The 112,664-nt window shown below is 70.2% G+C and carries 103 protein-coding genes, 1 tRNA gene and 1 pseudogene (2 of these 105 only partly in view); 70 read left to right on the top strand and 35 right to left on the bottom strand.

Going from position 1 to position 112,664, the window contains the following annotated elements:
* A protein-coding gene (locus JIN95_RS01025; RefSeq protein WP_200530272.1) for a hypothetical protein crosses the window boundary here: on the top strand, window positions 1-171 show its 3' portion. The gene continues 285 nt to the left of window position 1, outside the view; only the last 171 of its 456 coding nucleotides appear in the window; its start codon lies off the left edge, out of view; it ends in the stop codon at window positions 169-171.
* On the top strand, window positions 168-1,169 hold the full coding sequence (locus tag JIN95_RS01020) for a cytochrome b/b6 domain-containing protein (RefSeq protein ID WP_095635376.1): 1,002 nt from the start codon (window positions 168-170) through the stop codon (window positions 1,167-1,169). The genes JIN95_RS01025 and JIN95_RS01020 overlap by 4 nt, the downstream gene beginning before the upstream one ends.
* 80 nt (window positions 1,170-1,249) lie before the next feature.
* On the opposite strand, the gene JIN95_RS01015 is transcribed toward JIN95_RS01020, so the two are convergent.
* On the bottom strand, window positions 1,250-1,645 hold the full coding sequence (locus tag JIN95_RS01015) for a hypothetical protein (protein ID WP_200530271.1): 396 nt from the start codon (window positions 1,643-1,645) through the stop codon (window positions 1,250-1,252).
* A gap of 170 nt (window positions 1,646-1,815) precedes the next feature.
* On the opposite strand from JIN95_RS01015, the gene JIN95_RS01010 reads away from it, so the two are divergent.
* Window positions 1,816-1,989, top strand: coding sequence for a hypothetical protein (locus tag JIN95_RS01010; RefSeq protein ID WP_158224014.1), 174 nt, complete (start codon window positions 1,816-1,818; stop codon window positions 1,987-1,989).
* A 50-nt stretch (window positions 1,990-2,039) separates the two neighbouring features.
* Here the strand turns inward: JIN95_RS01010 and nreA are convergent, their stop codons facing one another.
* The gene (gene nreA, locus JIN95_RS01005) at window positions 2,040-3,368 is read right to left on the bottom strand and encodes a DNA repair protein NreA (protein WP_200530270.1); all 1,329 of its coding nucleotides are present in this window, start codon (window positions 3,366-3,368) and stop codon (window positions 2,040-2,042) included.
* Window positions 3,369-3,450: 82 nt separating this feature from the next.
* Entirely contained in the window at window positions 3,451-4,452 is a 1,002-nt protein-coding gene (locus tag JIN95_RS01000) for a transcription initiation factor IIB (protein ID WP_095635379.1), read from the bottom strand.
* Window positions 4,453-4,670: 218 nt separating this feature from the next.
* On the opposite strand from JIN95_RS01000, the gene rnhA reads away from it, so the two are divergent.
* Both rnhA and JIN95_RS00990 read left to right on the top strand, forming a co-directional pair.
* Window positions 4,671-5,267 (top strand): ribonuclease HI, encoded by a 597-nt coding sequence (gene rnhA, locus JIN95_RS00995; RefSeq protein WP_095635380.1) that lies wholly within the window; start codon window positions 4,671-4,673, stop codon window positions 5,265-5,267.
* Complete coding sequence (locus JIN95_RS00990; RefSeq protein ID WP_095635381.1) at window positions 5,254-5,943, top strand: hypothetical protein; 690 nt, start codon at window positions 5,254-5,256, stop codon at window positions 5,941-5,943. Before rnhA ends, JIN95_RS00990 begins: the two co-directional genes overlap by 14 nt.
* A 104-nt stretch (window positions 5,944-6,047) precedes the next feature.
* Here JIN95_RS00990 and JIN95_RS00985 read toward each other — a convergent pair whose 3' ends face one another.
* A complete protein-coding gene (locus JIN95_RS00985) occupies window positions 6,048-6,407 on the bottom strand; it encodes a PadR family transcriptional regulator (protein WP_095635382.1) in 360 nt (119 codons plus the stop codon).
* 434 nt (window positions 6,408-6,841) lie between these two features.
* On the opposite strand from JIN95_RS00985, the gene JIN95_RS00980 reads away from it, so the two are divergent.
* The gene (locus JIN95_RS00980; protein ID WP_200530269.1) at window positions 6,842-7,375 is read left to right on the top strand and encodes an inorganic diphosphatase; all 534 of its coding nucleotides are present in this window, start codon (window positions 6,842-6,844) and stop codon (window positions 7,373-7,375) included.
* Between the two features lie 303 nt (window positions 7,376-7,678).
* Here JIN95_RS00980 and JIN95_RS00975 read toward each other — a convergent pair whose 3' ends face one another.
* Both JIN95_RS00975 and JIN95_RS00970 read right to left on the bottom strand, forming a co-directional pair.
* Window positions 7,679-8,476 (bottom strand): transcriptional regulator, encoded by a 798-nt coding sequence (locus JIN95_RS00975; protein WP_200530268.1) that lies wholly within the window; start codon window positions 8,474-8,476, stop codon window positions 7,679-7,681.
* A 94-nt stretch (window positions 8,477-8,570) separates the two neighbouring features.
* Window positions 8,571-8,819: a hypothetical protein gene (locus JIN95_RS00970; protein ID WP_095635385.1), complete on the bottom strand. Its 249-nt coding sequence runs from the start codon at window positions 8,817-8,819 to the stop codon at window positions 8,571-8,573.
* Between the two features lie 208 nt (window positions 8,820-9,027).
* Here JIN95_RS00970 and JIN95_RS16380 point away from each other — a divergent pair, with 208 nt between their 5' ends.
* Window positions 9,028-9,159: a hypothetical protein gene (locus tag JIN95_RS16380; RefSeq protein WP_255521203.1), complete on the top strand. Its 132-nt coding sequence runs from the start codon at window positions 9,028-9,030 to the stop codon at window positions 9,157-9,159.
* Here JIN95_RS16380 and JIN95_RS00965 read toward each other — a convergent pair.
* On the bottom strand, window positions 9,156-11,318 hold the full coding sequence (locus tag JIN95_RS00965; protein ID WP_200530267.1) for a caspase family protein: 2,163 nt from the start codon (window positions 11,316-11,318) through the stop codon (window positions 9,156-9,158). The genes JIN95_RS16380 and JIN95_RS00965 overlap by 4 nt on opposite strands.
* Before the next feature lie 154 nt (window positions 11,319-11,472).
* Between JIN95_RS00965 and JIN95_RS00960 the strand changes: the two genes are divergently transcribed.
* Genes JIN95_RS00960 through JIN95_RS00950 form a run of 3 tightly spaced genes read left to right on the top strand, consistent with a single transcriptional unit; the run spans window position 11,473 to window position 14,598 of the window.
* Entirely contained in the window at window positions 11,473-12,429 is a 957-nt protein-coding gene (locus tag JIN95_RS00960) for a succinylglutamate desuccinylase/aspartoacylase family protein (RefSeq protein ID WP_095635387.1), read from the top strand.
* Window positions 12,429-13,634 (top strand): pyridoxal-phosphate dependent enzyme, encoded by a 1,206-nt coding sequence (locus JIN95_RS00955; RefSeq protein WP_200530266.1) that lies wholly within the window; start codon window positions 12,429-12,431, stop codon window positions 13,632-13,634. Before JIN95_RS00960 ends, JIN95_RS00955 begins: the two co-directional genes overlap by 1 nt.
* Window positions 13,635-13,692: 58 nt before the next feature.
* Entirely contained in the window at window positions 13,693-14,598 is a 906-nt protein-coding gene (locus tag JIN95_RS00950; RefSeq protein ID WP_200530265.1) for a ketopantoate reductase family protein, read from the top strand.
* Between the two features lie 84 nt (window positions 14,599-14,682).
* Here the strand turns inward: JIN95_RS00950 and JIN95_RS00945 are convergent, their stop codons facing one another.
* Window positions 14,683-14,904, bottom strand: a complete 222-nt coding sequence (locus tag JIN95_RS00945; protein ID WP_095635390.1) for a hypothetical protein — start codon at window positions 14,902-14,904, stop codon at window positions 14,683-14,685.
* Between the two features lie 311 nt (window positions 14,905-15,215).
* On the opposite strand from JIN95_RS00945, the gene JIN95_RS00940 reads away from it, so the two are divergent.
* From JIN95_RS00940 to JIN95_RS00930, 3 genes are read left to right on the top strand one after another with little or no spacing between them, the layout of a single operon-like run.
* Window positions 15,216-16,064 (top strand): CBS domain-containing protein, encoded by an 849-nt coding sequence (locus JIN95_RS00940; RefSeq protein WP_200530264.1) that lies wholly within the window; start codon window positions 15,216-15,218, stop codon window positions 16,062-16,064.
* Complete coding sequence (gene glyS, locus JIN95_RS00935; protein ID WP_095635392.1) at window positions 16,065-17,861, top strand: glycine--tRNA ligase; 1,797 nt, start codon at window positions 16,065-16,067, stop codon at window positions 17,859-17,861.
* 4 nt (window positions 17,862-17,865) lie between these two features.
* Window positions 17,866-18,510, top strand: coding sequence for a dolichol kinase (locus JIN95_RS00930; protein WP_095635393.1), 645 nt, complete (start codon window positions 17,866-17,868; stop codon window positions 18,508-18,510).
* Window positions 18,511-18,606: 96 nt separating this feature from the next.
* Here the strand turns inward: JIN95_RS00930 and JIN95_RS00925 are convergent, their stop codons facing one another.
* Window positions 18,607-18,756: a 50S ribosomal protein L40e gene (locus JIN95_RS00925; RefSeq protein ID WP_095635394.1), complete on the bottom strand. Its 150-nt coding sequence runs from the start codon at window positions 18,754-18,756 to the stop codon at window positions 18,607-18,609.
* Window positions 18,757-18,870: 114 nt separating this feature from the next.
* Complete coding sequence (locus JIN95_RS00920; protein ID WP_004049143.1) at window positions 18,871-19,140, bottom strand: thioredoxin domain-containing protein; 270 nt, start codon at window positions 19,138-19,140, stop codon at window positions 18,871-18,873.
* Between the two features lie 183 nt (window positions 19,141-19,323).
* Here JIN95_RS00920 and JIN95_RS00915 point away from each other — a divergent pair, with 183 nt between their 5' ends.
* The 3 genes from JIN95_RS00915 (at window position 19,324) to hisE (ending at window position 20,532) form a co-directional block, all read left to right on the top strand.
* Window positions 19,324-19,488: a preprotein translocase subunit Sec61beta gene (locus JIN95_RS00915; RefSeq protein ID WP_095635395.1), complete on the top strand. Its 165-nt coding sequence runs from the start codon at window positions 19,324-19,326 to the stop codon at window positions 19,486-19,488.
* A 109-nt stretch (window positions 19,489-19,597) separates the two neighbouring features.
* Window positions 19,598-20,191, top strand: a complete 594-nt coding sequence (gene pdxT / locus JIN95_RS00910) for a pyridoxal 5'-phosphate synthase glutaminase subunit PdxT (RefSeq protein WP_200530263.1) — start codon at window positions 19,598-19,600, stop codon at window positions 20,189-20,191.
* 77 nt (window positions 20,192-20,268) lie between these two features.
* Window positions 20,269-20,532 carry a phosphoribosyl-ATP diphosphatase gene (gene hisE / locus JIN95_RS00905; RefSeq protein WP_198951487.1) on the top strand — a complete coding sequence of 88 codons (264 nt, stop codon included), beginning with the start codon at window positions 20,269-20,271 and terminating at the stop codon, window positions 20,530-20,532.
* A gap of 14 nt (window positions 20,533-20,546) precedes the next feature.
* On the opposite strand, the gene JIN95_RS00900 is transcribed toward hisE, so the two are convergent.
* A complete protein-coding gene (locus JIN95_RS00900; RefSeq protein ID WP_095635398.1) occupies window positions 20,547-20,972 on the bottom strand; it encodes a hypothetical protein in 426 nt (141 codons plus the stop codon).
* A gap of 174 nt (window positions 20,973-21,146) precedes the next feature.
* Here JIN95_RS00900 and JIN95_RS00895 point away from each other — a divergent pair, with 174 nt between their 5' ends.
* From JIN95_RS00895 to JIN95_RS00875, 5 genes are all read left to right on the top strand, one after another.
* Entirely contained in the window at window positions 21,147-23,387 is a 2,241-nt protein-coding gene (locus JIN95_RS00895; RefSeq protein ID WP_200530262.1) for a hypothetical protein, read from the top strand.
* A gap of 251 nt (window positions 23,388-23,638) precedes the next feature.
* Window positions 23,639-26,323, top strand: a complete 2,685-nt coding sequence (gene leuS, locus JIN95_RS00890) for a leucine--tRNA ligase (protein WP_200530261.1) — start codon at window positions 23,639-23,641, stop codon at window positions 26,321-26,323.
* Window positions 26,324-26,392: 69 nt separating this feature from the next.
* Window positions 26,393-27,844 carry a kynureninase gene (gene kynU / locus JIN95_RS00885; RefSeq protein WP_200530260.1) on the top strand — a complete coding sequence of 484 codons (1,452 nt, stop codon included), beginning with the start codon at window positions 26,393-26,395 and terminating at the stop codon, window positions 27,842-27,844.
* A 106-nt stretch (window positions 27,845-27,950) separates the two neighbouring features.
* A complete protein-coding gene (locus JIN95_RS00880; protein ID WP_200530259.1) occupies window positions 27,951-30,590 on the top strand; it encodes a PAS domain-containing protein in 2,640 nt (879 codons plus the stop codon).
* A gap of 135 nt (window positions 30,591-30,725) precedes the next feature.
* The gene (locus JIN95_RS00875) at window positions 30,726-33,641 is read left to right on the top strand and encodes a DEAD/DEAH box helicase (protein ID WP_200530258.1); all 2,916 of its coding nucleotides are present in this window, start codon (window positions 30,726-30,728) and stop codon (window positions 33,639-33,641) included.
* Window positions 33,642-34,106: 465 nt separating this feature from the next.
* Here JIN95_RS00875 and JIN95_RS00870 read toward each other — a convergent pair whose 3' ends face one another.
* Window positions 34,107-34,748: an MBL fold metallo-hydrolase gene (locus tag JIN95_RS00870; protein ID WP_200530257.1), complete on the bottom strand. Its 642-nt coding sequence runs from the start codon at window positions 34,746-34,748 to the stop codon at window positions 34,107-34,109.
* 115 nt (window positions 34,749-34,863) lie between these two features.
* Between JIN95_RS00870 and JIN95_RS00865 the strand changes: the two genes are divergently transcribed.
* From JIN95_RS00865 to JIN95_RS00820, 10 genes are all read left to right on the top strand, one after another.
* The gene (locus tag JIN95_RS00865) at window positions 34,864-35,046 is read left to right on the top strand and encodes a DUF5786 family protein (protein ID WP_004049114.1); all 183 of its coding nucleotides are present in this window, start codon (window positions 34,864-34,866) and stop codon (window positions 35,044-35,046) included.
* Between the two features lie 4 nt (window positions 35,047-35,050).
* A complete protein-coding gene (locus JIN95_RS00860) occupies window positions 35,051-35,644 on the top strand; it encodes a DUF99 family protein (RefSeq protein WP_095635404.1) in 594 nt (197 codons plus the stop codon).
* An 88-nt stretch (window positions 35,645-35,732) separates the two neighbouring features.
* On the top strand, window positions 35,733-37,166 hold the full coding sequence (locus JIN95_RS00855) for a DUF4147 domain-containing protein (RefSeq protein ID WP_200530256.1): 1,434 nt from the start codon (window positions 35,733-35,735) through the stop codon (window positions 37,164-37,166).
* 407 nt (window positions 37,167-37,573) lie between these two features.
* Complete coding sequence (locus JIN95_RS00850; RefSeq protein ID WP_200530255.1) at window positions 37,574-38,227, top strand: uracil-DNA glycosylase; 654 nt, start codon at window positions 37,574-37,576, stop codon at window positions 38,225-38,227.
* 102 nt (window positions 38,228-38,329) lie between these two features.
* Window positions 38,330-39,415, top strand: a complete 1,086-nt coding sequence (locus JIN95_RS00845; RefSeq protein ID WP_095635407.1) for a PhnD/SsuA/transferrin family substrate-binding protein — start codon at window positions 38,330-38,332, stop codon at window positions 39,413-39,415.
* A gap of 28 nt (window positions 39,416-39,443) precedes the next feature.
* Window positions 39,444-40,229 carry a phosphonate ABC transporter ATP-binding protein gene (locus JIN95_RS00840; protein WP_095635408.1) on the top strand — a complete coding sequence of 262 codons (786 nt, stop codon included), beginning with the start codon at window positions 39,444-39,446 and terminating at the stop codon, window positions 40,227-40,229.
* Window positions 40,230-40,251: 22 nt separating this feature from the next.
* The gene (phnE, locus tag JIN95_RS00835) at window positions 40,252-41,340 is read left to right on the top strand and encodes a phosphonate ABC transporter, permease protein PhnE (protein ID WP_095635409.1); all 1,089 of its coding nucleotides are present in this window, start codon (window positions 40,252-40,254) and stop codon (window positions 41,338-41,340) included.
* Window positions 41,341-41,427: 87 nt separating this feature from the next.
* Window positions 41,428-42,087, top strand: coding sequence for an imidazole glycerol phosphate synthase subunit HisH (gene hisH / locus JIN95_RS00830; protein ID WP_200530254.1), 660 nt, complete (start codon window positions 41,428-41,430; stop codon window positions 42,085-42,087).
* 9 nt (window positions 42,088-42,096) lie between these two features.
* Complete coding sequence (locus JIN95_RS00825; protein WP_200530253.1) at window positions 42,097-44,259, top strand: hydantoinase/oxoprolinase family protein; 2,163 nt, start codon at window positions 42,097-42,099, stop codon at window positions 44,257-44,259.
* Window positions 44,256-45,956, top strand: coding sequence for a hydantoinase B/oxoprolinase family protein (locus JIN95_RS00820; RefSeq protein ID WP_200530252.1), 1,701 nt, complete (start codon window positions 44,256-44,258; stop codon window positions 45,954-45,956). The genes JIN95_RS00825 and JIN95_RS00820 overlap by 4 nt, the downstream gene beginning before the upstream one ends.
* 12 nt (window positions 45,957-45,968) lie before the next feature.
* Here JIN95_RS00820 and JIN95_RS00815 read toward each other — a convergent pair whose 3' ends face one another.
* Window positions 45,969-46,982, bottom strand: a complete 1,014-nt coding sequence (locus JIN95_RS00815; protein WP_200530251.1) for an aldo/keto reductase — start codon at window positions 46,980-46,982, stop codon at window positions 45,969-45,971.
* A gap of 144 nt (window positions 46,983-47,126) precedes the next feature.
* Window positions 47,127-47,669 (bottom strand): CDP-2,3-bis-(O-geranylgeranyl)-sn-glycerol synthase, encoded by a 543-nt coding sequence (locus tag JIN95_RS00810; protein ID WP_200530250.1) that lies wholly within the window; start codon window positions 47,667-47,669, stop codon window positions 47,127-47,129.
* Window positions 47,670-47,773: 104 nt separating this feature from the next.
* Between JIN95_RS00810 and JIN95_RS00805 the strand changes: the two genes are divergently transcribed.
* Window positions 47,774-48,613: a proline dehydrogenase family protein gene (locus JIN95_RS00805; RefSeq protein ID WP_095635415.1), complete on the top strand. Its 840-nt coding sequence runs from the start codon at window positions 47,774-47,776 to the stop codon at window positions 48,611-48,613.
* Window positions 48,614-48,702: 89 nt separating this feature from the next.
* Window positions 48,703-49,413 (top strand): DUF502 domain-containing protein, encoded by a 711-nt coding sequence (locus tag JIN95_RS00800; protein WP_200530249.1) that lies wholly within the window; start codon window positions 48,703-48,705, stop codon window positions 49,411-49,413.
* 91 nt (window positions 49,414-49,504) lie between these two features.
* Here JIN95_RS00800 and JIN95_RS00795 read toward each other — a convergent pair whose 3' ends face one another.
* The 3 genes from JIN95_RS00795 to JIN95_RS00785 all read right to left on the bottom strand — a co-directional run bounded on the left by JIN95_RS00795 (window position 49,505) and on the right by JIN95_RS00785 (window position 52,555).
* Entirely contained in the window at window positions 49,505-50,434 is a 930-nt protein-coding gene (locus JIN95_RS00795; RefSeq protein WP_095635417.1) for a branched-chain amino acid transaminase, read from the bottom strand.
* 547 nt (window positions 50,435-50,981) lie between these two features.
* Complete coding sequence (gene ribB, locus JIN95_RS00790) at window positions 50,982-51,755, bottom strand: 3,4-dihydroxy-2-butanone-4-phosphate synthase (protein ID WP_200530248.1); 774 nt, start codon at window positions 51,753-51,755, stop codon at window positions 50,982-50,984.
* Window positions 51,755-52,555 carry a DUF120 domain-containing protein gene (locus tag JIN95_RS00785; protein WP_095635419.1) on the bottom strand — a complete coding sequence of 267 codons (801 nt, stop codon included), beginning with the start codon at window positions 52,553-52,555 and terminating at the stop codon, window positions 51,755-51,757. Before JIN95_RS00785 ends, ribB begins: the two co-directional genes overlap by 1 nt.
* A 320-nt stretch (window positions 52,556-52,875) precedes the next feature.
* On the opposite strand from JIN95_RS00785, the gene JIN95_RS00780 reads away from it, so the two are divergent.
* The 6 genes from JIN95_RS00780 (at window position 52,876) to JIN95_RS00760 (ending at window position 59,069) form a co-directional block, all read left to right on the top strand.
* Window positions 52,876-52,947: transfer RNA gene (locus JIN95_RS00780), tRNA-Ala, on the top strand.
* Window positions 52,948-53,173: 226 nt separating this feature from the next.
* The gene (locus JIN95_RS16375) at window positions 53,174-53,302 is read left to right on the top strand and encodes a hypothetical protein (protein ID WP_255521202.1); all 129 of its coding nucleotides are present in this window, start codon (window positions 53,174-53,176) and stop codon (window positions 53,300-53,302) included.
* Between the two features lie 62 nt (window positions 53,303-53,364).
* Window positions 53,365-53,943: a MaoC family dehydratase gene (locus JIN95_RS00775; protein ID WP_200530247.1), complete on the top strand. Its 579-nt coding sequence runs from the start codon at window positions 53,365-53,367 to the stop codon at window positions 53,941-53,943.
* Window positions 53,940-55,454, top strand: a complete 1,515-nt coding sequence (locus JIN95_RS00770) for an acetyl-CoA hydrolase/transferase C-terminal domain-containing protein (protein WP_200530246.1) — start codon at window positions 53,940-53,942, stop codon at window positions 55,452-55,454. Before JIN95_RS00775 ends, JIN95_RS00770 begins: the two co-directional genes overlap by 4 nt.
* Before the next feature lie 154 nt (window positions 55,455-55,608).
* Complete coding sequence (locus JIN95_RS00765) at window positions 55,609-56,706, top strand: TAXI family TRAP transporter solute-binding subunit (RefSeq protein ID WP_200530245.1); 1,098 nt, start codon at window positions 55,609-55,611, stop codon at window positions 56,704-56,706.
* 44 nt (window positions 56,707-56,750) lie between these two features.
* Window positions 56,751-59,069: a TRAP transporter fused permease subunit gene (locus tag JIN95_RS00760; protein WP_200530244.1), complete on the top strand. Its 2,319-nt coding sequence runs from the start codon at window positions 56,751-56,753 to the stop codon at window positions 59,067-59,069.
* 138 nt (window positions 59,070-59,207) lie between these two features.
* Here JIN95_RS00760 and JIN95_RS00755 read toward each other — a convergent pair whose 3' ends face one another.
* The gene (locus JIN95_RS00755; protein ID WP_095635435.1) at window positions 59,208-60,410 is read right to left on the bottom strand and encodes an acyl-CoA dehydrogenase family protein; all 1,203 of its coding nucleotides are present in this window, start codon (window positions 60,408-60,410) and stop codon (window positions 59,208-59,210) included.
* 159 nt (window positions 60,411-60,569) lie between these two features.
* Between JIN95_RS00755 and JIN95_RS00750 the strand changes: the two genes are divergently transcribed.
* The 3 genes from JIN95_RS00750 (at window position 60,570) to JIN95_RS00740 (ending at window position 63,658) form a co-directional block, all read left to right on the top strand.
* Window positions 60,570-61,763, top strand: a complete 1,194-nt coding sequence (locus tag JIN95_RS00750; protein WP_095635436.1) for an MFS transporter — start codon at window positions 60,570-60,572, stop codon at window positions 61,761-61,763.
* 121 nt (window positions 61,764-61,884) lie between these two features.
* Window positions 61,885-63,159, top strand: coding sequence for an MFS transporter (locus tag JIN95_RS00745; RefSeq protein ID WP_200530243.1), 1,275 nt, complete (start codon window positions 61,885-61,887; stop codon window positions 63,157-63,159).
* A 46-nt stretch (window positions 63,160-63,205) separates the two neighbouring features.
* The gene (locus tag JIN95_RS00740) at window positions 63,206-63,658 is read left to right on the top strand and encodes a universal stress protein (protein ID WP_200530242.1); all 453 of its coding nucleotides are present in this window, start codon (window positions 63,206-63,208) and stop codon (window positions 63,656-63,658) included.
* 37 nt (window positions 63,659-63,695) lie between these two features.
* On the opposite strand, the gene JIN95_RS00735 is transcribed toward JIN95_RS00740, so the two are convergent.
* The 3 genes from JIN95_RS00735 to JIN95_RS00725 form a co-directional block, all read right to left on the bottom strand.
* The gene (locus JIN95_RS00735; RefSeq protein ID WP_200530241.1) at window positions 63,696-65,075 is read right to left on the bottom strand and encodes an MmgE/PrpD family protein; all 1,380 of its coding nucleotides are present in this window, start codon (window positions 65,073-65,075) and stop codon (window positions 63,696-63,698) included.
* Window positions 65,076-65,166: 91 nt separating this feature from the next.
* Window positions 65,167-66,468, bottom strand: coding sequence for a ribonuclease R family protein (locus tag JIN95_RS00730; protein WP_200530240.1), 1,302 nt, complete (start codon window positions 66,466-66,468; stop codon window positions 65,167-65,169).
* A gap of 124 nt (window positions 66,469-66,592) precedes the next feature.
* Complete coding sequence (locus JIN95_RS00725; RefSeq protein WP_095635442.1) at window positions 66,593-66,901, bottom strand: hypothetical protein; 309 nt, start codon at window positions 66,899-66,901, stop codon at window positions 66,593-66,595.
* A 131-nt stretch (window positions 66,902-67,032) separates the two neighbouring features.
* Between JIN95_RS00725 and JIN95_RS00720 the strand changes: the two genes are divergently transcribed.
* Entirely contained in the window at window positions 67,033-67,512 is a 480-nt protein-coding gene (locus tag JIN95_RS00720; protein WP_095635443.1) for a TrkA C-terminal domain-containing protein, read from the top strand.
* A 61-nt stretch (window positions 67,513-67,573) separates the two neighbouring features.
* Window positions 67,574-68,809, top strand: coding sequence for a cation:proton antiporter (locus tag JIN95_RS00715; RefSeq protein WP_095635444.1), 1,236 nt, complete (start codon window positions 67,574-67,576; stop codon window positions 68,807-68,809).
* 460 nt (window positions 68,810-69,269) lie between these two features.
* On the opposite strand, the gene JIN95_RS00710 is transcribed toward JIN95_RS00715, so the two are convergent.
* The 3 genes from JIN95_RS00710 to JIN95_RS00700 all read right to left on the bottom strand — a co-directional run bounded on the left by JIN95_RS00710 (window position 69,270) and on the right by JIN95_RS00700 (window position 71,536).
* Window positions 69,270-69,716 carry a DUF302 domain-containing protein gene (locus JIN95_RS00710; protein WP_200530239.1) on the bottom strand — a complete coding sequence of 149 codons (447 nt, stop codon included), beginning with the start codon at window positions 69,714-69,716 and terminating at the stop codon, window positions 69,270-69,272.
* Between the two features lie 90 nt (window positions 69,717-69,806).
* Complete coding sequence (locus JIN95_RS00705; RefSeq protein WP_095635446.1) at window positions 69,807-70,094, bottom strand: DUF5789 family protein; 288 nt, start codon at window positions 70,092-70,094, stop codon at window positions 69,807-69,809.
* A 293-nt stretch (window positions 70,095-70,387) separates the two neighbouring features.
* Entirely contained in the window at window positions 70,388-71,536 is a 1,149-nt protein-coding gene (locus JIN95_RS00700) for a Xaa-Pro peptidase family protein (protein ID WP_200530238.1), read from the bottom strand.
* A 95-nt stretch (window positions 71,537-71,631) separates the two neighbouring features.
* Here JIN95_RS00700 and JIN95_RS00695 point away from each other — a divergent pair, with 95 nt between their 5' ends.
* Window positions 71,632-71,775 (top strand): hypothetical protein, encoded by a 144-nt coding sequence (locus JIN95_RS00695; protein WP_198951477.1) that lies wholly within the window; start codon window positions 71,632-71,634, stop codon window positions 71,773-71,775.
* A 63-nt stretch (window positions 71,776-71,838) separates the two neighbouring features.
* Window positions 71,839-72,069, top strand: coding sequence for a hypothetical protein (locus JIN95_RS00690; protein ID WP_095635448.1), 231 nt, complete (start codon window positions 71,839-71,841; stop codon window positions 72,067-72,069).
* A 41-nt stretch (window positions 72,070-72,110) separates the two neighbouring features.
* On the opposite strand, the gene JIN95_RS00685 is transcribed toward JIN95_RS00690, so the two are convergent.
* Window positions 72,111-72,476, bottom strand: coding sequence for a VOC family protein (locus tag JIN95_RS00685; RefSeq protein ID WP_095635449.1), 366 nt, complete (start codon window positions 72,474-72,476; stop codon window positions 72,111-72,113).
* A 165-nt stretch (window positions 72,477-72,641) separates the two neighbouring features.
* Here JIN95_RS00685 and JIN95_RS00680 point away from each other — a divergent pair, with 165 nt between their 5' ends.
* Window positions 72,642-73,979: a PQQ-binding-like beta-propeller repeat protein gene (locus tag JIN95_RS00680; RefSeq protein ID WP_095635450.1), complete on the top strand. Its 1,338-nt coding sequence runs from the start codon at window positions 72,642-72,644 to the stop codon at window positions 73,977-73,979.
* A gap of 63 nt (window positions 73,980-74,042) precedes the next feature.
* Here JIN95_RS00680 and JIN95_RS00675 read toward each other — a convergent pair whose 3' ends face one another.
* Window positions 74,043-75,449: a tRNA(Ile)(2)-agmatinylcytidine synthase gene (locus tag JIN95_RS00675; protein WP_200530237.1), complete on the bottom strand. Its 1,407-nt coding sequence runs from the start codon at window positions 75,447-75,449 to the stop codon at window positions 74,043-74,045.
* Window positions 75,450-75,634: 185 nt separating this feature from the next.
* Here JIN95_RS00675 and JIN95_RS00670 point away from each other — a divergent pair, with 185 nt between their 5' ends.
* On the top strand, window positions 75,635-76,606 hold the full coding sequence (locus JIN95_RS00670) for a transcriptional regulator (protein ID WP_200530236.1): 972 nt from the start codon (window positions 75,635-75,637) through the stop codon (window positions 76,604-76,606).
* A gap of 64 nt (window positions 76,607-76,670) precedes the next feature.
* Here the strand turns inward: JIN95_RS00670 and JIN95_RS00665 are convergent, their stop codons facing one another.
* Window positions 76,671-78,410 (bottom strand): P-loop NTPase, encoded by a 1,740-nt coding sequence (locus JIN95_RS00665; protein WP_200530235.1) that lies wholly within the window; start codon window positions 78,408-78,410, stop codon window positions 76,671-76,673.
* Between the two features lie 156 nt (window positions 78,411-78,566).
* On the opposite strand from JIN95_RS00665, the gene ahaH reads away from it, so the two are divergent.
* The 8 genes from ahaH to JIN95_RS00625 all read left to right on the top strand — a co-directional run bounded on the left by ahaH (window position 78,567) and on the right by JIN95_RS00625 (window position 86,707).
* On the top strand, window positions 78,567-78,923 hold the full coding sequence (gene ahaH / locus JIN95_RS00660; RefSeq protein ID WP_095635454.1) for an ATP synthase archaeal subunit H: 357 nt from the start codon (window positions 78,567-78,569) through the stop codon (window positions 78,921-78,923).
* Window positions 78,924-78,927: 4 nt separating this feature from the next.
* Window positions 78,928-81,102: a V-type ATP synthase subunit I gene (locus JIN95_RS00655; protein WP_200532090.1), complete on the top strand. Its 2,175-nt coding sequence runs from the start codon at window positions 78,928-78,930 to the stop codon at window positions 81,100-81,102.
* A gap of 180 nt (window positions 81,103-81,282) precedes the next feature.
* Window positions 81,283-81,534 carry a hypothetical protein gene (locus tag JIN95_RS00650; RefSeq protein ID WP_004049078.1) on the top strand — a complete coding sequence of 84 codons (252 nt, stop codon included), beginning with the start codon at window positions 81,283-81,285 and terminating at the stop codon, window positions 81,532-81,534.
* Window positions 81,535-81,556: 22 nt separating this feature from the next.
* Window positions 81,557-82,135: a V-type ATP synthase subunit E gene (locus tag JIN95_RS00645; RefSeq protein WP_095635456.1), complete on the top strand. Its 579-nt coding sequence runs from the start codon at window positions 81,557-81,559 to the stop codon at window positions 82,133-82,135.
* The gene (locus tag JIN95_RS00640) at window positions 82,132-83,178 is read left to right on the top strand and encodes a V-type ATP synthase subunit C (protein ID WP_095635457.1); all 1,047 of its coding nucleotides are present in this window, start codon (window positions 82,132-82,134) and stop codon (window positions 83,176-83,178) included. The genes JIN95_RS00645 and JIN95_RS00640 overlap by 4 nt, the downstream gene beginning before the upstream one ends.
* Window positions 83,175-83,504, top strand: coding sequence for a V-type ATP synthase subunit F (locus JIN95_RS00635; RefSeq protein ID WP_004049075.1), 330 nt, complete (start codon window positions 83,175-83,177; stop codon window positions 83,502-83,504). Before JIN95_RS00640 ends, JIN95_RS00635 begins: the two co-directional genes overlap by 4 nt.
* Before the next feature lies 1 nt (window position 83,505).
* Complete coding sequence (locus JIN95_RS00630) at window positions 83,506-85,284, top strand: ATP synthase subunit A (RefSeq protein ID WP_095635458.1); 1,779 nt, start codon at window positions 83,506-83,508, stop codon at window positions 85,282-85,284.
* A gap of 1 nt (window position 85,285) precedes the next feature.
* On the top strand, window positions 85,286-86,707 hold the full coding sequence (locus tag JIN95_RS00625; protein WP_200530234.1) for a V-type ATP synthase subunit B: 1,422 nt from the start codon (window positions 85,286-85,288) through the stop codon (window positions 86,705-86,707).
* A 55-nt stretch (window positions 86,708-86,762) separates the two neighbouring features.
* Here the strand turns inward: JIN95_RS00625 and JIN95_RS00620 are convergent, their stop codons facing one another.
* Window positions 86,763-88,049 (bottom strand): hypothetical protein, encoded by a 1,287-nt coding sequence (locus JIN95_RS00620; protein ID WP_200530233.1) that lies wholly within the window; start codon window positions 88,047-88,049, stop codon window positions 86,763-86,765.
* Between the two features lie 179 nt (window positions 88,050-88,228).
* Between JIN95_RS00620 and JIN95_RS00615 the strand changes: the two genes are divergently transcribed.
* The 5 genes from JIN95_RS00615 to JIN95_RS00595 all read left to right on the top strand — a co-directional run bounded on the left by JIN95_RS00615 (window position 88,229) and on the right by JIN95_RS00595 (window position 94,217).
* Window positions 88,229-90,145: a hypothetical protein gene (locus JIN95_RS00615; RefSeq protein WP_200530232.1), complete on the top strand. Its 1,917-nt coding sequence runs from the start codon at window positions 88,229-88,231 to the stop codon at window positions 90,143-90,145.
* Between the two features lie 178 nt (window positions 90,146-90,323).
* Window positions 90,324-91,991, top strand: a complete 1,668-nt coding sequence (locus tag JIN95_RS00610; protein WP_200530231.1) for a helix-turn-helix domain-containing protein — start codon at window positions 90,324-90,326, stop codon at window positions 91,989-91,991.
* A gap of 129 nt (window positions 91,992-92,120) precedes the next feature.
* Window positions 92,121-92,867 carry a bacteriorhodopsin gene (locus tag JIN95_RS00605; RefSeq protein ID WP_095635717.1) on the top strand — a complete coding sequence of 249 codons (747 nt, stop codon included), beginning with the start codon at window positions 92,121-92,123 and terminating at the stop codon, window positions 92,865-92,867.
* A gap of 173 nt (window positions 92,868-93,040) precedes the next feature.
* The gene (locus JIN95_RS00600; RefSeq protein ID WP_095635463.1) at window positions 93,041-93,736 is read left to right on the top strand and encodes a V-type ATP synthase subunit D; all 696 of its coding nucleotides are present in this window, start codon (window positions 93,041-93,043) and stop codon (window positions 93,734-93,736) included.
* A gap of 88 nt (window positions 93,737-93,824) precedes the next feature.
* Window positions 93,825-94,217: a DUF6276 family protein gene (locus JIN95_RS00595; protein WP_200530230.1), complete on the top strand. Its 393-nt coding sequence runs from the start codon at window positions 93,825-93,827 to the stop codon at window positions 94,215-94,217.
* Between the two features lie 612 nt (window positions 94,218-94,829).
* Here JIN95_RS00595 and JIN95_RS00590 read toward each other — a convergent pair.
* Complete coding sequence (locus JIN95_RS00590; RefSeq protein ID WP_200530229.1) at window positions 94,830-95,213, bottom strand: hypothetical protein; 384 nt, start codon at window positions 95,211-95,213, stop codon at window positions 94,830-94,832.
* A gap of 104 nt (window positions 95,214-95,317) precedes the next feature.
* Between JIN95_RS00590 and JIN95_RS00585 the strand changes: the two genes are divergently transcribed.
* The 4 genes from JIN95_RS00585 (at window position 95,318) to cysS (ending at window position 100,547) form a co-directional block, all read left to right on the top strand.
* Entirely contained in the window at window positions 95,318-96,778 is a 1,461-nt protein-coding gene (locus JIN95_RS00585; RefSeq protein ID WP_200530228.1) for a deoxyribodipyrimidine photo-lyase, read from the top strand.
* Between the two features lie 52 nt (window positions 96,779-96,830).
* A complete protein-coding gene (ilvA, locus tag JIN95_RS00580) occupies window positions 96,831-98,093 on the top strand; it encodes a threonine ammonia-lyase (RefSeq protein ID WP_200530227.1) in 1,263 nt (420 codons plus the stop codon).
* Window positions 98,094-98,572: 479 nt separating this feature from the next.
* Entirely contained in the window at window positions 98,573-98,953 is a 381-nt protein-coding gene (locus tag JIN95_RS00575; protein WP_200530226.1) for a MarR family transcriptional regulator, read from the top strand.
* An 88-nt stretch (window positions 98,954-99,041) separates the two neighbouring features.
* Window positions 99,042-100,547 carry a cysteine--tRNA ligase gene (gene cysS, locus JIN95_RS00570; protein WP_200530225.1) on the top strand — a complete coding sequence of 502 codons (1,506 nt, stop codon included), beginning with the start codon at window positions 99,042-99,044 and terminating at the stop codon, window positions 100,545-100,547.
* Window positions 100,548-100,965: 418 nt separating this feature from the next.
* Here cysS and pheA read toward each other — a convergent pair whose 3' ends face one another.
* Together pheA and JIN95_RS00560 are read right to left on the bottom strand one after the other, a co-directional pair.
* A complete protein-coding gene (pheA, locus tag JIN95_RS00565) occupies window positions 100,966-101,772 on the bottom strand; it encodes a prephenate dehydratase (protein WP_095635468.1) in 807 nt (268 codons plus the stop codon).
* Between the two features lie 80 nt (window positions 101,773-101,852).
* Window positions 101,853-102,391: pseudogene (locus tag JIN95_RS00560) on the bottom strand (hypothetical protein).
* A 140-nt stretch (window positions 102,392-102,531) separates the two neighbouring features.
* Here JIN95_RS00560 and JIN95_RS00555 point away from each other — a divergent pair.
* Window positions 102,532-103,401: a CbiX/SirB N-terminal domain-containing protein gene (locus JIN95_RS00555; protein ID WP_200530224.1), complete on the top strand. Its 870-nt coding sequence runs from the start codon at window positions 102,532-102,534 to the stop codon at window positions 103,399-103,401.
* A 2-nt stretch (window positions 103,402-103,403) separates the two neighbouring features.
* Window positions 103,404-104,621, top strand: coding sequence for a DR2241 family protein (locus JIN95_RS00550; RefSeq protein WP_200530223.1), 1,218 nt, complete (start codon window positions 103,404-103,406; stop codon window positions 104,619-104,621).
* A 77-nt stretch (window positions 104,622-104,698) separates the two neighbouring features.
* On the opposite strand, the gene JIN95_RS00545 is transcribed toward JIN95_RS00550, so the two are convergent.
* Window positions 104,699-106,189, bottom strand: a complete 1,491-nt coding sequence (locus tag JIN95_RS00545; protein ID WP_200530222.1) for an aldehyde dehydrogenase family protein — start codon at window positions 106,187-106,189, stop codon at window positions 104,699-104,701.
* Window positions 106,190-106,411: 222 nt separating this feature from the next.
* Between JIN95_RS00545 and JIN95_RS00540 the strand changes: the two genes are divergently transcribed.
* On the top strand, window positions 106,412-109,006 hold the full coding sequence (locus tag JIN95_RS00540) for a DNA topoisomerase (protein ID WP_200530221.1): 2,595 nt from the start codon (window positions 106,412-106,414) through the stop codon (window positions 109,004-109,006).
* 101 nt (window positions 109,007-109,107) lie between these two features.
* Window positions 109,108-110,526: an ATP-binding protein gene (locus JIN95_RS00535; RefSeq protein ID WP_200530220.1), complete on the top strand. Its 1,419-nt coding sequence runs from the start codon at window positions 109,108-109,110 to the stop codon at window positions 110,524-110,526.
* A gap of 30 nt (window positions 110,527-110,556) precedes the next feature.
* On the opposite strand, the gene JIN95_RS00530 is transcribed toward JIN95_RS00535, so the two are convergent.
* The gene (locus JIN95_RS00530; protein WP_200530219.1) at window positions 110,557-110,925 is read right to left on the bottom strand and encodes a DUF192 domain-containing protein; all 369 of its coding nucleotides are present in this window, start codon (window positions 110,923-110,925) and stop codon (window positions 110,557-110,559) included.
* Between the two features lie 61 nt (window positions 110,926-110,986).
* On the bottom strand, window positions 110,987-111,241 hold the full coding sequence (locus JIN95_RS00525) for a glutathione S-transferase N-terminal domain-containing protein (RefSeq protein WP_095635476.1): 255 nt from the start codon (window positions 111,239-111,241) through the stop codon (window positions 110,987-110,989).
* A gap of 150 nt (window positions 111,242-111,391) precedes the next feature.
* Between JIN95_RS00525 and JIN95_RS16285 the strand changes: the two genes are divergently transcribed.
* Window positions 111,392-111,877, top strand: coding sequence for a hypothetical protein (locus tag JIN95_RS16285; protein WP_234699143.1), 486 nt, complete (start codon window positions 111,392-111,394; stop codon window positions 111,875-111,877).
* A 49-nt stretch (window positions 111,878-111,926) separates the two neighbouring features.
* Here JIN95_RS16285 and JIN95_RS00515 read toward each other — a convergent pair whose 3' ends face one another.
* Window positions 111,927-112,664 carry the 3' portion of an NCS2 family permease gene (locus JIN95_RS00515; RefSeq protein WP_095635478.1) on the bottom strand. 642 nt of this gene lie beyond the right edge of the window, so the window shows 738 of its 1,380 coding nt (coding positions 643-1,380); its start codon lies off the right edge, out of view; the stop codon is at window positions 111,927-111,929.

The following is a 112,664-nucleotide window of genomic DNA, read 5'->3' as shown; positions in this document are numbered from 1 at the left end:
ATCCACGTCGCGGACGTCGTCATGGGGATCTTCATCCTCCTGTTGATGCTGATCCACTGGACGGCGTTCCACCGGCTCGCGAGCCGGATGCGACCGCCGGCCGGGACCGGAATGGAGACGGAGGCGCCCGTCGCCGACGGCGGCGAACCGAAGGGAGGTGACCGCGAATGACGAACCTCGACCACGGTAAGTTCTCGCGGGTGACGACCCTATTCCACTCGATGCTGGCGCTGACGGTGTTCCTGCTCTTCTTCACGGGCTACGCCGTCGCCTTTAACACCGAGCTGTGGTGGCTCGTGGAGCTGATGGGCGGAAACGCCGGGGTGTTGGTGGTCCACCGCGCGGCCGCCTTCGCGCTCATCGCGCTGACCGGCTTCTGGGTGCCGTACATGCTGTTGAGCCGGACGAACGGCGGCGGGATCCGGTCGCTGTTACCGAGTAAGGGCGACGTCGACGCGTTCGTCCAAGACGTCCAGTTCGCCCTCGGTCGGGCGGACGAACGCCACCCGAACGCCCGCCAGTTCGCCGGCTACAAGGCCGACGAGGTGCCCCTGCTCTCGTACATCGGCAAGGGCGTCGTCGCCATCTTCACCGTCGAGCTCCTGTTGCTGATGGTCACCGGGCTGCTCATCTGGCAGAAGTCGTGGCTCATCGGGATCTACAACACCCAGTCGGCGGCGATGGCGTTCGTCGCCTTCCACGGGCTGCTCGGCGTCATCATGCTGATGGGGGTCATGTTCCACACCTTCGAGCACGGCTTCCATCCCGCCTTCTTCCCGGTCGAGATGAAGGCGTTCCTGCCGAAAGACGACACGCCGAACTTCCACGGCGACCCGGACGACCACGAGACGACCGGCATCGAGCGGCTCCGCCGGAAGAAGTCGTGGCGGTGGGCGACCAACGTCGTCGGCGCCCTCACCGTGCTCGGCATCGTCAGCGTGATGCTCTCGTCGGTCTCGTACGGCGGCTACCCGGTCCCGAGCGAGCTCGCGTTCAACGAGGGGAGCCTCCTGCGGACGATCGGCATCAACGCCGGGTTCCTCGTGCTGTTCATCGGACTGACGCTGTCGATGTACGGCAACGTCCTCCGAGCGCGGTACAAGAAGGAGCGGCAGACCGAAGAAGTCCCGGCGGCCGCCGCCGACGGCGGCGAACCGCGCGAGGACTGACGCCGGCCGCCCGCTCCGCCCGACGCTCTCTTGTTCTCGCTTCTCGTCGAGTCCGTTTCGAGAAGCGCCTTCCCTCGTCGTTACAGCAGCTCCGCCGCCTCGGGAGAGAGGTCGACGGTCACGTCCTGTCGGGTCTGTTCGGCCATCTGGTCGATGTTGCGGGTCAACACCTTGAGGATGTCCTCCGGTTCGGGGTAGACTAACATGTTGCCGTCGGCGTCCTCCATCACCAGCTGCGTGTCGGAGAGCTGGATCTGGTTGTCGCCGATCGAGGCGACGATCGCCGGCAGGGCCTCGGCGCCCCCGGTGTCGCCCTCCTCGACGTAGGTGATGTACAGCGAGTCGATGCCGATCAGGTCCTTGTACTCGCGGATGCGCTCGGCGCATTTGACCATGTCCCGCGTGATGGCGGTCTTGTGATCGTTTCCGTGCTCGCCGTTGTGACAGTGTTTGCACACCCGCAGTTCCATCCGCATACACGCCGCAAGGGCGAGGACGGAAATATACCTTGGCACGCCGGTTCCGTCGGCCGGAACCGCGGCGTCGGGAGCCGGGGACGGAACGAGTCGTCGCCGACCGGGGCCGAACGAGGGCCCCGCCGAGACCGCGGACGAACTTTCAAGAGGCGGGCCGCCCATGCGGTGATATGGCATTACTCACGGACGCGCTGGCCGTCCTGATGGTGGCAGTGGGCGTCGTCGGCATGCTCGCGGTCGCGTTTCGCGCCCGCGAGTACGACATGATCGGGAGGGCAGACGGCGCCGTCGTCGCCCTCGGCGCCGCGATGTCCGTCGCCATGACGGCGACGGCCTTCCTCTAGCGGCGACCGGCCCCACCACGACCGGTCTCCGGCCGCGACCGCCGGACGGATCACCCCGCGTCGACGAAGTCCCCGAGGTTCGCCTGCAGGCCGGCCGCCATCGTCGACTTCCGCCGGAGGCGACCCAGCGAGACCGGGAGGTGCTCGGCGACGCCGCGGACCGCCTCCCCGAACGTCTCGGCGGTCCCGCGCTCGCCCTCGAACGCGTTCCGGACCGCCTCGCGCACCTGCCAGACGCCGACCGGCCCCCAGTAGTCGTCGGAGACGTGACGGAGCACCAGCGCCTTCGCCTGTCGCCCGCGGTCGTCGAGGTGCTCTAAGACGCCGAGCCGAGCCGCGTAGTAGGCGCCCGCGGTCTCCTCGACGTAGCCGGTCCGCCCCTCGCGGCCCTCGCTGGCGGCCGCGAGGTAGACGCCCGCCTCGGGGTCGGGGTTCCAGATCGAGCCGGGCGACTTCATCTCGACGAGCTCGTACTCCCAGCGTCCCGGGACCAAGATCACCCAGAAGGCGTTGCCGAGGTACTCGTTGCGGTGGACTTCGATCCGGTCGACCGTCGGGTTGTCGCGGATCGAGCCGCGGAGGAACTGCCCGACCGTGTCGTCGACCGCCGTGATCGACCAGCGCGTCGGGACGAGCCGCCGGTTCTCGCCCCGCCCGAGCGCGCCCGCGGAGAGGATCGTGTTGATCTCGTACACGTCGAACCCGCGCCGGTAGAGGTACGTCATCGCGCCCTCGGCGCGCCAGTCGTCGTCTTCGAGGGTCTTTTTCACCGGTCGCGGGACGTGCGGGTTCTCCCCCAGGTCGGCGGTCCGGGCCGCGGCGCGGGGGCCGGTCGGCGTCTTGATGTCTTCCGTGCCGACCTCGAAGTCGAGGTCGGGGGTGCCGTCGAGCCCGATCTCCACGTCGACCGGCCGGTCCGCGATCGCGACCTCGCGTTGCACGCCGAGCCAGCCGTCCCACGCGTCGTGGACGCTCTCGGCCGGACCACCGCCGGCGCTGACCGACTTCACGCCGCCCGTCGCGCCGGCGTCCGCCACGTCGACCCCCCGCGTCGAGTTGAGCAGGCTCGTGCGCCGGTCGAACACGTCGGCGATGGAGACGCCCTCGTCGTACCACGCCGCGGAGGTCTCGAACGCCGCCGCGCGATCCTCGCGGCCGACCGGCGAGAGCAGCCCGGTCGAGACGTTCGGGTAGTTCGAGCGCCCGACGAAGATGGAGGGCGAGACGCTGCCGACCACGGCGTCGTCGGAGACGTGCTCCTCGAAGCGCCGCTCGAAGGAGTCGAGGTGGTCGAGAATCCCGTAGTCCTTCTCGGCGGCGAGGCGCCGCCGCTCGGCGCGCTCGTTCGCCTCGAACTCGATGAACTCGTCGAGCCGCATTCGTCGGCCGTTGGCGGCGCGGCGGCTTGAACGTTTCCGGCGCGGGCGACGAAACGCGCGACCGACGGCCCTCCCGCGAGGCCTAGCTGTGGATCCCCATCGCTTCGATCTGCTCTTGGTACCGGTTGCGGATGGTGACCTCGGTGACCTGCGCGACGTCGGCGACCTCGCGCTGGGTCTTCTTCTCGTTACAGAGCAGGGAGGCGGCGTAGATCGCGGCGGCCGCGTATCCGGTCGGAGACTTCCCGGAGAGCAACCCCTGATCGGCCGTGGTCTCGATGATCTCGTTGGCCTTCGACTGGACCTCCTCGGAGAGCTCCAGCTCCGAGGAGAAGCGGGGGACGTACTTCTTCGGGTCGACGGGGCGCATCTCTAAGCCGAGCTCCTGAGAGATGTAGCGGTAGGTGCGCCCGATCTCCTTGCGGTCGACCCGCGACACGTCGGAGATCTCCTCCAGCGAGCGAGGGATCCCCTCCTTGCGACAGGCGGCGTAGAGGGCGGCGGTGGAGACGCCCTCGATCGAGCGCCCGCGGATGAGGTCCTCGTTGAGCGCGCGTCGGTAGATGACGGAAGCGACCTCGCGGACCGATCGGGGTACCCCGAGCGCGCTGGCCATCCGGTCGATCTCGGAGAGCGCGAACTGAAGGTTGCGCTCGCCCGCGTCCTTCGTCCGAATCCGCTCCTGCCACTTGCGCAGCCGGTGCATCTGCGACCGCTTCTTCGAGGAGATGGAGCGCCCGTAGGCGTCCTTGTCCTTCCAGTCGATCGTCGTCGTCAGCCCCTTGTCGTGCATCGTCTTCGTCGTCGGGGCGCCGACGCGCGACTTCGACTGGCGCTCCGAGTGGTTGAACGCGCGCCACTCCGGGCCGGGATCGATCTGCTCCTCCTCGACGATGAGTCCCGTCTCCTCGTGTATCAGCTCCCCGTCGGCCGTCCGGGTGAGCTCCTCCGGGTCGAAGTTCTCGGGGTCCAACTCGTCGGCGTCGACCCCCTCGACCCCCTCGGCGTCGGTTTCGGTCTCGTCGGCGTCCTCGTCCCGCACACGCTGCCGGTCGTGATCCCGTTGCCGGGTTGGCCGTGTCATCGCATTTATATACTATCCAAACGGATTGACTTAAAAGTTCGTGAGAGTGTGAACTCGCCGCACGGGATCGAACGGACGAACGTGTTCGGTCCCCAGGCGCGCTCTCGGCCGGAATCTCACCACGTACCTCGCTCCTCGTATTCTCACACACGGTCGGCGTTTCGACTGCCGTCCTCGGACGGACAGCCATTAGTCCGGCGGGCGCGGAGACCGGACGAATGCCGACGATCGACTGCGATCCGGCGACCGCGCGGACCCGCTTGGAGGACGCCGGCGTCCGGATCGACGGGGGGAACACCCCTCACGAGCGGTGGCGCGCCGAGCGCGACGGAGCGGTCGCCGTCGCCTACGACGACAAGGTCGTCGTGCAGGGGAGCGATCCGACCCGCCTGACGGCCCTCCTGCGCGAGGGCGGCGGACGCGCGCACGTCTACTTCGACGGCGCCTCGCGCGGGAACCCCGGCCCGGCCGCGGTCGGCTGGTGTCTGGTCACCGCGGACGGGATCGTCGCCGAGGGCGGCGAGCGGATCGGCCGCGCCACCAACAACCAGGCCGAGTACGCCGCGCTGATCCGGGCGCTCGAGGCCGCCGACGAACACGGCTTCGACGAGATCGACGTGCGCGGCGACTCCCAACTGATCGTCAAGCAGGTGCGCGGCGAGTGGAACGCCAACGACCCGGAGCTTCGGGAGAAGCGGGTCCGGGTCCGGGAGCTGTTAACGCGGTTCGACCGGTGGTCGATCGGCCACGTTCCGCGGGAGATAAACGAGCGCGCCGACGATCTGGCGAACGAGGCACTCGATGACCCGAACTAACGACGAGCCCCCGGAGTGGGCGAAAGAGCGGGCCCGCGAAGTGATGGCGGCGGAGACCGGCGACGGGGAGCCGGAGGGAGTCGACGGCGAAGGGGCGGCGGACGCCGCCGACGGCGACGACCGCGTTCCCGACGTGCCGGCCGCGGTCGTCGACGAGGCGGAGCGGCTCACCCGACTCGCCCGGCAGACGGAGGACGAGGCGGCGGCCGCGTTCTACCGCGACCGCCGCGACGAGCTGGTCGAGAGCCACGACTACGTCCCGCGGCTGCGCGACGAGGACGACACGCTCGTGTTGTACCCCGGGGAGTGGATGGACGACGGGACGGTTCAGCTCGACCGGATCGAGACCACCGACCGGGCCGTCGAGGTGTCGCTGTCGGGGCCGGGCGACGCCGACCGCTACCGCGAGGTCGCCGCGTACAACGACGCGGTCGCCGACGCGGTCGCCGAGGCGCACGGCGAGCCGCACGCCGACACCGCCCGGAGCTTCGCGGCGTTCATGAGCAATCACTACGTGCGCGCGGTCGACGACGCGACCCCGGACATGCGCGCGGAGTTCCGGGAGGAGTACTTCCCGCGGAACGGCTGGCCGAGCGACGAGCAGCTGGCGGCGCTCGACGAGTCGCTGGCCGTGATCGAGTCGGTCGCGGCAGACGTGGACGGTCCCGAGGAGTAACGGGCGACGAGGCCGCCGCTAGCCGTGCGAGCGTGCGCGGCTTTCGCCGCGCGCGTGTGCCAAAAGTGTGGTCGCCGCCCGGGACGCCCGTGACGCGGTCGTCGTTACTCGCCGAGCAGGGCGCGGACCTCGTCCGCGCGCTCCTCGTCGGTGACGAACCGGTCGAGGACCCACTCCAGCTGGCCGAGAACGGCGTCGTGGCCCGCCTCGGTGAGCTCGTACTGGTTGGTTCGCTTGTCGAGCTCGCTCTTCTCGACGAGCCCGTCCTCGACGAGGTCGTCGAGGTTCGGGTAGAGCCGCCCGTGGTTCACCTCGGAGCCGTAGTACGACTCGAGCTCCCGCTTGATCGCGAGCCCGTACATCGGCTCCTCCGCGAGGATCGCGAGGATGTTCTGTTGAAACGCCGTCAGGTCCGCCGCCGTCCGTGTCGTCGGGTCATCAGTGACTGATTGTGCCTCTGACATAGTTAGGTGGAAGGTGCCCGAACTTATAACCTTTCTCAAGGTTCACGAACGTTTTAATACTTCATCACGAGTAAATCCGGAAAATCGAGCCGTTACCGGTGAGAGCGGTGGCAAACACACCGATCCGGCGGAACGTCGTTCCCGAGCGATCTCCGGCTTCAGCCGGGGATACACGACAGATCGTCGACGGAATCGGGATCTTCGGGCCGAATGTGTCACCCGATATATCGGAGGATCTCGCCGGAAGACGCGCCTCGCCGAAAAGCGAAGACGACCGAACGATCAGGAGTGACGGGGAGAAACCGGTCGTCGAGGCGGACGACAGATCGAGGCGGGCAACGGAGGGAGGCGGGCAACGGAGAGAGGCGGTGGCGTCGGTCGCCGCGGCGGGAACCCGAAAGGACTTTGCGACCGATGGACGGAGTACCCCGTACATGGCCAACCTCTGGGAAGATCTCGAGACGGGACCGAACGCGCCGGACGAGATCTACGCCGTCGTGGAGTGTCTCAAAGGCGAGCGGAACAAGTACGAGTACGACAAGGACATCCCCGGCGTCGTCCTCGACCGCGTACTCCACTCGAACGTCCACTACCCGTACGACTACGGCTTCATCCCGCAGTCGTACTACGACGACGAGGACCCCTTCGACGTGATGGTGCTCGTCGAGGACCAGACGTTCCCCGGCTGCGTGATCGAGGCCCGCCCCGTCGCGCTGATGAAGATGGACGACGACGGCGAGCAGGACGACAAGGTGATCGCGGTGCCCACGGAGGACCCGCGGTTCGACCACATCGACGACCTCGAGGACATCCCCCAGCAGATCCGCGACGAGATTGACGAGTTCTTCTCGACGTACAAGAACCTCGAAGCGGGCAAGGAAGTCGAGACCCTCGGCTGGGAGGACAAAGCGGCCGCAAAGGACGCGATCGAACACGCGCAGGACCTGTACGACGAGAATTTCCGGTAGACGGAGGGCGGGTCGGACGGCTCCGACTCCCCGCGACCCATAACCGTTGGGCATACCCACCCGCACCGGGGATGCGTTATGCCCATGGGTAATTTTTAGAGAGTGGGTCGCCTACGTACGGATAGAGCCATGAGCGCACACAGCCAGCCGTCCGTCGGCATCGATCACCCGACGGTCGTCCCCGCCAACTTCGATCCCGACGACGAGTCCGACGACGCTTCCGAGGACGGAGCGGATACGTAGCGACGACGACACGCATCCGACGTCGGCGCGTAGCCGACATCCGCACGTAGCGACGCTGAATCAGGCGTTCTCGACGACCGCGGAGAGGCATTGCGCTTCGGCGACGAACGACTCGAACCGCTCGTCGACCCACTCGACCACGGCCTGATCGGTCGATTCGAGCACGCAGCGGGGGTTGTTTCTGCGGTCGTAGGCGGTCACGCACGCGAGGTCGTCGTACCGGAAGATCCCGTACTCGAGCGACTCCGGGGAGACGTACACCGTCGCGCCGTCGTCGTGGAGCGCCCGGTCGGTCGCGGGGCCGAACTCCGCGATCGACTCCTCGACCACGTCGCGGTCGATGATGAGCTCGATCTCGGCGCCGCCGTCGAGCGCCTCCGCGGCCGCGTCGTTGAACTGCTGGATGACGACGGGCGAGACCGCGCGGATCTCCGAGCCGCGCCCCTCGCGCAGCAGTTCGGTGAGTCGGTCGACCGCGGCGAGGGGGTTCCGGTCGGCCGCGACGGTCAGCTCCCCGGCGTCGATCGCCGCGGGCGGGAAGTCGGCGCCGACGCGCTCGAGGTCGGCGGCGAACCGCCCGTACCGGTCCGCGACCTCGACCTCGTCGAGCAGCGCCTCGTACGCGTCGTGGACCCGTTTCCCGGTCGGCGTCACGTGGTAGGCCGCGCCGCGCTTGACGACCCAGTCACGCTCGCGGAACCCGGAGAGGATCCGCTGGACCGTCGTCCGCGTCGCGTCGACCGCATCCGTGAGGCCGGCCGGGCGGCGCGGTTCCTCTCGGATCGCCCGGAGCATCGCGACCCGGACGGGCGACCCGGCGAGGTACTGTGCGCCGTCGTGTCCGTCGTCGACCGTCATCGTCTGAGACGCGTGTACGAACACCGTACGGTTAATCGTACCGCGTCACACGCCTGCAAGGCGGCGTGCGGCGTCGTTCGGGCTCGCGACCACCTCACGGCCGGTACCGGAACGAGACGACGGTCCCGATGGTGTCCTCGCCGTCGATGGCCTCGGTGGTGACCGTCGCGGCGACGACCGCGTCCGCGCCGAGCGCCTCCTCGATCACCGCGGTGAGCGCGTCGGGGTCGGCACCCTCCTGGAGCACCGGTACCCGAACCTGTCGCCGGTTGACGGCGACGTCGCCGAGGTCGTAGTCGGTGTGCTCGAACGCGTCGCGGATCGCGGCGTGAACGTTGGTCATACGTCCACCTCCGCCGGGGAGGCTGAAAAAACGGTGGGGCGACCCCCGAAACTGGCATCAGGGCGGCGGTTGTCGATGGTGACGGAGTGGCTGAGGTGCGAACGTTGTGCGCTGAGATATTAATTTATTATTTATGAGTATTTAAATATGTGAAAATAGTTGCCGCAAAACGGTATTGATGTTAATATCACGCGATATTTTGTGCAATATGCACGAAAGTGTTGCAGACTACGTGGCAGAGCACCCGAAGATGGCCGGCGTCCTGTTCACCGCGCTGTTGCTGATGACGCAGGCGGCGCCCGCGGCGGCGAACGTTGGCGGTGCAAACCCAGGCCCCTAATCTAAAGACAAATTGTCACTCCAGACTAATTCACCATCATAGAAAACTGGAACTAATTCAAGGTCAAGTAAGCTGGATAGACTAGTACTACTAACATCTTCAAAGGAAACATCTGAGGGAACGTAATAGTTAGAATCCGCTATATCGATATTAAGCCACGAAAGTGAGCCAATTCCGTGGTTCCCGTTTGGATAGAGTTCGCTCGATAAGTACCACACGTCTTTTGAGTCTTTATATAAATTGAAAATAACAGCCATGCCACTTCGGCATTGACAAATGGTTGCCCCTCCGTCGCCGACGACGATGTACTGGTGGCCGGTGATGAGTTCCCGCTTGGCGACGTGGAGCGCGGTGCGGAGGTTGAACCCGCTGTTCATCAGGCGGGCGATGATCCGGCCGAGCTGGGTCGCGGGCGAGTTCGCCACGTCGGAGAGGGTGACGATGCCGCCGCGGGATCCGCGGTGAACGAGGGCCTCGCCCTGCTGGTAGGACTGGCAGGCGTTGAGCAGGAAGGCGCTGACGCCGACGTCGAGGTCCTCGGCGGTGAGGTCGAGGTACTCGTCGGTGCACTGCATCCCGCGGTCGTCGACGTGGCCGATGTAGTGGAGGAAGTCCACGTCGGACCGCAGGGCCTCGCGCATCTCCTCGCGGGTGAGGTCGTGGCGCACCTCGATGTCGAACTGGACCATGTCGCGGAGGCCGTAGAGGTCGGCGACCTCCCCCTCCTCGCGCATCTGCTCGTCGTTACAGACCACGAGCACGGAGATCCGCGACTGCTCGACCGCGCCGGCCTCCAGCCGCCGGTGGTACGCGTCGAGGGTGGCCTTGTTGGCGTCGAGCGGGACGCCGGCGCCGACCCACGCGTGCTCGACCGTGTCGACCGGCTCGGGCCGCACGAAGTCGGCGTCGGTCGGCACCGCGCCGCGCTCAGACGAGGCGTCGGCGCCGCGGGTGGAGTCGAGTGACTCGGCGGGAGCGGCGGGCTCGCTCTCGGCGGCGCCCCGGACGAACTCGTCCGGACCGAGGGGCGCCGCCTCGGTCGGAGGGTCGCCGGCGCCGGTCCGCGGACCGCGGAAGAACCCAAGCCCGTCGCCCTCGCCGGCGGCCGCGGGGGTCACCGTCTCCGGAGACCGGACGATCGACAGCTCGCCGGCCACGAACGGGAGCAGCTCCACGTTCTCGGGGTCGGGGCGCACGTCGGTCGTCAGCGTCCACTGCGGGAGCTCCGGCTCGACGCGCTCGAAGGGGACCGCCAGATACTCGCCGAGCCGCTCCGCAAGCGGGAGGTCGTACAGCCGACCCCAGTCGAGGTCGAGGTCGGTGGTCTCGCGCTCGTGGAGGTCGACCGGGTATAACCCCTCCGTGCGCGCGAGACAGTCGAAGTGGAACGCCTGCCGGAGCACCTCAGCGGTCCGGCGCTCGAAGTCGGGCTCGAGCGAGTGGGTCCAGCCGTCGCCCTCGATCCGCGGTACGTCGCCGGGGACCACGTCGGCGGCGAAGTAGTACGCCAGCGAGACCACCGGGTAGAGGTATCTGTACTCCGGCGGGACGACGATCCGAACGCCGGAGTCGAGCGGCTCGACCCGGTCGGGGACGCGGAGCTCCTCGCTCGGCTCGATCAGCGGCGGATGTCCCCTGAGGGTGGGGAACGACCGCTCCGGGCTCGTGGTCTGGAGCGCGGAGCCGAGCAGGGAGACGGCGTCCATCAGCGACTCGGGGTCGGTCGGCGTCTCGATCGTCCCCGCGGGCACCTGGTGGAGCGACCGGAACCCGAGCGTGACCTCGGCGGGGGTGTCCAGATCGATCCGGGTCGTCCGCTCCGTCGTCGACACGGAGAACGGCGCCGAAAACGAGAGGTACAGCTTCGTCGGCGCGGGGTCGATCCCCACGTGGTACGTCCCCGCGGGCATCGCGTAGGAGTCGCCGCGGGTGAGCAGGCTCCCGTCGCCGGAGCGGGTTTCCACGACCGCGACGCGGGGGATCTCGATGACACCGGTCTCGACGGTCACGCTCGCGTCGACCGGGAAGTAGTGGGCGTCCTCGGGGCTCGCGGTCGGCTCGACCGACCGGTCCGTGTACACCTCGAACTGCGTGTTCTCGATGTGGTCCGTAACGGTGAGCCCGGCCGCGTCGGACAGCGGGTCGATGTCGATGCTCATGAGGGTGGACCGCGCGCGATCGGCGCTCGGGGCGCCTCGCGGGGAGCGACGCGGTCGTCGTTACCGACTTCTCGGGCGAGACGGCGATAAAGGTTGTGTCGGGGGATCGCCGCGGACCGAACGGATAAAGGGGCGGCCGGCCCACGTTGGCGTAATGATCACGCTTGGAACGGCTCGCGCCTCCCCTGGAGAGGCGGACACGGGCCGTCTCGAGGTCGGCGAGACGCGGGACGGGAGTCCCGTCCGGCTGCCGGTGGCCGTCGTCAACGGCGCCGAGGACGGCGAGACGCTGTACATGCAGGCGGTCAGCGACGGCGACGAGCTCAACGGGCTCGGCGTCGTCAACCGCGTCGTTCCCCGGCTCGATCCGGCGGAGCTGTCCGGGACGGTCCTCGTCGTCGGCGTCGTCAACTACTTCGCGTTCCAGGTCGCCGAACACCGGAACCCGATCGACGACCGGAAGATGAACCGCGGCTACCCCGGCGACGAGGACGGAACGACGAGCGAGCGCATCGCCCACGCGACGTTCCAGGCCGCAAAGCGGGCGGACCTCATCTTGGACCTCCACCAGGGGTCGACCAGCCGGATGATAAACGAGACGCGGGTCCGCTGCGGGATCCGCCACCGCCTCCACGGCGAGTGCCTAGAGCTGGCGAAGGCCTTCGGCTGCGGCCACGTCCTCGACATCAAGGGGCCCGACGGACAGCTCGCGCGCGTCGGCCCGGAACACGGCATCCCGACCGTCGACCCCGAGCTCGGCGGCTGCGTCGGCTGGGACGAGGAGTCGATCCGGTACGGCGTCGAGGGCGTGTTCAACGTGCTCCGCCACTACGGCTTCCTCGAGGGCGACGTCAGTCTGGAACGCCAGACGAGGGCGCGCGGCTTCGACCAGTACGGGTCGCCGGCCGGCGGGCTGATCCGGTTCGAACGCGAGCTCGGCGAGCGCGTCTCCGCCGGGGACGTCCTCTTCGAGGTCACCGACGTGTTCGGCGAACTGAAGGACCGCGTCACCGCCGACGACGACGGCGTCTTCTGGCGCACGCGGCGGCTCCCGCAGGTGGCCGCCGGCGAGTACGTCTGTTCGGTCGGGACCAGCGTCGACAGCTACTGATGTCCGCCGGCCGCGACCCGGAGGACGGCGGCGCTCCCCCGAGGCAGCTCGCCTGTCCCGAGTGCGGCGCGACCGTGCGGGACCGGTGGCGCTGCGAGTGCGGCGCGCCGCTGGAATTCGCCGACCCGCCGGTTCCGGAGGAGGCCGGACCGGAGTCGGTCGACCTCCGCGGCGGGCTCTGGGCGTTCGACTCGCTCATCGCCGTCGGCGACGACCCCGCCGACCGGGTGACGCTCGGCGAGGGGATGACGCCGCTTGTCGACGCGGACGGGAGGGCCGCGGGCGGCGAGGCGGAGGCCGACGAGTGGAACGCCGCGTTCAAGCTGGAGTACGTCTTTCCCACCGGCTCGTTCAAGGACCGCGGCGCGACGACGACGCTCACCCGGGCGCGCGAACTGGGCGTCGAGCGCGTCGTCGAGGACTCCTCGGGCAACGCCGGGGCCGCGATCGCGACCTACGCGGCGCGCGCCGGGATCGACGCCGCGGTGTACGTCCCGGCCGACGTCAAGGAGTCGAAGCTCCGCGCGATCCGCCGGGCCGGCGCCGAGCCGGTCCGGATCGAGGGCTCCCGCGCGGACGTGACCGAGGCGTGCGTGGCCGCGGTAATCGGAGACGGAAGGAGCGGGGGCGAAACCGGAGGCGGCACTCGGGAATCCGCGTGGTACGCCAGCCACGCGTGGAACCCGGCCTTCTTCGAGGGGACCGCGACCGTCGCCTACGAGATCGCGGCCCAGCGCGGCTGGGAGGCCCCCGACGCGGTCGTCACCCCGCTCGGCCACGGCACCCTCTTTCTCGGCGCCTACCGCGGCTTCCGCCGGCTGGAACGCGCGGGGTGGATCGACGCGGTCCCGCGGCTGTTCGGCGCGCAGGCGGCCGGGGTCGCGCCGATCGTCCGCGAGCTCCACGGCGCGGACGCGGCGGACCCGGAGGGGCGGGTCAACGCGATCGCCGACGGGATCCAGATCGCCGAGCCGGTCCGGAAGCGGGAGGTCCTCGACGCCGTCGCCGACACCGACGGCGACGCGCTCGCGGTCACGCGGGCGGCGGCCGAGCGGGAGCTCGACCGGCTCCACGCCGCGGGCTTTTACACCGAACCGACCTGCGCCGTGGCGCCGGCGGCGCTCCGCGAGCTCCGCGAGCGCGGCGTCCTCGCGCCCGACGCCGACGTGGTCGTCCCCCTGACCGGGAGCGGGCTGAAGGGCTGAACGGGCGGAGGGCCGTCCCACCGCCATCTCTTTTCGGTCTCGTCCCGTGGGGAGGCGTATGGAGGTCCTCGTCTACGGCGCCGGCGCGCTCGGGAGCCTCGTCGGGGGGCTGCTGGCGCGGGCGCACGAGGTCACGCTCGTCGGCCGCGACCCGCACATGCGACGGGTCCGGGAGGACGGGCTCCGGATCGACGGCGCGGTCGACGCCCGCGTCCGCCCCCGGGCGCTCACCGACGGGACGCACCGGACGGCCGACCTCGCGGTGGTCACGACGAAGGCGTACGACACGGACGCGGCCGCGCGGGCGCTCGCGACCGGCGAGTACGACGCGGTCTGCTCGCTCCAGAACGGCTTCACGGAGGAGCGGCTGGTTGCGGCGCTCGACCCCACCGTGCTCGCGGGCACCGCGAGCTACGGCGCCCGGTTCGCCGAACCCGGGCGGGTGATCTGTACCGGCGTGGGCGAGGTCGTCGTCGGGGCGCTCTCGGGGGGGACCGACCCGCTCGCGGAGCGCGTCGGGAGCGCGTTCGAGGAGGCCGGGATCGAGACGACCGTCGCCGCGGACATGCCCCGGCGCCGGTACGAGAAGCTCGCGGTCAACGCCGGGATCAACGGTCCCTCGGCGCTCGCGCGGCTCTCGAACGGGGAGACCCTCGGCGGGCCGGGCGGCGAGGCGGCCCGCGAGGCGGCCCGCGAGGTCGCGCGGGTCGCGCGGGCCGACGGGATCAGCCTCGGCGACGACGAGGCGGTCGCCGCCGTCGAGCGCGTCGCCGCCGACACCGCCGCCAACCGGTCGTCGATGTGCGAGGACGTGGCCGCCGGTCGCCGGACCGAGGTCGACGCGATATACGGCGCCGCGACCGAGCGCGCCGACCGGTTCGGCGTGCCGGCGCCGACGTGTCGGACGATCGCGTCGCTGATCCGGGCGTGGGAGGTCGGAGAAGGGGTCCGCGAGTCCGGGTGACGCGCGGGATCGGCGAATCGGCAACTCTGCGAATCAGCGAATTCGCCGAGGCCGACGCTCAGCTGTCGGTGGTCGGCGACCGGCTCAACACCACTCCTCGAGGACGGTGGCGTCGGTCTCGTCGACCGAGACCCACGCGTTCTCCCGAGAGACGTCCGCGATCACGAGCTCCGGTCGCGACGACGACGAGTCGATGGACGCCATCACGTCCGGCGAGTCGTCGGCGTCGAGGGCCGGATCCGTCGGCAGCGCCGTCCGGCGGTGATCGGGGTCCGGGTCGTCCCATGGAGTGGAACTCCGTGACATGATTGTGAATTGTTCACAGTACCTATAAGCGTTCCGGACCGAGAGCGTCCGCCGTCGGCGGATCGGCGTTTCGGGCCGATAATCGGGGACGAGAGGCTTTGTCAATCGTCGATCACGGGGAAATTATCCGAGTAGAGCGCCGATCCGACGAACAGATCGGCTCGTTGTCACGGGCGCCGGTTCGGGGCGGCGAGCGGCGGGTGACCCGCGGGGGATGTCCGGCGACTCCCCGGATTCCGTCGTCGCACGCCGGAAACGGCTCGCGGACCACCTTCGCAGTATACAAGAGGTGGCACGCTGAAAGACGGTGCATGAACGTATCAGACGCCATGACGCCGCGGTCGGATCTCGTCGTCGTCGAGATCCCGGGGAGCCGGAACGACGTGCTGGAGTACATCCAGGAGTACGGCTTCTCGTCGGTGCCGGTCGTCAAAGACGTCGACGGCGACGAGGTGTACCGCGGGCTCGTCTCCCGCGACGACCTGATCGAGCAGCCGGACGAGGACCAGCTCGCGCTGCTGATGCGCGAGGTGCCGACGGTGGGCGCAGAGGACGCGATCGGCGACGCCGCCGCCACGATGGCGGCCGAGGACTCGCGCCGGCTCCCGGTCGTCGACGGCGACGAACTCGTCGGGATCATCACCGTCACCGACGTGGTGCGGGCCATCGCCCGCGGCGAGATCGACGGCGACACGGAAGTGGGCGGGCTCGCGACCCGCGCGGTCAACGCGACACACACCGAGACCCCGCTGCCGGTCGCCGAGCGGGAGATCGGGTTGGCGAACGTCCCCTACGCCGTGGTGCTCGACGACGACGCCGGGCTCGCCGGCATCCTCACCGAGGTCGACGTGCTGGAGGTCGCCCGCGTCGTCGAGGGCGAGGCCAGCACGGGCGACTCCATCGCCGAGCAGGACTCCGAGTGGTCGTGGGAGGGGATCAAGGCGACCGGGGCCCGCTACCTCCCGACCCGGAACGTGGAGCTGCCCGTGGGAGCGGTCCGCCACTTCATGACCGCGGACCTCGTCACCGTCAGCGGCACGCGGACCGCCAAGGAGGTCGCACAGGAGCTCATCAGCAACGACATCGAGCAGGTGCCGCTGGTCAACGGCACCGACCTCGACGGCATCGTGCGGGACGTGGACCTGCTGGAGGGCTTATAAATGGCGTCCGAGGAGATCGTCGAGCTGGCGAAGCGGCGCGGGTTCTTCTTCGGCTCGAACGGCGCGTACGGCGGCACGGCCGGCTTCTACACCTTCGGTCCGCAGGGCGCGGCGCTGAAAAAGAACGTCGAGGACGCGTGGCGCGACCGGTTCACCATCCGGGAGGGGAACCGCGAGATCGAGGCGCCGACGATCATGCCGGAGCCCGTCTTCGAGGCGTCCGGCCACCTCGACACGTTCGACGACATGCTCGTCGAGTGCCCCGAGTGCGGCGAGTCCCACCGCGCCGACCACCTCGTCGAGGAAGTCACGGAGATCGAGGACGCCGAGGCGCTCCCCGGCGCGGAGGTCGAGGAGCTCATCGCGGACAACGACATCGCCTGCCCGTCCTGCGGCACCGCGCTCGCGGGCGTGACGGTCGAGGACTTCAACCTCATGTTCGCGACCGACATCGGTCCCGGCGACGCCCAGCCCGGGTACCTCCGGCCGGAGACGGCCCAGGGGATCTTCGTCGAGTTCCCGCGGCTGAAGGAGTACGCCCGCGGGAACCTCCCGTTCGGGATCACCCAGATCGGTCCCGCCTACCGCAACGAGATCTCGCCGCGCGGCGGGCTCCTCCGGCTGCGCGAGTTCACGCAGGCCGAGTTGGAGCAGTTCATCGACCCCGAGGAGGACGAGCCGCCGCTGGACCGCGTGCGCGACGTCGAGGTCCGGCTGTACCCCGCGACCGAACAGCAGGCCGAGGACGGCGAGTACGTCGAGACCACGGTCGGCGAGGCGGTCGACGAGGGGATCATCGGCTCGCCGTGGGTCGGCTACTACCTCGGCGTCGCGAAGCGGTGGTACGACCGGGTCGGCGTGGACCTCGACCGCTTCCGGTTCCGCCAGCACCTCGCGGGCGAGCGCGCCCACTACGCGTCTGACTGCTGGGACGCCGAGAGCGAGGTCGACGGCGACTGGATCGAGATCGCGGGGTTCTCGTACCGCTCCGACTACGACCTCTCGAAGCACGACGCCTACGGCGACGACGCGTTCACCGTGTTCAAGCGCTACGACGAGCCGAAGACGGTCGAGCGCGCGACCGTCGACCCCGACATGTCCGTGCTCGGCCCCGAGTTCGGCGGGGACGCCGCCGCGGTCGCCGAGGCCCTCGAGACGCTCGCCGAGCGCGACCCTGACGCGTTCGACGGCGAGACGGTGTCGGTCGAGGTGGGCGACGGCGACGACGCCGAGACCCACGAGGTCGACGCCGACGTGGCGAACTTCTCGGTCGAGACGGTGACCGAGAACGGCGAGCACCTCACCCCGCACGTCGTCGAGCCCTCCTTCGGCGTGGGGCGGACGGTCCAGACGCTGCTGGCGCACGCCTACAGCGAGGACGAGGTCGACGGCGAGGAGCGGACGTTCCTCTCCTTGGAGCCCGAGGTCGCGCCGCAGGACGCCGCGGTGTTCCCGCTGGTGACCAACGACGACCGGCTCACCGAGCTGGCCGACGAGGTCGCCGCGGACCTCCGCGAGGCGGGGCTGGCGGTCGCGTACGACGACTCCGGCTCGATCGGGCGGCGCTACCGCCGACAGGACGAGATCGGCACCCCGTTCTGCGTCACGGTCGACCGCGACGGGGTCGAGGGCGACGGGGAGGACACCGTGACCGTCCGCGAGCGCGACTCCGCGGCGCAGGTCCGGGTCCCGGCCGCGGAGCTGGCCGCGGAGCTGGCCGCGCTCCGCGCGGGCGGCGACTTCGACGACCTGGTGGACCGCTACGAGACAGTCGAGACCGACGTCGAGACCAGCTAGTCCCGTGTCCCTTCCGGCGGCGGAGTGGCGGGCCGAGGTGGAGTTCGAGCGGCGGCTGGTCCACGCGAGCGGCACGCTCTTCCCGGTCCCGTACCTGCTCGGGTGGCTCACGTGGACCGAGACGGCCGCGGTCCTCGCCGTCGGCGTCGCGGTCGTCGGTCTGCTGGAGTTCCTCCGGCTCGTCGTCGGGCTCGATCACGCCGTCTATCGGCATCTCACCCGGGAGTACGAGTCCGACAGCGTCGCCGGCTACGCGATGTATCAGATCAGCACCGCGGCGGTCGCGGCAAGCGCGGTCCCCGCCCTCGGGATCCCCGGCATGACGCCGACGCTCGCGGTCCCCGCGATCTGGATGGTGTCGCTCGGCGATCCCGTCAGCGGCGCGCTCGGGGACAACGACGCGACCGAGTCGAAGCGACCCGTCGCGTGGATCGCGATGTTCGTCGTTAGCCTCGCGCTGGCGCTCCTCTTCACCGTGCCCGCGTTCGGGCCCGGCGTCGGCGTCGCCGTCGCGCTCGCCGGCGCGGTCCCCGCCGCGGTCGCCGACGGACTGCCGCCGGTGATCCGGGGCGTCGCCGTCGACGACAACCTCACCATCCCGCTCGCCGCGGCCGGCGGCATGCTCCTCGCGGTGACGGTGTTGGCGTAGGCGTTCGACGGTGTTGGCGTAGGCGTTCGATCGACGCGCACCGGTCGCTCCGGAGGAGTGATCTGCAGGAGAAACGAGGGGCGGTCGGCGACCGATCTACGCCGCGCGGCGTTCCTTCGCCTTGGGGCGAAGCTTCGTGTAGCCGCACTTGCGGCAGCGGTTCGCGTCCGGGGAGTTGCGGGCGTTACAGCGCATGCAGATGTGTCGGTCGAGGTTGCGGCGTTCCGCGGCGTCGAAACTGGCCATACCCCTACTGTCGGGCCGACGCTGTAAAAGGTTGCGAGACGCGACGGGTCGTGGTGGTCGCTTCGAAGCGCACCGAGCGCCCGTGATTCACCTCAGAAGACCGTGGTTCGGCCGTTACGCGCCCGCTTCCGAGAGCGCAGCCTCGATGTCCTCGCGCTGGGTGACGCCGACGAACCGGTCGACGACGCCCTCGTCGTTCTCGATGATGAGGGTCGGCAGCGATCGCACCTGGTACTGGTTGGCGACATCCTGCTCCTCGTCAACGTTCACCTTCTGCAGCTCGAAGGCGTCGCCGAGGTCCTCCTGGATCTCCTCCAGAATCGGGTCCTGCGTCTTACACGGGCCGCACCAGTCAGCGTGAAAATCCAGCAGTCGAACAGTCATTATCCGGCGCAATCTACCGCCGGGCGGCGCATAAGGGTTTCCCACTTGTGCACGCGCCGGCTGGAACCGCGGCGGTCGGGCCGGCTACGCGCCTTCGCGCGACCGCGACGCCGGACGCCTCGCGGGCGCGTCGTTTCGGTCCCGAACGAAACGTTTAGAATGCCGCGAGACGCACCGTCGGGTATGAGCAGCGGTTCCAACTCCGGCGGGCTGATGTCCAGCGCGGGCCTCGTCCGCTACTTCGACAGCGAGGGCCGGGACGCGATCTCGATCGACCCGAAGACCGTCCTCGCGTTCTGCATCCTCTTCGGCGTGTTCGTACAGATCCTCTCGCTGACGGTCGCGTAGATCGGCCGATCGGGGCTTTCGGTTCCTCACACCTCACTACATTCGTCAGCGGTTCGCTTTCTCGCTCCGTAGCGCGCCCTTTTTGCCCGTCCCACCCCGACCGGTTCCCATGCAAGCAGGCGTCATCGCCGTTCAGGGGGACGTGGCCGAACACGCCGCGGCGGTCGAGAACGCCGCGGCCGCGCACGGCGAGCCCGCGGAGGTCGTCGAGGTCCGGGACGCAGGGATCGTCCCCGACTGCGACGTGCTCCTCATGCCCGGCGGGGAGTCGACGACCATCTCGCGGCTGATCCGGCGGGAGGGGATCGACGAGGAGATCCGCGAGCACGTCGCGAACGGGAAGCCCGTGTTGGCCACCTGCGCGGGACTCATCGTCTGTTCGCGGGACGCGAAGGACGACCGGGTCGACGCGCTCGGGCTCGTCGACGCCTCCGTCGACCGCAACGCGTTCGGCCGGCAGAAGGACTCTTTCGAGGCGAAGGTGCCCGTCGACGGCCTCGACGACCCGTTCCACGCCGTGTTCATCCGCGCGCCGCTCATCGACGAGGTGGGGGCGGGCGTCGAGGTCCTCGCGACCGTCGACGGCCGCCCGGTCGCGGTCCGGGACGGGCCCGTCGTGGCCACCGCGTTCCACCCCGAACTCACCGACGACCCGCGGATCCACGACCTCGCCTTCTTCCCGGAGCGGGAGGTGGTCGCGTGAGCGAGCCCGACGCGGGCGGTGACGACGACTCCGCGCACGCCGCCGACAACGAGGTCCGCGAGGCCGTCCTCGACGAGCTGTTCGCCACCATCGAGTCGCGGAAGGAAGAGCTTCCGGAGGGGTCGTACACCGCCTCGCTGTTCACCCACGAGAAGGGCGAGAACGCCGTCCTAGAAAAGATCGGCGAGGAGTCCACCGAGGCGATCCTCGCGGCGAAAGACGACGAGCTCGACGAGCTCACCGCGGAGAGCGCGGACCTGGTCTACCACCTGCTGGTGTTGCTCGCGATGAAGGACCTCGACCTCGACGACCTGCGCGGCGAGCTCCGGGACCGGTTCTGAGAGTCGCCGGCTCCCTACCGCTCCCGTTCGATCTCCCGATCGATATCGGCGAGCTCCCGATCGATGTCGTCGAGCTCCTCCGTCTCCAGTTCGCTCGCGATCCGGCGCTCGAACTCCGCCTCGCTGATCTGTCCCTCGACGTACTGTCTGCGGAGCCGATCCTGCCGGCTCTCCGAGCCGCTACCGGTCGACGACGCCGAAGACGAACGCGACCGCCCGAGCGACTCCCCGGCGGCGTGGCTCGCGTCGTCGCCGAACGCCCACGCCCCGGCCTTGTAGAGGGCGTAAACGACACCGACGAACACGGCGAGCGAGACGATCCCGGTGGCGATCGCCCACACGAGGCTCAGGAACCACCAGGCGACGGATATGAGGACGCTGACGCCGATGAAGACCGCGATCGCAACTGCGCCGTAGTAGAGGGCCTTCTTCCCGTCCATACCGGGAAATCACTCGGCCGGGCGCAAATACCTTAGCCCGCCGTTCAGATCGGCAACCGTCTCGGGTCTCCGTCAGAAGACTTATTCGCCGGTGTGTGCGTTACACGACGAAATGAGTCCGGAACCGCGAACACGACCGAACCACGTCGGCGTGCGGTCCGACGGAGGCCGAGCGTGACCGAGGAGTCGGATCGCGGAACCGTCGACCGGCGGACCGTCCTCGGCGCGCTCGCGGGGGCCGGAAGCGCCGCGGTCGCGGGCTGTTCGGGCTCCGGGTCCGATTCGATACCGAGCGACGCGGCCACGGAGGACCTCGATCCGGACACGCTCGACGAGCTCGCCGCGCGGTTCGCGCCGACGCTGTACTTCGATTCCGCCGAGCCGTGGTTCCCGACCGACCCGCGTCCGTACGCCGTCGAGGAGGACGGCGAGACGGTCGTCGACGGGTTCGAGGCGTTCGACGGCTACCACGAGCGCTACGACGAGGCGGGCGAGCCGCCGGACCCGACGGTCTTCTACAACGGGGTCCGGTACGAGGACTCGCCGCTCGCGGTCGTCCAGTTCTGGCTCTACTCCGCGTTCGACCAGTTCACCGCCAACTTCCACTGGCACGACTGGGAGGTGCTCCACGTCTTCGTCGACCTCGACGCCGGCGACCCGCAGCTGTACGTCGCCAGCTCCCACTCCCGCAGCGTGCCGAACAACGAGTTCCTCGATCCGGATCCCGACGCGGTCCCGCGGATCCTCTCCGAGCTCGGCTCGCACTCCAGCACGCTCTCGGTCAACGAGATCCCCGACCGGTTCCAGCGCGTCGGCGAGGAGGGGTTACTGGCGGACATCACGAACGCGACGATCGACACCGTCGAGGACCTCCTCGGGGTCCCCATCGCGTACGGGCTCCCGCGCGACGAGGGGACCCGGCTCCCGTTCGTCGTCCCCGAGTACGAGGGCGCGCCGATCTACGAGCACCCGGACCTCCCCTCGGTCACCTCCGAATCGCTGGTCGACGGGGCGCTGACGGTCCGATCGCTCGACGCGCTGGGGTCGCCGCCGACCGACCTCCCGCTCCGGGAGACGGGGATCGCCTTCCGGCACGCCGACCGCGAGGACGCGGCCGCGGACGAGACCGCCGAGGAGGTGATCGAGTACGAGCTGGTCGAGAGCGCCGAGCTGGAGGACATCTCGGCGTTCACCGGCCCGCAGCTGAGCTTCGAGTTCGCGGTCCCGGAGGCGGTCGAGGACGCCGTCGCCGGTCACCTCACGACCACGGGCGTCCCGTGGGAGCAGCCGCGCTACGGGAACCCGGCGCTCGACGTGACCGCCGGCAACCACCGGTCGGATCTCGCCGCGCGGTACGACGCTATCGCTGACGACGAGTCGTTCGGCGACGCGGCGGCCGAGGGGCTGGACGGGGTCGTCGCCCGCGTCACCCGAGCGACGGAGAGCGACGACGCCCCGGAGGGCGAGGGGCTGACGACGACGGACGCGGTCACCGAGTCGTTCGTCCTGATCGAGAGCGACCCGGAGGCGGTGCCGACGTTCGCCGGCGGGGTCGTGGTCGCGAACGGGGTCCCCGAGGGCGACCACCGGCTCACCGTCAACGGCGCGGGGCAGGCGCCCCACAGCGAAGGGCTGACGGTCTCGGCGGACGAGCCCGTGACGACCGCGGGCGTCGACGGCGAGATCCCCCTCGTCGCCCGCGAGAACGCGACGAAGGTTGAGCTGTCGGACGCCGAGAGCGACGTCGACGTGACTCGGAACGCGATCGAGGACGACTTCGCGGGCCGGATCTACGACTCGGCGGTCGACGGGAGCGACGCGGTGTACGTCCACGCGGGCGGCGCGTACACGAACGAGGTGCGCGACGCCGACGGCGAGATCGGCGCCAGTCGGGTCAACCCGGACCCGGCGGCCGGAGGGGACGGCTCCGACGGAAACGACCCGATCCGGATCGACCGGCCCGAGACGGGCGCGGCGTCGCTCGCCGGGTTCGTCGCCGACGTGGCCGAGGAGACCCGGGCGGAGGTGGCGGCCGCGGCGGCCGAGGGCGGGGGCGACGACGATGACGGGAGCGACAGCGACGACGACGGAAGCGACGGCGACGACGGTGACGACGGGGACTCGGGCGGAGGCGGATCCGACGACGGCGGCCCGTCGAACGCGGTGAACGGGCTCGAACGCGCGCTCGCCGCCGCGGTCGACCACGCGGAACGGGCCGAGCAGCGCGCCCGCGAGGGCGACGGCGAGGGGACGGAGCGCCAGCTGGAGAACGTGCTCGATCGGATCGCCCGAATCGAGGAACGGCTCGCGGCGGCGCGAGACGGGCTCCCGCCGGGCCTCGCGAACGCGACCGGAAAGCGGGTCGAGCAGGCGACGCGGCGCGTCGAGCAGGCGCGGGAATCGGAGAAGCTGTAGGCGGGAATCGGAGAAGCTGTAGGCGGGAATCGGAGAAGCTGTAGGCGGGAATCGGAGAAGCTGTAGGCGGGAATCGGAGAAGCTGTAGGCAGGAATCGGAGAAGCTGTAGGCAGGAATCGGAGAAGCTGTAGAGGGGGCGCGGGCGACGAGCCGCTTTTTCGCGCCGCGAGCCGCTGCGTGAGGGTGTGCCACGCCGCACCACTGGATGGAAAGCTATACGACGCCGACCCGACCACGAGTATATAAGCAGATGTCTCAGGAGGGTTACGACCACACCGCGGTCGAGAAACGGTGGCAGGAGGCGTGGGAGGACGCCTCCGTGTATCGCACGCCGGACGAGGTGGACAACCCCACCTACGTGCTGGGGATGTACCCGTACCCGTCCGGGAAGCTCCACATGGGCCACGTCCGCAACTACACGATCACGGACGCGTACGCCCGGTACCGCCGGATGCGGGGCGACGACGTGCTCCACCCGATGGGGTGGGACGCGTTCGGTCTGCCCGCCGAGAACGCCGCCAAGGAGCGGGACACGAACCCCCGCGACTGGACGTTCGACTGCATCGACACGATGCGCGGCCAGATGAAGTCGATGGGGTTCGGCTACGACTGGGACCGCGAGGTCACCACCTGCACCCCCGAGTACTACCGGTGGAACCAGTGGCTGTTCCGGCGGTTCCACGAGGCGGGGCTCGTCGAGCGCCGCGACGCCGAGGTGAACTGGTGTCCGTCCTGCGAGACCGTCCTCGCCGACGAGCAGGTGGAGGGCGACGACGAGCTGTGTTGGCGCTGTGACACCCCCGTCGAGACGCGGGACCTAGACCAGTGGTTCTTAGAGATCACGGAGTACGCCGACGAGCTGATCGACGCCATCGACGAGCTGGAGGGGTGGCCCGACTCCGTGCGCCAGATGCAGCGCAACTGGATCGGCCGCCAGCACGGGAGCGAGGTGGACTTCCACGTCGAGGGTCACGGCCCTGTCACGGCGTTCACGACGCGGATCGACACGATCCACGGCGCGACGTTCTTCGCGCTGGCGCCGGACCACCCGATCGCGGAGGAGCTGGCCGACGAGGACGACGCGGTCCACGAGTTCGTCCACCACGAGGCCGACCCCGAGGGCGACGAGCCCAACGGCGTCGAGACCGGGCTCACCGCCACGAACCCCGCGACGGGCGAGGAGATCCCCGTCTTCGTCGCCGACTTCGTCCTCTCCGACGTGGGGACGGGCGCGCTGATGGCGGTGCCCGGCCACGACGAGCGCGACCACGCGTTCGCCGAGAAGATGGGGGTCGACATCGAGCCGGTGATCGCGCCGGAGCCCGACGACTGGGACGGCGAGACGGTCCCGGACGCGCCCGACGTGAGCGAGGCCGCGTTCACCGACGACGGCGTCGTCATCAACTCGGGCGAGTACAGCGGGCTCGACAGCGAGACGGCCCGCGAGCGGCTGACCGAGGACATTGAGAGCGCCGAGGCGACCACCCAGTACCGCCTGCGCGACTGGGGAATCTCCCGACAGCGCTACTGGGGGACCCCGATCCCGGTCGTCCACTGCGACGACTGCGGCTCGGTGCTGGTGCCCGAGGAGGACCTGCCGGTCGAGCTGCCGGAGTTCATCAACACCACCGGGAACCCGCTGGACGCCGCCGAGGAGTGGAAGGAGACGACCTGTCCGGAGTGCGGCGGCCCCGCGACCCGCGAGACCGACACGATGGACACGTTCGTCGACTCCTCGTGGTACTTCCTGCGCTACGTCTCGCCGGGCGACGAGGCGGTCCCCTTCGACTTAGAGCGCGCGAACGACTGGATGCCGGTCGACCAGTACGTCGGCGGCATCGAGCACGCCGTGATGCACCTGCTGTACTCCCGGTTCGTCACCAAGGTGCTGGCCGACGAGGAGGGGCTGGAGCACCGCGAGCCGTTCACGAACCTGCTGGCGCAGGGGATGGTCCAGCTGGAGGGCGAGAAGATGTCCAAGTCGGTGGGGAACACGGTCTCCCCCCAGCGCATCGTCGACGAGTACGGCGCCGACACGGCCCGGCTGTTCATGATGCAGGCCGCCCAGCCCGAGCGCGACTTCGACTGGTCCGAGGAGGGCGTCAAGTCGACGCACCGCTTCCTGGCGCGGCTGACGGACCTCGTCGAGGAGTACGCCGCGGGCGACGCGTCGCTCGCCGGCGACGGCGACGCCGAGGGCGCCGACCGCGACACGGTCGACGACTACGTCGCCGACGAGATCGACGCCGCCGTCGCCATCGCGGGCGGTGAGTACGACGACCTCACCTTCAACGTCGCGCTGCGCGAGGCGCAGGACCTCGTGGGGACGCTCCGGAGCTACCGGGGGCACGCCGACCCGCACCCGGAGACCTACGAGCGCGGGCTGGACGTCGCCGTCCGCCTGCTCGCGCCGGTCGTCCCGCACCTGGCCGAGGAGCTGTGGGAGACGCTTGGCCGCGACGGGTTCGTCGTCGAGGCCGACTGGCCGACCGCGACGGTCGACCGCGAGACGGTCGAGAAGCGTCGCCGGTTGGTCGCCAACACCCGCGAGGACGTGCGCGACATCGTCGAGGTCGCCGGTATCGAGGACCCCGAGCGAATCGACGTGGTTGTCGCGCCCGACTGGAAGTACGACGCCCTGTCGATCGCGATCGACAGCGACGCCGACAACCTCATCTCGGAGCTGATGGCGGAGAGCCACATCCGCGAGCGGGGCGACGACGCCGCCTCCTACGGACAGGACCTGCAGGCGAACCGCGAGGCGCTCCGGGAGACCCTGTCGGGCGACGAGGAGTACGAGGCGCTGCGCGCGGCCTCGTGGCTGATCGAGCGCGAGTTCGACGCCCCGGTCCGCGTCGAGCGCGCGGCCGACGCCGACGACTCGGTGGTTCGAAAGGCCGAGCCGGGTCGCCCGGCGATCGATATCGTCGAGTAGCGGCCCGACCATTTATAAACAGATCCGGCGGCCCGGAAGGGCTTAGTCGCCGGCGGCGTCCCCCCGTGTATGGACGATTCCGACGCGGCGAGCGGCGAGTCCGGGGGCCCCTACGCCCCCGCCCGCGACGCCCTCGCGGGCGAGGGTCTCGGCGCTGCGGACGGTGGGGGCGCGGCCGACCCCGACCCCGCCGTCCTCGCCGCCCGCCTCGACGACGGCGACCCGCTCTCCGGGTTCGCCGACCGGTACCACGTGCCCGACGGCGTCTTGTATATGGACGGCAACTCGCTCGGCCCCGCGAGCGACGCCGCCCTCGCGAGCCTCGACCGCGTCGTCGACGAGTGGCGCGACCGGCTGATCGGCGGGTGGACCGACGCCGACCCGCCGTGGTTCGAGGTCGGCGAGCGGCTCGGCGACGCGCTCGCGCCCATCGTCGGCGCCGAGCCGAGCGAGGTCGTCGTCGGCAACTCGATCACCGTCAACGTCCACACGCTGATCGGCACCTTCCTCGACGAGCTGCTGGCGGGGAACGGCCCGGATCGGGAGGAGTTCGAGGCGGCCGACGGGACGTGGGAACCGGACGGCGGCCCCGACACCGAGCCCGCCGTCCTCGTCAACGAGCTCGACTTCCCCTCGGACCACTACGCGGTCCGCGCGCAGCTCCGCCAGCGCGGGATCGACCCGGACGAGAAGCTCCGCGTCGTTCCGAGCCGGGACGGCCGGACCATCGACCCCCGCGACATCGAGGCCGCGCTGGCGGCGCACGACGACGTGGGGATCGTCTGCATGCCGACCGCGCTGTACCGCTCCGGCCAGCTGTTCGACGTCGCGCGGATCGCCGATGCGGGCCACGAGGCGGGCGCGTACGTCGGGTTCGACGCGGCTCACTCCGCGGGGGCGGTCCGGCACGAGTTCGGCGACGCCGGCGTCGACTTCGCGGTGTGGTGCACCTACAAGTACCTCAACGCCGGCCCCGGTTCGATCGGGGCGCTGTTCGTCGCCGAGCGCCATCACGGGCTCACGCCCGCACTGGCGGGGTGGTGGGGCCACGAGAAGGCGACCCAGTTCGAGATGAACATGGAGTACACGCCCGCGGAGTCGGCGGGGGCGTGGCAGATCGGCACCCCGCCGCTGCTCGCCGCGGCGCCCCTCGAGGGGTCGGTCGAACTCCTCCGAGAAGCCGGGATCGACCGGCTTCGAGCGAAGTCGCTCGCGCTCACCGACTTCCTGATTGCCTTAGTCGACGCCCGGCTCCCGGCGGTCGACGTCGGAACGCCGCGCGAACACGCGGCTCGCGGGGGCCACGTCGCCCTCGAACACCCCGACGCGGAACGGCTGAGCGAGGCCTTAAGAGACCGCGGCGTGGTCGTCGACTTCCGGCCGCCGAACGTGGTTCGAGTGTGTCCGGCGGCGCCGTACACCGGATTCGCCGACGTGCTGGAAGTGGTCGACGAGATCGAGGCGATCCTCAAGTCGGGGGCGCACGAGAGCTACGCGACGAGCGAGGGCGGGGTGACGTAGCGGTCGCGTCGATCTGGTCGCGTCGCGGCCCGTTAGAGTCCGAATTCGAGCACCGACATCCGCACTCTTATCAGCCTATTAATCCTATCTGGTGCTAAGAGAACCGATGGGCGAGAATGCACGTTCAACCGACGACGCCAGCTCGTTCGACGTGACCGGCGAGGGCGTCGACAGCGTTTACGAGGCGATCTTTCGCGAGATGGACGACGCCGTTTTTATCGTTGAGGTCGGCCGGACCGGCGACGGCTACAAATTTACCTTTGGACAGAACAACACCGCACACCAGGAGCAGACGGGCCTCTCCGAGGACGCGATGCGGGGTCAGACACCGAGGGAGTTCCTCGGCGACGAGCAGGGTGCGGCCGTCGCCGCGAACTACCGCCGTTGTGTCGAACGCGGAGAGACGATCGAGTACGAGGAGTGGCTCGACTTTCCGGGGGGCACGAACTGCTGGCAGACGAAGCTGACGCCGATCACCGAGGACGGAAGGGTGACGCGGATCGTCGGCGTCGCGCGGGATATCACCGAGCAGAAGGAACAGGAGCGGGAGCACCAGCGTACGCACCGCCGGTTCCAGACCGTGTTGGAGACGATGTCGGCGGCGGTGTTCCTCAAAGACGCCGACGGTCGGTATCTCCTGATGAACCAGGCGTGCCGCGATCTGCTCGACGTGGACGACGACTCCGTCGGGATGACCGACAGAGACCTCTTCCCGCAGGAGAGCGCGGAACGGACCCGGGCGGACGACCAGCGAGTCCTCAACAGCGGAGAGCAGATCGAAATCGAAGAGACGATCCCGACTTCCGCGGGGGAAAGCGTCCGCCTCACTCGGAAGTCACCCGTGTACGACGACGAGGGGGAGATCGTGGCCGTCTGTGGCGTCTCGACGGATATCACCGAGCAGAAGGAGAGAGAACGGACGCTTCAGCAGCTCAAAGACCGCCTCGAACTCGCGGTCGAGGGCGCCCAACTCGGGATCTGGGACTGGGACATGACCACCGACGAGGTCGAGTTCAACGAGCAGTGGGCGCGGATGCTCGGACACTCCGCGGACGAGATCGAACCGCGCCTCGAGGAGTGGGAGCGCCGCGTCCACCCCGACGACCTCGAGCCGGTCGAAGACGCCCTGTCGGAGCACATCGCCGGCGAGACGGCGTACTACGACACGGAACACCGGATGCGTACCGCGTCCGGCGAGTGGAAGTGGATCCGCGACGTCGGGAAGGTCGTCGAGCGCGACGGGGAGGGAGAACCGGTTCGGGCCGTCGGCATCCACCTCGACGTCGACGATCAGAAGCGGCGAGAACGGGAGTTGGAACGCACTCGGGCGCTCATCGAGCGGACCCAAGAGAGCGCGTCGATCGGGTGGTGGGAGTTCGATCTGCTCGACGGGTCGCTCACGTGGAGCGACGAGGTGTATCGCATCCACGAGGTGCCGATGGACGAGTCGGTCGAGCTGGAGGACGCCATCGAGTTTTACCACCCGGCCGACCGAGAGACAATCGAGGCCGCCTTCGACCGGCTGATCGAGGAGGGCGAGTCGTACGACCTCGAACTGCGGGTCGTCAGGGAGTCCGGGCAGACCCGGTGGGTCAGGGCGATCGGCGATCCGCAGTTCGACGACTCGGGGGACGTGGTCGGCGCGTTGGGGCTGTTCCAAGACATCACGGAGCGGAAGGAGTACGAGGTCGCCCTCGAGTCGACCCGCGAGGAGCTTCGGAAGATCATCGACCTCGTCCCGGACCTAGTGTTCGCGAAGAACCGCGACGGCGAGTACCTACTGGCGAACAAGGCGACCGCGGAGGCGTACGGAAAGACGCCCGAAGAGGTCGAGGGACGCTCGGAGGCCGACATCATTCCCAACGTCGACGACTCGGCCGAGTTCCGACAGGACGACTTGGAGGTGATCGAGTCGGGCGAGCCGAGATTGATCGGGGAGGAGATGCTGACGACGGCGGACGGCGAGACGCGCATCCTGCAGACGACGAAGATCCCCTACAAGGTGTCCGAGACGGGGGAAGACGCCGTGCTGGGATACGCCCGCGACGTGACCGAACTCAAGGAGTACGAGCGGACGCTCGAGCAGCAGCGGGACAGCCTCACCCTCCTCAACCAAGTCGTCCGCCACGACATCCGGAACCAGCTGATGGTCGTCGAGTCGTACACCGAGCTGCTCGTGGACTCGCTGCCCGACGACCAGAGCCGGACGTACGCGCGGACGGTCATCGAGGCGGCGAAGCAGGCGACGGAGATCACGGAGACGGCCAAGGACGTCACCGACGTGCTGCTACAGGTCGGCAGCGACCGGTCGCCGGTGAACCTCCGCGACGAGCTCTCCGATCAGATCGAGCGGGTCCGCGCGGATCAGGACAGGGCGAGGGTCTCCGTCGACGGGGACATCCCCGACGTGACGGTGTTGGCCGACGACCTGTTGGAGTCGGTGTTCCGGAACCTGCTGACGAATGCGGTCGTCCACAACAACGAGGACGTGGCCGAAATCGCGGTTTCGGCGCGCGTTGACGGCGATTGCGTGCGCGTGTCGATCGCCGACAACGGTCCCGGTATCGAGGATAAACACAAAGAACAGATCTTCCAAGAAGGCGAGAAGGGCCTCGAGAGCGGCGGGACGGGGGTCGGGCTCTACCTCGTCAAGACGCTCGTCGACAAGTACGGGGGCGACGTCTGGGTCGAGGACAACGAGCCGACGGGCAGCGTGTTCATCGTCGAACTGCCTCTCGCCGACTGACGGGACGCGACTGCCTCTCGCCGACTGACGGGAACGCGAGACGTATCGCGGCCGCGGGCGGCGCTGACCTGTCGCGCAGACCTCGCACAGCGACGGGCTTAATCGCCCGAGCGCCCAATGTCCGACGATCAGAGAATGCCGGAACCGTCGGGCATGGACGCGTTCGCGCACCTCGGGAGCGAACTGCGCGAGGCGCTCTCCGAACAGGGGTTCTCCACGCCCACGGAGCCCCAACGCGAGGCGATCCCGCCGCTGGCCGACGGGAAGAACGCCCTCGTGCTCGCCCCGACGGGCACCGGGAAGACGGAGACCGCGATGCTCCCCGTCTTCGACGCGATCGTCGACGCTCGGGATTCGCCGGGCGACCAGCCGCGCGAGGGGATCTCTGCCCTCTACATCACCCCCCTCCGCGCGCTCAACCGCGACATGATGGACAGACTGGAGTGGTGGGGCGACCGGCTCGGCGTCGAGGTCGCGGTGCGCCACGGCGACACCACCCAGTACGAGCGGAGCAAACAGGCCGACGACCCCCCGGACGTGTTGATCACGACGCCGGAGAGCCTCCAGGCAATCTTGACCGGCTCGAAGATGCGGGTCGCGCTCGAAGACGTCGCGCACGTCGTGATCGACGAGGTCCACGAGCTCGCCTCGGCGAAGCGCGGCGCCCAGCTGACGGTCGGGCTCGAACGCCTCCGCCGCGTGGCGGGGCCGTTCCAGCGGGTTGGGCTCTCCGCGACGGTCGGCGACCCCGAGGAGGTCGGGCGGTTCCTCGTCGGGTCGGGGACACGCGACCCGAACCGCGAGGGGGACCGCGAGTTCGAAGTCGTCGAGGTCGCGGCCGGGACGCGCACCGACGTGCGGGTGCTCGACCCGCCGATTACGGACCGCGATTCGACGCTCGCCGGCGAGCTGGCGGTCGACGAGACGACCGCGAGCCACGTCCGGGCGATCCGCGAGATCGTCGCCGACCACGAGTCGACGTTGATCTTCGTCAACACGCGACAGACTGCTGAGGCGCTGGGCTCGCGGTTCAAGACGCTCGCGGAGCGGGAGGAGCGGGAGGGCGTCGCCGACCCCACCGAGATCGAGGTCCACCACGGCTCGCTCTCGAAGGACGTGCGGATCGACGTGGAGGACCGGTTCAAGGCGGGCGAGCTCGACGGGCTCGTCTGCACCTCCTCGATGGAGCTCGGGATCGACGTGGGGCGCGTCGACCACGTGGTCCAGTACGGGAGCCCGCGCGAGGTCGCCCGCCTGCTCCAGCGCGTCGGGCGCGCGGGGCACCGCCGCGACCTCGTCTCCGAGGGGACCGTCGTGACGCAGGGCGGCGACGACACGCTCGAAGCGCTCGCGATCGCGCGGCGCGCCGGGGAAGAGCTGGTGGAGCCGGCCGCGATCCACCACGGGAGCCTCGACACCGTCGCCAACCAGATCGTCGGGATCGTGATGGACGAGGGCGAGGTTCACGCCCGACGGGCGTACGATATCGTCACGAACGCGTACCCGTTCGCGGACCTCTCGGAGCCGCAGTTCCAGGAGGTCGTCCGCGAGCTCGACGGCAACCGCCTGCTGTGGCTCGACGAGGAGTCGGACACCTTAGAGAAGTCGGGCGGGACGTGGCAGTACTTCTACGCGAACCTCTCGATGATCCCCGACGAGTCCACCTACGAGGTGTACGACATGTCCTCCCGTCGCGGGATCGGCACCTTGGACGAGCGGTTCGTCGTCAACTTCGCGGGGCCGGGCGAGACGTTCATCCAGCGCGGCGAGATGTGGCGCATCACCGAGGTCGACGAGGAGGAGGAACGGGTGAACGTCACGCCCATCGCCGACCCCGCGGGAGAGGTTCCCTCGTGGATCGGCCAGGAAATCCCGGTCCCGAAGCCCGTCGCGGAGGAGGTCGGCCGGATCCGCGGCGAGGTCGCCGATGCGCTGGAAGCGGGCTCGACGCCCGAGGCGGTCGCGGGTGACCTGGCCGAGCGTTACCCGGCGGACGAGGAGACGATCGCGACCGCGCTGCGGCCGGTCGTCGACCACGTCGACGCCGGCCACCCGGTCCCCACGGACCGCCGGGTCGTGATCGAGGGGAGCGCGCGCACCGTCGCGGTCAACGCCGCCTTCGGCCACGAGGTCAACGAGACGCTCGCGCGCCTGCTCGCGGCGCTCGTGGGGCAGCGCGCGGGCTCGTCGATCGGGATGGACGTGGATCCCTACCGGGTCGAGTTCGAGGTCCCGCACGACGTCGACCCCGGCACGTTCCGCGAGGTGCTGGAGACGACCGACCCCGACCGGCTGGAGGCGTACCTCGAACTCGCCCTGAAAAAGTCCGACGCGCTCAAGTTCACCCTCGCGCAGGTCGCCGCGAAGTTCGGCGCGGTCAAGCGCTACCGCGAGGGACGGGGGCGCTTCGGCGGCGACCGACTGCTCGCGGCGCTGGAGGACACCCCCGTCTACGACGAGGCGCTCCGCGAGGTGTTCCACGCCGACCTCGCGGTCGGGGAGACCGCCGCAGTGCTGGAGGGGATGCAGGACGGTTCGATCGAGACCGCGATCGCCCGCGAGCGGACCCCGCTCGGGACCGCCGGCCGGTCCTCAGGGACGGAGTTCCTCGTCCCCGAGAACGCCGACGCTGACGTGATCGAGACGATCCGCGAGCGGATTCAAAACGACCGGGTGATCCTCTTTTGTCTCCACTGCGCCGACTGGACGCGCACCACGAAGGTCCGGCGCGTCCCCGACGAGCCGGAGTGTCCCGAGTGCGGCTCGACGCGGATCGCGGCGCTGAACCCGTGGGACGACGAGACGGTCGCGGCGGTCCGGGCGTCGGAGAAGGACGAGGAGCAGGAGCGGCGGACGGAGCGGGCGCATCGGGCGGCGAGCCTCGTCCAGACGCACGGGAAGCGGGCCGTGATCGCGCTGGCGGCGCGCGGCGTCGGGCCACACAACGCCGCGCGGATCATCAACAAGCTGCGCGAGGACGAAGACGAGTTCTACCGCGACGTGCTCCGCCAGGAGCGCGAGTACGCGCGGACGCAGTCGTTCTGGGACTAGATCGGGACAGCGATTCGGCTGACTAATTGCGAGGGACTGACGGCGCGGTCAATGCGACCAACGCTCTAGCCGCTCGTTTATAAACGGTTGACTGCGGATCGGCGGTGGACACCGCCAAAGCCCCAGCCGATCGCTTATAAATGGTCAGCTGCGGATCAACGGTGAACACCGCCAAAGCCCCAGCCAGGAGGACGGCTTACGCTCGCTGCGCTCCTCACTCGGTCGCTAGCTCCCTCGTTGCGGTGCTTGCGTCGCCTAAGCCGTCCTCCTGGCTGCCCCTTTGAGTCCCACCCACAGCACCGCAACCACAGCCTCATTCCTCCCCAGCCTCGCGGCTCGCGCCTTAAAAAGGCGCTCGCCGCGTCCCTCGCGCGGCGCTCCTCGCGGCCTACCGGCCGCTCGGAGGCGCGCGCCACCGCACATCCCTTATAAATAGCCGCAGACGTTTCCCACCCGATTCGTTCGCTACTCGTCCGGGTACTTCGGCTCGCGGCGCTCGGCGCGCTCGGTCGCGCGCTCGATAACCTCGCGGACCGTGTCGGGGCCGTCGCTCGCGCGGTACACGTCGCCGTGACCGGGGTACATCGCCGTCACGGTGTCCGGGAGCGCGTCGAGGATGGCGTGCAGGCTCTCGATCAGCGCCTCGCGCGATTGCCCCGCCATGTCGGTGCGGCCGAACGAGCCGTCGTCGAACGCGCCGTCGTTGTACACGACCACGTCGCCGGAGTAGAGCCGCTCGTCGCCGATCAGGGCGACGTGATCGTCGGCGTGACCGGGGCTCTCGACGACCTCGCAGGGCTCATCGCCGACGAGGATCTCGTCGCCGTCGCCGATCGCCACGTCGCTTCGGGGGTGCGAGGCGTTGGCGTAGAGGGTCGCGTCGAACCGGTCGAGCACCGCGTCGAGCTCGCCGACGTGGTCGTGGTGCTGGTGGGTCAACACGACCCGGTCGAGCCCGTCGACGCCCGCGTCGGCGAGCGCGTCGGCGATCACGTCCTCGACGCCGGGCATCGTCCCGGCGTCCACGAGCGTCGGCGCCTCGTCGGGCACGAGGTACGCGTTGCAGGTGAACTCCTCCGCGTCCGCGGTGACGGTGATCGGCTCCATACGCGCACGAAGGCCGCCGAACGGGTAAAAGCGTGCAGTCGCCGGCGGGCGGGTCGCCGAACCCCCCCGAGCGCCCGGGGATTTATCCGTCGCGGCGTGTTAGCTACACTCACATATGGGCTTCGGAAGCTACGACGAATCCGAACAGGAGAACCAGGACCTGGACGCGGATTTCGACGACGACGACGGAGTCCGAGCCGCGGAAGAGGTACACGAGGGCTCCGTCGACTACGAGCCCGGCGCGTCGAACGACGAGCTTCTCGACCGGCTCCAAGAGATCAAGTCCGAGGAGACGTAACGGGGTGACCCCGCCGAGCCGGACGCTCGGAATCGCGTTCTCAGACGGCGACCGGACCAGCCGCCTAGCCGGGGCCGTGGTCAGATCCGACGGCACGCTCGACGGGCTCGGGTTCGAGGCGTGTACCGTCGGCGGAACCGACGCGACCGACGCCGCGATCGCGCTCGTCGACCGGCTCGGCCGCGAGGACGTGCGTCACGTCGCCGTCTCGGGGATCGCGCCGGCGTGGTTCAACCTCCTCGACCTGCCGCGCCTCCGCGACGCCGTCGACCGACCGGCCTACGCCGTGAGCTACGAGGCGAGCCCCGGGCTCGAACCGGCGCTCCGCGAGGCGTTCGACGGCGAGGCGCTCGCCCGGCGGCTCGAGGTCTACCGGTCCCTGCCGGACCGGGTTCGGGTGGTACCGGACGAGTCCGGGGACGCCGCGGACGCGACGGACGAGGACCCGCAGCCCCTGTTTGTCCGCGCGGTCGGGATCGACGCGGGCGAGGCCGCGGCCGCAGTCCGCGGGCTGGTCCGCGAGGGGTTCCGCCGTCCCGAGCCGCTCCGGATCGCCGCGATCGCGGCGAGCGCCCATCGGGAGGCGGCGGAGGGGTAGTCGGCACCCGGTTCTGGCCCGAGCCCCCGGCCGAACCGCGGGCAACGGCCCGCGCCGGATATATACCGGTCCGCCGAGATCCGCCGGTATGAGCGACGACCGCGGCGTGCGGTTCCGCGACCGCGAGCGGCTCGCGCGGACGCGGACACACGAGACCGCCCTCGACTGCCTCGCGGCTGGGATCGAGGCCGCGCTCCCGGAGCGACTGGTCCGCGACGCCGTCTCGGTCCGGGACGGGAGCCTCCGGATCGAGGGTGGCGACGGCGAGACCGGCGAGTACGACCTCGACGCGTTCGACCGGATCGTCCTCCTCGGGGCGGGGAAGGCGTCCGCCGAGGTCGCCGCCGCGCTTGTCGCCCTTCTCGAGGGCGGCGGGCACGGCGGACACGGCGTCGCCGAGGGCGTCGTCGTCACCGAGGACCCGGCGGACCGACCGTCCGCGGCCGGACTCGCGGTCCTCCCCGGCGACCACCCGATCCCGAGCGAACGGGGCGCCGAGAGCGCGCGGCGGGTGCTCGACGCGGCGGAGCGCGCCGGGCCCGACGACCTCGTGCTCGCCGCGATCACCGGCGGGGGGAGCGCGCTTCTGGCCGCGCCCGCGGACCCGCTCTCGGTCACCGACCTCCGGGCGCTCACGGAGGGGCTGCTCGCGTCGGGCGCGTCGATCGACGAGATCAACGCGGTCCGGAAGCACTGCTCGGCGGTGAAGGGCGGGCAGTTGGCTCGCGCGACCGCCCCCGCGACGACCGCGACGCTCGCGGTCAGCGACGTGATCGGCGACCCGCTCGACACGATCGCGAGCGGCCCGACCGTCCCCGACCCCTCCACGTACGCGGACGCGCTCGCGGTCCTCGACCGGTACGACCTCGACGTCCCCGCCGCGGTGCGCGAGCACCTCTCGACGGGCGCCGACGGCGACCTCCCGGAGACCCCGACCGCGGGCGACCCGGCGTTCGACCGGACCGCGGCGTTCGTCGTCGGCAACGCGCGGACTGCGCTCGACGCGGCCGCGAGCGCCGCGGCGGACCGGGGGTACGAACCGCTCGTCCTCTCCGCGAGCGTCCGGGGCGAGGCGCGCGAGGCCGGGACGACCCACGCCGCGATCGCCGAGGAGTGCGCCGCCCGCGGGTCGCCGGTCGAGCCGCCGGCCGTGCTGCTCTCCGGCGGCGAGACGACCGTGACGCTCGCGGACGCGGCGGACCCCGGGACTGGCGGCCCGAACGCGGAGTTCGTCGCGAGCGCCGGCCTCGCGCTCGCGGCGGGACCGCTTGGGGAGGAAGCCGTCAACGGCGACCCCCGGGTCGTCGTCGCGAGCGTCGACACCGACGGGATCGACGGCCCGACCGATGCCGCCGGCGCCGTCGCGGACGCGACGACGCTCGACCCCGACGCCGCCCGCGACGCCCTCGACCGGCACGACGCGTACCCGCTCCTCGACGACGCGGGCGCGCTCCTGCGGACCGGGCCGACCGGGACGAACGTCAACGACCTGCGGGCGATCGTGGTCGAGAAACGGGACTGAGCGTCGGAGACGCGCCGATCGCTTATAAACGGCATGCAGTGGCGCGTGCCTCCGAGGCCGCTTCGCGGCCGAGGAGCACGCGCGAGGGAGTCGCTGGCGGCGCTAGCCGCCAGCGACGAGGCTGGGGAGGCGTGAGGTGCGGTACTGTGCGGGGCGGGACTCAAAGGGGCAGTCAGGAGGCGGACAGAGGCGCAGTAAGCACCGCAGGAACGAGCAACGCGAGTGACGAGGCGCGCAGCAAGCGTCTGTCCGCCTCCCGGCTGGGGCTTTGGCGGTGTTCGCCGCCGGGTCACTGTCAGTAACCGTTTATAAACGTCCGACACCGGCCACGCGATCGAGACACCACCCGATCGAACCGTCGTCGCGAGGCGGACGGACTTATGTCGACCCCGCCCACAGACCGATCCATGACCGAGAACGGGGACGACGGAGACGCGCCTGGCGGCGACGCCCTCGACGGAGACGCCCTCGACGAGGACCTCCGAGTGCCCTCCTGCGAGCGCTGCCCGGCGCTCGTCGAGTCGCGGAGCCGGATCGTCGACGGCGTCGGCCCGGCCGACGCGGACCTGCTGTTCGTCGGCGAGGGACCGGGGGCACAGGAGGACGAGAAGGGCGAGCCGTTCGTGGGCCGGTCCGGCGACGTGCTCGACGACGCGCTCCGTGACGCCGGGCTCGCGCGGACGGACGTGCGGATCACCAACTGCGTCCGGTGTCGCCCCCCGGACAACCGAGACCCGAAGAAGGGGGAGTTAGCGAACTGCCGCGGTCACCTCGAAGGCGAGATCGACCGCGTCGATCCGGAGCTGATCGTCACCCTCGGGAAGGTGCCGAGCGAGCACCTCCTCGACCGGTCGGTGGCGATCACGTCGGAGTCGGGCGACGTGGTGGACGCGCGGATTGCGGGGGCGTCGCGCCGCGTGCTGCTCTCCGTCCACCCCGCGGCGACGCTGTACGACCGGAGCCAGCGCGACGGGTTCTTCGAGACGATCGCGCGGGCGGGCGAGCTGAGCGGCGTGGCCGGCGCCGAGTCGGGCGGTCAGTCGCGGCTCGGCGAGTTCTGAAACGAACGAATAGCGGGCAAAAGCCGTGCGAACGTCCGCCACAGTAGCTCTAGGTATGAAACATAGAAAATAATATACCATGCGAGTCGAACCCACAACCGTATGTCCGACAACAGGTGGTCGGCGGATCGGCGAACGTTTGTCAAAACGGCCGGCGCGGCCGGGGCAGTCGGGCTCGCCGGGTGTTCCGGACTGGGCGGTTCCGGGAGTTCTGCGACCGAGGTCACGTGGGTGATGAACCCCGCGGAAGAGGAGATCGACATCCAGGTCCAGTATCAGCCGCTGTTCGAGTACATCGAGTCCGAGGCGGAAGTCGAGATCGTCGAGCAGCCGACCGCGAGCTACTCCGGGACGGCACAGGAGCTCCGGCGCGCCGAGGAGGGCGACCGCCTCTTCGCTGACACCTCACCGGGCGCGGTCGCGCAGATCCCCGAGGAGCTCGACGTGACCGGGATGCGGGTGGCGTTCGGCGCCGAGCGGTACTTCTCGCTCATCACGACGACGCCCGACAGCGACATCGAGGAGCTGGCCGACATCGAGGGCGAGGTCTTCGCGTCGGCGGCGCCGACGTCGGTCTCCGGGACGCTGTTCCCGCTGTTCATGCTCAGCAACGCCGGGCTCGACATCGGGAACGCCCCCTCGGGCTCGCCCGAGGACTTCGAGCTCCGGACCTCCGATCACACAACGGCCCGCGAACAGCTCATCGAGGACGACCGGATCGCGGCCGCCGGGACCGGCGCGTTCTCGACGGCCTCGCACGTCCCGCAGGAGCAGTTCGACGAGATGTCACAGGAGTTCGCCGACATCTCCGTGGAGTATGACGGGGCCGGCGAGGACGACCCCGAGCTGCAGCTCCTCGCCGTCTCCGACCCGATCCCGCGCGCGCCGATCGTGAGCAACGGCGCGTGGGAGGAGTCGCTCAAGGACGACATCCGGCAGCTGATGATCGACGCGCCACAGGAGGCGTTCGAGCACGACTCGCAGGCGGACATCGCCGAGGCGCTCAACATCGACCCCGAGATCCTCGACATGGAGGAGTCCGAGCTCAGCGAGGAACAGCAGGACGACCTCGATCTGGTCGAGGCTCACGCCCTCTGGTTCAGCGGCGTCGAGCCGGCGACCGAGGAGGACTACCAGCCCGTCGCGGACCTCGGTCGAGAGCTCGGGCTGGAGTGGAGCGAACTCTAGGCCGCGCGGCGATCTACACTCTCTCCTCATGACTTACATCGAAGTAGACGGTCTGACGAAGCGGTTCGGCGACACGGTCGCGCTCGACGACGTGTCCTTCGAGGTCCCCGCCGGCGAGTTCGTCATCGTGCTCGGCGTCTCCGGGTCCGGGAAGTCCACCCTGTTGCGGACGCTGAGCGGACTGCTCTCGCCCACCGAGGGCGAGATCCGGATCGACGGCGAGCCAATGATCGAGCCCCGCCCGGAGGTCGCGATGATCTTCCAACAGCACAACATCATCGGCGACATGACGGCGTACTCGAACTCGCTTTCCGGCGGCGTCCACCGCTCCGGGTTCCTCTCCAGCGTCCTCCAGCTACAGGACGAAGAGGAGAAGCACCGCGCCCTCGACGCCCTCGACACGGTCGGGCTCTTGGACGAGGCCGAACAGAAGGCGCGACGGATGAGCGGCGGCCAACAGCAGCGCGTGGGGATCGCCCGCGCGCTCGTTCAGCAGCCGAACGTCTTGCTCGCCGACGAACCGGTCGCGAGCCTCGACCCCGGCAGCGCACAGAGCGTGATGGACTACCTCCGGACCGCCTCGGACGACCGCGATCTGACGACCTTCTGTAGCCTCCACCAGGTGAACATCGCCCGGAAGTTCGGGCACCGATTCATCGGCCTGAGAGACGGGAAGAAGGTGTTCGACGGCTACCGAGACGAGCTGACGATCGACGTCATCGACGACCTCTACGGCGACATCGACACCGAGGGGATGTTCGTCCGCGACGACGGCGACGCCGACGCCGCGACCGACGAGGTCGCGACGTCGTGACGGGAACGGAGCTGATCTACGAGTGACAACAGACACAACGACCTCCGACGGGACGGTCGGATCCGACGCGGTCGACGACGAGGGGTCCGACGTTCCGAATCGCATCGCCGAACAGTTCGAGAACATCAGGCAGACGCGTCGCCGCCGAGCGCTCGGGTGGACCGGCCTGCTGGCGTTCCTCGCGTTCGCCACGGTGCAGGCGTTCGCCGCGACGGAGCTTCTGAACCCGGACGCGCGCCTCGAGACGTTCACCGACTCGCTCACCGGCTTCTTCCCAATCACGAGGCACTTCGGCGTGATCCCGTTCCTCGATTTCGGCCAGTACGTCGCGTTCATCAGGCAGGAGAACCTGCTGTACGACCCCGAGATCGGCGGACTGCTGTTCCAGTTCCCGCCGAACCTGGCGGACATCTACGCGTTCTTCTTCCTCGAGCTCGGGATCTTCCAGATATTCGGCGAGGCCGGCATCACGCTCGCGATGGGGTTCGTCGGGACGGTCCTCGGGTTCCCGTTCGCGCTGGTCTTCGGGACGCTCGGCTCCGAGCGCGTCACCCCGTTCCCCTTCAACTTCATCTTCCGCGGGACGATGTCGTTCATCCGGGCGATCCCGGCGATCATCTGGACGCTCATCTTCATCCCGTTCCTCGGGCTCGGCCCGGCCTCGGCCGCGATCGCGATCGCGTTCGACACGATCGGGAACCTCGGCCGGCTGTTCGTCGACGAGCTCGAAGAGATCGAGGACGGGCCGATCGAGGCGATGCGGACGACCGGGGCGAGCAAGCCCCAGATCGTCTTCTTCGGCATGCTGAGCCAGGTCCGGACCGCCTTTATCGCGTGGACGCTGTACATCTTCGAGATCAACGTCCGGATCGGCGTCACGGTCGGCGTCATCGGCGCCGGAGGGCTCGGCTACGTCCTCACCTCCCAGCAGAACCTGCTGCGGTTCACCGAGATGATGGCGACGCTGCTCGCCATCTTCCTGCTCATCATCTCCGTCGAGCTGTTCAGCCAGCGGCTCCGGTCGCGGCTGCGCTCCGACGACGTGGAGATGGGCATCTGGGAGCTCATCGCCGGCTTCCCGCGTCGGATGGCGGACTCGATGCTGAAGTAGTCGGCCGGCGTCCACCGCGGACGCGGTCCGTCGCCTCCCGACTGTCACAAGGGAAACCGACTTTTCCGTGCCCCTCCGAGGGGACGTATGAGCACCTTCGAACCGCCCGCGGAGACGCTGGCGGACGTGGTTTTAGTCGACTACGGCCTCGGGAACCTCCGGTCCGCGACCCGCGGCCTCGAACGCGCCGGCGCGTCGGTCGAGATCACCGACGACCCCGAGGCGTTCGCGGCCGCCGACGGCGTCGTCCTCCCCGGCGTCGGCGCGTTCCGCGAGGGGATGGAGAACGCCGGCCCCCTCCGGGAGGCGCTGACCGACCACGCCGACGCCGGCCGTCCTCTCTTCGGGATCTGCCTCGGGATGCAGATGCTCCTCACGTCCAGCGAGGAGGCCGACCACGAGGGGGAAGGCGAGGTGACCGGCCTCGATCTGGTCCCCGGGACCAACGTCCGATTCGACGTGGACCGCAAGGTCCCGCACATGGGCTGGAACGAGCTGTCCGTCGAGCGCGACCACCCGCTGGTCGAGGGGGTCGACGGGGAGTACGCGTACTTCGTCCACTCCTACTACGCCGAGCCCGACGACCCGGACGCGGTCGTCGCCACCGCGGACTACGGGGTCGACTTCCCCGCCGTCGTCGCCAACGAGGCGGGCAACGTGTTCGGCACGCAGTTCCACCCCGAGAAGAGCGGGGAGACGGGGCTCCGCATCCTGCGGAACTTCGTCGAGTACTGCGCGGACCGGTAGTGACCGAGGATGGCCGACGACAGCCCGACCGTCAGGCTCGGCGTCGACGTGGGCGGCACGTTCACCGACGCCGCGCTCGTCGTCGACGGCGACCTCACGACCGCGAAGGTGCCGACGACGACTCCCCAACACGCCGGCGTCCTCGACGGGATCCGCGAGGCCTGTGACGCGGCCGGGATCGCCCCCGCCGACGTGGACGCCTTCGCCCACGCGACCACGGTCTCCGTCAACGCCCTCCTCGAACGCGACGGCGCCCGGACCGCGCTCGTGACGACCGCCGGCTTCCGGGACGCGCTGGAGATCGGCCGGCAGACCCGGCCCGCCCTCTACGACCTCGACGCGGAGAAGCCGGCCCCGCTCGTTCCCCGGCGGCGCCGGTTCGAGGTCGACGAGCGCGCGACGACCGACGGGGTCGAGCGCGCGATTGACCCCGACGAGGTCCGCGATCTGGCGGCCGAGATCGCCGAGAGCGACGCCGAGAGCGTCGCCGTCTGTCTCCTGCACGCGTACGCGCACCCGGAGAACGAGGCCGCGGTGGCCGAGGGCCTCCGCGAGGCCCTCGACGTCCCCGTCTCCGCCTCTCACGACGTGCTCGCCGAGTTCCGGGAGTTCGAGCGCACGGCGACGACCGCCGCGGACGCGTACCTGACGCCGGAGCTCGACGACTACCTCGGGCGGATCGTCGCGGGCGCCGCGGACCTGGGACTCCCCGAGCCGCGGGTGATGCGCTCGAACGGGGGCGTTGCCGACGCCGAGACGGTCCGGCAAAGCGCCGTGACGACGGTGCTGTCGGGGCCCGCCGCCGGCGTCGTCGGCGCGGCCGCGGTCGCGGGCGGCGCGACACTCGCGGGCGCCGCCGAGGACGATGAGACCGGCGATGAGACCGGCGAACCCACCGCCGCCGTCACCTTCGACATGGGCGGCACGTCGAGCGACGTGAGCCTCGTGCGCGACGGCCGGGCCGAGCGGGCCGCGGACACGACGATCGCGGGCGTCCCCCTCCGGACCCCGACGGTCGACGTGGAGACGGTCGGCGCGGGCGGGGGGTCGATCGCGTGGACCGACGCCGGCGGCGCGCTCCGCGTCGGCCCGGAGTCCGCGGGCGCGGAGCCGGGACCGGCCTGCTACGGGCGGGGCGGGACCGAGCCGACGGTCACCGACGCCGACGTGCGCTTAGGGTACATCGGTCCAGACGCGGCGCTCGGCGGCGACCTCTCGCTCGACGCCGACGCGGCCCGCGACGCCCTCGACCGGCTCGCCGACGAGGCCGGGATCGAGGGCGACGACGGCCTCGACGCCGCGACCGCCGCGGCACGGGGCGCCTACCGCGTCGCCAACGCGACGATGGCGCGGGCGATCCGGTCCGTCACGGTCGAGCGCGGCCGGGACCCGCGCGCGTTCGACCTCGTCGCCTTCGGCGGCGCGGGGCCGATGCACGCCGCCGCGCTCGCCGACCGGCTCGGGATGGAGCGCGTGCTCGTCCCGGGCCCGGCCGGCGTGCTGTCGGCGTACGGGCTACTCGCGGCCGACGAGACCCACGACGCGGCCCGGACCGTCCGGGTCACGCTGGGGGACGGAACCGGCGAGGGAGACGAGACCGGCGAGGAGCTCACGGCCGCCTTCGCGGAGCTGACCGACCGCGTCCTCGCGGACGTCTCGGACCCCGAGGCGGCGGTCGAGCTGGCCGCCGACTGCCGATACGTCGGGCAGAGCTTCGAGCTCACCGTCGACGCCGGGGGCGGAGAAAGCGAGTCCGGCCGGAGCGCCGCCGCCGCCGCCCCGGCCGACCCCGCGACCCTCGCCGAGCGCTTCGCGGCGGCCCACGAGCGCGCCTACGGCTACCGGCTCGACGCCGCGGTCGAGGCGGTCACGCTCCGGGCGACGGCGACCGTCGCGGTCGAGGCCCCGACCGTCTCGCGGTCCGGCGCTGTCGACGCGAAACGGGGGGCTCGCAGGGTCGTCTTCCCCGACGCCGGCGCGGTCGAGGCGGCCGTCTACGACCGCGACGCGCTCGGGGCCGGAGCGACCCTCGACGGGCCGGCGGTGCTCGAAGGCGCCGAGAGCACGACCGTCGTCCCGCCTGCGTGGGGCGGTCGCGTCCGGCGGGACGGGACGGTCGTGCTGGAGCGGGAGGAGGGGGCCGCGGGACCGACGGGGGGTGACGGCCGATGACCGGTCGCGGACCGGACGCCGACGGCGGGGACGCCACCGCCATCGACCCGGTGACGCTCGAGGTCCTCCGCAACCAGCTGGAGGGCGTCGCCGAGGAGATGGGAACCGTGCTGATCCGCGGGGCGTACTCGCCGAACATCACGGAGCGGCGGGACTGCTCGACAGCGCTCTTCGACGCTGACGGCCGGATGGTCGCGCAGGCGGAGCACATCCCGGTCCACCTCGGCGCGATGCCGGAGGCGGTCGCGGCCGTGCGGGAGCGGGACCCCGCCCCCGGCGACGTCTTCGTCCTCAACGACCCGTTCACCGGCGGGACGCACCTCCCCGACGTGACGCTCGTCTCGCCGCTGGCGCTCGACGGCGACGTGGTCGGCTTCGCGGTCTCCCGCGCGCACCACGCCGACGTGGGCGGGATGACCCCCGGGAGCATGCCGGCCGGCGCCCGCGAGATCTACCAGGAGGGGCTCCGGATCCCGCCGATACGGCTCGTCGACGGCGGCGACCGGGTCGAGGACGTCTTCGACCTGATCTTCGCGAACGTGCGGAACCCGGCGGAGCGGCGCGCCGACTTCGAGGCGCAGGTCGCGGCCAACGAGCGGGCGGGCGACCGGCTCCGCGACCTCGCCGCCGAACACGGCCGCGACCGGCTCGAAGCCGCCTTCGACGCCGTGATCGACTACTCCCGCGAGCGGACGACCGGCGCGATACGGGAGCTGCCGGACGGGACGTACGAGGCCGAAGACGCGCTGGAGGGGGACGGCGTCACCGACGCCGATATCCCGATCCGGACGAGGGTGACCGTCGACGGCGGGTCGCTCGCGGTCGACTTCGCGGGGAGCGCCGACCAGGTCGCGGGGAACTGCAACGCCCCCTTCGCGGTCGCGAAGAGCGCGGTCTACTTCGCCGTGCGCTGCGTGACGGACCCGTCGATCCCGCCGAACCACGGATGTTACGAGCCGGTGTCGGTGTCGGCGCCCGAGGGGTCGATCCTGAACCCCGAGCCGCCGGCGGCGGTCGTCGGGGGGAACGTCGAGACCAGCCAGCGCGCGGTCGACGTGGTCCTCGCGGCGCTCGGCGAGGCGGCCCCCGATCGGGTGATCGCCGAGGGGCAGGGGACGATGAACAACCTCACGATCGGGAGTCGGGGCGGAGGTGGTGCCGGTCGCGGCGAGGGCGGCGACCCCGCGGGCAACACCCGAGAGTCGTTCACCTACTACGAGACGATCGGCGGCGGGTTCGGCGCGCGCCCCGACGCAGACGGGATGGACGGCGTGCAGGTCGGGATGACGAACACCCTCAACACCCCCGTCGAGGCGCTGGAGGCGGCGTACCCGCTCCGGGTGGAGCGGTACGCCTTCCGCCCGGACAGCGGGGGGGACGGGCGCCACCGCGGCGGGCTCGGACTGGAACGGACCGTCCGCGTCGAGACCGCGGCGACGGTCTCGCTTTTGACCGAGCGGCGGCGACGCGCCCCCGCGGGCCGCGAGGGCGGCGAGCCGGGGGCGGTCGGCGAGAACCTGATCGACGGCGAGCCCGTCCCCGCGAAGGCGACGGTCGACGTGGAGCCGGGGACGACGGTGACCGTCCGGACGCCGGGCGGGGGCGGGTACGGCGACCCCGCGGAGCGCGACCCGGCGGCGAGGAAACGGGACCGGACGGACGGGAAGACGACCCGAGACGGTCCGACCGAGGAATGAGGAGCCGCCGTCCTACAGCCCGTCGTACGGGCCGGGCTTCGCGGCGGTGAGCCGGTCGACCTGCTCGTCGGACAGGTCGATCTCGGCGGCCGCGAGGTTCTCCGCGAGCTGGTCGGTCGTGCGCGCGCCGACGATGGGCGCGGTGACGCCGTCGCGGTGGGCGAGCCACGCGAGGGCGGTCTGCGCGGGCGTGGCGTCTACCTCGTCGGCGACCGCGTCGAGCTCGTCGTGGAGGTCGAAGTTCTGCTCCGTGAGGTACGCCTCCTGGAAGCGGCTCGACTCGGCGGCCTTCGAGTCGTCGGGGAGGTCGGCGTCGCGGTCGTACTTCCCGGTCAGGAAGCCTTGTCCGAGGGGGCTCCACGGGGAGACGGCGAGGTTCCGCTGGCGCGCGAACTCAAGGTAATCCCCCTCGACCTCGCGGTCGACGAGGTTGTAGCGCGGCTGGAGCACCTTGAACGGCTCCCAGCCCTCGTTGCGGGCGATCTCGTTGGCGCGGGCGACCTTCCACGCGTTCGGGCGGAGCGTGGAGGCGCCGAGGTAGTGGACCTTGCCGGACTCGACGAGCCCGTTGAGCGTCTTCATCAGCTCGCGGGCCGGCGTCTCGTCGTCCCACCGGTGGATGTAGAGCACGTCGAGGTAGTCGGTGTCGAGCCGGTCCAAGAGGGCGTCGACGCGGTGGCGGACGTTCTTGCGGTTCGTGCCGCGGCTGTTCGGATCGCCGTCGCGGATCTGCCAGTACACCTTCGAGGCGATCGTGTAGCGCTCGCGGTCGCGCTCGGCGAGCCAGTCGCCGATCCAGCGCTCGCAGTCGCCGCCGCCGTACACGTCGGCGGTGTCGATGTAGCGCCCGCCCGCGGCCTCGTACCCGTCGAGCAGCTCGTGAGCCCGGTCCTCGTCGATCTCCACGTTGCCCGCCTCGGTCACGCGGCCGAACCGCCACGTGCCGAGCTGGAGCTCGCTCGTTCGGAGGCCGGTTCGGCCGAGCGGGACCGTATCGAGGTCGATATCGTCGAGTTCGGGAGTCATCGATCAGGCGGTTGTGCCCGTCGCCGCAAAAACCTACAGCAAGCGGATGTACCGTGTGAACGTGGGGCGAGAAGACTGGTCGCGACGCGCGTGCCGCGACGCCCCTACCACGGCTCGTTCCTCACTACCACGGCTCGTTCCTCACTACCACGGCTCGTTCTTCAGTCCGAGCGCGTAGGCGCCGACGTTGGTGACGACGTGGAGGACGGGCGTCATCACGAGCACGACCGCGAGGACGGACGGGGTGAACACCGCGAGCGCCCAGTCGGTGTCGACGACGAAGACCGCCGCGAGCGCGCCGACGACGAAGTCGAGCTGGTCGAGCCCCGGGAACGCCGCCCCGCGCTCTCGGCCCGACCGGCGCTTGAGGAACGAGGCGCCGATGTCGCCGCACATCGCGCCGAACGCGAGCGCGAACGCGGCCGGGAGCGCGAACGTCGGGAGGTCGACGCCGAGCGCGGCGCCCGCGGGCGCCGCGAGGCGGTTGAGGGCGAGCGCGAGGAGGACGCCGACGAGGGTGCCGACCGCGGTCCCGCGCCAGGTCTTCCCGTCGCCGAGGACGCGGGCGCCGCGCCACTCGCGGCCGCCGTCGATGGGGCGGCCGCCGCCGGCCAGCACCGCGGCGTTGTTCGGCACGTAGGCGGGCAACATCGCCCAGAACGCGGTCGCGACGAGCGAACCGATCATACCTGCGTCGTCGCCCGTCTGGGGTATATAAATCCCGGATCGCGTCGGTCCCGAAAGCGTCGGCGTCGGCAACAATCAAGTCGCTACCGCCGCGAGTAAGGCGTATGATCCCTCCGATCGCGCGGCGGTTCGTCGCCGGCGAGAGCGTCCCGGAAGCCATCGAGCACGCCCGAACGTGTAACGAGGACGGCGTCGCCGTCATCCTGAACCTGCTCGGGGAGCACTACGACGACCCCGCGGACGCCCGCGCTGACGCCGACGCGTACCTCGCGCTGTTAGACGACATCGCCGACAGCGGGCTCGACGCCTGCGTCTCGGTGAAACCGTCGCAGATCGGGCTCGACGTGTCCGACGAGCTGTTCGCGGAGCACTACCGCGAGATCGTCGCCCGCGCCCACGAGCTGGACGCGTTCGTCTGGTGCGACATGGAGGACGCCGACACCACCGACGCGACGCTCGACGCCTTCGAGTCGATCGCCGCGGAGTACCCGTGGAGCGTCGGGCAGTGCGTCCAGTCGAACCTCAAGCGCACTCGCGAGGACCTGGAGCGCCTCGTCGACGTGCCCGGTTCGATCCGGCTCGTGAAGGGCGCGTACGACGAGCCGAAGTCGATCGCGTACACAGAGAAGTCGCGCGTCGACAGGGCGTACCGCGAGGACCTCGAGTTCCTGTTCGAGCGCCGCGACCGCGGGGTGGCGGTCGGCTCCCACGACCCCGCGATGATCGCGCTCGCCGACCGGCTCGCGCGGGAGCACGGGACCGACTACGAGGTCCAGATGCTGATGGGCGTCCGCGACGAGGCCCAGCGCGACCTCGCCGCGCAGGGGGTGGACGTGGCCCAGTACGCCCCGTACGGGAACCGGTGGCTCTCGTACTTCTACCGGCGGGTCCGCGAGCGCAGGCAGAACCTGACGTTCGCGGCGCGGGCGGTGCTCGGGCGGTGACCGAGGACCGCGATCCCGCGGGCGTCCGCCGAGGCCGCCCGGTACGTAGAAGCCCCTTTAAGGATTGCCGACAGATACGGACTCGATAGATGTCCACGTGGAAACGCGACTTCGCCAGCGGTCTCATCGTGCTGGCCCCGCTTTTGGTGCTCCTCTTAGTCCTCCAGTGGATCTACCGGTACATCGCCTCGATCCCGCTGATCGACGAGCTCCAGCCGCCGATCATCCCCGGGCCGCTGGAGCCGGTCTCGCGGGTTATCATCGCGATGGCGGTGTTCGCGACGGTCGTCCTCGCGGTCGGCTACTTCATGCGGACGACGCTCGGCCGGCTGGCGGAGTCCACCGTCGACGGCGCCATAAACCGGATCCCGGCGCTGCGCGTGGTGTACAACGCCTCGAAGCTCGCGATCGAGACGGCCGTCTCCGGGACCGACGAGCTCCAGAGCCCCGTGTACATCGAGACGTGGCCGGGGATCCGCATGACCGCCTTCCGCACCGGGCGGAAGACCCGCGACGGGAAGATCGTCCTGTTCATGCCGACCGCGCCGAACATCACCACCGGCTTCGTCATCGAGGTCGAACCGGAGCGCGTCGAGGAGACCGGCGAGACCGTCGAGGAGGGAATGACGCGCGTCCTCTCCGCCGGCTTCGCCGAGTCCGCGCATCAGGTGCCCGTCGAGGAGGAGGCGCCGTCAGACGGGACCACCGGACAGCCCGGAGGCGTCGGCGGGGTCCGCACCGACGGGACGCCCGGGGAGTCGGACCGGTCGTCGACGGACGGCGGAAGCGACGGCGACTGATCGGCGACAGCGGAAGCGACCGATCGGCGACGGCAACGTTGACGACGGCAACGGCGGCGACCGTTCGGTGCCGATGACGACGGCGACCCGCTTATAAGTAGGTAAACCAGTCGTCGTGGTCGTCGGTCCGCCGCTCGACCAGATCGAAGAAGGCGCTCTGCAGCTCCTCAGTCACCGGGCCGCGGGTGCCCGCGCCGATCTCCGTGTCGTCGACCGACCGGATCGGCGTCACCTCGGCCGCGGAGCCGGTGAAGAACAGCTCGTCGGCGGTGTACAGCTGTCCGCGGGAGATCATCGCCTCGTCGTGGACGGTGTAGCCGCGCTCCTCCGCCAGTTCGATGACCGTGTCGCGGGTGATCCCCTCGAGGATCGACTGCGCGGGACCGGTGGTGTAGATCTCGCCGTCGTTGACCATGAAGATGTTCTCGCCCGGCCCCTCGGCGACGTTGCCTTCCTTGTTCAGGACGATGGCCTCGACGTAGCCGTTGCGGCGGGCCTCCTCGCCCGCGAGCATGGAGTTGACGTACAGGCCTGTGGTCTTGACGTTCGTCGGCACCTGCGAGGAGGCGTGTTTCCGCCACGAGGAGACCATCACGTCGACGCCCTCCTCGAGCGCCTCCTCGCCGAGGTACGCGCCCCAGGGCCACGCGGCGAGGACGAGGTCGGTCGGGCAGTCCTTCGGCGAGACGCCCAGCGAGTCGTAGCCGTAGTAGGCGATCGGCCGGATGTAACAGGACCCGAGGTCCTGCCGGTCGAGGAGTTCGAGGGTGGCCTCGGTGATCTCCTCGCGGGAGTGCTCGATGTCGAGGTCGTACATCTTCGCGGAGTCGAACAGCCGGTCGAGGTGCTCGTCCCACCGGAAGATCGCCGGTCCCCGCTCGGTGTCGTAACAGCGGACGCCCTCGAACACGCCGCTCCCGTAGTGGAGCGCGTGGGTCAGAACGTGAGTGGTCGCATCCTCCCAGTCGAGGAACTCACCGTTCTTCCAGATCGTGTCGACATCCATCTCGTCGAATCCCATACTACAGCGGTCGTGACCTCCCGGCTTAAATCTGTGACATGCGGAGAACGCGGCGACCGTCGGCGACCCGCCCACCTATAAACAAGCTGCTGACGGACCGACGGTGGATACCCCTGAGTCCGCGGTCGCCCGTTTATCAGTGGCTCCACGGGAACCGACGCGAACGCCTCCGAAGCCCCAGCCGCTCGGCTGTACGATGTTTATAAACCGACGATCAGTACGGACACTTCCAAAGCCCCAGCCGCCAGGCCGCCAGACACTCGCTGCGCTCCTCACTCGTTCGCTCCGCTCACTCGTTGCGGTGCTTGGCGTCGTCTCTGGCGGCCTGGCGGCTGCCCCTTTGAGTCCCTCCCCGCACCGCACAGCACCTCACGCCTCCCCAGCCTCGTCGCTCGATCGGGCTCCCTTCGGTCGCCCGCTCGCGACTCCCTCGCGCGGCGCTGCTTCGCGGTCGCCGGAGGCGACCACTCGCAGGCGCGCGCCGGATCGGCTAGTCAGGAGCACTTCGCCGAGAGAAAGCGGGTCGGTCGTCTGTGCCCTCGCGGCGTCAGCGCAGCGCCTCGACGAGGGCAGCGCCCTCGACGTAGGGGATTCCGCGCCGGCGGGCGTACGCCTCGGCGTCCGCGGGCGCCAGCGCGGCGCCCGTCTCGTCGTCGAGCATCTCGCAGACCACGGCGGCGGGGGCGGCGTCGACGGCCGCCGCCATCGCGAGCCCGAGCTCCGTGTGACCGGTCCGGCCGCGCAGCCCGTCGCGGGCGCCCCGGAGCACGTGGACGTGGCCGGGCGCGCGGAACTCCGCGGCGAACTCCTCGGGACCGTAGCTCGCCGGGTCGGCGCCGGCGGCGGCGGCCGCGTTCGCGAGCTCGACGATGGTCCGAGCGCGGTCCTCGTCGGTGATCCCCGTGAACGTCTCGCGGTGGTTCACCGGGAGCGAGAAGGAGGAGCGGTCGTCGTACTCGGGGTCGTCGTCGACCGCGGGGTGGTCGAGCGCGTCCGCGAGGAACGGGAGCCCGAACGCATCCGCGACCGGGTCGGAGACCGCGACGCAGATCAGCCCCCCCGCGTCGTTGCGCATGTGCGCGACGGCGGCCTCGTCGACCGCGCCGGCCGGGTAGACGATGTCCGTCTCGCCCTCCCGGTCCGCGAAGTCGTGGACGCAGACCGGATCGCCCGCGCGGAAGGCGTCGAGGGCGCGCCGGACCGAATCGGCGTCGGAGCCGGAATCGGCGTCGGGGACGGGATCCGAGTCGGAGTCGGAGACCGCCTCGGCGTCCGCGGGCGCGGCCTCCGCCTCGGCGTCCACGTCGGCGTCGGCGCGCATCAGGCGACCTCCGTCTCGACGGCGTCAGCGGGACTCTCGCCCTCGTCGTCGTCTTCCGGCGACTCGGACGCCGCCTCGCTTTCGGGCTCGTCCGCCCGGCTCGTGGCGGCCACGCGGACCTCGACCGCGTCGCCGTCGTCGAGGTCGAGCGCGTCGCGGAGCCGCTCGGGGGCGATCAGCTCGAGCTGGTCGTCGTCGTGGTGGGTCCGGTCGGGGACGATCGCGTGGACCTCCTCGTAGCGCTCGTCGCCGGCGACGAGGGTGACGCCGTAACAGGAGGCCGCGCCGTACGTGCGGTCCTCGCCCTCCCACGCGTCGATCGGGACCGCGTCGATGCCGGCCATCTCGCCGCGCCGGCGGACGCTCTCCTCGGAGAGGTCGACGTTGAGCGTACCCGGGAACGGCTCGTAGCCCAGGCGCGCGCGGAACTGCTCGGCGTAGCCGGGCAGGGTGATGTAGTGTCGCCCCTCGCCCATCCCCCCGGTGACCGCGCCGCGGAGCACGAGCTCCACGTCGGTCTCGAACAGCCGGCGGTAGTCGGCGTACTCCGCGCGGAGGGCCGCCTCGCCCGCGTCGGTGACGCGCACCCACTGGCCGTCGCCGACCACGTCGCGCTCGATGTACCCCGCGGATTCGAGGGTCTGAAGCCGCCGAGAGGCGGTCTGCGTCGAGGCGTCGAGCCGGTCGCCGAGGGCCGCACACGACACCTTCGTCTCGGTCAGGCCGCCGACGAGCCCGACGTGTTTCAGGGCCGCGATCGCGGCCGGGTCGGGGTCCGCCGTCGACGTCGCTTCTGCCATGTCCGGATCTGGGTCGTCCGCACGCAAAAGAGTAACGGAAATGAGATGCATCCCAGAAACGTTAATCGGGTGGAGAGTGGGAACCGGCGGCCGAAGTCACCGAAGTCGCGTCCGAAGGTACTGAACGTCGTGGCGCCCCGTACCTAACCCCATCGGTATCGGCGGTCGTCGTCGCGAGCTGTGACGCCGTCGAGCGTGCGGGGCGACGGCGGCGGACGCCGGCGCGAGAATACGGGACGCCGGCGTGGGAGTGCGAACCACCCGCGTGCGGGTCGCCGAAAGGTAAGGTACAAATACGAACGGCGATTGGTTCCGGGTGCGGGCTCGTAGATCAGCGGCAGATCGCTTCCTTCGCAAGGAAGAGGCCCGGGGTTCAAATCCCCGCGAGTCCATAGCAGTCCCCGTTTCTCGCGAAGGTACCCAGACCCAATAGAGAAGACGCCTCGCTGTCGTTTCGTCCGCGGGACTAACGGAACGAAGACGATCGCCGATCAGAGTTCACCCCGACGCCTCTAGATCCCCTCGCCGTCCGGCGAAGGAAATGCGGGGCGTCCGGAGCGGAACGACGCCGTCCGGCGACCCAGACACCTTATATACTCCGAGTCAGATCGACCTCACATGGGCATCTCCGAGTTCCTTGAGGGCCAGAACCTCACGCACCGGCAGATGGGGGCGATCATGGTCGGGTGGATCCTGCTGGTCACGATCGTCTCCGTCGGAATGCTGCTGTACACGGCCTCCACGTAACCGATCCGGTGCGTAGAGCCGCGAACGCAACCCTCTTTTAGCCGTTCGTTGTCGGGGGCGGTATGGCACGCGACAGCGACGCACACGGCGACGAGGAGAGCGATCGCCGGCTCGTCGGCGGTTGGGAGGGGCGCTACTACGAGGACTTCGCGGTCGGCGACGTGTACAAACACCCGTACGGCCGGACCGTGACCGAGACGGACAACGTCTGGTTCACGAACCTCTCGATGAACCTCAACCCGATGCACTTCAACGAGGCGTACGCCGCCGAGACGGAGTTCGGCGAGCGCCTCGTCGACGGCACCTTCGTCATCGCGCTGGCGGTCGGGATGAGCGTCATCGACGTGAGCGCCAACGCCACCGCGAACCTCGGCTACGACGACATCCGCCACCACGCCCCCGTCTTCCACGGCGACACGCTGTTCGCGGAGTCGGAGGTGCTCGACAAGCGGGAGTCCTCCTCGCGCGACCACGTCGGGATCGTCACCACGGAGCTGCGCGCGTACAACCAGAACGACGAGCTCGTCCTCTCCCTGGAGCGCACGCCGATGGTGCTCAAGCGCTCGCACGCCGAGCCGAGCGCGGCGCAGCCGACGGGGTGGCCCGAGGGGATCGGCACCCAGCCGGAGGACCTGGAGTGACGCCGTCCCCCTCCGGCCCCGCGGCGCCGACGCTCGACGACCCGGTCCCCGAGACGCGGCTCGGCGGCGACCTGCCGATCGCGACGCCCGAGAAGGCGGCCGCGCTGGTCCCCGAGACCGCGACGCTGCTCGTCTCCGGCTTCGGCGGCGTCGGGTACCCCAAGCTCGTCCCGGAGGCGCTGGCGGCGGCCGACGAGGAACGCGAGCTCACGGTGGTCTCCGGCGGGGGCGTCGGCGACGAGATCGACCGCGACCTCGTCGAGTCCGGCGACATGGCCCGGCGCTACCCGTTCGTCCCGAACGAGACCTCGCGCGCGGCCGCCAACGACGGCCGGATCCAGTTCCACGACCGCCACATCTCGCGGCTGGCCGACGAGGTGCGGTTCGGCGGGCTCCGCGCCGGGATGCGGGGCGAGACCGTCGCGGTCGTCGAGGCGGTCGCGGTCGGCCCGGACTGGCTCGTCCCCTCCACGTCGATCGGCCACACCCCGGCGTACGTCGGCGCGGCCGACCGCGTGATCGTCGAGGTGAACCGCGCGCAGCCGGTCGAGCTCGCCCGCGTCCACGACGTACACGTCCGGGACGACCCGCCGAACCGGAGCCCGATCCCCCTCGACGACCCCCTCGGCGAGACCGGCGGCCCGGCTGTCCGGTTCGACCCCGCGAAGCTGGCGGCCGTCGTCGAGACCGACCGGGCGGACGACCCCTACGAGTTCCGCGAGGTCTCCGCGACCGACGAGGCGATCGCCGACAACCTCGGCGCGTTCCTGGAGGCCGAGCTGGAGCGCAACCCGCTGTTCGACGAGGCGGCGAACCTCCAGTTCGGCGTGGGGAGCCTCGGGAACGCCCTGATGGGCGCGCTGGCGGACGTCGACTTCGGCGACCGACCCGTGTCGTACGTGGGCGAGGTCGTGCAGGACGGTCTCCTCGACATGCTCGACGCGGGGGACCTCCGCGGCGCGAGCGCGACCTCGCTGGCGCTGTCGGCGGAGGGACAGGAGCGGCTCTTTGACGACGTGGAGCGCTACGCCGAGGACGTGGTGTTGCGGCCGGCGGACGTCTCGAACGCCCCGGAGCTGATCGACCGGTTCGGCGTCGTCGGCGTGAACAGCGCGGTGGAGGTCGACCTGTACGGGAACGTGAACGCCACCCATATCGGCGGCACTCGGGTCGTCAACGGGATCGGCGGCGGCGGGGACTTCGCGCGCAACTGCCGGCTGGGGATCGTCGCGCTGCCGTCGACCGCGGTCGGCGGCGACGTGTCTCGGATCGTGCCGCTGACGCCGCACGTCGATCACACGGAACACGACGCCAGCGTGATCGTCACGGAACACGGCGTCGCCGACCTCCGCGGCCGCTCGCCGCGCGAGCGGGCCAAGGCGCTCGTGGCGGTGGCCGATCCCTCGTTCCGTGCCGACCTCGACGCGTACCGCGAGCGAGCCGCGGACGACGGCGGCAACACGCCGCACGACCTCGAGACGGCGTTCTCGTGGGAACGAGATGACAGTTGAGACCACCATGTAGAAGGTTTCATCCGGGACCACAGAGAAATAACTCTTAGTTGACTCGCCCCGTAGTAAAAAGCAGCACATCGGCCGGCAGCGGCGGCGAAATTCTCCCCTGCTACGACACGCTTTTACTAATCGGCGCTCAGAAGTGAGCTACATGATAGATGGTGACAAGACGACTCGGCGCGACGTTGTAAAGGGCGCGGCCACGCTGGGCGCGGTCGGTCTGGCCGGCTGTTCCGGCGACGGCGGCGACGGCGGTGACGGCAGCGACGGCGGTGACGGCGGCGATGGCGGCGACGGCGGTGACGGCGACGTCACGATCACGATCGGCGGCACGTCGACCGGGAGTTCGACGCAGGCGGCGGGCCAGGCGCTCGCCCGCGCGGCACAGCAGCACAGCGACTTCCTCAACATCTCCGTCCAGGAGACGCAGGGGTGGACGGCGAACCTCTACGAGTACGACGACGACCAGATCCCGGCGATGGGCGTCGACAACAACTCGCTGGCGAAGGCGCTCAACGACGAGGGACCGTTCGCCGACGACCCCGTCGACACGCTCCCGAACCAGGGGTTCCTGTTCACGTCGCTGCAGATCCACTGGGTCGGTCTCGACGGGAGCGGCGTCGAGTCCGTGTCCGACCTCCGCGAGGGCGGCTACACGATCTACCCGATCCAGCCCGGCTTCGGGACGCGGCTGCTCACCGAGGAGATCCTGAAGGAGGCCGGAGTGTGGGAGCCGAACGACATCCTCAACGTCGACACCGGCGACATCCCGGGCGCCGTCGAGGAGGACCGCGTCGACGCGCTGTGTCTGTACGGCGCCAACGGCGTCAACCTCTCCGGCTGGTGCCAGGAGGTCGACGTTCGCAGCAGCGAGCGGCTGAACCTGCTCGAGGTCGACGACGACTTCCGCCAGGTCATCGAGGACCACCCCGGCGCGATCCTCGAGGAGGTCGAACCGTACGGGTACGAGCAGGACGTCACCGAGTACACCGACACTCTGACGGCCTGGTCGCTGGCCGGTCAGTGGGCGTTCAGCCCGGACATCCCGGCCCGCGCGACCCGGGAGGTCTGCCGGCTCGCCATGGAGCACGAGGAGACGCTGCGGGAGTCCGACCCGACGACCCTCGAGTACTCGCCCGAGGCGATGACGCAGACGGTCATCCCGGAGATCGACGTCCACGCCGGCGTCGCGGACTTCTTCGAGGAGAACGACGTCTGGGACGACTCCTGGAACCGCGGCGACGAGTAGTACCGGTCGCCTGACCGCCCGAACACCCCTATATTTCACGACGGATGGCCACCAACCCCGATAACACGACCGATCCGATCGACCCGACCGAAGACTCCGGGGGCGGACTGCTCGACGACGAGGAGTCGCTCGAACTCGCCCCCGGCGACCGCGGTCGCAGACAGCTCTGGCTCTACCTCCTCTCGCTACCGTTCTGGTTCCTCGTCATCTTCCTGCCGACGCTGATCGTCCCGAACTTCCTGTCGGGGGCGTACGGCGCCTCGCTCCCGACGCTCCTGTTCGACGATCCGGCGGGGCTCGCGACCGCGATCGAGGAGTCGGCGACGACGATCCTCGGCGTCGGCGCCGGGCTCGGCGTCGCGGGCGTCTCGGCGCTCATCCTCCGGCTCGGGTCCGGGATCGAAGAGCGGCTCCGGATGGCGCTCGTCTCCTTCTCGATCCCGTTCTGGATGATCGTGATGTGGTACTCGTACACCCAGCTGATGCCCCGCGGGCAGTACGCGGTCGCGTTCCTCGGCGGCATCCTCGCGCTGTACGTGATCTCCGAGCTCGACGACCCGCTCATCGAGGGCAACTGGGTCGAGGTGGCGCTGCTGGTCGGGTCCGGGCTCGTCTCGCTCGGGACCAGCGGGTACCTCTTCGTGAACTACCAGTCGGTCGCGATCGACACCGTCGGGCGCGCGACCGAGCCGCAGCTCGCGATGGCGTTCGCGTTCACGCTCGCGATGATCTACCTGACGTGGCGGTCGTTCGGGATCACGTTCCTCGCGGTCGTCCTCGTCGGGATCGGGTACGGGTTCGCGGGGCCGTTCATGCCCGGCGCCCTGAGCCACGGCGGGCTCTCCGGGACGCGCATGCTCCGGATCCTCGTGGTGAGCGTCGACGGGTTCTACGGGTTCCTCACCCGCCTCGTGGCGGCGTGGATCGCCCTGTTCCTGCTGTACGCCGGCCTGCTGAAGGCGTACGGCGCGTTCGACCTCATCCTCCGGATCGCGGTGCGCTCGGCGAAGTACGTCGACTCCGGGATCGCGCAGACCGCCGTGGTCGCCAGCGCGGTCATCGGCTCGGTCAACGGGAGCCAGACCGCAAACGCCGGCATGACCGGCTCGTTCACGATTCCGCTGATGAAGGAGAACGGGATCAAACCGGAGACGGCCGGCGGCATCGAGGCGGTCGCCTCCACGTCCGGACAGGTGCTCCCGCCCGTGATGGGCGCCGGCGCGTTCATCATGGCGAACCTCATCACCGGGATCACCTACGTCGACGTCATCGTCTCCGGGCTGATCCCGGCGGCCATCCTCGTCGTCTCCATCGTCATCGCGGTCCACTACGTGGCCGCCCCGCAGATCGAGAACCCGGAGATGGACGGGCTCATCGGCGACCAGATGGACCGGCGGACGATGGTACTGGAGTCGGTGAAGTACGGCGTCCCGCTGTTCATCCTGATCTACGTCCTCGGCATCCTGCAGTACACGGTGATGACCGCCGCGCTGTACACCGCGGTTTCGATGGTCGTCTTCGGGGTCGGGGTCCCGCAGATCCAGGCGGCGCTCGACGGCGAGAGTCACAAGGAGACCCTGTTCGACACGCTGAAGCAGACGGTCGACGGGTTCCGCGAGGGCGTCATCGTCGTCGCGCCGGTGACGATCATCCTCGCCGCGATCAACGGCGTCGTCGACATCCTGATGGCGACCGGCGTGCCGACGGCGATCTCGCTCACGCTGCTCGATCTGTCGGGCGGAATTCCGATCGTCGCGTTCGTGCTGGCGATGATCATCTGTATCCTGCTCGGGCTCGGCATGCCGACGACGGCGGCGTACACCGTCGTGGCGCTGCTGGTCGCGCCGACGCTCATCAGCCAGTTCCTCGTCCCGGACATCGCGGCGCACTTCTTCGTGTTCTACGCCGCGATTCTGGCCGGGCTGACGCCGCCGATCGCGACCTGCGTCGCGGTCACCTGCGGCATCTCCGGCGGTGGGTTCTGGGGCAGCTGTAAGGAGGCGTTGCGCATCTCCGCGCCGCTTTTCGTCCTCCCGTTCGCCTTCGTCTACCACCCCGAGCTCGTCTCCGGGACGTTCAACTACGCGTCGCTGTCCGCGGGCGCGATCGCGATGGTCGGCGCGCTGGCGATCATCCACGGGATCAACTACCGGTTCGTCTTCGGCCGCGGCCAGACGTACGGGCTCCGCGTGGCGTTCTTCGTCGCCGGGGTGCTGGCGATGGTCCACCCGAGCCAGATCGTTCAGATCGGGTCGATCGCGGCCGTCGGCGCGCTGTACGCCCTGCAGATCGTGATCGGGCGGCCGAACCCGCTCGGCGCCCTCCGCGGGGCGGCCGGTACGCTCTCCGGGCGGAAGCGGTAGGCGTCGTTGCGGCGGCGATCCCGCCGCGATCGGGCGGTTCCGAAAATCGTATTTAGCGTTCTCGACCGAAGAGCGCGTCGTGACCCGATCCCGGCGAGGCGCCGCTTCTCGCGGCGGTCGGCGCGTTTCGGACGCCGTTCAGTACGACCGCGGGAGTCCGAGCACGCGCTCGCCGAGGTAGTTCAAGGCGAGCTGTTGGGTCACCGGGACGAGCCGGGTGAGCCGGGCCTCGCGGAGGTACCGCTCCACGTCGTACTCGCGGGCGACGCCGAACCCGCCGTGGGTCTGGACGGCAGCGTCGGCCGCCTCGAACGCGGCCTCGGCCGCGAGGTACTTCGCGACGTTCGCCTCGGCGCCGGCCTCGGTCCGGTCGAGGTCGTCGAGGCGGTCGGCCGCGTCGTAGATCACCTTCTTCGCGGCGAGCAGGTCGGCGTACGCCTCCGCGAGCGGGTGTTGGATCGCCTGGTTGGCGCCGATCGGCCCGCCGAACACCTCGCGCTCGTTGGCGTAGTCGATCCCGCTTTCCAGCGCGGTCTCGCCGAGTCCCAGACACTCCGCGGCGATCACCAGCCGCTCCTCGTTGAGGCCGTCGAGCATCTGGTAGAACCCCTCGCCCTCCTCGCCGACGAGGTTCGACGCGGGCACGTGCACGTCGTCGAAGTAGAGCTGGTAGGAGTGGACCGCCCGGCTCGCCGTCTTCGGGATGCGCTCGATCTCTAACCCGTCGGCGTAGGCGTCCTCCAGATCGACGAGGATCATCGAGATGCCCCGCGTGCGCTTCTCGACCTCCTCGCGGGGGGTCGTCCGCGCCATCAACAGCAGGTAGTCGCTGTCCTCCACGCGGGAGATCCACACCTTCTCGCCGTTGATCACGTACTCGTCGCCGTCCCGCCGTGCTCGGGTCTCCATCGCCGTCGAGTCGGAGCCGGCGTTCGGCTCGGTCAGCCCGAACGCCTGGATGGTCTCCTCGCCCGCGGCGACCTTCGGGAGCAGCTCCGCTTTCAGCTCCTCGTCAGCGTACTTCACGATGGGGACGGAGTTGTAGATCCCGCCGTGGATCGACTGGGGGGCGGCGAACCCGCCGCCGCTTGCCGCGATCTCCTCCATCATCACCACCGCCTCGCTGGTCGACATCCCCACGCCCCCGTACTCCTCGGGGATCAGCATGCCGAGCCAGCCGTCGGCCGCGAGCTGGTCGACGAACGCCTGCGGATAGGTGGCCGTGCGGTCGCGCTCACGCCAGTACTCGTCGTCGAACTCCGAACAGAGGTCGCGGATGCTCCGCCGGACGAGCGCCTGCCGTTCGGAGAGATCGACCGAGTCGCGCCAGTCTCGTGGCATGCGCTGACGTGGGCCGCGGCGTCGCATAAGGATTCGCGTCGTGGCGATCCGTGCTCTGACCGGTCGGGGACCTTCGGTCCCGGATATCCGCCGGCCCCCGCGGCCGCCGCTTGCCGAGAGCGGACCGCTTATGAATCGGGATGCGGTGGCTGACGGTGAATGGATCGCGCCTACTGGCGGACGGTGTCGCTGGTCACGCTGTGGCAGGTGTCGGCGAGCATCTGTTACTACACCGTCTTCGCGGCGACGCCGTTCTTCCGCGACGAGTTCGGGCTCTCGCGGTTCAGGGTCGGGATCGTCGTCACGACGCTCACCCTCGGGTACGCGATGTTCCTGCTGCCGGTCGGCGCGCTCACGGACCGGTTCGGCGAGCGGCGGACGCTCTCGCTCGGGCTGGTCGGGCTCTCGGCCGGGATGGTGCTCGTCGCCGGCGCGCCCACGTACGCGCTGCTGCTGGCGGCCGTCTTCCTGCTCGGGTCGGTGTACAGCACCGCGATGCCCGGGACGAACAAGGCCGTGTACGACAGCATCGCGCCCGGCCGTCAGAACACCGCGATGGGGATCAAACAGGTCGGCGTCACCGGCGGCAGCGGGATCAGCGCCCTGCTCGTCACCGGGCTCGCCGGCTACTTCTTCTGGGAGATCGGGTTCCTCATCGCGGCCGCGCTGGGGGTCGTCGTCGCCGCCGGCTTCTACGTCCTCTACCGCGGCGCGGGCGGCGGGACGAGCAGCTACCCGGACCTCCGCGGACTGGCGTCGAACCGGCCGTACGTGCTGTTGGCCGTCTCCGGGCTGTTCCTCGGCGCCGCGCTGTTCACGACGACGGGGTACACCGTGCTCTACGTCGAGGAGTCGATCGGCGCGTCGGTCGCGTTCAGCGGCGTCGTGCTCGCGGTCGTCCAGCTGTTCGGGAGCGGCGGGCGGCTGCTCGGCGGCTGGCTCTCCGATCACCTCCCCGGCGACCCCCAGACCCGGATCGGCGCGATCCTGCTGGTGCAGACGGTCGCCAGCGCGGTCCTGTTCCTCGTCGTCGCGCGGACCTCGACCCCCGCGAACGCCGGGGTCGCGTTCGCGGCGCTCGGCTTCTTCGTGCTCGGCTTCACCGGCGTCTACTACTCCTGTATGGCGACGCTCGTCCCCTCCGAGCAGATGGGGAGCGCGACCGCGGGGTGCCAGCTCGCCCTGACCTCGGGGGCGCTGTTCGCGCCGCCGGCGTTCGGCTACCTCGCGGACGCCTTCGACTACCGGGCGAGCTGGACGCTGCTCGCCGGCGTGTGTCTCGTCGCCGCCGTTCTCGTCGTCGCCGTCATCCGGTCGGACCCGCCCGTCGGGGAGACGGCGATGGCGGAGTGACCCCTGCTCCTGCCCCCGCGCCCGCACCTCGACCGGCCGCCTGCGCCCGTCGTCCGCCCTCTCGCGGCAACGGCGGCGGGTACCCCCGGACCTTTCACGAGCGACGGAGAACGCTCCTCCAATGGACTCCGCCGAACGACGGATCGTGGCCTTCACCGCCGGCTCCCACGGCCTCGTTCACACCTACGAGCTGTCGATCCCGATCCTGTTGACCGTGTGGATCGGGGAGTTCTCGACGACGGCGGCCGCCCTCGGGCTCGTGGTGACGGTCGGCTACGGGCTGTTCGGCGTCGGGGCGCTCCCCGGCGGCATCTTGGTCGACCGCTTCGGGTCGAAGCCGCTCATCCTCGCGTGTCTCGCCGGGATGGCCGGCTCGTTCCTGCTCGTGAGCGTCGCCCCCAACCTCCTCACGCTCGCGGTCGCGATCGCCGCGTGGGGGGTCACGGCGAGCGTCTACCACCCCGCGGGGCTGTCGCTGCTCTCGAAGGCGGTCGACCAGCGGGGGACCGCGCTCGGCTACCACGGGATCGGCGGGAACCTCGGGATCGCGTTAGGGCCGCTGGCGACCGCGCTCCTCCTCTTGGCATTCGACTGGCGGCTCGTCGCGGCCGCGCTGACGGCCCCCGTGGCCGTCGTCGCCGCCTACGGCGCGACCGTCGACGTCGGCGACGCGATGCCGGACAGGGGGAACGACGCTGGTGGCGGCGACGGCGACGGAGGAGGCGGCTCCGGCGGCACCAAAGGCGAGATCTCGGCGTCGACGATCGTCGACGACACCCGCGTGCTGCTCGCCGGCGGCTTCCTGATCGTGTTCGCGTTCGTCACGTTCAGCGGGCTCTACTACCGGACGTTCCTCACGTTCCTGCCGGACCTCCTCGGCGACGTGCTCGGCGGGCTGATCGACGTCCAGCTCATCGACCCCGAGAGCCCGTACGCGGAGGAGTTCGACGTTGGTCGATACCTGTACGTGGCGGTCCTCACCGTCGGCGTGCTCGGGCAGTACCTCGGGGGACGGATCGCCGACCGCATGGCCCCGGAGCGGGGGCTGATGGTCCTGATGGGAATCTTGGCGGCCCTCGCGCTCCTGTTCGTGCCCGCCGGGCGGACCACGGCGACGTTCGTCGCGGCCTCGCTCGCGCTCGGCGTCGCGCTGTTCACGGTCCAGCCGCTCTCCCAGGCGACGGTCGCGGCCTACTCCCCGAGCGAGGCGCGGGGCATCTCGTTCGGCTACACCTACCTCGGGATCTTCGGCGTCGGGTCCCTGGGCGCCGCCCTCGCGGGCGCCGTCCTGACGCGGGCGGGGCCGCGCGAGCTGTTCGTCGTCCTCGCGGGCATCGCGACCCTCGGCGCGCTGTCGGCCGCCGCGGTCACGCGGTTCGCGACGCGACAGGACTGACCCGCCGACGGGCGCTTTTAAGACGGCCCGTGATGAACCGTGAGATATGTACCACGTCCTGTTGCCCGTCGACATCGAGTCGAAGCGCGCGCTCTCGCAGGTGGACATCCTCGAATCGCTCCCCGTCGATCCGGAGGCGATCGAGGTCACGGTGTTACACGTGTACGAGTCGGTCGACGCGCCGGCCGACGAGGCGGGGTCGACGGTCATCGACGACATCAACGAGTCGATCGAGGAGCTCCGCGGGATCCCCGACTCGCTCACCGACGTGGAGGACCGGCTCGACGCGCTCGGGATCGCTCACGACCGAGAGCTCCACGTCGGCGACGCCGCCGAGGCGATCCTCGAGGTCGCCGCCGACCGAGACGTGGACGCGATCGCCCTCGGGATGCGCAAGCGGTCGCCGGTGGGGAAGGCGCTGTTCGGCAGCGTCAGCCAGACCGTCCTGCTCAACGCCGACCGTCCGGTGATCGTCGGGAAGCCGAACGAGGACGAGTAGCGCTCCGGACGGCGCCGCCACGAACGAACTCCGCTTTTCACGCCGTCGCCGCGTCCACCAGCTCCCCGAGCGACCGGTCTCCGAGCGACTCGACGACCGCCGTCAGGCGGTCGGCGTCGACGCCGGTCCCGGCGAGCAGCCCCTCGGCCTTCGCCCGGGTGTCGGCGTCCGACATCGGCTTCGCGGGCTCGCCGAGGGGGACGCTCACCGAGCGCTCGCGGGTCTCGCCCCCGGCGGTCACGGCCACCTCGGCGCCCCACTCCTCGGGGAACCGGCGCTCGATCGCCTCGTCGGTCGTCACGCTCGTGGCGTCCATCAGCCGGCGTATCACCGGGTCGTCCCAGCGCGGCGGGTCGTCGAACCGCCCGACGGCCCGCAGGAACTCTTCGGCGCCGGCCGACCCCTCGATCAGCGTCAGCGCGGCGGCGAAGGGCGCCGAGAACTGACAGTCGACGAAGCTCTCGGGGCGCCGCTTCGCCGCGATTGGGTCGCCGGTGAGCCTGACGCCGGCGCTCGGGATCGCGATTTCGACCGATTCCACCTCGTCGGGGTCGACCGCCGGCGCGATTTCCCGGAGGCCGTCAATCGCGGAGTGCAGGTAGCGGCAGCAGGGGTACGGCTTGCGCCCCGTCTCCGCGACCGCGTCGCGCTCGCCGAGCCGGTCGAACGCCGCGGGGTTCGGGTCGTCGCTGTACCCCGCAAAGAAGCCGTGCTCGCCGTCGAGGGGGTCGGCCGCGCCGACGACGCCGGCGGCGGCCAGATCGGTCGCCTCGATCGCGCGGCGGGCGGCGAGCCCGGGGTGGAGCCGCTTGTTCCACGCGCCGTTCGCGAGGAACTGGAGGGAGCCGGCCGCCTGACTCCCGGCGATCCCGAGGGCGTTCCGGAGCGCGTCGGCGTCGAGGTCGCGCGCGACGCCGGCCGCCGCGACCGCGCCGAAGGTCCCGCAGGTGGCGGTCACGTGGAACCCGCGGTCGTAGTGGGAGTCGGGGCCGACCGCCTCGCCGACGGTACAGGCCACGTCGTAGCCGGCCGCGACCGCCGCGAGAAATCGGTCGGCGCTCGCGTCGGCGCCCTCGGCGGCCGCGAGCGCGGCCGCGACCGTCGGCGCGCCCGGGTGCAGCGAGGAGGGGAGGTGCGTGTCGTCGAAGTCGAGGCTGTGCGCGAGCGCGCCGTTGACGAGGGCCGCGTCCGCGGGGGTCATCGCCTCGCCGGTCGGGAGGACGGTGGCCGTCTCGTCGGTCGCCGGGTCGGGGGTCGGGCCCGCGATCCGGTCGATCCCGTCGCGGATCGCGGGCGAGGAGTCGGCGTGCGCCGCCCCGCCGACGGCAACGGCGAACCAGTCGAGGAGGTGCGCCGGCAGGTCCGGGCGGTCGCCGTCGACGATCGCGCAGTGGTCGACGATGCGGTCGGTTACCATGCCGGTCGGTGGGCGGGCGACCGCATCAAGGTTCGGCTGACGGCAGGCGGGGTGCGGGACGGAGAGAGAAAGAGGAGCCGGCGTCTCCCGATCAGACCGTGTGCTTCGCTTCCTCGGGGTCGTCGACGACCTCGACGCCGCGGTTGTTGACCGCGTGGGGGTCGAGGCCGACCTCCTGGAGGAACTGCTTGTAGAGCCGCTCGGCGGTCTCGCCGTCCTTCTGCTTGTCGCTGGCGTGGTCGCAGAGTTCGACGAGGTTCTCCGGCACGTCGTTCTCGTGGACGATCCAGTGGTTGATCGTGTCCGAGAGCCGGCGGATGGGCGATGTGAAGTGGCCGTAGATGTCGAAGTTGAGCGCGTGGTGGCCGCCGAACGGGTCGTTCATGTACTTCGCGCGGGGCATCACCTTCAGCACGGCGCGCTGGATCTTGTTGAGCTGACGGCCGGGGGACTCTTCGAGGGCGGCGTTGACCGCCTTGCGCGGGTCGTCGCCCCACGCGTCGCCGGGGATGGAGACGCCGTCGAGCTCCTGGATCTCTTTGAGCGCCTCGCTCCACTGATCGGGGGTCGGCTGCGGGTGGACGCGGTACATCGCCTCGACGCCGCGATCCCACATCAGCGTGTGCGTCACCGCCTTGTTCGCCTTCAGCATCGACTCCTCGATGATGGTGTGCGCGCGGTCCCGTCGGGGGTTCAAGACGAGCGAGCCGTCCTCCTTGCGCTGCTCGTGCATGCTGTCGGCGAGCTCGAAGGCGAGCGCGTTCTCCTCGCCGAGGGGGAGCGAGGGGTCCTCCAGCCGCTCCTCGCACTCGCTGTAGGTGAGCCGCTCGTCGGAGTTGATGACGGACTTGTAGATGTCGATGTCCTCGAACGAGAGCGTCTCCTCGTCGATCTCCATCTCGACGGTGTGCGCGAGCCGGTCCTCGTTCGGGACGAGCGAGCAGACGGTCTCGGCGAGCACCGGCGGGAGCATGTGGATCGTGTAGTCGGGCAGGTAGACGGTGTTGGCCCGTTCGACCGCCTCTTCCCACATCGCGGTGTCGGGGGTGACGTAGTGGGTCACGTCGGCGATGTGGACCCACAGCCGGTAGGCGCCCTCCTCCCGCTTAATGGAGATGGCGTCGTCGAAGTCCTGCGCGTCGACCGGGTCGGTGGTCCACGTCGTGAGATCGCGGAGGTCCTCGCGCTCGTCGATCTCGGCTTCGATCTCCTCGTACACGTCCTCGGTCCGGGCCTCGGCCTCGCGGAGGACCTCGCTCGGGAATTCGTCGCGAATCTCGAACTCCTCGAACAGCTCCTCGCGCTTCTCGGCGAGGCGGTCGGCCAGCTCCGGCGTGATCGTCACGGGACCCTGGTCCTCCGCGGACCCCGGTTTCGGCTCGTCGTCTGACATACGGTGACCAACGCGTGTCCGTTAGAAAGGCCTGTCGGGGCGGGGAAGGGGCGGCGCGCGACGGAGCGGAAATAGGGGCGGGTAGGGGCGAGTAGAAGCAGGTAGGGGAGAAGGGGTAGGGGTCCTATCGGTCGCGTTCGGAGCGCTCGGGCGACTCGCCGGCGTCGGCGACGGCGTCGGCGTAGCGGTCGAGGAACTCCTCGCGGGAGAGGCCGTCGGACTCGATCGAGAGGAGCAGCGATTCGAGCCCGTCGCGCGGCTGGTGACAGATGTCGTCGTCGCAGTCGGTACAGAGGTACTCGAACTCCTTGTCGCGCCGGTTCCAGCGGTCACCCTCCTTGTCGTACTCGCGCGCGTCCTCGCGCAGCACGGAGTCCCCGCACGCGATGCAGATCACCGTCCGCCGGTCCCGGCTTTTCCGGGAGCGCCACATGTCCGACCCCTCGGACCGTGTGCACTTAGCGTTTGGTGCGCGGCAGACGCCCGTCGGACGGGATTCCGGCACGGGACGGTCGCGCCGGCCCGAACTACAGTACTAAGACCGTGGCCGCGCTTTGCCTCGGTATGACGATTAGCGAATCCGACCTCCCGGGCGTCGGGAAGAAGTTCGAGATCGACCTCGGGGACGAGGAGATGATCGTCGTGATCCACAACACGGGCAAACGCGAGGTGTTCCGCCGCAGCGACCCGGACGCCGACTCCGAGAAGGTGTTCGCGTTCGGCGACGACCTCGCCCGGAAGATCGGGTCGATCATCGAGGGGGCGTACTTCCAGCCGGTCGAGCCGGACACGCAGGAGACGACGCTGCCGGGCGGCATCCTCCTGGAGTGGTACGAACTCCCGCCGGGATCCCCGCTCGTCGGCGAGACGCTGGAGAGCGCCGACATCGGCAACCGGACCGGGCTCGCGGTGGTCGCCATCCAGCGCGGTGAGGAGGTGATCGACAGCCCGGGCGCCGAGACCACCCTCGGCGAGGGCGACACCGTGATCGGGGTCGGGACGCCCGAGAACTGCGAGGCGTTCGAGGAACTGCTCACCGGATGAGCGGCGGCCCCGTCTCCGTCGTATCCCTCTCCGCGAGGGAGCTCCGCGGAGGTGTCCGTTAGTGGCGCTGCTCGACGTGGGGATCATGTTCGCCGCGGTCGCGGTCGTCGGGATGGTCGCGGACCGGCTCGGCCAGTCGGTGATCCCCTTCTACATCCTCGCCGGCATGTCGCTCGGCGAGTTCGTCCTCGGTCGGCTCTCGCTGCCGGTCGTCGGGACCGCCTACGTCCCGGAGACGGAGTTCATCGCGCTCGGCGCGGAGCTGGGGATCGTCTTCCTCCTCTTTTTCCTCGGATTGGAATTCAACCTCGACCGGCTCCTCGCCCGGCGGACCCAGATCGGGACCGCCGGGACGATCGATCTGGCGAACTTCGGCGCGGGGCTCGTCCTCGGCTGGCTCGTCTTCGGCGCGTTCCTCCCGGCCTTCCTCGTCGCGGGGATCGTCTACATCTCCTCGTCGGCGGTGATCACGAAGTCGCTCATCGACCTCGGCTGGATCGCCAACGACGAGGCGGAGCCGTTGCTCGGGACGCTGGTGTACGAGGACCTGTTCATCGCCGTCTACCTCGCGGTCGCGTCCGCGCTGGTGCTCGGCGGCGGCGACGTCGCCGCGGCCGCGGTCGACATCGGGATCGCGATCGGGTTCATCCTCGGGCTACTGCTCTTGGTCCGGTTCGGAACGCCGGCGTTCGACCGACTGGTCGCGACTGACAACCGGGAGTTCGTGGCGCTGCGGTCGATCGGGACGGTCGTGCTGGTCGCGGGCGCGGCGCTCGCGCTGGGCGTCAGCGAGGCCGTCGCCGCCTTCTTCGTCGGGATGGCGTTCTCGTCGACGGCGCACGCCCACGATATTGAGACGCTGTTAGAGCCCGTTCGAGACACCTTCGCGGCGGTGTTCTTCTTCTGGATCGGGCTCGTCACCGACCCGACGCTGTTCGGCGGCGTGGCGGCCCTGATCGCGCTCGCGGTGGTCGTGACGACGCCGACGAAGCTGGTCACGGGGTACCTCGCCGGGCGCGCGTTCGACCTGGACACCCGCCGGTCGACGCGCGTCGCGCTCGGGATGACCACCCGCGGGGAGTTCTCGCTGATCATCGCGACGATCGCGGTGACCGGCGCGGACGCCGGGGCGTTCGACCCTGCGCTCGCGGCGACGATCAACGCCTTCGCCGTCGGCTACGTGCTCGTGATGGCGGTTCTGGGCACGACGCTGATGCAGTACTCCGGGCCGTTCGAGTCGATCGCGGTCTCGTGGCTGGATCGCAGCGCTGGTGACGGCGGGAGTGATCGCTTATAAGTTGCTCCTGAGAACTCGTCGGTGAACACCTCCAAAGCCCCAGCCGCTCGGTACTATGTGATCGATGACGCTGCGCTGAAGGTCTACAAAGCCCCAGCCGTGAGGCGGGCGCACGCTCGCTGCGGTCCTCACTCGGTCGCTAGCTCCCTCGTTGCGGTCCTTGCGTCACCTGTGCCCGCCTCACGGCTGCCCTTTTGAGTCCCGCACAGCACCGCACCTCACGCCTCCCCAGCCTCGTCGGGCGCGTGCTTCGGGCTCCTGTCGGTCGCCCTCGCCGCGCCCGACTCCCTCGCGCGTGCTACTCGCGCCCTTATCAGGGCGCTCGGAGGCACGCAGGGCGAGAGCTCCGCTCTCGCTTGCAGCCGGCGGCGGAGCCGCCGGCGACGCCACCGCCTTTGTTCCTTTATAAGCGTCTGTCGTCGCTGTCAGGATTCGTTATAAAACCGCTGACGACGGTCGCCTACTCCTCTAGCTCCGCGAACACGGCGTCGACCATCTCGCCGGTGTCGCCGATGATCGCGTCCATCTCCTCGTCGTCGGTCGGGAGGCCGAGCAGTCGGGCGATCTTCATGATCGAGACGTGGTACACCTCCTGGGTGCCGGGCTCGACCTCGCGGATGATCATGTTACAGGGGAACAGCGCGCCGATCCGCTCGTCGGTCGCGTCGAGCGCGCGGTTCGCCATCTGTGGGTTGCAGGCGCCGAGGACGTAGTAGGGGTCGCGATCGGCGTCGACCTTCTCGTTGAGCAGTTCCGACGGTGAGAACTCGACCGGGACCCCGAACCCCTCGTCGAGGCACACCTCGCGGACGCGTTCGATCGCCGACTCGTGGTCGGTTTCGAGCGTCGTCCGCGCTTCGCCGTACTCCTCGGGGTCGAGCTCGTGCGGATCGAACGGGAGCGTCATACCGGGAGTCGGCGTCGACCGGACAAAAAGCCCGCGACGGGGACGAGAGGAAACGGTGGCGGGGCGGAGCGACGGGGGAACGGGGAACCCCTACTCGGTCGCGACCGGACCGCGGCCGACGACGTCCTCGATCTCGGTCACGAACTCGCTCCGGCTCTCGAACAGCGGGACCTCGGACTCGTCGAGCACGTCGCCGAGGTTTCGGGCGCCCTCGGGCGTCCGGATGGTCGCGTCGCCCTCCTGGGCGCGCAGGTCGCTGCGCTTCGCGGGCCACGTGAGCCGGGACGCGACGCGGGCGATCGGCTCGCCCGCCACGTCCGGCCCCTCGCCAAGCTCGACGGCCGGCTCCTCCGCCTCGGCCTCGTCGGTGTCGCTCATACCCCGCGCTTTCGCTCCGGCGACACTAATGGTTTCGATGCGAACCGGGAGCGCCGGGCCGAACCGGGGGCGTCGGCCCGAACCAAAGACGCCGGACCGGGGACGCCGGACCGGACTGAACCGCGAAGGAGATCCCGCGGCGTCCGCCGCGAGGGCACCGGATCGGGACACCCGAAATAATTCGGTGGAGAGATTATGCATTCCGGCAACAAGTTCTGGTTGGGATCACGCACACGATTCCCGCGATCGCGCGCCCGGAGGGCGCGTGAGTTCGTGAGTTCGTCGACCGCTTTTCAGTACGTCTCTCCCGTGCGCCAGCCGCGGTCGGTGTCGTTCAGCCGCTCGCACCCGTCCTCGGTGACGACGACGAGGTCCTCGATCCGACAGCCGAACCGACCGTCGAGGTAGATCCCCGGCTCCACCGAGAAGACCATTCCCGGCTCCAGTTCCCGGTCGTTGCCGGCCACGACGTACGGCTCCTCGTGGACGTCGAGCCCCACGCCGTGACCGGTGCGGTGGAAGAACGCGTCGCCGTAGCCGGCGTCCTCGATCACCCCGCGGGCGGCCCGGTCGACCGCCTCGGCGGGGACGCCCGGTTCGACCGCTTCGACCGCGGCCGCCTGCGCCTCCCGGACGGTCTCGTGGACGCGCTCGTACTCGGCCGGCGGCTCGCCGTCGAAGACGAGCGTCCGGGTCTGGTCCGAGGGGTACCCGTCGACGCGAGTCCCGAAGTCGAGCACGACGGGCTCGCCCGCCCGGACCTCGCGGTCGCCGCACCCGTGGTGGGGTTTGGCTCCGTTCGGGCCCGCGCCGACGATCGTCTCGAAGGCGGTCCCGTCGCCCCCGTGGGCAGCGAGCCGGTCCGCGATCCGGTCGGCGAGGTCGCGCTCGGTCATCCCGACCGCGTCGGCCCCGAGCTCGCGGAGGTCCCGGACCGTCGCGTCGGCCGCGGTCGCGGCCGCGCGCATCGCGTCCAGCTCCGCCTCGTCCTTCCGCACCCGGAGGTCGGCGAGCACCTCGCTCGCGAGCCCCCACTCCGCGTCCGGCGCGGCGGCCCGGAGGTCCTGTGTGAACGTCGCCCACATCGTGTCGTCGACGAGGAGGCGCCCATCGCGGAGCCCGAGGTCGGCGAGGAGCTCCCGGACGGCCGCGGTCGGGTCGTCGCCGTCGGCCCACGTCCGCACCGCCTCGACCGTGGTCTCCTCGCGGACCTGCGCCTCGTAGAGCGCCGGAACGAGGAGGGTCGGGCCGTCGCCGCGGTCGTCGGAGGGCGTTCCGGCCGCCGGGACGACGAGCAGGAGGTGTCGCTCGCCCGGCTCCTCGGCGAATCCGGTGAGGTACTGGAGGTTCCGGCTGGGGAAGCAGACCGCCCCGTCGGCGCCGGTCTCCCGGAGCCGCGCCGCCGCGCGCTCGCGTCGTTCCGCATGGACGTCTTCGGTCACGGTCGAACTCGGACCGGCGATCGCTTATAAGTAGGGAGTCGTTGCGGGGCGGCAAGCGGCACATAACGATATGTGAAGCGCTCGCACGGACAGGTATGAGCATCCAGCCGGAGTCGACGTTCGACTGCCCCGAGTGCGACGTGACCGCCCCCTCGGCGTCGGTGCCGTACGACGCCCTCGGCTACGCCGTCTGTCCGGTCTGTTCGCACGCGACGGCGCCCGCGGGCGACGGGGCCTGACCGGGCGAAACCGAACCGCCGCCGAACCGCGTCGCTTTAGCCGCGTCGCGCGCGCTCTCCGGTATGCCCTGGGCACTTGGACGCGAGGACGACGTGATCACCGAGTGGGAGCGCTCCGACGGCTACGCGACGGTCCGGATCCGCGAGCGCGGCGACGGCGGGTTCGTCGCCCGCCTCGACGTGATGGAGCAGGCGGCCGACGAGTCGGCCTACGAGCGCGAGCGGTTCGACGACCGCGAGGCCGCGCTCGACCGCGCGGCGGCGTGGCGCGAGGAGCGCGACATCGACGGCTGACGGTCGGGCCACCGGTCCGGCTCCCGAACTCCGACCGCCCGTCAGGGGAGCGACACCGCCTCGTCGAGGAACGCCTGACACTCGACGGTCCGCCCGTCTGGGTCCTCGGCGAAGAACTGGTAGATGTCGTACCGCTCGTTCTCCCGCGGCTCCTCGATCGCGTCCGCGGCGACCGACCGGCGGAGCTCCGCGTGCATCTCGTCAACCGCCTCGCGGTCCGAGTAGACGAACGTGAGCGTCCCGCAGTCGTCGGTGTGACCGCGCTCGCAGAACCCGAACAGCATGTTGTCGTACCGCAGTATCGTGCAGTCGGGCTGTTCGAGCCGCACCGTCGCACCCATCGTCTCGCGGTAGAACTCGACGACCGCGTCGTGCCGCTCCGTCGCGTGGAAGGCGATTCCGGACATGGCCCGGTGAACGGGGACGGGCCACTTCACGGCACCGGGCGACGGCCAGATCGGCCCGGCGTCCGACGCCGCGGGGAGGTGACCGTCGCCCGGCGGCGGATCAGTCGCGCGAGCGCGGCGCCGAGGAGCGTGGCTTTTTATTCTCGCTGCGGGTAGGGGACCACCATGACCGAACGAACGCGTCGCGACTGGCTCCGGGGCCTCGGCGCCGCGAGCGCCGCCGGCGCCGCGGGGCTGGCCGGCTGTTCCGCCTTCGACGCCGGCGGGTCCGACGAGGACGACACGTCCGGGAACGGGGGGTACGGAGACGGGGGCGACGGAGAGGACTCGGACGGGAGCGACCGCCCGACCGAAGCCCCAGACGACGGGGTGAAGACGCAGTTCCGACACGGACTCTTGAACACCGGGTACGTCGACGCGACGATACCCGAGTCGGTCGAAACCGCGTGGGAGGTGCCGGCGAACCGGGGCGACCACTCGGCCTCGAAGGGGAGCCCGGTCGTGGCGCCGAACGGGGCGATCGTCCTCGCCGACGACACGGGGCGGGTGCAGTCGATCGCGCCGGACGGCTCCGTGAACTGGGCGAGTTCGATCAGCGACCACGACCGCGGCAGCCACGGCACGCCGGCGATCGCGGACGGGCGCCTCTACGTCGGCTCGTACGACGGCGTGGTCTCGGCGCTGGCGCTCGACGACGGCGAGATCCTGTGGCAGACCGATATCGGCGGCTCGGCCGCCGCGAGTCCGACCTACCACGACGGGAAGCTCTACGTCGCGGTCGAGTACGCGGACCCGAGCGGGGGCCTCGTCAAGATGGACGCTGAGAGCGGCGAGGTTGAGAAGCGAGACGACCGCCCCACCGACCACCCGCACTCGACGGTCGCGATCGACCGCGAACACGGGCGTCTCATCTTCGGCTCCAACGACGGCCACTGCTACGCGTGGTCGTTCCCGGACCTGGAGCGCGAGTGGGCCTACGACACCGGCGGCGACGTGAAGCTCCCGCTCGCGATCAGCGAGGGGATCGCCGTGGTCCCCTCGTGGGCGGGGACCGTCACGGGGCTCGACGTCGAGGACGGCTCGATGCTGTGGGAGTTCGAGACCGACGGCGGCGAGACGTCGAAGGGCGACCCGTCCCCCGGGAGCACGGGCGGCGTCATGTGCGCGCCCGCGGTCCACGACGGGGAGGTGTACGTCGGCAGCCACGACAGCAACGCCTACGCGATCGATCTGGAGACCGGCGAGAAGCTGTGGTCGACTCCGACGGGGGGGTGGATCACCGGGAGCGCGGTCGCCACGAACGACCACGTGCTCGTCGGCTCGTACGACGCGAAGCTGTACGCGCTCGACCGCGACGACGGCTCGGTCACCTGGACCGCTCAGGGCCGCGGCGACGTGACCAGCGCGGCGACCGTGACCGACGACGGGATCTACTACGCGGAGCGCGCCCCGGAGGACTCCGACGCGGCCGGGATGTGCTACAAGCTGGTCGAGAGCGAGTAACGGCCGCCCCCAGGGCCTCGTTCCGCCCGGCTCACCGCACCACCGACTCACCGTTCTACCGGCTCACCGCTCCGGGTGCGTCGGCCCGTCGAATCCGCCCCGAATCAGCGGCTTCGCGACGTGTCGTCGGGCGCTCGGCGGGACCTCGTACCAGCCGATCTCCAGGTCCCGCTCGATCGGAACCTCAACCTTTCCGGGCGCATCGGTGCCGCAGTCGCGACAGCGGTACCCCTGCCCCCGCCCCGCCGAGGACATCGACCGCCCGCAGTCGGGGCAGGTCGGCACGGCGGGTGCCGTCTCGACGCGGTCGCGCACGGCGAACTTCTCCAGTTTCAGCGTCGCTTCGAGCGCGCCCTCGACCGACCGGACCTCGTGTTCGCCGCACAGCGTCACCCGGTCGCCGGGGCGGAGCGCGCGCACGCGGTCCCGAAAGCGGCCGGTCGGCTTGAACGCGACACATCGGAGGCGCGGAGAGGGGGCGTCACCGGTCGTCGCGTCGGTCGAGTCACCCGACGCCGCCACGTCGACGTGGACGTGGCCCCCGCGTTTCGTCTCCGGGTCGCTCGCGACCACGCCGTCGACGCGGTAGCCCGCGCCGTCCCGGAGGTCGCCGATCGCGCCGGGCGCGAGGTGTGCGTCGGTGCCCTGGTTCGTCAGGAACGTCGCGGCGCGCTCGACCGGCTCGGAGTTGATCGCCGCGGCGACCGCGCGGCACGCGTCGGCGTCGTCGCCGCGGATCCCGTGGAGGATCGGTCCGGGGGCGTTCGGCACGCAGACAGCCTCGCCCGTCCCGCGATCGACGGTGTCCCAGACGGTCGGGTACCCGCGGTCGGCGGCCGCGAACACGCTCTCGACGTCGACGTCGCGGGGGGTGCCACAGCGGTCGAGCTCGCGGTAGGAGATGCGCTCGACGGTCCAGTCGTCGAACGCGGCGGGGGCGCCGACAGCCGCGAGCGCGCCGATCCGGCCGCGTCCCGCGACGGCCTCCGCGTCCGTCTCCCCGCCGGACCCGAACGCCGCGTGGCGGAAGCCGTGTTCGTCGGCGAGGTTGAGGGCCTCGTCGAGCGAGAGGCGGCGTCGGAGCGCGCGGCGGGCGAAGTCGGCGACTTCGGAGGGGATCGGCGCGCCGTCGGACGCGGTCGGGTCGAGGCCGTCGGCGTCGAGGCCCCCCGCGTCGATATCGGCGGCGACGACCCCGGGCGAGGTCCGCGGGTCGTCGGCCGCGGCGAACTCCCGGACGGTCTCCGCGGCGAGGTCGAAGGCCGCCTCGGCGTCGACGCCGGAGACGTGGAGCGCGACCGCGGCGTTGCCCCGGGTCTTGTGTTTCACCGCGGGGTTGAGCCGGACGAGGAGCCGGCGGCGGACGCGGCCGCCCGCCGCGTCGAGCCGCTCGGTCAGCCGCGCGCCGACGTACGTCGTGCACATCCCGCGCTCGCGGGAGTCGGTGTCGTCGACGGCGACGATGGGCATACGCGCCCTTTCGCGCTCCCGGACAAACCGGTTTCGGGGCGAGACGGAGGTCGGAGGAGGGCTGAGCCGACGAGCGAGTATATAACTGCATCGGCGCCCGGATCGGGAAAACCGCAGGCTGGCAGGGAGTTCGAGCGCGTACGACTGACACAACGCATATATACGGCGAGCCGCTTATCTCGACCATGTCCCGGACTGCGCTGATCGAGAACGTCACCGCGATGCTGGAAGACGCGGGCTTCCTCGTCAGCGACCGGTGTGCGGTCCGGCCCAAGAGCTTCGACGTGGCGGCCCGACGCGGCGACGACCTCGTCCTCCTGAAGATCCTCGGGAACGTCGACGCGCTCGACGCGGAGACCGGCGCGGAGATGCGCCGGCTCGGCGAGTACCTGCAGGCGACGCCGATGGTGATCGGGATCCGGACCCGCGACGAGGAGCTGAAGCCGGGGGTCGTCTACTTCCGGCACGGCGTTCCGGTGATCAACCCGGACACGGGGTACGACCTGTTCGTCGAGGAGATGCCGCCGCTCATCTACGCGGCCCCCGGCGGGCTCTACGTCAGCCTCGACGGCGACCTGCTGGCCGACGAGCGCGAGGAGCGCGGCTGGTCGCTCGGCCGCCTCGCCACCGAGCTCGGCGTCTCCCGCCGCACCGTCTCGAAGTACGAGGACGGGATGAACGCCTCCATCGAGGTGGCGATCCAGCTGGAGGAGCTGTTCAACGAGCCGTTCTCCAGTCCGGTCGACGTGCTCGACGGCGCCGACGAGGTCCGCGACGCCGAGCCCACGCCCTCGGCGCCCGAGACCGACCCCGACGACGAGCACGTCCTCCACGTGCTCACGAACGCGGGCTTCACGGTCCACCCGACCGCCCGCGCGCCGTTCAAGGCCGTCTCCGAGGACGAGGGGAGCGCCGTGACCCGGGTGCTCACCGGCCACTCGACGTTCACTCCGGCGGCCGAGAAGCGCGCCCGGATCATGTCCTCGATCGGTGAGGTGGCGCAGACTCGCTCGGTCTACTTCACGGAGGGAGACGAGGAGCGCGAGTCGGTCGACGGGACCGCCCTGGTGTCCTGCGAGGAGCTCGCCGGCATCACCGACCCCGAGGAGATCCGCGAGCTCATCCGCGACCGGGCGAAGGCGCCGTCCGAGGCCTGAAGGGCCTCCGATCCGCGTCCCATATCGGACGTCTCGCAACCTGAACCCGGAGAAAGCTCGGTTCCTACCGACCGAGCAGTCGACTGAAGAAGCCGCCGTTCTCGTCTTCGTCGTCCTCGTCGTCCTCTTCCTCCGAGAGCACGGTGTTCATCGTCCCCGTGTCGTCGTCTCGGAACGGGACGCTGCCGGCGAGCTCGTCGTCCGGGTCGGGCTCGGACCCCTCGCTCGGCGCCGGCGCGGATTCCGGTTCCGGTGCGGTCTCCGCGTCCGGCACGGATTCCGGTTCCGGCGGGGAGCTCGGCTCACCGCCCGCTTCGGGCGCGTCGCCGCGTGACGGCTCCGCGGGACTCTCCTCCGCGGGGCTCTCGGTCTCCGCCGGATCGGTGGCGGTCGCGTCCTCGGCGGAGTCGGTGTCAGCCGCCCCGTCCGTCGGTCCGTCGCCCGACGACTCGCCGCCCGGGGTCGGCTCGGCGGGCTCCTCGTCGAACTGCTCCGCGTCGAGGTCCGACTCGATCATCGCTTCGAGGTCGTCGCCGTCGACGTGGCCCTCGCCGACCGTCTCGGTCTCGCCGTCGACGGCGTCGACGTCGCCGGCTTCCGTTCCGCCCGCGACGACCGCGTCGCTCGTGGCGTCGGCCTCCGCGTCGGCCGCCGAGCCGCTCGACGCCGGTTCCGCGTCGGCGGTCTCCGGTTCCACGCCAACCGCGTCGTCATCGGTGGGCTCGGCGAATTCATCGGGTTCGTCAGATTCGCCGGGCCCGACGGGCTCTGCCTCGTCGACGCCGTCGACGGGCGATTCGTCGGCGACGATGATGTCCTCCTCGTCGCCCGGCTCGCCGAGCCCGGCCCGCTCGGAGTCGGCGACGATGATGTCCTCCTCGTCGGGCGCGGTCTCGTCGCCCTCCGCCTCGTCTATCTCGGTCGAGTCGGCCGGTTCGGCCGGCTCGTCCGGATCGTCTGAACCGTCGGCGTCGGCGACCGACCCCTCGGCGTCCAGCTCCTCGTTGGCGGCGTCCGTGGAGGAGTCGTCCTCGCTCGCGGCCGTCCCCTCCTCCGCGGCCACGTCGGCGGCGGCGAGTCCGGGCCCCTCGATCGGCGCGCCGGTCAGGGCTCGCGTCAGGTCCCGGTACGCGCGGGTCGCCGGGGCGTCCGGGGCGAAGACCGGGAGGGACTGGCCCGACTCCACCGCGCGCAACACCGCGTCGTCCTCGGGGATGCGCCCGATCACCGGGGCGTCGAGGGTCCCTTCGACCGCCTCGATCGGATCGTCGCTTGCGGCGGTCGCGGGGTCGAGGCGGGTGATCGCGGCGCCCGCGACGGCGCCGCCGAGCCGCTCCGTCAGCTGGCGCGTCTTCTCGGTGTCGCCGAGGGCGCTCCGCTCCGCCGTGGAGACGAGCAGGGTCTCGTCCGCGAGGCCGAGCGGGAGCGTGGAGTCGTGCGAGAGCCCCGCGCCGGCGTCGACGAGCACGTAGTCGGCGTCGTCGAAGGCCTCGGCGACATCGCGGAGCCCGGAGGGGTCGGCCGCCGCGTACGCGTCGAGGTCCGCCGCGCCGGGGACGACACGGAGGCCGGCCGGCCCCTCGTGGACCGCGTCGAGGGGGTCGGCCGCCCCCGCGAGCACGTCGTGGAGGGTGATCCCGCCGGGGGGCACGCCCACGGCCGCCGCGAGGTTCGCCATGCCGAGGTCGGCGTCGATCGCGACGACGTCGGCGCCCGAGTCCGCCAGGAGCGTCGCCACCGCCGCGGTCGTGGTGGTCTTCCCGACCCCACCCTTCGCCGACGCGACCGCATACACCGTTGCCATACGGTGAGGGTCCGGCGACTGCTACTTAAATGTAGGCGGCGACGGTCCGATCGAGGCGGCGTTTCGGCGCGATCGACCGTCCGAGCCGGCGGAAGCGCGCGGGCACTTTCGCAAACACCTTATACGTCGCTTGTGGAGTTTCAGGCGATTAGTAGCATGGCGAGACCAGAGGTGCTCAACGCGATCAAGCAGGCCGAACGGGATGCGGACGAGACCATCGCCGAGGCGGAATCGGACGCCGACGAGCGCCTCGCCGAGGCTCGAGAGCGCGCAGACGAGATCCGCGCCGAGGCCGAGGAGGAGGCGGAATCCGAGGCCCAAGAGCGGCTCGAAACGGCCCGCGAGGAGATCGAGGAACGCCGCGAGGAGATCCTCGAATCGGGTCGTGCCGACCGCGACGAGCTCGAACGCGAGGCCCGCGACCGCGTGGACTCGGCCGTCGACTACGCCGTCGAACGGTTCGAAGAAGCGGTGAACCAACAGGCCGAGGAGGCGGTGGATGCTCAGGCCTGAGCGGATGAGCAAGGTGTCGGTGACGGGCTCGAAGCGCGTCATCGACGACGTGATCGAAGCAACGTACGAACACCACTCCCTGCACGTCACGGACTACGACGAGCGCTACGAGGGCTTCTCGCCCGGCGAGTCGCTCGACGGCGCGGAGACCGTCAACGAGAAGCTCGTCACGGTGCGCTCGCTGGAGAGCATCCTCGACATCGAGGGCGACGAGGTCGACGGGGCCCGTCCGCTCGGCGACGAGGAGCTCGAAGCGGAGCTCGCCGACGTGCGCGAGCGCGTCAACGATCTCAACGACCGGCGCGACACGCTCCAGGCCGAGATCCGCGACCGGCAGGAGGAGATCGACCGGATGGAGCCGTTCGCAGATCTGGGCATCGAGCTCGATCTGCTCGGCGGCTACGACTCGCTCGAGGTCGTCGTCGGCGAGGCGAAGCCGGACGCGGTCGAGGCGACGCTCGCCGACGCGGACGGGATCGAGGCGTTCGAGGTGTTCGCCGGGGGCGACGTCGTGGCGATCTTCGCGCGTCCCGCGGACGGCGCCGAGGAGGGCGTCCTCCAGGACTCGCTCGTCGGCGTCGACATCGCGCTGCTGGAAGTGCCGGACGCGGACGCCAGCCCCGGCGAGTACGTCGCGGATCTGGAGCGCGAACGCGAGGTGCTTGAAAGCGACCTCGACGAGGTCGAGGCCGAGCTCGCGGCGGTGAAAGAGGAGGCGGCCGGCTTCCTCCTGCGCGCCGAAGAGCGGCTCACCATCGAGGCCGAGAAGAAGCAGGCGCCGCTCTCCTTCGCGACCACCGAGAACGCCTTCATCGCGGAGGGATGGGTCCCGACCGAGACGTTCCCGGAGCTTGAGGCGGCCATCACCGACGCCGTCGGCGAGCACGCCGAGGTCGAGGAGCTCGAGCGCGCCTCCTTTACCCCGGACGGCGACCACCACACGGAGGCGGTCGCGGACGGCGGCGCCGGGCGCGAGGCGGCCACCGACGGCGGCCACGCGGCCCACGGCGGCGACGACCCGCCGGTCGTTCAGAACAACGGGAGCGCGGCCGGCCCCTTCGAGCTGCTCGTGCAGGGCTTCGGGCGGCCGAAGTACTCGGAGTTCGACCCGACGCTCCTCGTCTTCCTCACGTTCCCGCTCATGTTCGGCTTCATGATCGGCGACGTGGGGTACGGCGTGTTGTACGCCGCGATCGGCGCGTTCCTCTACAGCAGGTACGACGGGACGTTCCGCGAACTCGGCGCCGTCGCGCTGTGGGCCGGCGGCTTTACGATCCTGTTCGGGATCTACTTCGGGATCGACGTGTTCGGCTACCACGCCTACCAGCTGCTGCCCGGCGACATCCACTGGCCCGTCGACGGGAAGGGCCTCTCGCCGGCCGACATCGACTGGGCGCTGTCGTTCCTGGTCGCCAGCGTGCTGTTCGGGCTCGTGCACCTGAACGCGGGGCACATCCTCTCGTTCGTGAGCAACTACCAGCAGCACGACCTGAAGCACGCGCTGTACGAGGGCGGCTCGTGGCTGCTGATCCTCAACGGCGCGTGGATCTGGATCTTCAGCCAGCACCTCCCCGGCCCGAAGCCGGACTTCCTGTTCGAGTCGTTCTCGATCCTCACCTTCGGGGCGGTGTCGTTCGCCGGCTTCCCGGTCGCGGTCGGCTACGCCGCCATCGCGGCCATCCTGCTCGGGGTCGTCCTGCTCGCGATCGGCGAGCCGCCGGAGCTCGCCGAGGTGCTCTCGCCGATCGTCAACGTCATCTCGTACGCCCGGATCATGGCGGTGCTGCTCGCGAAGGGCGGAATGGCGCTGGCGGTGAACCTGCTGGCGTTCGGGGCGTACATCGGTGAAGGCGGCGAGGGGAGCTTCCACTTCATCTTCTCCGCCGAGTACCTCGAGTACATCCGGAGCCACCCGGAGGAGTACGAGCTCGTCTTCGCCGGGATCACGACCGCGTTCGACCCGGCCTCGATCGGCCTCGTCGGGATCGTCGCGCTCGTGGGCGGGATCGTCGTCGCGGTCGTCGGGCACATCGTCGTCCTCGCGCTCGGGATCACCTCCGCCGGCATTCAGGCGGTGCGTCTCGAGTACGTGGAGTTCTTCGGGAACTTCTACGAGGGCGGCGGGGACGCGTACCTGCCGTTCGGCTACGACCGGCAGTACACCGCCGACGAGGACTGACGGTCGCGGCGCGGTCCGCGATCGTCCTCTCGGACGCCGCACCGGATCCGAAATTTGGCGTCGTTAGTCGGATTTTTATCCCGCGTCAGGGGCGCTCTATTCGGTCGTTTTGGGAAGCTTTATGACTACTGTGGCGGCAACTAGCAACTGTTCGGAGACGAGCAACCGCAACTACTACCAATGCTTGAAGCTACCAACGAACTCGGGAACGTCGCACTGCAGGCCGGTGGAACGCTGACTGACGCCAACGCTGCGGCAGCACTCGCCGTCGGGCTGGCGGCGCTCGGCGCGGGCTACGCCGAGCGGGGGATCGGTTCCGCGGCCGTCGGCGCGATGGCCGAAGACGACGATCTGTTCGTCAACGGGCTCATTCTGACGGTCCTCCCCGAGACGATTGTCATTCTCGCACTCGTCGTCGTCTTCATCGTCTGAGCGGCACCCCCTTTCCACACCAATGAGTTTGGACACTGTCGTTGAGGACGTTCGAGACGAAGCCCGCGCGCGTGCAGAGGAAATCCGTGAGGCGGCGGAGTCCGAGGCGGACGAGATCGTCGCCGAGGCGGAGGCCGACGCCGAGCGCATCCGCGAGGAGCGGCTCGCCGAGGTCGATCGACAGATCGATCAGGAGCGCGAGCAGACGCTCTCCTCGGCCAAACTCGAGGCCAAGCAAGAGCGGCTCGGCGCCCGTCGCGACGTCTTAGAGGACGTTCACGACGACGTCGAGGCCGCCATCGAGGGGCTCGACGGCGACCGGCGCCACGAGCTGACCGAGACGTTGCTCGACGCGACGCTCGCGGAGTTCGACGACGACGAGGAGGTCGCCGTCTACGCCCGCGCCGAGGACGTCGACCTCGTCGAGGAGCTCGTCGAGGGCCGCAACGCCGCGGTCGACGGCGAAGTCGACTGCCTCGGCGGCGTCGTCGCGGAGAGCGACACCTCTCGCGTTCGCGTGAACAACACGTTCGACTCGGTCCTGGAGTCCGTCTGGGACGACGAGTTGAAGAACATCTCGGAGCGACTGTTCGACCAATGAGCGCCGTCGGGAGCTCGAACCCAGAGTACGTCGTCGCGCGGGTTCGTGCCCGCCGCGGCAGCCTCTACGGGGACGAGGAGTACCGGAAGCTGACCCGGATGGGCCCGGCTGAGATCGCCCGGTTCATGGAGGAGTCGAGCTACGGCGCGGAGATCAACGCCTTGGGGAGTCGCCACGGCGGCGTGGACCTGATCGAGTACGCGTTGAACCGGAACCTCGCCGAGCAGTTCGACGACATCCTCGACTGGAGCGAGGGCGCGCTGTACGACCTGATCGCCCGCTACCTCCGCAAGTTCGACGCCTGGAACGTGAAGACCGTCATCCGCGGCGTCTACACCGACGCGGACCAGTCGGCCATCGAGGTCGACCTGATCCGCGCCGGCGAGTTCGACGACCGCCGGATGCGACGGCTGCTCGAGGCCGACTCGATCGACGCAGTCGTCGAGGTCTTAGAGGACACGATCTACGGCGATCCCCTGCGCGAGGCGTACGCCGAGTACGAGGAGACGGACACGCTGGTGCCGCTGGAGAACGCCGTCGACCGCGCGTTCTACGAGCGGCTCCTGTCGGGGCTCGGCGGCGGCGAGCCGACCCGTCAGTACGAGGCGTTCCTCAAGGCGGAGGTCGACTTCCGGAACGCGACGAACGCCCTCCGGCTCGCCCGGTCGGGCGCCGACATCGACCCCGCGGCGTACTTCATCGAGGGCGGCGAGCTGTTCACGCGGGGGTCGCTCGCGCGGCTCGCGCGGAACCTCGACGACCTCGTGGAGTACATCGCCGACAGCCAGTACGGCGAGGAGCTCGGTCCCGCGCTGCGCGAGCTCGAGGAGGCGGACAGCCTCATCGCGTTCGAGCACGCGACCGACGCCGCCCTGCTGGCGTACGGCGACCGGCTCGGCACGATCCACCCGGTGTCGGTGACGCCGGTGATCTCGTACATCCTCGCGAAGGAGCGCGAGGTCGAGAACATCCGGGCGATCGCCCGCGGGAAGGAGGCCGGGCTGTCGGCCGACGAGATCGAATCGGAGCTGGTGATAACATGAGCCAGGAGATCGCCGTCGTCGGGAGCCCCGAGTTCACCACCGGGTTCAGGCTCGCCGGCGTGCGGAAGTTCGAGAACGTACCGGACGACGAGAAGGACGAGCGGCTCGACGACGCCGTCGAACGGACCCTCGACGACGAGGACACCGGCATCATCGTGATGCACGACGACGACCTCGACCACCTCTCGCGGGGGACCCGCGAGTCGGTGGAGGGGAGCATCGAGCCCGTGCTCGTGACGCTCGGCGGGTCCGGCGCCGGCAGCGGCGGGCTGCGCGACCAGATCAAACGAGCCATCGGGATCGACCTGATGGAGGAGGACGACTAATATGAGCAAAGCAGAATCCACGGAGACCACCCCAAGCGAAGACGGTGTTATCCAAAGCGTGAGCGGTCCGGTCGTGAGCGCCCGCGACCTCGACGCCCGCATGAACGACGTCGTCTACGTCGGCGACGAAGGCCTCATGGGGGAAGTGATCGAGATCGAAGGCGACATCACGACCATTCAGGTGTACGAGGAGACCTCCGGGGTCAGCCCCGGCGAGCCCGTCGAGAACACGGGCGAGCCGCTGTCGGTCGACCTTGGTCCGGGCATGCTGGACGCCATCTACGACGGCGTTCAGCGCCCCCTGGACGTGCTGGAGGGCAAGATGGGCAGTCCGTACCTCGACCGCGGGGTCGACGCCCCCGGCATCGACCTCGAGAAGGAGTGGGAGTTCGAGCCCACCGTCGAGGTCGGCGACGAGGTCGGCCGCGGCGACGTGGTCGGCGTCGTCGAGGAGACGGTCACCATCGACCACAAGGTGATGGTGCCGCCGGACGCGCTCGACGAGGGCGAGACCACCGAGGTTACCGCCGTCGAGTCGGGCTCGTTCGACGTCACCGAGACGGTGATCGAACTCGCCAACGGGACCGACGTCTCGATGCACCAGGAGTGGCCCGTCCGCGAGGCGCGCCCCTCCGCGAACAAGAAGACCCCCCGGACGCCGCTGGTGTCCGGGCAGCGCATCCTCGACGGCCTGTTCCCCATCGCGAAGGGCGGGACGGCCGCGATCCCGGGCCCGTTCGGCTCCGGGAAGACGGTCACACAGCACCAGCTCGCGAAGTACGCCGACGCGGACATCATTATCTACGTCGGCTGCGGCGAGCGCGGCAACGAGATGACCGAGGTCATCGAGGACTTCCCCGAGCTGGAGGACCCGGCCAACGGCAACCCGCTGATGGCCCGGACCTCGCTCATCGCGAACACGTCGAACATGCCCGTCGCGGCGCGTGAATCCTGCATTTACACGGGGATCACGATCGCCGAGTACTACCGCGACATGGGGTACGACGTGGCGCTGATGGCCGACTCCACCTCGCGGTGGGCGGAGGCCATGCGCGAGATCTCCTCCCGGCTGGAGGAGATGCCCGGCGAGGAGGGGTACCCCGCGTACCTCGCCGCCCGCCTGGCGCAGTTCTACGAGCGTGCCGGCTACTTCGAGAACGTCAACGGGACCGAGGGATCGGTCTCCGCGATCGGCGCGGTGTCGCCGCCCGGCGGCGACTTCTCCGAGCCGGTCACCCAGAACACGCTGCGTATCGTGAAGACGTTCTGGGCGCTCGACGCGGACCTGGCGGAGCGCCGCCACTTCCCGTCGATCAACTGGAACGAGTCGTACTCGCTGTACAAGGATCAGCTGGACCCTTGGTTCGAAGACGAGGTCGCCGACGACTGGGCCGAGAAGCGCCAGTGGGCGGTCGACGTGCTCGACGAGGAGACCGAGCTGCAGGAGATCGTCCAGCTCGTCGGGAAGGACGCCCTGCCCGACGACCAGCAGCTCACCCTGGAGGTCGCCCGCTACCTGCGCGAGGCGTACCTCCAGCAGAACGCGTTCCACCCGGTGGACACGTACTGCCCGCCGGAGAAGACGTACCTCATGCTGACGACGATCGAGACGTTCAACGACGAGGCGTTCGACGCCCTCGAGGCGGGCGTGCCCGTCGAGGAGATCGTCGACACGGAGGCCGCACCCCGGATCAACCGGATCGGCGTCCAGGAGGACTACGAGGAGTACGTCGAGGAGCTCAAAGCGGAGATCACCGAGGAACTCCGGAGCCTCTACTAACATGAAAGAGTATCAGACCATCACCGAGATCAGCGGTCCCCTCGTGTACGCCGAGGTCGACGAGTCCATCGGCTACGACGAGATCGTCGAGATCGAGACGGCACAGGGGGAGACGCTGCGCGGACAGGTGCTCGAATCCTCGGAGGGCGTCGTCGCCATCCAGGTGTTCGAGGGCACCTCCGGTATCGACCAGAACGCGTCCGTCCGCTTCCTAGGCGAGACGATGAAGATGCCCGTCACCGAGGACCTGCTCGGGCGGGTCCTCGACGGCTCCGGCCGCCCGATCGACGACGGCCCGGAGATCGTCCCCGAGGAGCGACAGGACATCGTCGGCGCGGCGATCAACCCGTACTCCCGGGAGTACCCCGAGGAGTTCATCGAGACGGGCGTCTCCGCCATCGACGGGATGAACACCCTCGTGCGCGGACAGAAGCTCCCGATCTTCTCCAGCTCCGGCCAGCCGCACAGCGAACTGGCGATGCAGATCGCCCGGCAGGCCAGCGTGCCCGAAGAGGAGGAGGGCGACGACGAGGAGAGCTCCGAGTTCGCCGTCATCTTCGGCGCGATGGGGATCACCCAAGAGGAGGCCAACGAGTTCATGGAGGACTTCGAGCGCACCGGCGCCTTGGAGCGCTCCGTCGTCTTCATGAACCTCGCGGACGACCCCGCCGTCGAGCGGACGGTCACCCCGCGGATGGTGCTCACCACGGCCGAGTACCTCGCCTTCGAGAAGGACTACCACGTCCTCGTCATCCTGACGGACATGACCAACTACTGCGAGGCGCTCCGCGAGATCGGGGCGGCCCGCGAGGAGGTCCCGGGTCGCCGGGGTTACCCCGGGTACATGTACACCGACCTGGCGCAGCTGTACGAGCGCGCCGGGCGGATTCAGGGCCGTGAGGGGTCGGTCACACAGATCCCGATCCTCACCATGCCGGGCGACGACGACACTCACCCGATCCCGGACCTGACCGGGTACATCACGGAGGGGCAGATCTACGTCGACCCCGACCTGAACAGTCAGGGCCTCCAGCCCCCGATCAACGTCCTCCCCAGCCTGTCGCGGCTGATGGACGACGGGATCGGCGAGGGGCTCACCCGAGAGGACCACGCCGACGTGAAAGACCAGATGTTCGCGGCGTACGCGGAGGGCGAGGACCTGCGCGACCTCGTGAACATCGTCGGTCGCGAGGCGCTCTCGGAGCTCGACAACAAGTACCTCGACTTCGCGGACGCCTTCGAGTCGGAGTTCGTCGACCAGGGCTTCGACCAGAACCGCGACATCGAGGAGACGCTGGAGATCGGCTGGGACCTGCTCTCGATGCTCCCGAAGGACGCCCTCAACCGGATCGACGAGGAGTTCATCGAGGAGTACTACCGCGAGGACGACTCCGAGCGCGAAGTCGTCGAAGCGGCCGACTAACGCGGCTTCTCTACTCTTACTCTTTCACGCGCAATACGACGAGCGGCTGCGCCGGTCAGTCGGTGTCGTCCGAGCCGTCAGAGTCGTCGGAGGTGTCGGGGTCGACCGGATCGTCAGCGTCGGCGAGGTCGATCACGTTCTCGCGGCCGATCCGGAGCTTCTCGACCTCCCCGGCGTCGGCCATCCGCGAGAGCACGCGCGAGGTCTTCGACTTCGACCAGTCGAATTCCTCGACGATCGCCGACTGCTTCATCCGGCCGCCGCGCTCGCGGAGGGCGCGCCTGACCCGGTCCTCGTCGGTGAGGAGTTCGGGGTCGATCGCGTCGGTCCCGTCGTCGGCGGTCTCGGCGACTGTGGCGGCGTCCTCGGGGTCGGAGTCCGAGTCAGTGTCAGCGGACCCAGCCGTCCCGGCCGCCGATCCGCCCGCCGCACCGGCGTTCGCCGCCGGTGAAGTGGGGTCCGGGCCGTCGCCTCCCCGCCCGTCGTCGTCGGTCGGGCCGCCCTCGGGTTTCTCCCCGTCGTCCGTCTCCGCTCCCCCGAGGTCGATCCGATCGGACCGCACGGCGTAGGCGCCGACCCCGACCGCCCCGACGAGGAGGAGGGCGCCGAGCCCGGAGAGGAGGGGCGGGCCGCCGACGTCCGGAGCGCTTTCGCCGTCAGTGCCGGTATCGTCGCCGCTACCGCCGGTCGCCGGCACGGCGCGGACCCGAGGCCGACCGTCGCCGAAATCCTCGCGGCCGCGCCACTCGACGACCCCGTCGCCGGCCTCGTCGGGTTCGGGATCGGCGGACTCGACCGCGTACCCCTCCGGCGCAGAGACGGCCAGCGCGTCGTCGTCGTCGATGAAGAACCCCCCAGCGAAGACGTCGCCGGCGACCACCGCGTCGCCGTCGACCGCGGCGAAGCCGGTCCAGGTGAACCGGAAGGTGACGACGCCCCAGCGGCGGGGGACCTCCTGGATCCCGGTCTCGGCCTCGAACTCGGTCGCGCGCATCTCGCGGTCTGCGGAGTCGTTCGCGGCCGAAACGACGCCGGACATGCGCTCGGCGAACGGGTCGAGGTAGCGGCTCGTGTTCGATCGGAACCGCTCCTGGAACCGCTCGTACTCCGCCACGTCGGAGTCGTTTTCGAGGCGTGTCCGGAGGGTGACCTCCCACGTCGCCGAGCCGTCGGCGGCCAGATCGATCCGGGTGATCGTGTTGTCCGGAGAGGGCTGGTCGTCGGTCTGCGGGACGGCGGGGGACTGCGCGCCCGTGGGAGCGGCGAACCCGACGGCCGCCACGCAGCAGGCGGCGACGAGGAGGGCGAGGACCGCACGCGCGTTCCGATCGCTCGGTCGCATCGGACGGGGATACTCCACCGTTCGGGTTAAAGCCACAGATGTCCGTCGTCGTCGCGCCCCCGGAGTTCGGGCGGTTCGTCGACGCGCCGGGTCGAGCCGCGTGCAACGCGGCGAAACTGGCCGAAACGGTGCGACACGAACGACGCGATATATGTGTTCGGCGTGCCACTACGCCGACGATGAACGGCACACGGATCCTGACCGTCCTGGTGGCGCTGGGGCTCGTCGTCGGGTCGGTCCCCGGCGGCGCGCTGGCGGCCGGAGCGGCTCCCGGCGGGGCGGCGGTCGACGCGAGCGACGCGTCGATCCGGTCGGCCGACGCGTCGAACTCACCGGTCCAGGCGGACGACGGAGGAACCGCCGCGGGAGAGGGGGGAGACGAGAGCGCGGTAGGGAACGCGAGCGACGGGAACGCGTCGCGGGCGGCAGTCGGCCAACAGCTCGCGACGGTGATCACCGTCACCGACGACGAGGTGAACGACGGCGTCGCGGCGTCGTCGCTCGAGGCCGCGCTGGAAAACGGCAGCGAGGCGGAGCGCGCCGCGGTCCTCGCCGACCGGGCGGCCGAGCTCCGCGAGCGGGCCGACGCGGTCGTCGCCGACCACCGCGAGGCGCGCGAGGCGTACGAGGCGGGAGAGCTCGCGCCCGAGGCGTTCGCCCGGCGGCTCGCAGTGATCTCCGGGCGAGCTGGGACCGTCGACCGCGGCTTCGAGCGCCTCGACGACCGCGCCGCAGCGGTCTCCGCGCTGGAGCTGCGTGCCGCCGGCTACGACCGGGGGGCCAACGAGGCGGCGCGCGACCGGCTCGCCCGCGCGACCGGCTCGGGAGCGAACGCGCTGCTCGCGCAGTACACCGGCGAGCGCGCCGGGGAGTTCTCGATCGATGTCGACGAGGGCGTCTCGATCGAGGTCGAGTCGGACGACGGGGAGCGCTCCCGCGAGTTCGAGCGCGACCGACCCGGCAACGGGACGTTCCGGGTGACTCACAGCGAGGCGCTGGCGGCCGCGAGGGAGCCGCTCTCGAACGGGAGCGACGGCGAGTGGACGCTCCGCTCCGTCGAGCGCGACGACGACGGCTACTACGGGTTCGAGTTCGGCCTCCACGGCCCCGCGGCGACCGGCGAGGCCGCGGTGAGCGTCGACGGCGAGACCGGCGCAGTCTTCGAGTTCGAAGAGGAGATCGAGCCGCGCGAGGGCGCATCCGAGCGCGACGACGACGCCGACGAGGTGCCGCTGTCGATCGGCATCGCCGACGGCACCGCCGAGCCCGGGGCGACCGTCACTCTCCGGGTCACCACCGCCGGCGAGCCGGTCGAAAACGCGACCGTCGAGGTCGGGGACCGGGACGCCGGAGCGACCGATTCGGACGGCCGGATCGCGGTGCGGCTGCCGGACGAGGACGAGGTCGAGGTCGATATCGAGGCGGGCGACCGCGAGGGAGAACTGGAGCTTGCGCTCCGATCGAGCCCGCCCGAGGTGGCCGAAGACGAGGCGATCCGCGAGCGCCTCGACGCGAGCGGGACCGTCGACAACGGCACCGTCACGGTCTCCGTGACGTACGACGGCGAGGGCGTCGACGGCGTGGCCGTCACCGCCGGCGGCGAGTCGGTCGGCGCGACCGGCCCGGACGGGACGCTCTCGTTCGACGCGCCCGGGACCGACGACGGCGGGCTGGAGATCGGGCTCGCGAAGGGGAGCTTCGAGGCCGAGATCGAGTTCGCGGTCGGGGACGGCGGCGCCCTCGAGGCGGAGAACGTCGAGATCGACGGCCGCGAGGCGGACGACGACTCCGATGAGTCGGACGATCCTGACGAAGACGACTCTGACGACTCCGACGATTCGGACGACCCCGACGACTCGGATGACTCCGACGACCCTGACGACTCGGATGACCCTGACGACTCGGATGACCCTGACGACTCGGATGACCCCGACGACCCTGACGACTCGGATGACCCCGACGACCCTGACGACTCGGATGACCCCGACGACTCCGACGACCCTGACGACTCCGACGACCCGGATGACCCCGACGACTCCGACGACCCGGATGACCCCGACGACTCCGACGACCCTGACGACCCCGACGACAACTGACGGAGAGCCAAGTCCGATCCGCCGTCGCCGCGCTCCGTCGGGAGTCCGTCGACCCGCGAAACGCTGACCGCGGCGACCCGTGGAACGCTGACCGCGCCGGCGCGCCGGGCCCGGGCGAGTGCCGTTTCCTCCCCCATTTGACCCCGTACGTTTTGGTCGTCCGACACCGTATGTAACTATGACACGCCGGGAGTTCCCGACCGACCCGGAGCCTGAGCGGTCGGAGCGCGCGGACCGTTCGGCGACGTCGGCGAGCACCGACGCCGTCGACGAGGCGCTGAAGACCCGCGCGATGGACGAGGCGCCCGTCGGGATCACGGTCGCTGACGCGACGCGGCCGGACATGCCGTTGGTGTACGTGAACGCCGCGTTCGAGCGGATAACCGGGTACTCGACCTCGTACGCGATCGGCCGCAACTGCCGGTTCCTGCAGGGCCAGGCGACCCGGGAGCGCCCGGTGAGCCGGATGCGCGCCGCCATCCAGCGCGGGGAGCCCGTGACGGTCGAACTCCGCAACTACCGGCGGAACGGCGAGCTGTTCTGGAACGAGGTGACCCTCGCGCCGCTCCGGGACGACGCGGGCGAGATCGCGTACTACGTCGGCTTCCAGCAAGACGTCACGCGCCGGAAACGGGCCGAACAGGCCGTCGCGGACCGGGCGGCGCGGATCGAGCGCGAGCGGGCCGCGCAGACGCGTCTCCTGGAACGGCTCGACGGCGTCGTCGCCGACGTCACCGAGGCCGTGGCGCTGGCGTCGTCGCGGGAAGAGCTCCGACGCGAAGTCGTCCGGAGCATCGCGGACACGTACGCCGGCGCGTGGATCGGGACGTACGACCCGGCGACCGAGACAGTCGAGCCGCGAGCGGCGGACGGCGAGGTCGCCCCGGAGCCCGAACCGATCCGCGTCGGAGCCGCCGACGCGGGCGAGCGTCCGGTGACGCTCGCCGTCGCGACCGCTGTCGAGGAGCGGGACGTGCGGTTCGAACCGATCGGCACGGACGGCCCCGACGGGGCGGGAGAGGCGGTCGCCGGCGTGCCGCTTCACTTCGGCGAGGCGACGTACGGCGCCCTCGCCGTCTACGTCCAGACCCGAGAGTTCCAGGAGTACGAGCGCGACGTGCTGGCGGCGGTGGGGCGGACCGTCGCGATCGGGATCAACGCCATCGAGAGCCAGCGGACGCTCCGCGGGGACGGGGTCGTCGAGTTCCGGCTGGCGCTCGGCGATCACCCGTTGGCGTCGTTCGGCGAGGCGCTGTCCTGCTCGCTCCGACACCTCGGAACCGTCGGCGACCGCGGCGAACGGTCGCTCCTGTTCGAGCTCACGGATGGGGACGGCGCGGACGAGGAGGCGATCCGGGCCGCCGGCGAGCGCGCGGGCGTCACGGTCCACGGCGTGCTCGCGTCGACGACGGCGACGCCCGTCGTCGAGGTCGGGGTCGAGGAGACGGCGTTCGAGGAACTGCTCAGGGAGTACAGCGGCGACCTGTGCGGGTGGGCCGTCGAGGACGGGGTCGCGATCGCGACCGTCGAGGTCGGCCGAGAGACGCTCGCCCGGTCGCTCGCGTCCGACGCCGTCGAGGAGTTCGCGCACGCGGAGCTCCGCAGCTATCGCCGCCGCGAGCGGGACCACGAAACCCGGCGCGAGTTCGTCGGCGACATCGAGACGCAGCTGACGGAGCGTCAGCTGGCCGCGCTGCTCCGCGCCCACACGAGCGGGTACTTCGAGTGGCCGCACGAGACCACCGGCGACGAGATCGCCGACTCGATGGGCATCAGCCGGTCGACGTTCCACCAGCACCTGCGGGCGGCACAGCGCAAGATCGCCGCGGCGATCTTCGACCGCTGAACGGATCGGAGAGGGGTGGAACCGGTGGAACGGCCCCTGTCGTCGACGGCGTCGCGTCCGGAATCGGCGACCAAACCAGTTGTGTACGTCCCTTAGTACAGACTACGCCGTATATATACGCGCGTCATGATGGCACAACCCGGCAGCGAAGCGATATGGCTGTGGATCGGGACGTTAGGCATGTTCCTGGGGATGCTGTACTTCATCGCCAGGGGCTGGGGCGAAACGGACAGACACCGCCAGGAGTTCTACATCGTCACGATCTTCATCACCGCCATCGCGTTCGTCAACTACCTCGCGATGGCGCTCGGGTTCGGGGTGACGACGGTGAGCCTCGGCGGCGAGGAGCTGCCCATCTACTGGGCCCGCTACACCGACTGGCTGTTCACGACCCCGCTCCTGCTCGTCGACCTCGGCCTCCTGGCCGGGGCGACGCGGAACCAGCTCGCCTCGCTGGTCGGCCTCGACGTGCTGATGATCGGCACCGGCGCGATCGCGACCCTGTCGACCAGCGCGGCCGTGCTCTCCGCCGGCGGGACGCGGCTCGTCTGGTGGGGCGTCTCCACGGGCTTCCTGCTCGTGCTCCTGTACATGTTGTACGGGTCGCTCGACGAGAAGGCGTCGCAGCTGTCCGGCGAGGCCGCGTCGACGTTCGGCACCCTCCGGACGCTGATCGTCGTCGTCTGGCTCGTGTATCCGGTGTGGTGGCTCCTCGGGACCGAGGGGCTCCGGATCCTCTCGCTGAACGTCGAGACGGCCGGCTTCATGGTGCTCGACCTGGTGGCGAAGGTCGGCTTCGGCTTCATCCTGCTGTCGAGCCGCGAGGTGCTCGACGCCGCCGGCTCGGCGATGGCCGGGACGAGCGCCGCCGACTGAGCGGGCCCCGAGCGACCGCGCCCCCGGCGCGGTTCGGAAGGGATTGGCCGCCGGAAAGCCCGGGAAACCGAGAACGACTGACCCCGAACAAACGGCGCACAGACCGCCGCGCGCGGCGCCTCGTCGACGAACAGTAAAAGGTTAACAGGCTCGGCTCTCTACGTCCGGACAAGATGGCCAAGGACGTCAAGCCGACGCGCAAGAACCTAATGGCGATCGAGGACCGCATCGAGCTCTCGGAGCGCGGTCACGACACGCTCGAACAGAAGCGTGACGGCCTCATCATGGAGTTCATGGACATCCTCGATCAGGCGCAGGACGTCCGGTCGGACGTGTCCGAGAACTACGAGACGGCCCAGCGCAAGATCGACATGGCTCGCGCGATGGAGGGCGACGTCGCCGTCCGCGGCGCGGCCGCGGCGCTGAAAGAGCACCCCGAGATCACGACCCAGTCGAAGAACATCATGGGCGTCGTGGTCCCGCAGATCGAGTCCTCGAAGGTGAAAAAGAGCCTCGACGAGCGCGGGTACGGGCTGCTCGGCTCCTCCGCGCGGATCGACGAGGCCGCCGACGCCTACGAGGAGCTGTTAGAGAAGGTCATTCTCGCCGCCGAGGTCGAGACGGCGATGAAGAAGATGCTCACGGAGATCGAGACGACCAAGCGCCGCGTGAACGCCCTGGAGTTCACACTCCTCCCGACCCTGTACGAGAACCAGGAGTACATCGAGCAGAAGCTCGAAGAGCAGGAGCGCGAGGAGATCTTCCGCATGAAGAAGATCAAGGCCAAAAAGGAGGAAGAGGAGGCGGAAGCCGAGGCCGAAGCCGCCGCTGAGGCCGCCGCGACCGAGGAACCGGAGCCCGCGGACTGAATCGCTCGAAACGGTCCCCGCTCGCGTCTCTCGATCGCACCTCTCTCCCTCGATCCCACCTTTCCCCCTGATCCCACCTTTCCACTCGATGTCCTGTCCTCACTGCGATGCCCCCGTCGTCGCGTTCGCCGTTCCGCCCGCGCTCCGCGAGCACGCGCCGGACTCGTCGAGCGCGATCTGCACCCGTTGCCTCCGGACGTTTCCGGCGGACGACGTCCCGACTGACGAACCGGCCACCGCCGATGCCCCCGACTTCACCGCGGTCGACCCCGCGTTCCCCGCCGGGGAGGCGGGCGTCGCCCTCGCGCTCGCCTGCGGCCAGTTGGAGTCGCTCGCGCTCAACCGGGCGTCGATCGAGGCGCTCGTCGAACACGCGGAGCGGTCCGGCGCGGACGCCTTCGCCTTCTTCGAGCGGCTCGACGCCCCCGACGCCGCGTTCGACCTCGAACGGCGGCGGTCGGCGCTGCTCGACATGGTGTAGCGACCCGTTGCGGTCCTCGGGACGTGAGCCGTTTCGACCCCGCGACCGGTACGGACGACGTTACGACCGATAGCGGGAGTGAGTCTCGCACATTGGTGGAGGTGTTGTTTATAAGTGGATTTGTAGTGGTGCTGTCGGCTGTTTATAAGTGATCGACAACGCTCCGGTGAAGATTTGCAAAGCCCCAGTCGCTGCGGGCGGCGCACGCTCGCTGTGCGCCTCACTCGGTCGCGATGCTCCCTCGTTGCGGTGCTTGCGTCACCTGCGCCGCCCGCAGCGACTGCCCCTTTGAGTCCCCACCCGACCGCAGACCGCAGCCTCACGCCTCCCCAGCCTCGTCGGTCGCCCTCCGCGTCGCTCCGGGCGACCGACTCCCTCGCGCGTGCTCCTCGGCCGCGAAGCGGCCTCGGAGGCACGCGCCACCGCACCGTTTTATAAGTAGTCGTCGCCGTCGCTCACAGCCATTTAAATATCGTATTGTCAGCACCGCTCTGCGAGACCCACTTCCGTTATCGATCGGGAAGCGCAGTTCGCCGGCCAGCTGTTTCACGCGAGAACAGGTCCGAAGACGGGGTGGTAACAGCACCAGTGCAGCCGTCCCGACGTGGTCCCTCAGCGGTCTCTGTCGTCGTCGATTTCGATCCCGTCCGGGTCGTTCCACTCGTCGTCTCCGTCCGCTCCGTCCTCGTCGCCGTCGGCGGCCTCGGTCCCGGCCGGGCCGAGTCGCTCCTCTCCGCGCCGCCGCTCGTGGACAGCGAGTCCGGCGGTGCGGGCGTCGCTCCCCGGCGCGTAGGGGTCCTCGGACGGGTCGTAGTCGCGTTCGCCGCGCTCGAACACGTACGCGAAGAAGCCGAACAGCGGGACGAAAAACGCGATGAGCGCCCACTTCCGCCGGTCCATGCCGTGGTTCGGCGCGTCGAGGTAGGCGTAGGCGGCGAACGCGACGAGCCACGCGAGCGGGACGCCGACGAGGATGACGGCGACGAGGGGGTCCATACCTCCCGCTTCGACCTCGACGACATAAGCGCACGGGTGGATTCGCCGGGTCGACGCCGAGCGACCGCCGAAGGACACTATCCGGCGGAGCCCGTATCGAGTCTATGCAGCTGTTCTGGCACCGACGCGACCCGCGAACGCGCGACAACGCCGGGCTCGCAGCGGCCGCGCGGGCGGGGACGACGGTCCCCGTCTTCGTCTGCGACGCCAACCTGTTCGAGGCGACCGGTGCGCGCCAGCGGGCCTTCTTCCTCCGGCACGTCGAGCGACTGGCGGAGCGCTACCGGGAGCTCGGGAGCGACCTGATCGTCCGCGCGGGCGACCCCGAAAACGTCCTCGTCGAGCTCGCGAACGAGTACGGCGCCGAGAGCGTCTTCTACAACGAGTACTACCGCCCCGAGCGGCGGCGGCGACAGCGAGCGGTCGAGGAGGCGCTCGCGGACGCCGGCGTCGAGACCGACGCGCGGACCGACGCCGTGCTGGTCGATCCCGGCCGGCTGGAGGAGCGCTACCCGAACCACGGTCGGTTTCGCGACGACTGGGCGGCGGTCCCGAAGTCCGAGCCGTACCCGGAGCCCGAGCCGGACGCACTCGCGAGCGTGCAAGACGAGGGCGTCTCCGGTTCCGACCTCGGCTCCGGATCCGACTTCGGCTCCGACTCAGGATCTGGCCTCGTCGACTTCGCCGACCTCGATCTCGACGCCGAAGCCGACATCGACCTCCCGGAACCGGGCTACCGCGCCGCCCGCGAGCGGTTCGACGGGTTCCTCGACGGCGGGATCCGGTCGTACGCCGACACGCGCGACGACCTCTCGCGGGCCGTCGAGGCGCCCACCCTCGCGGTCTCCCGGATGTCGCCGTACCTCGCCGTCGGCGCCATCGGGATCCGAGAGGTGTGGGCGGGCGCGACCGACGCGTTCGAGGCGGCGACGGGCGACGAGCCCCGCAACGTCGACAAGTACCGCGACGAGCTGTCGTGGCGCGAGCAGATGTACCACCTCCTGTACTACAACCCCGACCTAGCCGCGGCGAACTACAAGTCGTTCCCGAACGCGATCGCGTGGCGAGACGACGACGCGGCGTTCGAGGCGTGGACGGCGGGGCGGACGGGCTACCCCCTCGTCGACGCCGGGATGCGCCAGCTGAACGCAGAGGGGTACGTTCACAACCGCCCGCGACAGGTCGTCGCGAGCTTCCTGACGAAACACCTCCTGGTCGACTGGCGGCGCGGGGCGCGCCACTTCGCGGAGCGGCTGATCGACCACGACCACGCCTCGAACCACGGCGCGTGGCAGTGGACCGCCTCGACGGGGACGGACTCGGTGGACGTGCGCATCTTCGATCCGGTGGCGCAGGCGGCGAAGTACGATCCGGACGCGCGGTTCGTGAAGGCGTACGTCCCCGAACTGCGGGACGTGCCGGCCGAGACGGTCGTCGACTGGCCGACTCTCTCACGGCGCGAGCGGGAGTCGCTCGCCCCCGACTACCCGCACCCGATCGTCGACCGGGACGAGGGGTACGAGCGCGCGCAGCGCGTCTTCGAGGAGGCGCTCGGCAAGCGGTGAGCCCGGCTCGTCCCCGGGTCATTTTTCACCCGCTGTGGTGAACACCGTCGTCATGTCCTCCGTCACGATCGCGGACGTCGAGGCCGCCGCCGACCGACTCGAACCGGCGGCGATCGTCCAGCGCACGCCCGTCGAGCGCAGCCGGTCGCTGAGCGAGCGGTGCGGCGCCGACGTACGTCTCAAGATGGAACACCTCCAGCGAACCGGCTCGTTCAAGACGCGGGGCGCGTACAACGCGATCTCGCGGGCGGTCGAGGGGGCCGCGGACGGGACCGACGGGCCCGATATCGACCGCGTCGTGGCCGCGAGCGCGGGCAACCACGCGCAGGGGGTCGCGTTGGCGGCCTCCGGCGCGGGGATCGACGCGACGATCGTGATGCCGGAGTCGGCGCCGGCGGCGAAGATCGAGGCGACCCGCGGCTACGGCGCCGAGGTCGTGCTCCGCGGGAGCGCGTTCCCGGAGGCGATGGCGCACGCCCAGACGCTGGTCGACGACCCCGGGACGCGGTTCGTCCACGCGTTCGACGACCCCGACGTGGTCGCCGGGCAGGGGACGCTCGGGTTGGAGGTGATAGACCAGGTCCCCGATGTCGACACCGTCCTCGTCCCGGTCGGCGGCGGCGGGCTCGCCGGCGGGGTCGCGACCGCGGTCAAGGCGCGGTCGCCGGAGACGCGGGTCGTGGGGGTCCAGACCGAGGGGGCTTCCACGCTCTCGGAGAGCCTCGCGGCCGGCGAGCTGGTGACGCGCGAGGAGCCGGACACCATCGCCGACGGGATCGCGACCGGCGGGCTGAGCGAGCTCACCTTTGGCCTCCTGAACGAGCACCTCGACGACGTGGTCGTCGTGAGCGACGACGACGTGGCGGCCGCCATCCTGCTCCTCCTGGAGCGCGCGAAGCAGATGGTCGAGGGCGCGGGCGCGACCGCCGCGGCCGCCCTCCTCGACGACGACGCGGTCGACGAGCTCGATCTGGCCGGCGAGACGGTCGTCCCCCTGCTCTGCGGCGGCAACATCGACGTGACGACGCTGAAGGAGGTGGTGACCCACGCCCTGGTCGAGCGCGGCCAGCTGATCGAACTCTCCGTCCGGATCGACGACACGCCCGGGACGATGGGCGAGATCAGCACCCTGATCGGCGCGGAGCGCGCAAATATCCGGACCGTGCGCCACGAGCGCAGCCGACCGGACCTCCCGGTCGGCGACGCAGACCTCGTGTTCGAGGTGGAGACCAACGGCCCCGCGCACGTCGACCGCGTCCTGAAGGCGGTGCGCGAGGCGGGGTACGAGGTGGCGTGGACGACCCGGGAAGCGTGAGGTACGGGGGCAGTTGCTTATAAATCGAACCGCGGTGGCGCGTGCCTCCGAGGCCGCTTTGCGGCCGAGGAGCACGCGCGAGGGACGCGGTGAGCGCTCGCAGAGCGCGAACCGCGAGGCTGGGGAGGTATGAGGCGCGGGGCTGTGCGGGGCGGGATTCGAAGGGGCAGCCGGGAGGCCGGCGCAGGCGACGCAAGACCGCAGCGAAGGAGCGACAGCGACTGAGCGAGGAGCACAGCGAGCGTGCGCCGGCCTCCCGGCTGGGGCTTCGGGAGTAGTCGTGTCGATCAACGGTTATAACAAACACCGCACAGTCTTGTGGTGGTGCTTCGGAGATGGCTATCTCCCCGCCGCGGTTTTCCACTTATAAACAAGTAATTCGGGACGTGAGAGATCGGTTACTCGATCCAGCCGACCACTATCCATAGTAATGTTATATGATAGAAAATATTATCAGTAAACAATAAACTATCGCAGATATGGGTAACAGTTCCAAGACGGATCTGCAACGAGACATTCTCCTCACGTGGTGGGAAAACCCGAACGCGACGAATCAAGAAATTGCGGACGCGTGTGACTGTTCAGCGTCGTACGTCAGCCAAGTCAAGAATCGGTTCGACGACTACAACGAATTCGAGGCGATGATGGACAGACAGGACGCGGAGTTAGAGCAGATGTTCGGAGAAGGGATCTTCGGAAATAGTAGGACAGCACCGGCGGCAGTCGATCCGGAAGGACCCGGGATCGCAGAACAGTGGAACGAGATCCCGAACAACATCCCGGGGCTGTTGATCAAGCTCATTATCGTGATGATACTCGGATACGCGGCGGTCCAAGTCGGCATAACGCTCTTTCTCTGACTATTTAAGAGTCCAAAACCGGAGAACGGGTGGCTTCAGTCTGCTCGATCCGACGGTTTAAAACTCTCACCGTAGCAACGACCCGGTAATGAGTCTCGTCGTTACCGACACCCTGGAAGACGAGCGCGTCGAGTTCACAGCCGACGGCGACGTCACGCTGTACGTCTGCGGCCTGACGGTGTCGGACGACCCCCACCTCGGACACGCCCGCCTGTGGTTCCACGCCGACGTCCTCCACCGGTGGCTCGAACACGTCGGCTACGACGTGCGCCACGTCGAGAACGTCACCGACGTCAACGAGAAGATCACGGCCCGCGTGGGCGAGCGCGACGACTGGACCGCAGAGCGCGACGTGGCCGAGACGTTCACCGCGACCACCTTCGACGCGATGCGCGGGCTGAATCTTTTGCGGGCCGAGGTGTACCCCCGCGTCACCGAGCACGTCCCGGAGATAATCGACCTCGTCGAGACGCTGGTCGAGAAGGGGTACGCCTACGAGTCGAACGGCTCCGTCTACTTCGACGTGACCGGCTTCGACGAGTACGGGAAGCTCTCGAACCAGGAGGTCGAAGAGCTCGAAGCGCAGGGCGAGCCCGACGAACGGTCGGAGAAGCGCAACCCGGCGGACTTCGCGCTGTGGAAGGCCGACGGCGTGAGCGAGACCGCCGCGCGCGAGCACGCGAAACACGACCACGGCGCCGAGACGCCCGCGGGCGAGACGTGGGAGTCGCCGTGGAGCGAGGGACGGCCCGGATGGCACGTCGAGTGCTCGGCGATGTCGACGACGCACCTCGGCGACACCCTCGACATCCACATGGGCGGCCGCGACCTGGTCTTCCCGCATCACGAAAACGAGATCGCGCAGTCGGAGGCCGCCACCGGCGAGACGTTCGCGCGCCACTGGCTCCACGTCGGCCTCCTGGCGATGGACGGCGAGAAGATGTCCTCCTCGATCGGCAACTTCTGGACCGTGCCGGACGCCTTAGACGAGCTCGGCGTCAACGTGGTCCGCACCTTCTACGCCGGGGCCGCCTACCGCTCCGAGCAGGCGCTCACCGAGGAGACGATCGCCGAGGCCGAGGAGCGCTGGGAGCGGCTCTCCCGCACCTACGACCGCGCGGTCGACGCGCTCGACTCCGTGGACGCCCGCGCGAAGGCCGCGGACGACACCCTCCGCGAGGCCGTCGACGCCGCGCGCGACGACTTCGCGGCCGCGATGAACGACGACCTGAACCTCCGGGAGGCGACCGCAGCGCTCCTCGATCTCACCGACGCGGTGAACCGGCACGTGGACGGGGCCGACGACGCGGACGGAGCCGCCGACGCGACGGCAGCCTACGACTACCGCGGCCTCCGCGAGGCCGTCGAGGCGTTCGAAGCGCTGGGCGGCGACGTGCTCGGCCTCCAGTTCGAGTCGACGACCGACGGCGACGTGGACCTGGCCGGCGAGCTGGTCGAACTCGTGTTGGACGTGCGCGAGGCCGAGCGCGAGGCCGGCAACTACGAGCGCGCCGACGAGCTGCGGGACGCGCTCCGGGAGGTCGGCGTCGAGATCGAAGACGGGCCGGACGGGGCGTCGTACCGGTTCGAATAGCGTCGGGACGACGAATTCTCCGGGAACTGCTTGTCAATCGTTGCCGGCACGACCGCAGCGAACGCCTCCGAAGCCCCAGCCGCTCGGCTATACGTAGGTGCCGTCGACGACACGGATGAGACCTCCAAAGCCCCAGCCGCGAGGGCGGCGCACACTCGTTGCGCGCCTCGCTCGTTCGCTTCGCTCACTCGCTGCGGTGCTTACGTCGTCTGCGCCGCCCTCGCGGCTGCCCCTTTGAGTCCCACCCGACCGCGCAGCCCCGCACCTCACGCCTCCCCAGCCTCGTCCCTGGCACCCTCCGTTTCGCTTCGGGAGCCAGCGACTCCCTCGCGCGTGCTCCTCGCGGCCGCCTTCGGCGGCACGCTCGGAGGCACGCGCCACCGTCGCGTTTCTTATAAGTAACTGTCCCCGTGGTGTCTTACTCCAACACGTGCTCGGTGTCGTACGACCCGAGCACCTTCACCCACCCCTTGTCGGCGATCGCCTCGATGTCCCCCACCGCCTTCGCCATGTGTTCCTCGTAGAGGCCGGCGTCGACGTCGAAGTGGAACAGGTAGTCGCCGAGGCGCTCGCCGCTCGGGCGCGACTCGATCCGCGAGAGGTTGAGGTTGCGGTCGGCGAACGCCTCCAGGAGCTCCAAGAGGAGTCCGGGATAGTTCGCGTTCGGGTAGACGATCAGGGTCGTCTTGCCGCCGGCGTCGGACTTGGCGGACTCGGGCGCGACGACGAGGAACCGGGTCGCGTTGGAGGTGCGGTCCTGGATGTCCTCGGCGAGGATCTCGAGGTCGTCGCCGGCGTTGTCCGGATGCCCGATCCCGGCGACGCGCGCGTCCTCGCGGGCGCGCTCGACCCCGCGGGCGGTGGAGGCGACCGCTTCGAGGCCCGCCGACGGGTAGTTGGCCTCCAGCCAGTTGCGACACTGCGCGAGCGCCTGCGAGTGGCTGGCGACGACGTCGAACTCCGACCCCTGCGCGAGGAGGGCGTGGCGGATCGGAGTGACGACCTCGCGAGTGACCGCGACGTCGTGGTTCGCGAGGGCGTCGAGGCTCTCCGTGACGGAGCCCTCGATGCTGTTCTCGATGGGGACGACTCCGCGCTCGAACTCGCCGGCCGCGACGGCGTCGACGATGGCGGTGACCGACTCGCGGAACGACACCTCGGCGGCGACGGCCCGCGCCGCACGGTGCGAGTACGTGCCGGCGGGGCCGAGCGTGACGGCGTTCATCGCTCCTACCTATCAGACCGCGTTAGAAAAACGTGCGGGGTCGCGCGGATATTGGCTGGAGGGGCCGGGAGGACCGGGACTCAGTCCCCGCCGTCGGTCGGCACCGCCGCCAGCGCCGACTCCGCGGTCCGGACCGCGGTCGCGCCGTCGCGCCGCCCCACCACGACGACGAGCGTCTCCCCGGCGACCCCGCGGCCTCGACCGCGACGCCGGCGGCGGCGAGCCGGCGGAGGACCGCCGCGAGCGCCGCGGCGTCGACCGCGCCGGTCGCGAGGATCGCGGTGTCCGTCCCCTCCGGCACGACCGCCGCGCCGCCGACGCGGAGGAGGGGGCCGGCGCCGTCGATGTCGGCACCGTCGCCGTCGACGTCCTCCCCGTCGACGACGCCGACCCCGCTCCGCATCGACACGCTGGCGGGTCGGTCCGCGGTCGCGTAGTCGGACAGCTCCTCGCGGAACCGGCGGAGCGCGGTCGCGATCGCGTCGGGATCGCCGTCGAGGCCGGCCTCGTCGGCCAGCCACGCGGCGGCGGCGCTGTGGTTGAGGACGCCGGCGCGGAGCGCGTCGAGGACGAAGGGGCGCGCGCGGGCGGCCTCGCGGGTCTCGGCTGCGAGCGACATGGCCGGACCTGCGGCGCGGGGCGGCATGGCGGTTTCGGTCGGGATCCAGGGTTCTCGCGTTGGCCGAAAGAGCCGCCACCGCGTTCCCGCGCGCCCGAACCCTCCGAAGTCCCTAAGAGCGGCGCGCCCCCAGCAGGCGTATGCAGTCGCTCGTCATCGTCGCACACGGCTCACACCTCAATCCGGGGTCGAGCGCGCCGACGTACGACCACGCGGACACGATCCGCGCGACCGGCGCCTTCGACGAGGTGCGCACCGGCTTCTGGAAGGAGGAGCCGCACTTCCGCGAGGTGCTCCGCACCGTCGAGGGCGACGAGGTCTACGTCGTCCCGCTGTTCGTCTCGGAGGGCTACTTCACCGAGCAGGTGATCCCCCGCGAGCTCCGGCTCGACGGCTGGGACGTCTCCGAGTGGGACTCCGACGGCCTCTCCGCCGATCAGGCAACCCTCGTCGCCGAGGACATCGGCCGCGAGGTCCACTACTGCGGCCCGGTCGGGACCCACCGCGCCATGACCGACGTGATCGTCCGGCGCGCGGAGTCGGTCACCGGCGACCCCGACGTGGGCGACGGGTTCGGCCTCGCCGTGGTCGGCCACGGCACCGAGCGCAACGAGAACAGCGCGAAGGCGATCGAGTACCACGCCGACCGGATCGCCGAGCGCGACCGCTTCGACGAGGTGAAGGCGCTGTACATGGACGAGGATCCCGAGGTCGACGACCTCCCCGAGCACTTCGAGAGCGACGACGTGGTCCTCGTTCCCCTCTTCATCGCCGACGGCTACCACACCCAAGAGGACATCCCGGAGGACGTGGGGCTCTGTGAGGACCACACCGAGGGGTACGACGTGCCGACCGAGGTGGACGGCACCCGGATCTGGTACGCCGGCGCGGTGGGCACCGAGCCCCTGATGGCCGACGTAATCCTCGAGCGCGCCGCCGACGCCGGCGCCGACCTCGGGACCGCGCTCGACGACGTGCGCGAGACGACCCGCGTCGCCACGGGGGACTGACCGTGCCGGAACCCACCGCCGATTCGGCCGACCCGCCGCAGGAAGACGACCCCGAGCCCCCCGAGATCGACCTCCCGAGCGACGCCTTCGACGCGGTCCTCGACGCGCTCGCCGAGCGCGACCCCGGCGACCCCCTCCGGTTCGAGGGGTTCAGCGTCGCGCGGGGCAAGGAGACCGACGATGAGAGCGACGGCGAGAACCCCCCCGGCGACTACGTCCTCGCCGACGGCGACCGCCCGACCCGACTGAGCGAGCGCGAGCTCCACGCCGCCCTCTCCGAGCGCGCCCCCGCGGTCACCGACTGGTACGTCTTCGAGCGCGTCGTCGGCGAGTTCGGCCCGCGCCGCGCGTTCCTGCGCTGGCTGGAGGACGCCGACGGCGCGACGGTGGCGGCCCGGTACGCCGCGCTCGCGGAGGGGATCGAGCGCGCGTGGGGCGAACTACGGATTACGGCCACCGTCACCGACCGCGGCGAGCGCCGGTACGACGTGCGCCACGCCGACGACGCCGGCGTCCCGGTCGACGAGCTCGACGCGTACGACGACCCCCTCGACGCCCGCGATCTGGTGACGTTCGACGAGAAGGGCCGGTACCGGCCCCTCAAGACCGCGCCGTCGCTCGCGGGCGGCTGGGTCTTCCCCGACCTCGGCCCGCGCGACGCGTACGAGGCGGTCGAGACGATATACCCCGCGACGGTCGCCAACTGGCACCGGGAGCGCGAGGGCGAGCTCGACGTGACCCACTGGCGCGAGGCGATGGAGCGCCAGTCCGGCATCTACGGCGTGATCAAGACGTGGGACCGCGGCGAGGGGTACGAGCACGTGAACTGGGTCGCGGAGGCGTGCTGCGACGACTCGCAGTGCCTGAAGCGCCGCGAGTGGGAGTACGACGACGAGACCGACCTCGACGTCGACGGCGGCGACGGCGTCTTCCCCTGCCGGGAGCCCTGCTCGGTGGTCGTCTCGGCCGCGCGCAAGTGGACCCGGCTGGAGAGCGAGGTCCCCCGGACCTACGAGTTCGAGCTGACGCCGAGCGAGAAGGAGCAGGTCGAGGACATCATCGACGCGGTCGCCGACGGCCGCACCGACGAGATCCGCGAGGCCGACACGAAGGAGGGGGCGAACCGCTACCGCGCCCGGTTCCTGCGCGCCAAGCTGTTCGACGACGAGGGGAACCTCGGCGGCGTGCCGACCGACCCGGACGAGGAAGACGAGGAGTAGCGGGGGTCGGCGCCGGGCGGAGGCGCCCGTTACGCGACCCGTTCAATTCTTGGACCGCCCGGCTCCGCGAGCCGTCCTCAGATCGGGTACTCGCGCGGTTCGTGCTGGATGGAGATCCACTTCGTCTCCGTGATCTCCCGGAGGAACGCGTCGCTGTTGTACTCGCCCACGCCCGAGGCGCCGATCCCGCTGAACGGGACGTGCGCCTCGTCGTTGATCGGCTGGTCGTTGATGTGGACGTTCCCGGTCTCCATGCGGCCGGCAATCTCCTTCGCGACCGCGAGGTCGCCGGCGTGGACGGCGCCGGAGAGCCCGTACTCGGTGTCGTTGGCGATCGCGACCGCCTCGTCCACGTCGGAGAACGGGATAACCGGCGCGATGGGACCGAAGTGCTCGTTACACGCCGCCGCCATGTCGTTGGTCACGTCCGAGAGGACGGTCGGCCGCACGACGAGCGAGTCGTCGACGCCGTCGATCTCTGCCGTCTCCCCGCCGGTTTCGAGGGTCGCGCCGGCGTCAACCGTCTCCTCGACGTACGCCAGCATCTCGTCGCGCTGCGACTCGTCGATGATGGGGCCGACGACCGTGTCGGGCTCGTGGGCGCTCCCGACGGCCAGCTCCTCGGCGCGCTCCGTCAGCTTCTCGACGTACTCGTCGTAGACGTCCTCGTGGACGATGTGACGGTTGATCGAGATGCAGACCTGTCCCTGGTGGACGAAGGAGCCGAACGTCGCCGCGTCGACGGCGCGGTCGACATCGGCGTCGCTCGCGACGACGAACGCGTTGTTGCCGCCGAGCTCCATCGCCGGCACCGCGAGGTTCTCGCCCGCGAGCCCCGCGACGTGCTGGCCGACCTCGGTCGAACCGGTGAACGAGACCACGTCGCTCTCGGGATGGCTGGCGACCCGGTCGCCGATCTCGGAGCCGCGGCCGGTGACGACGTTGATCACGCCCTCGGGGAGGTCGGTCTTCTCGAAGAGCTTCGCGAACAGCAGCCCGCCCGTGATCGGGGAGTTCGTCGAGGGCTTGAGGACGACGCTGTTCCCGGCGGCGATGGCGGGGAGGACGGCCCGCGCGCTCAGGTTCAGCGGGAAGTTCCACGGTGAGATGACCGTCACCACGCCCTTCGGGCCGCGCTCGACGATGTTCTCCTTGCCGGGGATGTTCGACTCCGCGTGCTCGCCTTTCATCCGGCGCGGCAGCGTCGCGGCCTCGCCGGCGTGGTCGGACGCGATCTGGATCGAGGTCTCGCCCATGATCGCCGAGCCGCCGGCCTCGTGGGCCAGCAGGTCGACGACCGCCTCGTCGTGCTCCTGGAGGGCCTGCAGGAACTGCTGGATCACCGCCGAGCGCTGCGCCGGCGGCGCCTCGGCCCACTCCTCCTGCGCGGCGGCCGCGGCCTCGTAGGCGGCGTCGACGTCGCCCTCGGTCGCGCTCGGCACCTCGGCGACGACCTCGCGCGTCGAGGGGTCCTCGACGGCGATGGTCTCGTCGTCACCGGCGGCGACCCACTCGCCGTCGATGTACTGTGCGCTCCAGTCGGCGTCGATGGACAGGTCGGTCGACATCTGTGTTTTACCAAATGGTAGAAAAACGGATAAGGCGGCCGATAGGAGTGAAATCGCCCGGATCACAGCTCGTCGACAGGTCTCCGGAGGCGGCTTTCGCCCGTCGTCGATCGGTCGTCAATCCCGTCGTCGATCGGTCGTCGGCTGGCGGATCGCGCGCTCGCGTGCGTGCGATCAGGCGTCGCGAAAGCTTTAGACGGGGGAACGGCCTACGTCGGGGCAATGAGTCGCGGCCCCGAGCTGATCATCACGGAGAAGGACAACGCGGCGCGTCGCATCGCCGACATCCTGAGCGGCGAGTCCGCGACGGCGGAGCGGGAGAACGACGTGAACGTCTACAAGTGGGGCGGCAAGCGCTGTATTGGCCTCTCTGGCCACGTCGTCGGGGTCGACTTCCCCGCCGAGTACAACGACTGGCGCGACGTGGAGCCCGTCGAGTTGATCGACGCGCCGGTCACCAAAGAGCCCACGCAGGAGGGGATCGTCGCCGCGCTCCGCAAGCTCGCGCGCAACGCCTCCCGGGTCGTCATCGCGACCGACTACGACCGCGAGGGCGAGCTGATCGGCAAGGAGGCGTACGAGCTGGTGCGCGAGGTGAACGAGGACGCCCCGATCGACCGGGTCCGCTTCTCCTCGATCACCGAAAACGAGGTGCGGGAGGCGTTCGCGAACCCCGACGAGCTCGACTTCGATCTGGCCGCCGCCGGCGAGGCCCGACAGGTGATCGACCTGACGTGGGGGGCGGCGCTCACCCGGTTCCTCTCGCTGTCCGCCCGCCAGCTCGGCGACGACTTCATCTCGGTGGGCCGGGTGCAGGGGCCGACCCTCAAGCTGATCGTCGACCGCGAACGGGAGATCCAGGCGTTCGACCCCGAGTCCTACTGGGAGCTGTACGGGAACCTGACCAAGTCCGGGGGCGACCCCTTCGAGGCGCGCTACTTCTACCTGAACGACGAGGGCAACGAGGCCGAGCGCGTCTGGGACGGCGACGTCGCCGAGGTGCTCACCGAGGCGCTCGACGCGACCGACGAGGCGGTCGTCGACGACGTGCGCCGTCGCACCCGCACCGACGACCCGCCGACCCCCTTCAACACCACGGCGTTCATCCGCGCCGCGGGCTCGCTCGGCTACTCCGCGCAGCGCGCCATGTCGCTCGCGGAGGACCTGTACACCGCCGGCTACGTCACGTACCCCCGGACCGACAACACGGTGTACCCCGACGACTTAGAGCCCCGCGAGCTGATCGAGGAGCTCTCGGCGGCCTCGACGTTCGGGAAGGACGCGAAGTCGCTCCTCGAACAGGAGGAGATCGAGCCCACCGAGGGGGACGAGGAGACGACCGACCACCCGCCGATCCACCCGACCGGCGAGCTCCCCTCGGCCTCGGACCTCTCGGAGGACGAGTGGGAGGTGTACGAGCTGATCGTCCGCCGCTTCCTCGCGACCTGCGCCGAGCCCGCGACGTGGGAGCGGCTCCGCGTCGTCGCCCTCGCGAACGACGCGGCGACGGAGATCGCCGAGCGCGCGGACGGCCTCGCCGCCCTCCGCGACCCCGAGGAGGCGTCGGGTCCCGCCGACCTCGTCGCCGACGGCGGGCTCCGGCTGAAGGCGAACGGCAAGCGCCTGCTGGAGGCCGGCTACCACGACGTGTACCCGTACCGCTCCAGCGACGAGCGGATCGTCCCCGACGTGGAGGTCGGCGAGACGCTCGGGCTCGCCGACCGGCGGACGGACGCGAAGGAGACCCAGCCGCCCCGCCGGTACGGCCAGTCCCGGCTCATCGAGGAGATGGAGAAGCGCGGCGTCGGCACGAAGGCGACCCGCCACCGCACCTTAGAGAAGCTCTACGACCGCAACTACATCGAGAGCGACCCGCCGCGGCCGACCCGGCTCGCGGAGGCGGTCGTCGAGGCGGCCGAGGAGTTCGCCGAGCACGTCGTGAGCGAGGAGATGACCGCCCAACTGGAGCGGGACATGCAGGCGATCGCCGCCGGCGAGAAGGGGTACGAGGAGGTGACCGAGGCGTCCCGCGAGCTGCTCGACCGCGTGTTCGACGACCTCACCGAGTCGCGCGAGGCGGTCGGCGACCACCTCCAGAAGTCGCTGAAGGCGGACAAGACGCTGGGTCCCTGCCCCGAGTGCGGCGAGGACCTCCTCGTCCGGAAGTCCCGACAGGGGTCGTACTTCGTCGGCTGCGACGGCTACCCCGACTGCGAGTACACGCTGCCGCTCCCCTCCACGGGGAAGCCCCTCATTCTCGACGAGACCTGCGAGGACCACGAGCTCCGGCACGTGAAGATGCTCGCGGGCCGGAAGACGTTCGTCCACGGCTGCCCGCAGTGCAAGGCCGACGAGGCCGACGAACAGGAGGACGAGGTGATCGGCGTTTGCCCCGAGTGCGGAGAAGAGCACGGCGGCGAGCTCGCCATCAAGCGGCTCCGCTCCGGCTCCCGGCTCGTCGGCTGCACGCGCTACCCCGACTGCGACTACTCGCTCCCGCTCCCCCGGCGCGGCGAGATCGAGGTCACCGACGAGACCTGCGAGGAACACGGCCTGCCGCACCTCCGGGTCCACTCGGGCGACGAGCCGTGGGATCTCGGCTGCCCCATCTGCAACTACCGGGAGTTCACCGCCCGACAGGAGGGGTCGGAGCTCCAGACCGTCGAGGGGATCGGCGAGAAGACCGCCGAGAAGCTGCAGGACGCCGGCGTCGACGGCGTCGACGACCTCAAGTCGGTCGATCCGGACGAGCTGGCGGCCGACGTCGACGGCGTGGGCGCAGACACGGTGCGCGACTGGCAGGCGAAGGCGGACTGAGGCGAAGACGGACCACCGCCGCACGTCGGGGCTCGCGGAGCCCCGCCGTCGGGGGGTTCCCTCGCTGTTTATAAGTTCAGAGCCCGTCAAGCGGAGTATGGATGGATCGTGACGGCGAGTCGACACCCCGCGTCGTGCGGGCGTTCGTCGAGGCGGTTCCGACCCCGGCGATAGCCTGCGATCCGGAGACGCACGCGGTCCGGGCGGCGAACGGTCCGGCGGTCGCGCTGCTCGGACAGGACCGCGGAACGCTGACGCTGATGGGACTCACGGACCTCGGCGAGGCCGACGAGACGGTCGACGGCGAGTCGGTGACCGCGGCCGTCGAGGCGGCGGTCGACCGGGAGGGCGTCACCGAGTTCGAGTGGGAGACCGGCGGGGAGCGCGGGCGTCGGCGGCTCTCGCTGTCGCTTCACACGACGACGATCGGCGACGAGCGGTGGCTGATCGTCGGGCTGACCGACGTGACCGACCGGATCACGGCCGAGGAGGAGCTCCGGTCGCAGCTGCGGGTCGTCGACGCCGTCGCCTCGACGGTGCCGTCGGCGCTGTTCCAGTGTACCGCGGAGGGGACGCTCGCGCGCTGGAACGACCGGCTCGCGGCCGACGCCGAGCGCGGCGGCGAGGAGCTGTCCGGGACCGACCTGACGGCGCTGTTCGACGGCGAGACCCGCGGCGCCGTCGCCGGGGCGCTCCGGCGCGTGTACCGCGACCGCGAGCCGGCCGACTGCGAGGCGACGCTGCTGACGCGGTCCGGCGAACGCGTTCCCTACCGGCTCGCGCTGGGACCGATCGTCGACGGGGACGAGGTCGTCGGCGCGATCGGCGTCGGCGAGGACCGAACGGAGGCGTCGCTCCGCGAGGAGCGCCTCGCCGTCCTGACGCGGGTGCTCCGGCACAACTTCCGGAACGACCTCAACGTGGTGACCGGGTTCACGGAGCGGGCCATCGACGCTGTCGAGGACCCGGAGCTGGCGACGGAGCTCGAACGGGTCGTCGACACCGCCGAGCGCCTGCTCCGCGTCGGCGAGACCTCCCGGCGCGTCGAGCGGCTGCTCTCCGACCGGCCCGCCCCCCAGTCGATCGACCTCGCCGACGCCGTCGACGAGGCGCTCCGCTCGCTCCCGCCGGAGCTCCGCGAGGGCGCCGACGTCGAGGTCGACGTGCCCGAGGGGATCACGGTGTCGGCGATCGGCTACCTCGCCGAGGCGATCGCGGAGCTCGTCGACAACGCGATCCGGCACAGCGACGCCGACCGCCCGCGCGTCGAGATCACGGCCGCCGAGCTCCCGAGCGAGTCGTGGGCGTCGCTCGTCGTCGCCGACGACGGACCGGGAATCCCGCCGGCCGAGCGGTCGGTGCTCACCGGCGAGGAGACGCCGCTGGAGCACGCCAGCGGGCTGGGCCTCTGGTACGTCAACTGGATCGTCACCGCCGGCGGCGGGGGGTTCGACATCGGGGACAGCAAGGCCGGCGGGACGCGGATCGAGATGGAGCTTCGGACGCCGAACGGCGGGTGAGCGACGGGGAGGGGGGTCCGAGCGCCGCCGTCACTCGACGAGCCGGAGCTCGTCGCCGACCGCGACCGAGTCGGCCGCGCCGGCCGGGAGCTCGATCACCGTGTCCGCGCGGCCGCGGCCCAGCCCGACGAACGGGGCGAGCCGCTTCGTCTTCTGTACCTCGCCGTCGACGAGCCAGACGGCATCGATCGCGAAGGGGACGAACAGCATGTGGAGCCACTGCGTGTCGGGCGCGTCGAAGGGGAACACCAGGGCGTAGCCGTCTGGGATCGACCGCCGGAACATCAGCCCGCGGCCCTGTTCGAATGCCGAGCGCGCCACGTCGACGTCGCTCGCGAGGACGATCTCCTCGGAGCCGCCGGACCGGTCGCTGCGGTGGACGAGTCGCACGCTCCGCACGTGACGGGCATCGGATAAATAGCCTCGCGATCGGCCGGCGTCGTCGGCGTCAGCTGCCGAGCTAGCTCGCGTCGCCGTACGTCTCCTCGAGGTACTCGACGATGTCGTCGCTCTCGGGCATCCCCTCGATCCCGTTGGCCTCGTCGACGAGGACGGGGACGCCGGTCTGGCCGGAGACCGCCTCGACTTCCGTGCGCTCGCCGTGCGAGCGCGGCACCATCACCGACTCGTACTCCAAGTCGAGCTCGGCGAGCTTGGTCTTCACTTTCGCGCAGTACGGGCAGCCTTCCAGTTCGTAGAGCGTCAGGTCCGTCATCACCGGCGGGTAGGGGACAGACGCGTAAAGAAGTACGGTGGGCGGTCGCGGCGCGCGCACGGGCGGCGGGGGTAACTGTGAGACCGAGAGACTGAAAGACCGCTTGTACCCTCTGGAAAGCATATATCCGTGCCGAGCGGACGTGGGGGTATGAACCGCCGTACGCTGCTCGCGGGCGTCGGAGTCGCGTTCGCGTCGTCGCTCGGCGGCTGTCTCGACGGCTCGGTCGGGGACGGCGACGGCAGTGGAGGCGGCACCGGGGGCGACGGCGACCGCCCCACCGAGCTCCGCGACGCGACGTTCACGACCGGGATCGAGGGCGCGCCGGCGGCCGACGAACCGCCCCGTATCGCGTTCGACGAGGCGGCGTCGCGGGTGACGGTGGAGGGAACAATCAGCTACTCGTCGAGCTCGTGCGGCGAGGTCGCGCTCGACCGCGCGACGTACGACGCGGCGGAGAGCGCGGCCAGCGTGCGGGTGGTCGGCCGCCGGGACGCCGAGGCGGGCGAGGAGTGCACGGACGACATCGCGGCCGACTCCTACCGGGTCGAGCTGACGTTCGACGGGGGCGTCCCCGAGACGGTCGAGGCGGTCGAGGACGGGGAGTTCGACGAGTTCGTCGTGACCGCGCCGTAGCGGCGGCGAACGGAGAGAGAAGGCCGAGCCGCGTTTGGACCGACCGTGCTTAGAGGATGACGCCGCGCGTCTGCAGCACGTAGTAGAGCGCCAGCAGCGCCGCGATCACGTACTGGCCGAGCGCGACCTCGTCGTACTCGCCGACCGCGACCTTGATCAGCGGGTAGGCGATGATCCCGGCCGCGAGCCCGTCGGCGATCGAGTAGGCGAACGGCATCACGGTGACGGTGAGGCCGGCGGAGACGGCCCACGCGGGGTCGTCCCAGTCGACATCGACGAGCCCCTGCAGCATCATCACGCCGACGACGATCAGCGCGATGAAGGAGGCGTACGCCGGGATGGCGGCGACGAGGGGGATCACGGCGAGCGACGCCAGGAACAGCAGCGCGACGACCAGCGCCGTCAGGCCGGTGCGACCGCCCTCCTCGACGCCGGTCGACGACTCGATGTACGTCGTCACCGTGGAGGTGCCGAGCACCGCGCCCGCGGTCGTCCCCACCGCGTCGGCCATCAGCGGCTTGTCCATGTCGGGGAGGTCGCCGTCCTCGTCGAGGAAGTCGCCGAACTGCGAGACGCCGATGAGCGTCCCGGCGGTGTCGAAGAAGTCGACGAAGAAGAACGTGAACACGACCAGAACGAACGTCAGGGGGTCGATCTGTCCCAGCCCGTCGACGAACGCGCCCGCGAGCGGGGTGATGTCGTACTGGGCGCTCGGGAGTGACTCGGGCGTGATCGCGCCGCGCTCGAAGACCCCGGCGAGGGTGAGCCCCCAGCCGGCCAGCGACGT

Source organism: Halorubrum sp. LN27 (genome assembly GCF_016635065.1).
Taxonomy (GTDB): domain Archaea; phylum Halobacteriota; class Halobacteria; order Halobacteriales; family Haloferacaceae; genus Halorubrum; species Halorubrum salipaludis.
Note: the sequence above shows the minus strand (reverse complement) of the source record. Positions and strands in the feature narration are given on the sequence as shown.

Coding starts and splice junctions, on each gene's coding strand:
- JIN95_RS01020 (WP_095635376.1), top strand. CDS start 168: ATGACGAACCTCGACCACGGTAAGTTCTCGCGGGTGACGACCCTATTC.
- JIN95_RS01015 (WP_200530271.1), bottom strand. CDS start 1,645: ATGCGGATGGAACTGCGGGTGTGCAAACACTGTCACAACGGCGAGCAC.
- JIN95_RS01010 (WP_158224014.1), top strand. CDS start 1,816: ATGGCATTACTCACGGACGCGCTGGCCGTCCTGATGGTGGCAGTGGGC.
- nreA (WP_200530270.1), bottom strand. CDS start 3,368: ATGCGGCTCGACGAGTTCATCGAGTTCGAGGCGAACGAGCGCGCCGAG.
- JIN95_RS01000 (WP_095635379.1), bottom strand. CDS start 4,452: ATGACACGGCCAACCCGGCAACGGGATCACGACCGGCAGCGTGTGCGG.
- rnhA (WP_095635380.1), top strand. CDS start 4,671: ATGCCGACGATCGACTGCGATCCGGCGACCGCGCGGACCCGCTTGGAG.
- JIN95_RS00990 (WP_095635381.1), top strand. CDS start 5,254: ATGACCCGAACTAACGACGAGCCCCCGGAGTGGGCGAAAGAGCGGGCC.
- JIN95_RS00985 (WP_095635382.1), bottom strand. CDS start 6,407: ATGTCAGAGGCACAATCAGTCACTGATGACCCGACGACACGGACGGCG.
- JIN95_RS00980 (WP_200530269.1), top strand. CDS start 6,842: ATGGCCAACCTCTGGGAAGATCTCGAGACGGGACCGAACGCGCCGGAC.
- JIN95_RS00975 (WP_200530268.1), bottom strand. CDS start 8,476: ATGACGGTCGACGACGGACACGACGGCGCACAGTACCTCGCCGGGTCG.
- JIN95_RS00970 (WP_095635385.1), bottom strand. CDS start 8,819: ATGACCAACGTTCACGCCGCGATCCGCGACGCGTTCGAGCACACCGAC.
- JIN95_RS16380 (WP_255521203.1), top strand. CDS start 9,028: ATGCACGAAAGTGTTGCAGACTACGTGGCAGAGCACCCGAAGATGGCC.
- JIN95_RS00965 (WP_200530267.1), bottom strand. CDS start 11,318: ATGAGCATCGACATCGACCCGCTGTCCGACGCGGCCGGGCTCACCGTT.
- JIN95_RS00960 (WP_095635387.1), top strand. CDS start 11,473: ATGATCACGCTTGGAACGGCTCGCGCCTCCCCTGGAGAGGCGGACACG.
- JIN95_RS00955 (WP_200530266.1), top strand. CDS start 12,429: ATGTCCGCCGGCCGCGACCCGGAGGACGGCGGCGCTCCCCCGAGGCAG.
- JIN95_RS00950 (WP_200530265.1), top strand. CDS start 13,693: ATGGAGGTCCTCGTCTACGGCGCCGGCGCGCTCGGGAGCCTCGTCGGG.
- JIN95_RS00945 (WP_095635390.1), bottom strand. CDS start 14,904: ATGTCACGGAGTTCCACTCCATGGGACGACCCGGACCCCGATCACCGC.
- JIN95_RS00940 (WP_200530264.1), top strand. CDS start 15,216: ATGAACGTATCAGACGCCATGACGCCGCGGTCGGATCTCGTCGTCGTC.
- glyS (WP_095635392.1), top strand. CDS start 16,065: ATGGCGTCCGAGGAGATCGTCGAGCTGGCGAAGCGGCGCGGGTTCTTC.
- JIN95_RS00925 (WP_095635394.1), bottom strand. CDS start 18,756: ATGGCCAGTTTCGACGCCGCGGAACGCCGCAACCTCGACCGACACATC.
- JIN95_RS00920 (WP_004049143.1), bottom strand. CDS start 19,140: ATGACTGTTCGACTGCTGGATTTTCACGCTGACTGGTGCGGCCCGTGT.
- JIN95_RS00915 (WP_095635395.1), top strand. CDS start 19,324: ATGAGCAGCGGTTCCAACTCCGGCGGGCTGATGTCCAGCGCGGGCCTC.
- pdxT (WP_200530263.1), top strand. CDS start 19,598: ATGCAAGCAGGCGTCATCGCCGTTCAGGGGGACGTGGCCGAACACGCC.
- JIN95_RS00900 (WP_095635398.1), bottom strand. CDS start 20,972: ATGGACGGGAAGAAGGCCCTCTACTACGGCGCAGTTGCGATCGCGGTC.
- leuS (WP_200530261.1), top strand. CDS start 23,639: ATGTCTCAGGAGGGTTACGACCACACCGCGGTCGAGAAACGGTGGCAG.
- kynU (WP_200530260.1), top strand. CDS start 26,393: ATGGACGATTCCGACGCGGCGAGCGGCGAGTCCGGGGGCCCCTACGCC.
- JIN95_RS00880 (WP_200530259.1), top strand. CDS start 27,951: ATGGGCGAGAATGCACGTTCAACCGACGACGCCAGCTCGTTCGACGTG.
- JIN95_RS00875 (WP_200530258.1), top strand. CDS start 30,726: ATGCCGGAACCGTCGGGCATGGACGCGTTCGCGCACCTCGGGAGCGAA.
- JIN95_RS00870 (WP_200530257.1), bottom strand. CDS start 34,748: ATGGAGCCGATCACCGTCACCGCGGACGCGGAGGAGTTCACCTGCAAC.
- JIN95_RS00865 (WP_004049114.1), top strand. CDS start 34,864: ATGGGCTTCGGAAGCTACGACGAATCCGAACAGGAGAACCAGGACCTG.
- JIN95_RS00855 (WP_200530256.1), top strand. CDS start 35,733: ATGAGCGACGACCGCGGCGTGCGGTTCCGCGACCGCGAGCGGCTCGCG.
- JIN95_RS00850 (WP_200530255.1), top strand. CDS start 37,574: ATGACCGAGAACGGGGACGACGGAGACGCGCCTGGCGGCGACGCCCTC.
- JIN95_RS00845 (WP_095635407.1), top strand. CDS start 38,330: ATGTCCGACAACAGGTGGTCGGCGGATCGGCGAACGTTTGTCAAAACG.
- JIN95_RS00840 (WP_095635408.1), top strand. CDS start 39,444: ATGACTTACATCGAAGTAGACGGTCTGACGAAGCGGTTCGGCGACACG.
- hisH (WP_200530254.1), top strand. CDS start 41,428: ATGAGCACCTTCGAACCGCCCGCGGAGACGCTGGCGGACGTGGTTTTA.
- JIN95_RS00825 (WP_200530253.1), top strand. CDS start 42,097: ATGGCCGACGACAGCCCGACCGTCAGGCTCGGCGTCGACGTGGGCGGC.
- JIN95_RS00820 (WP_200530252.1), top strand. CDS start 44,256: ATGACCGGTCGCGGACCGGACGCCGACGGCGGGGACGCCACCGCCATC.
- JIN95_RS00815 (WP_200530251.1), bottom strand. CDS start 46,982: ATGACTCCCGAACTCGACGATATCGACCTCGATACGGTCCCGCTCGGC.
- JIN95_RS00810 (WP_200530250.1), bottom strand. CDS start 47,669: ATGATCGGTTCGCTCGTCGCGACCGCGTTCTGGGCGATGTTGCCCGCC.
- JIN95_RS00805 (WP_095635415.1), top strand. CDS start 47,774: ATGATCCCTCCGATCGCGCGGCGGTTCGTCGCCGGCGAGAGCGTCCCG.
- JIN95_RS00800 (WP_200530249.1), top strand. CDS start 48,703: ATGTCCACGTGGAAACGCGACTTCGCCAGCGGTCTCATCGTGCTGGCC.
- JIN95_RS00795 (WP_095635417.1), bottom strand. CDS start 50,434: ATGGGATTCGACGAGATGGATGTCGACACGATCTGGAAGAACGGTGAG.
- ribB (WP_200530248.1), bottom strand. CDS start 51,755: ATGCGCGCCGACGCCGACGTGGACGCCGAGGCGGAGGCCGCGCCCGCG.
- JIN95_RS00785 (WP_095635419.1), bottom strand. CDS start 52,555: ATGGCAGAAGCGACGTCGACGGCGGACCCCGACCCGGCCGCGATCGCG.
- JIN95_RS16375 (WP_255521202.1), top strand. CDS start 53,174: ATGGGCATCTCCGAGTTCCTTGAGGGCCAGAACCTCACGCACCGGCAG.
- JIN95_RS00775 (WP_200530247.1), top strand. CDS start 53,365: ATGGCACGCGACAGCGACGCACACGGCGACGAGGAGAGCGATCGCCGG.
- JIN95_RS00765 (WP_200530245.1), top strand. CDS start 55,609: ATGATAGATGGTGACAAGACGACTCGGCGCGACGTTGTAAAGGGCGCG.
- JIN95_RS00760 (WP_200530244.1), top strand. CDS start 56,751: ATGGCCACCAACCCCGATAACACGACCGATCCGATCGACCCGACCGAA.
- JIN95_RS00755 (WP_095635435.1), bottom strand. CDS start 60,410: ATGCCACGAGACTGGCGCGACTCGGTCGATCTCTCCGAACGGCAGGCG.
- JIN95_RS00750 (WP_095635436.1), top strand. CDS start 60,570: ATGGATCGCGCCTACTGGCGGACGGTGTCGCTGGTCACGCTGTGGCAG.
- JIN95_RS00745 (WP_200530243.1), top strand. CDS start 61,885: ATGGACTCCGCCGAACGACGGATCGTGGCCTTCACCGCCGGCTCCCAC.
- JIN95_RS00740 (WP_200530242.1), top strand. CDS start 63,206: ATGTACCACGTCCTGTTGCCCGTCGACATCGAGTCGAAGCGCGCGCTC.
- JIN95_RS00735 (WP_200530241.1), bottom strand. CDS start 65,075: ATGGTAACCGACCGCATCGTCGACCACTGCGCGATCGTCGACGGCGAC.
- JIN95_RS00730 (WP_200530240.1), bottom strand. CDS start 66,468: ATGTCAGACGACGAGCCGAAACCGGGGTCCGCGGAGGACCAGGGTCCC.
- JIN95_RS00725 (WP_095635442.1), bottom strand. CDS start 66,901: ATGTGGCGCTCCCGGAAAAGCCGGGACCGGCGGACGGTGATCTGCATC.
- JIN95_RS00720 (WP_095635443.1), top strand. CDS start 67,033: ATGACGATTAGCGAATCCGACCTCCCGGGCGTCGGGAAGAAGTTCGAG.
- JIN95_RS00710 (WP_200530239.1), bottom strand. CDS start 69,716: ATGACGCTCCCGTTCGATCCGCACGAGCTCGACCCCGAGGAGTACGGC.
- JIN95_RS00705 (WP_095635446.1), bottom strand. CDS start 70,094: ATGAGCGACACCGACGAGGCCGAGGCGGAGGAGCCGGCCGTCGAGCTT.
- JIN95_RS00695 (WP_198951477.1), top strand. CDS start 71,632: ATGAGCATCCAGCCGGAGTCGACGTTCGACTGCCCCGAGTGCGACGTG.
- JIN95_RS00690 (WP_095635448.1), top strand. CDS start 71,839: ATGCCCTGGGCACTTGGACGCGAGGACGACGTGATCACCGAGTGGGAG.
- JIN95_RS00685 (WP_095635449.1), bottom strand. CDS start 72,476: ATGTCCGGAATCGCCTTCCACGCGACGGAGCGGCACGACGCGGTCGTC.
- JIN95_RS00680 (WP_095635450.1), top strand. CDS start 72,642: ATGACCGAACGAACGCGTCGCGACTGGCTCCGGGGCCTCGGCGCCGCG.
- JIN95_RS00675 (WP_200530237.1), bottom strand. CDS start 75,449: ATGCCCATCGTCGCCGTCGACGACACCGACTCCCGCGAGCGCGGGATG.
- JIN95_RS00670 (WP_200530236.1), top strand. CDS start 75,635: ATGTCCCGGACTGCGCTGATCGAGAACGTCACCGCGATGCTGGAAGAC.
- JIN95_RS00665 (WP_200530235.1), bottom strand. CDS start 78,410: ATGGCAACGGTGTATGCGGTCGCGTCGGCGAAGGGTGGGGTCGGGAAG.
- ahaH (WP_095635454.1), top strand. CDS start 78,567: ATGGCGAGACCAGAGGTGCTCAACGCGATCAAGCAGGCCGAACGGGAT.
- JIN95_RS00655 (WP_200532090.1), top strand. CDS start 78,928: ATGAGCAAGGTGTCGGTGACGGGCTCGAAGCGCGTCATCGACGACGTG.
- JIN95_RS00650 (WP_004049078.1), top strand. CDS start 81,283: ATGCTTGAAGCTACCAACGAACTCGGGAACGTCGCACTGCAGGCCGGT.
- JIN95_RS00645 (WP_095635456.1), top strand. CDS start 81,557: ATGAGTTTGGACACTGTCGTTGAGGACGTTCGAGACGAAGCCCGCGCG.
- JIN95_RS00640 (WP_095635457.1), top strand. CDS start 82,132: ATGAGCGCCGTCGGGAGCTCGAACCCAGAGTACGTCGTCGCGCGGGTT.
- JIN95_RS00635 (WP_004049075.1), top strand. CDS start 83,175: ATGAGCCAGGAGATCGCCGTCGTCGGGAGCCCCGAGTTCACCACCGGG.
- JIN95_RS00630 (WP_095635458.1), top strand. CDS start 83,506: ATGAGCAAAGCAGAATCCACGGAGACCACCCCAAGCGAAGACGGTGTT.
- JIN95_RS00625 (WP_200530234.1), top strand. CDS start 85,286: ATGAAAGAGTATCAGACCATCACCGAGATCAGCGGTCCCCTCGTGTAC.
- JIN95_RS00620 (WP_200530233.1), bottom strand. CDS start 88,049: ATGCGACCGAGCGATCGGAACGCGCGTGCGGTCCTCGCCCTCCTCGTC.
- JIN95_RS00615 (WP_200530232.1), top strand. CDS start 88,229: ATGAACGGCACACGGATCCTGACCGTCCTGGTGGCGCTGGGGCTCGTC.
- JIN95_RS00610 (WP_200530231.1), top strand. CDS start 90,324: ATGACACGCCGGGAGTTCCCGACCGACCCGGAGCCTGAGCGGTCGGAG.
- JIN95_RS00605 (WP_095635717.1), top strand. CDS start 92,121: ATGGCACAACCCGGCAGCGAAGCGATATGGCTGTGGATCGGGACGTTA.
- JIN95_RS00600 (WP_095635463.1), top strand. CDS start 93,041: ATGGCCAAGGACGTCAAGCCGACGCGCAAGAACCTAATGGCGATCGAG.
- JIN95_RS00595 (WP_200530230.1), top strand. CDS start 93,825: ATGTCCTGTCCTCACTGCGATGCCCCCGTCGTCGCGTTCGCCGTTCCG.
- JIN95_RS00590 (WP_200530229.1), bottom strand. CDS start 95,213: ATGGACCCCCTCGTCGCCGTCATCCTCGTCGGCGTCCCGCTCGCGTGG.
- JIN95_RS00585 (WP_200530228.1), top strand. CDS start 95,318: ATGCAGCTGTTCTGGCACCGACGCGACCCGCGAACGCGCGACAACGCC.
- ilvA (WP_200530227.1), top strand. CDS start 96,831: ATGTCCTCCGTCACGATCGCGGACGTCGAGGCCGCCGCCGACCGACTC.
- JIN95_RS00575 (WP_200530226.1), top strand. CDS start 98,573: ATGGGTAACAGTTCCAAGACGGATCTGCAACGAGACATTCTCCTCACG.
- cysS (WP_200530225.1), top strand. CDS start 99,042: ATGAGTCTCGTCGTTACCGACACCCTGGAAGACGAGCGCGTCGAGTTC.
- pheA (WP_095635468.1), bottom strand. CDS start 101,772: ATGAACGCCGTCACGCTCGGCCCCGCCGGCACGTACTCGCACCGTGCG.
- JIN95_RS00555 (WP_200530224.1), top strand. CDS start 102,532: ATGCAGTCGCTCGTCATCGTCGCACACGGCTCACACCTCAATCCGGGG.
- JIN95_RS00545 (WP_200530222.1), bottom strand. CDS start 106,189: ATGTCGACCGACCTGTCCATCGACGCCGACTGGAGCGCACAGTACATC.
- JIN95_RS00540 (WP_200530221.1), top strand. CDS start 106,412: ATGAGTCGCGGCCCCGAGCTGATCATCACGGAGAAGGACAACGCGGCG.
- JIN95_RS00535 (WP_200530220.1), top strand. CDS start 109,108: ATGGATCGTGACGGCGAGTCGACACCCCGCGTCGTGCGGGCGTTCGTC.
- JIN95_RS00525 (WP_095635476.1), bottom strand. CDS start 111,241: ATGACGGACCTGACGCTCTACGAACTGGAAGGCTGCCCGTACTGCGCG.
- JIN95_RS16285 (WP_234699143.1), top strand. CDS start 111,392: ATGAACCGCCGTACGCTGCTCGCGGGCGTCGGAGTCGCGTTCGCGTCG.